The organism is Micromonospora sp. NPDC051924, assembly GCF_055586005.1.
Window position 1 is genome coordinate 30,155 of record NZ_JBVJJA010000001.1, and the last position, 110,187, is coordinate 140,341.

Annotated in this window: 108 protein-coding genes, 1 tRNA gene and 2 riboswitches (1 of these 111 running past the window's edge); of the genes, 54 read left to right on the forward strand and 55 right to left on the reverse strand. The window is 73.8% G+C overall.

Annotated features, from left to right (window positions below):
* Positions 1–123 precede the first annotated feature (123 nt).
* Genes ACZ6S5_RS00150 through ACZ6S5_RS00160 form a run of 3 tightly spaced genes read right to left on the reverse strand, consistent with a single transcriptional unit; the run spans position 124 to position 2,949 of the window.
* A complete protein-coding gene (locus ACZ6S5_RS00150; RefSeq protein ID WP_465996111.1) occupies positions 124–975 on the reverse strand; it encodes a menaquinone biosynthetic enzyme MqnA/MqnD family protein in 852 nt (283 codons plus the stop codon).
* 33 nt (positions 976–1,008) lie between these two features.
* Positions 1,009–2,322 carry an MFS transporter gene (locus ACZ6S5_RS00155; RefSeq protein WP_465996113.1) on the reverse strand — a complete coding sequence of 438 codons (1,314 nt, stop codon included), beginning with the start codon at positions 2,320–2,322 and terminating at the stop codon, positions 1,009–1,011.
* A 45-nt stretch (positions 2,323–2,367) separates the two neighbouring features.
* On the reverse strand, positions 2,368–2,949 hold the full coding sequence (locus tag ACZ6S5_RS00160) for a helix-turn-helix domain-containing protein (protein WP_465996115.1): 582 nt from the start codon (positions 2,947–2,949) through the stop codon (positions 2,368–2,370).
* Between the two features lie 236 nt (positions 2,950–3,185).
* Here ACZ6S5_RS00160 and ACZ6S5_RS00165 point away from each other — a divergent pair, with 236 nt between their 5' ends.
* On the forward strand, positions 3,186–5,264 hold the full coding sequence (locus tag ACZ6S5_RS00165; protein ID WP_465996117.1) for a HelD family protein: 2,079 nt from the start codon (positions 3,186–3,188) through the stop codon (positions 5,262–5,264).
* Between the two features lie 70 nt (positions 5,265–5,334).
* Here ACZ6S5_RS00165 and ACZ6S5_RS00170 read toward each other — a convergent pair whose 3' ends face one another.
* The 4 genes from ACZ6S5_RS00170 to ACZ6S5_RS00185 are packed head-to-tail and all read right to left on the reverse strand — an operon-like array spanning position 5,335 to position 7,562.
* Positions 5,335–5,934 carry a hypothetical protein gene (locus tag ACZ6S5_RS00170; RefSeq protein ID WP_465996119.1) on the reverse strand — a complete coding sequence of 200 codons (600 nt, stop codon included), beginning with the start codon at positions 5,932–5,934 and terminating at the stop codon, positions 5,335–5,337.
* Positions 5,935–5,938: 4 nt separating this feature from the next.
* Positions 5,939–6,295: a YbaB/EbfC family nucleoid-associated protein gene (locus ACZ6S5_RS00175; protein ID WP_465996121.1), complete on the reverse strand. Its 357-nt coding sequence runs from the start codon at positions 6,293–6,295 to the stop codon at positions 5,939–5,941.
* Between the two features lie 9 nt (positions 6,296–6,304).
* On the reverse strand, positions 6,305–7,231 hold the full coding sequence (locus ACZ6S5_RS00180) for a WXG100 family type VII secretion target (protein ID WP_465996123.1): 927 nt from the start codon (positions 7,229–7,231) through the stop codon (positions 6,305–6,307).
* A 10-nt stretch (positions 7,232–7,241) separates the two neighbouring features.
* Positions 7,242–7,562: a type VII secretion target gene (locus tag ACZ6S5_RS00185; protein WP_465996125.1), complete on the reverse strand. Its 321-nt coding sequence runs from the start codon at positions 7,560–7,562 to the stop codon at positions 7,242–7,244.
* Positions 7,563–8,283: 721 nt separating this feature from the next.
* On the opposite strand from ACZ6S5_RS00185, the gene ACZ6S5_RS00190 reads away from it, so the two are divergent.
* Positions 8,284–9,042: a VOC family protein gene (locus tag ACZ6S5_RS00190; protein WP_465996510.1), complete on the forward strand. Its 759-nt coding sequence runs from the start codon at positions 8,284–8,286 to the stop codon at positions 9,040–9,042.
* Between the two features lie 47 nt (positions 9,043–9,089).
* On the opposite strand, the gene ACZ6S5_RS00195 is transcribed toward ACZ6S5_RS00190, so the two are convergent.
* The 3 genes from ACZ6S5_RS00195 to ACZ6S5_RS00205 all read right to left on the reverse strand — a co-directional run bounded on the left by ACZ6S5_RS00195 (position 9,090) and on the right by ACZ6S5_RS00205 (position 11,991).
* The gene (locus ACZ6S5_RS00195) at positions 9,090–9,863 is read right to left on the reverse strand and encodes an ABC transporter ATP-binding protein (RefSeq protein ID WP_465996126.1); all 774 of its coding nucleotides are present in this window, start codon (positions 9,861–9,863) and stop codon (positions 9,090–9,092) included.
* Positions 9,860–10,891 (reverse strand): FecCD family ABC transporter permease, encoded by a 1,032-nt coding sequence (locus ACZ6S5_RS00200; protein WP_465996512.1) that lies wholly within the window; start codon positions 10,889–10,891, stop codon positions 9,860–9,862. Before ACZ6S5_RS00200 ends, ACZ6S5_RS00195 begins: the two co-directional genes overlap by 4 nt.
* 161 nt (positions 10,892–11,052) lie before the next feature.
* Positions 11,053–11,991 (reverse strand): ABC transporter substrate-binding protein, encoded by a 939-nt coding sequence (locus tag ACZ6S5_RS00205; RefSeq protein WP_465996128.1) that lies wholly within the window; start codon positions 11,989–11,991, stop codon positions 11,053–11,055.
* Between the two features lie 90 nt (positions 11,992–12,081).
* A riboswitch (cobalamin riboswitch) is annotated at positions 12,082–12,249 on the reverse strand.
* Between the two features lie 110 nt (positions 12,250–12,359).
* On the opposite strand from ACZ6S5_RS00205, the gene ACZ6S5_RS00210 reads away from it, so the two are divergent.
* A complete protein-coding gene (locus tag ACZ6S5_RS00210; RefSeq protein WP_465996130.1) occupies positions 12,360–13,697 on the forward strand; it encodes a C39 family peptidase in 1,338 nt (445 codons plus the stop codon).
* Positions 13,698–13,726: 29 nt separating this feature from the next.
* A complete protein-coding gene (locus ACZ6S5_RS00215; RefSeq protein WP_465996132.1) occupies positions 13,727–15,067 on the forward strand; it encodes a peptidase C39 family protein in 1,341 nt (446 codons plus the stop codon).
* 51 nt (positions 15,068–15,118) lie between these two features.
* Here the strand turns inward: ACZ6S5_RS00215 and ACZ6S5_RS00220 are convergent, their stop codons facing one another.
* Genes ACZ6S5_RS00220 through mqnE form a run of 4 tightly spaced genes read right to left on the reverse strand, consistent with a single transcriptional unit; the run spans position 15,119 to position 17,584 of the window.
* Positions 15,119–15,607: a hypothetical protein gene (locus ACZ6S5_RS00220; RefSeq protein ID WP_465996134.1), complete on the reverse strand. Its 489-nt coding sequence runs from the start codon at positions 15,605–15,607 to the stop codon at positions 15,119–15,121.
* Between the two features lie 60 nt (positions 15,608–15,667).
* Entirely contained in the window at positions 15,668–15,949 is a 282-nt protein-coding gene (locus ACZ6S5_RS00225) for a DUF4229 domain-containing protein (protein WP_465996136.1), read from the reverse strand.
* 26 nt (positions 15,950–15,975) lie between these two features.
* Positions 15,976–16,404: a hypothetical protein gene (locus tag ACZ6S5_RS00230; protein ID WP_465996138.1), complete on the reverse strand. Its 429-nt coding sequence runs from the start codon at positions 16,402–16,404 to the stop codon at positions 15,976–15,978.
* Between the two features lie 10 nt (positions 16,405–16,414).
* The gene (gene mqnE / locus ACZ6S5_RS00235; RefSeq protein ID WP_465996140.1) at positions 16,415–17,584 is read right to left on the reverse strand and encodes an aminofutalosine synthase MqnE; all 1,170 of its coding nucleotides are present in this window, start codon (positions 17,582–17,584) and stop codon (positions 16,415–16,417) included.
* Between the two features lie 241 nt (positions 17,585–17,825).
* Between mqnE and ACZ6S5_RS00240 the strand changes: the two genes are divergently transcribed.
* The 4 genes from ACZ6S5_RS00240 to ACZ6S5_RS00255 all read left to right on the forward strand — a co-directional run bounded on the left by ACZ6S5_RS00240 (position 17,826) and on the right by ACZ6S5_RS00255 (position 23,662).
* Positions 17,826–19,358 carry a C40 family peptidase gene (locus tag ACZ6S5_RS00240; RefSeq protein ID WP_465996142.1) on the forward strand — a complete coding sequence of 511 codons (1,533 nt, stop codon included), beginning with the start codon at positions 17,826–17,828 and terminating at the stop codon, positions 19,356–19,358.
* 112 nt (positions 19,359–19,470) lie between these two features.
* A complete protein-coding gene (locus ACZ6S5_RS00245; RefSeq protein ID WP_465996144.1) occupies positions 19,471–20,913 on the forward strand; it encodes a hypothetical protein in 1,443 nt (480 codons plus the stop codon).
* A gap of 184 nt (positions 20,914–21,097) precedes the next feature.
* On the forward strand, positions 21,098–22,933 hold the full coding sequence (locus ACZ6S5_RS00250) for a DEAD/DEAH box helicase (protein WP_465996145.1): 1,836 nt from the start codon (positions 21,098–21,100) through the stop codon (positions 22,931–22,933).
* Positions 22,934–23,041: 108 nt separating this feature from the next.
* A complete protein-coding gene (locus ACZ6S5_RS00255) occupies positions 23,042–23,662 on the forward strand; it encodes a putative glycolipid-binding domain-containing protein (RefSeq protein WP_465996514.1) in 621 nt (206 codons plus the stop codon).
* A gap of 3 nt (positions 23,663–23,665) precedes the next feature.
* On the opposite strand, the gene cds1 is transcribed toward ACZ6S5_RS00255, so the two are convergent.
* The 3 genes from cds1 to ACZ6S5_RS00270 all read right to left on the reverse strand — a co-directional run bounded on the left by cds1 (position 23,666) and on the right by ACZ6S5_RS00270 (position 26,171).
* Positions 23,666–24,757: an L-cysteine desulfhydrase Cds1 gene (gene cds1, locus ACZ6S5_RS00260; protein WP_465996148.1), complete on the reverse strand. Its 1,092-nt coding sequence runs from the start codon at positions 24,755–24,757 to the stop codon at positions 23,666–23,668.
* 22 nt (positions 24,758–24,779) lie between these two features.
* A complete protein-coding gene (locus ACZ6S5_RS00265) occupies positions 24,780–25,610 on the reverse strand; it encodes an SDR family NAD(P)-dependent oxidoreductase (protein ID WP_465996150.1) in 831 nt (276 codons plus the stop codon).
* 102 nt (positions 25,611–25,712) lie between these two features.
* The gene (locus ACZ6S5_RS00270) at positions 25,713–26,171 is read right to left on the reverse strand and encodes an Lrp/AsnC family transcriptional regulator (RefSeq protein ID WP_465996152.1); all 459 of its coding nucleotides are present in this window, start codon (positions 26,169–26,171) and stop codon (positions 25,713–25,715) included.
* A 268-nt stretch (positions 26,172–26,439) separates the two neighbouring features.
* Here ACZ6S5_RS00270 and ACZ6S5_RS00275 point away from each other — a divergent pair, with 268 nt between their 5' ends.
* Complete coding sequence (locus tag ACZ6S5_RS00275; protein WP_013473529.1) at positions 26,440–26,706, forward strand: BldC family transcriptional regulator; 267 nt, start codon at positions 26,440–26,442, stop codon at positions 26,704–26,706.
* A 30-nt stretch (positions 26,707–26,736) separates the two neighbouring features.
* Here the strand turns inward: ACZ6S5_RS00275 and ACZ6S5_RS00280 are convergent, their stop codons facing one another.
* Positions 26,737–27,381, reverse strand: a complete 645-nt coding sequence (locus tag ACZ6S5_RS00280; RefSeq protein ID WP_465996154.1) for a UbiX family flavin prenyltransferase — start codon at positions 27,379–27,381, stop codon at positions 26,737–26,739.
* Positions 27,382–27,549: 168 nt separating this feature from the next.
* On the opposite strand from ACZ6S5_RS00280, the gene ACZ6S5_RS00285 reads away from it, so the two are divergent.
* Positions 27,550–28,515 carry a terpene synthase family protein gene (locus ACZ6S5_RS00285; RefSeq protein WP_465996156.1) on the forward strand — a complete coding sequence of 322 codons (966 nt, stop codon included), beginning with the start codon at positions 27,550–27,552 and terminating at the stop codon, positions 28,513–28,515.
* 39 nt (positions 28,516–28,554) lie between these two features.
* Here ACZ6S5_RS00285 and mqnP read toward each other — a convergent pair whose 3' ends face one another.
* Both mqnP and ACZ6S5_RS00295 read right to left on the reverse strand, forming a co-directional pair.
* A complete protein-coding gene (gene mqnP, locus ACZ6S5_RS00290; protein WP_465996158.1) occupies positions 28,555–29,466 on the reverse strand; it encodes a menaquinone biosynthesis prenyltransferase MqnP in 912 nt (303 codons plus the stop codon).
* A complete protein-coding gene (locus tag ACZ6S5_RS00295) occupies positions 29,466–30,926 on the reverse strand; it encodes a menaquinone biosynthesis decarboxylase (protein ID WP_465996160.1) in 1,461 nt (486 codons plus the stop codon). The genes mqnP and ACZ6S5_RS00295 overlap by 1 nt, the downstream gene beginning before the upstream one ends.
* Positions 30,927–31,050: 124 nt before the next feature.
* On the opposite strand from ACZ6S5_RS00295, the gene ACZ6S5_RS00300 reads away from it, so the two are divergent.
* Entirely contained in the window at positions 31,051–31,923 is an 873-nt protein-coding gene (locus tag ACZ6S5_RS00300) for an alpha/beta fold hydrolase (RefSeq protein ID WP_465996162.1), read from the forward strand.
* Between the two features lie 4 nt (positions 31,924–31,927).
* Here the strand turns inward: ACZ6S5_RS00300 and ACZ6S5_RS00305 are convergent, their stop codons facing one another.
* Positions 31,928–32,488, reverse strand: a complete 561-nt coding sequence (locus ACZ6S5_RS00305; protein WP_465996164.1) for a carboxymuconolactone decarboxylase family protein — start codon at positions 32,486–32,488, stop codon at positions 31,928–31,930.
* A 63-nt stretch (positions 32,489–32,551) separates the two neighbouring features.
* On the opposite strand from ACZ6S5_RS00305, the gene ACZ6S5_RS00310 reads away from it, so the two are divergent.
* Entirely contained in the window at positions 32,552–33,022 is a 471-nt protein-coding gene (locus ACZ6S5_RS00310; RefSeq protein ID WP_465996166.1) for a MarR family winged helix-turn-helix transcriptional regulator, read from the forward strand.
* 9 nt (positions 33,023–33,031) lie between these two features.
* On the opposite strand, the gene ACZ6S5_RS00315 is transcribed toward ACZ6S5_RS00310, so the two are convergent.
* Positions 33,032–34,513 (reverse strand): AAA family ATPase, encoded by a 1,482-nt coding sequence (locus ACZ6S5_RS00315; protein WP_465996168.1) that lies wholly within the window; start codon positions 34,511–34,513, stop codon positions 33,032–33,034.
* Between the two features lie 95 nt (positions 34,514–34,608).
* Here ACZ6S5_RS00315 and ACZ6S5_RS00320 point away from each other — a divergent pair, with 95 nt between their 5' ends.
* Entirely contained in the window at positions 34,609–34,809 is a 201-nt protein-coding gene (locus ACZ6S5_RS00320) for a hypothetical protein (protein ID WP_465996170.1), read from the forward strand.
* 24 nt (positions 34,810–34,833) lie between these two features.
* Here ACZ6S5_RS00320 and ccsB read toward each other — a convergent pair whose 3' ends face one another.
* From ccsB to hemL, 6 genes are read right to left on the reverse strand one after another with little or no spacing between them, the layout of a single operon-like run.
* Entirely contained in the window at positions 34,834–35,817 is a 984-nt protein-coding gene (gene ccsB / locus ACZ6S5_RS00325) for a c-type cytochrome biogenesis protein CcsB (protein ID WP_465996172.1), read from the reverse strand.
* A complete protein-coding gene (resB, locus tag ACZ6S5_RS00330) occupies positions 35,817–37,436 on the reverse strand; it encodes a cytochrome c biogenesis protein ResB (RefSeq protein ID WP_465996174.1) in 1,620 nt (539 codons plus the stop codon). Before resB ends, ccsB begins: the two co-directional genes overlap by 1 nt.
* Entirely contained in the window at positions 37,436–38,275 is an 840-nt protein-coding gene (locus ACZ6S5_RS00335) for a cytochrome c biogenesis CcdA family protein (protein WP_465996176.1), read from the reverse strand. Before ACZ6S5_RS00335 ends, resB begins: the two co-directional genes overlap by 1 nt.
* Positions 38,275–38,850, reverse strand: coding sequence for a TlpA family protein disulfide reductase (locus ACZ6S5_RS00340; RefSeq protein ID WP_465996178.1), 576 nt, complete (start codon positions 38,848–38,850; stop codon positions 38,275–38,277). Before ACZ6S5_RS00340 ends, ACZ6S5_RS00335 begins: the two co-directional genes overlap by 1 nt.
* Positions 38,850–39,497, reverse strand: coding sequence for a histidine phosphatase family protein (locus ACZ6S5_RS00345; protein WP_465996180.1), 648 nt, complete (start codon positions 39,495–39,497; stop codon positions 38,850–38,852). Before ACZ6S5_RS00345 ends, ACZ6S5_RS00340 begins: the two co-directional genes overlap by 1 nt.
* A gap of 5 nt (positions 39,498–39,502) precedes the next feature.
* Positions 39,503–40,840: a glutamate-1-semialdehyde 2,1-aminomutase gene (hemL, locus tag ACZ6S5_RS00350; RefSeq protein ID WP_465996182.1), complete on the reverse strand. Its 1,338-nt coding sequence runs from the start codon at positions 40,838–40,840 to the stop codon at positions 39,503–39,505.
* 151 nt (positions 40,841–40,991) lie between these two features.
* On the opposite strand from hemL, the gene ACZ6S5_RS00355 reads away from it, so the two are divergent.
* A complete protein-coding gene (locus ACZ6S5_RS00355) occupies positions 40,992–41,321 on the forward strand; it encodes an STAS domain-containing protein (RefSeq protein WP_465996184.1) in 330 nt (109 codons plus the stop codon).
* A gap of 39 nt (positions 41,322–41,360) precedes the next feature.
* On the opposite strand, the gene ACZ6S5_RS00360 is transcribed toward ACZ6S5_RS00355, so the two are convergent.
* Together ACZ6S5_RS00360 and ACZ6S5_RS00365 are read right to left on the reverse strand one after the other, a co-directional pair.
* The gene (locus ACZ6S5_RS00360) at positions 41,361–42,953 is read right to left on the reverse strand and encodes an ABC transporter permease (RefSeq protein WP_465996186.1); all 1,593 of its coding nucleotides are present in this window, start codon (positions 42,951–42,953) and stop codon (positions 41,361–41,363) included.
* A complete protein-coding gene (locus ACZ6S5_RS00365; protein ID WP_465996187.1) occupies positions 42,950–43,852 on the reverse strand; it encodes an ABC transporter ATP-binding protein in 903 nt (300 codons plus the stop codon). The genes ACZ6S5_RS00360 and ACZ6S5_RS00365 overlap by 4 nt, the downstream gene beginning before the upstream one ends.
* 67 nt (positions 43,853–43,919) lie before the next feature.
* On the opposite strand from ACZ6S5_RS00365, the gene ACZ6S5_RS00370 reads away from it, so the two are divergent.
* Positions 43,920–44,441, forward strand: a complete 522-nt coding sequence (locus tag ACZ6S5_RS00370; RefSeq protein WP_465996189.1) for a GbsR/MarR family transcriptional regulator — start codon at positions 43,920–43,922, stop codon at positions 44,439–44,441.
* Between the two features lie 3 nt (positions 44,442–44,444).
* On the opposite strand, the gene ACZ6S5_RS00375 is transcribed toward ACZ6S5_RS00370, so the two are convergent.
* Positions 44,445–45,002 (reverse strand): response regulator, encoded by a 558-nt coding sequence (locus ACZ6S5_RS00375; protein WP_465996191.1) that lies wholly within the window; start codon positions 45,000–45,002, stop codon positions 44,445–44,447.
* Positions 44,999–49,351 (reverse strand): HAMP domain-containing protein, encoded by a 4,353-nt coding sequence (locus ACZ6S5_RS00380; protein ID WP_465996193.1) that lies wholly within the window; start codon positions 49,349–49,351, stop codon positions 44,999–45,001. The genes ACZ6S5_RS00375 and ACZ6S5_RS00380 overlap by 4 nt, the downstream gene beginning before the upstream one ends.
* A gap of 191 nt (positions 49,352–49,542) precedes the next feature.
* Here ACZ6S5_RS00380 and ACZ6S5_RS00385 point away from each other — a divergent pair, with 191 nt between their 5' ends.
* Positions 49,543–51,612 carry a SpoIIE family protein phosphatase gene (locus tag ACZ6S5_RS00385; protein ID WP_465996195.1) on the forward strand — a complete coding sequence of 690 codons (2,070 nt, stop codon included), beginning with the start codon at positions 49,543–49,545 and terminating at the stop codon, positions 51,610–51,612.
* Positions 51,613–51,782: 170 nt separating this feature from the next.
* Here the strand turns inward: ACZ6S5_RS00385 and ACZ6S5_RS00390 are convergent, their stop codons facing one another.
* Complete coding sequence (locus ACZ6S5_RS00390; RefSeq protein WP_465996197.1) at positions 51,783–53,264, reverse strand: FAD-binding oxidoreductase; 1,482 nt, start codon at positions 53,262–53,264, stop codon at positions 51,783–51,785.
* Positions 53,265–53,450: 186 nt separating this feature from the next.
* Between ACZ6S5_RS00390 and ACZ6S5_RS00395 the strand changes: the two genes are divergently transcribed.
* Positions 53,451–55,574: a S9 family peptidase gene (locus tag ACZ6S5_RS00395; protein WP_465996516.1), complete on the forward strand. Its 2,124-nt coding sequence runs from the start codon at positions 53,451–53,453 to the stop codon at positions 55,572–55,574.
* A gap of 33 nt (positions 55,575–55,607) precedes the next feature.
* Here the strand turns inward: ACZ6S5_RS00395 and ACZ6S5_RS00400 are convergent, their stop codons facing one another.
* Complete coding sequence (locus ACZ6S5_RS00400) at positions 55,608–56,549, reverse strand: threonine ammonia-lyase (protein ID WP_465996199.1); 942 nt, start codon at positions 56,547–56,549, stop codon at positions 55,608–55,610.
* 165 nt (positions 56,550–56,714) lie between these two features.
* On the opposite strand from ACZ6S5_RS00400, the gene ACZ6S5_RS00405 reads away from it, so the two are divergent.
* Positions 56,715–56,891 carry a hypothetical protein gene (locus ACZ6S5_RS00405; protein WP_465996201.1) on the forward strand — a complete coding sequence of 59 codons (177 nt, stop codon included), beginning with the start codon at positions 56,715–56,717 and terminating at the stop codon, positions 56,889–56,891.
* A gap of 102 nt (positions 56,892–56,993) precedes the next feature.
* Here the strand turns inward: ACZ6S5_RS00405 and ACZ6S5_RS00410 are convergent, their stop codons facing one another.
* From ACZ6S5_RS00410 to ACZ6S5_RS00435, 6 genes are all read right to left on the reverse strand, one after another.
* Complete coding sequence (locus ACZ6S5_RS00410; RefSeq protein WP_465996203.1) at positions 56,994–59,111, reverse strand: bifunctional polysaccharide deacetylase/glycosyltransferase family 2 protein; 2,118 nt, start codon at positions 59,109–59,111, stop codon at positions 56,994–56,996.
* 2 nt (positions 59,112–59,113) lie between these two features.
* Entirely contained in the window at positions 59,114–59,539 is a 426-nt protein-coding gene (locus ACZ6S5_RS00415) for a hypothetical protein (protein WP_465996205.1), read from the reverse strand.
* Between the two features lie 110 nt (positions 59,540–59,649).
* Complete coding sequence (locus ACZ6S5_RS00420) at positions 59,650–61,164, reverse strand: FtsX-like permease family protein (RefSeq protein ID WP_465996207.1); 1,515 nt, start codon at positions 61,162–61,164, stop codon at positions 59,650–59,652.
* Complete coding sequence (locus tag ACZ6S5_RS00425) at positions 61,161–61,862, reverse strand: ABC transporter ATP-binding protein (protein WP_465996209.1); 702 nt, start codon at positions 61,860–61,862, stop codon at positions 61,161–61,163. Before ACZ6S5_RS00425 ends, ACZ6S5_RS00420 begins: the two co-directional genes overlap by 4 nt.
* Entirely contained in the window at positions 61,859–62,395 is a 537-nt protein-coding gene (locus ACZ6S5_RS00430; protein WP_465996211.1) for a PadR family transcriptional regulator, read from the reverse strand. The genes ACZ6S5_RS00425 and ACZ6S5_RS00430 overlap by 4 nt, the downstream gene beginning before the upstream one ends.
* Before the next feature lie 76 nt (positions 62,396–62,471).
* Positions 62,472–63,038, reverse strand: a complete 567-nt coding sequence (locus ACZ6S5_RS00435) for a TIGR03086 family metal-binding protein (RefSeq protein WP_465996212.1) — start codon at positions 63,036–63,038, stop codon at positions 62,472–62,474.
* 31 nt (positions 63,039–63,069) lie between these two features.
* On the opposite strand from ACZ6S5_RS00435, the gene ACZ6S5_RS00440 reads away from it, so the two are divergent.
* Positions 63,070–63,876 (forward strand): DUF6597 domain-containing transcriptional factor, encoded by an 807-nt coding sequence (locus ACZ6S5_RS00440; protein WP_465996214.1) that lies wholly within the window; start codon positions 63,070–63,072, stop codon positions 63,874–63,876.
* Positions 63,877–63,926: 50 nt separating this feature from the next.
* Here the strand turns inward: ACZ6S5_RS00440 and ACZ6S5_RS00445 are convergent, their stop codons facing one another.
* The 6 genes from ACZ6S5_RS00445 to ACZ6S5_RS00470 are packed head-to-tail and all read right to left on the reverse strand — an operon-like array spanning position 63,927 to position 69,525.
* Positions 63,927–65,465, reverse strand: coding sequence for a SpoIIE family protein phosphatase (locus ACZ6S5_RS00445; RefSeq protein WP_465996216.1), 1,539 nt, complete (start codon positions 65,463–65,465; stop codon positions 63,927–63,929).
* Between the two features lie 2 nt (positions 65,466–65,467).
* The gene (locus ACZ6S5_RS00450) at positions 65,468–66,832 is read right to left on the reverse strand and encodes a sensor histidine kinase (protein WP_465996218.1); all 1,365 of its coding nucleotides are present in this window, start codon (positions 66,830–66,832) and stop codon (positions 65,468–65,470) included.
* A complete protein-coding gene (locus ACZ6S5_RS00455; protein ID WP_465996219.1) occupies positions 66,829–67,842 on the reverse strand; it encodes a SpoIIE family protein phosphatase in 1,014 nt (337 codons plus the stop codon). The genes ACZ6S5_RS00450 and ACZ6S5_RS00455 overlap by 4 nt, the downstream gene beginning before the upstream one ends.
* Entirely contained in the window at positions 67,839–68,258 is a 420-nt protein-coding gene (locus ACZ6S5_RS00460) for an ATP-binding protein (protein WP_465996220.1), read from the reverse strand. The genes ACZ6S5_RS00455 and ACZ6S5_RS00460 overlap by 4 nt, the downstream gene beginning before the upstream one ends.
* Entirely contained in the window at positions 68,255–68,665 is a 411-nt protein-coding gene (locus tag ACZ6S5_RS00465) for an STAS domain-containing protein (RefSeq protein ID WP_465996221.1), read from the reverse strand. The genes ACZ6S5_RS00460 and ACZ6S5_RS00465 overlap by 4 nt, the downstream gene beginning before the upstream one ends.
* On the reverse strand, positions 68,665–69,525 hold the full coding sequence (locus tag ACZ6S5_RS00470) for an STAS domain-containing protein (protein ID WP_465996223.1): 861 nt from the start codon (positions 69,523–69,525) through the stop codon (positions 68,665–68,667). Before ACZ6S5_RS00470 ends, ACZ6S5_RS00465 begins: the two co-directional genes overlap by 1 nt.
* A 161-nt stretch (positions 69,526–69,686) precedes the next feature.
* On the opposite strand from ACZ6S5_RS00470, the gene ACZ6S5_RS00475 reads away from it, so the two are divergent.
* Complete coding sequence (locus tag ACZ6S5_RS00475; RefSeq protein ID WP_109947682.1) at positions 69,687–70,043, forward strand: STAS domain-containing protein; 357 nt, start codon at positions 69,687–69,689, stop codon at positions 70,041–70,043.
* 10 nt (positions 70,044–70,053) lie between these two features.
* On the opposite strand, the gene ACZ6S5_RS00480 is transcribed toward ACZ6S5_RS00475, so the two are convergent.
* Positions 70,054–71,337 carry an MFS transporter gene (locus tag ACZ6S5_RS00480; RefSeq protein ID WP_465996225.1) on the reverse strand — a complete coding sequence of 428 codons (1,284 nt, stop codon included), beginning with the start codon at positions 71,335–71,337 and terminating at the stop codon, positions 70,054–70,056.
* A gap of 49 nt (positions 71,338–71,386) precedes the next feature.
* Between ACZ6S5_RS00480 and ACZ6S5_RS00485 the strand changes: the two genes are divergently transcribed.
* The 5 genes from ACZ6S5_RS00485 (at position 71,387) to ACZ6S5_RS00505 (ending at position 73,602) form a co-directional block, all read left to right on the forward strand.
* The gene (locus ACZ6S5_RS00485; protein ID WP_465996227.1) at positions 71,387–72,070 is read left to right on the forward strand and encodes a FadR/GntR family transcriptional regulator; all 684 of its coding nucleotides are present in this window, start codon (positions 71,387–71,389) and stop codon (positions 72,068–72,070) included.
* Positions 72,071–72,109: 39 nt separating this feature from the next.
* Positions 72,110–72,583, forward strand: coding sequence for a large conductance mechanosensitive channel protein MscL (mscL, locus tag ACZ6S5_RS00490; RefSeq protein ID WP_465996228.1), 474 nt, complete (start codon positions 72,110–72,112; stop codon positions 72,581–72,583).
* 77 nt (positions 72,584–72,660) lie between these two features.
* Positions 72,661–72,909 carry a hypothetical protein gene (locus tag ACZ6S5_RS00495; protein ID WP_465996229.1) on the forward strand — a complete coding sequence of 83 codons (249 nt, stop codon included), beginning with the start codon at positions 72,661–72,663 and terminating at the stop codon, positions 72,907–72,909.
* Between the two features lie 29 nt (positions 72,910–72,938).
* Entirely contained in the window at positions 72,939–73,304 is a 366-nt protein-coding gene (locus tag ACZ6S5_RS00500) for a hypothetical protein (RefSeq protein ID WP_465996230.1), read from the forward strand.
* A 22-nt stretch (positions 73,305–73,326) separates the two neighbouring features.
* A complete protein-coding gene (locus ACZ6S5_RS00505; protein ID WP_465996232.1) occupies positions 73,327–73,602 on the forward strand; it encodes a hypothetical protein in 276 nt (91 codons plus the stop codon).
* Here the strand turns inward: ACZ6S5_RS00505 and ACZ6S5_RS00510 are convergent, their stop codons facing one another.
* Positions 73,603–74,811, reverse strand: coding sequence for a benzoate/H(+) symporter BenE family transporter (locus tag ACZ6S5_RS00510; RefSeq protein WP_465996234.1), 1,209 nt, complete (start codon positions 74,809–74,811; stop codon positions 73,603–73,605).
* A 59-nt stretch (positions 74,812–74,870) separates the two neighbouring features.
* Between ACZ6S5_RS00510 and ACZ6S5_RS00515 the strand changes: the two genes are divergently transcribed.
* The 7 genes from ACZ6S5_RS00515 (at position 74,871) to ACZ6S5_RS00545 (ending at position 80,196) form a co-directional block, all read left to right on the forward strand.
* Entirely contained in the window at positions 74,871–75,419 is a 549-nt protein-coding gene (locus ACZ6S5_RS00515; protein ID WP_465996236.1) for a helix-turn-helix domain-containing protein, read from the forward strand.
* A gap of 95 nt (positions 75,420–75,514) precedes the next feature.
* Complete coding sequence (locus ACZ6S5_RS00520) at positions 75,515–76,234, forward strand: PP2C family protein-serine/threonine phosphatase (RefSeq protein ID WP_465996238.1); 720 nt, start codon at positions 75,515–75,517, stop codon at positions 76,232–76,234.
* Between the two features lie 82 nt (positions 76,235–76,316).
* Entirely contained in the window at positions 76,317–76,655 is a 339-nt protein-coding gene (locus tag ACZ6S5_RS00525) for a PadR family transcriptional regulator (RefSeq protein ID WP_465996240.1), read from the forward strand.
* Positions 76,652–77,470, forward strand: a complete 819-nt coding sequence (locus ACZ6S5_RS00530) for an ATP-binding cassette domain-containing protein (protein ID WP_465996242.1) — start codon at positions 76,652–76,654, stop codon at positions 77,468–77,470. Before ACZ6S5_RS00525 ends, ACZ6S5_RS00530 begins: the two co-directional genes overlap by 4 nt.
* Positions 77,467–78,159, forward strand: coding sequence for a hypothetical protein (locus ACZ6S5_RS00535; protein WP_465996244.1), 693 nt, complete (start codon positions 77,467–77,469; stop codon positions 78,157–78,159). The genes ACZ6S5_RS00530 and ACZ6S5_RS00535 overlap by 4 nt, the downstream gene beginning before the upstream one ends.
* Before the next feature lie 48 nt (positions 78,160–78,207).
* The gene (locus ACZ6S5_RS00540) at positions 78,208–79,407 is read left to right on the forward strand and encodes a GNAT family N-acetyltransferase (RefSeq protein WP_465996246.1); all 1,200 of its coding nucleotides are present in this window, start codon (positions 78,208–78,210) and stop codon (positions 79,405–79,407) included.
* A gap of 39 nt (positions 79,408–79,446) precedes the next feature.
* The gene (locus tag ACZ6S5_RS00545; protein ID WP_465996248.1) at positions 79,447–80,196 is read left to right on the forward strand and encodes a ZIP family metal transporter; all 750 of its coding nucleotides are present in this window, start codon (positions 79,447–79,449) and stop codon (positions 80,194–80,196) included.
* 123 nt (positions 80,197–80,319) lie between these two features.
* On the opposite strand, the gene ACZ6S5_RS00550 is transcribed toward ACZ6S5_RS00545, so the two are convergent.
* Complete coding sequence (locus tag ACZ6S5_RS00550) at positions 80,320–81,402, reverse strand: NAD-dependent epimerase/dehydratase family protein (protein ID WP_465996250.1); 1,083 nt, start codon at positions 81,400–81,402, stop codon at positions 80,320–80,322.
* Between the two features lie 45 nt (positions 81,403–81,447).
* Positions 81,448–81,723, reverse strand: a complete 276-nt coding sequence (locus tag ACZ6S5_RS00555; protein ID WP_465996252.1) for a hypothetical protein — start codon at positions 81,721–81,723, stop codon at positions 81,448–81,450.
* A gap of 133 nt (positions 81,724–81,856) precedes the next feature.
* Here ACZ6S5_RS00555 and ACZ6S5_RS00560 point away from each other — a divergent pair.
* The 5 genes from ACZ6S5_RS00560 to ACZ6S5_RS00580 all read left to right on the forward strand — a co-directional run bounded on the left by ACZ6S5_RS00560 (position 81,857) and on the right by ACZ6S5_RS00580 (position 86,150).
* Positions 81,857–81,928, forward strand: a tRNA-Lys gene (locus ACZ6S5_RS00560).
* A 218-nt stretch (positions 81,929–82,146) separates the two neighbouring features.
* Complete coding sequence (locus ACZ6S5_RS00565) at positions 82,147–83,022, forward strand: LPXTG cell wall anchor domain-containing protein (RefSeq protein ID WP_465996254.1); 876 nt, start codon at positions 82,147–82,149, stop codon at positions 83,020–83,022.
* Positions 83,023–83,422: 400 nt separating this feature from the next.
* The gene (locus ACZ6S5_RS00570; RefSeq protein ID WP_465996256.1) at positions 83,423–83,629 is read left to right on the forward strand and encodes a hypothetical protein; all 207 of its coding nucleotides are present in this window, start codon (positions 83,423–83,425) and stop codon (positions 83,627–83,629) included.
* 125 nt (positions 83,630–83,754) lie between these two features.
* Entirely contained in the window at positions 83,755–85,569 is a 1,815-nt protein-coding gene (locus tag ACZ6S5_RS00575) for a serine/threonine-protein kinase (RefSeq protein WP_465996258.1), read from the forward strand.
* Positions 85,566–86,150, forward strand: coding sequence for an FHA domain-containing protein (locus tag ACZ6S5_RS00580; protein ID WP_465996260.1), 585 nt, complete (start codon positions 85,566–85,568; stop codon positions 86,148–86,150). The genes ACZ6S5_RS00575 and ACZ6S5_RS00580 overlap by 4 nt, the downstream gene beginning before the upstream one ends.
* A gap of 2 nt (positions 86,151–86,152) precedes the next feature.
* On the opposite strand, the gene ACZ6S5_RS00585 is transcribed toward ACZ6S5_RS00580, so the two are convergent.
* Positions 86,153–87,235 (reverse strand): hypothetical protein, encoded by a 1,083-nt coding sequence (locus ACZ6S5_RS00585; protein ID WP_465996261.1) that lies wholly within the window; start codon positions 87,233–87,235, stop codon positions 86,153–86,155.
* Between the two features lie 79 nt (positions 87,236–87,314).
* Entirely contained in the window at positions 87,315–88,112 is a 798-nt protein-coding gene (locus tag ACZ6S5_RS00590) for an SAM-dependent methyltransferase (RefSeq protein ID WP_465996263.1), read from the reverse strand.
* A gap of 117 nt (positions 88,113–88,229) precedes the next feature.
* On the opposite strand from ACZ6S5_RS00590, the gene ACZ6S5_RS00595 reads away from it, so the two are divergent.
* From ACZ6S5_RS00595 to ACZ6S5_RS00610, 4 genes are all read left to right on the forward strand, one after another.
* Positions 88,230–88,730, forward strand: a complete 501-nt coding sequence (locus tag ACZ6S5_RS00595; protein WP_465996265.1) for a hypothetical protein — start codon at positions 88,230–88,232, stop codon at positions 88,728–88,730.
* A 121-nt stretch (positions 88,731–88,851) separates the two neighbouring features.
* The gene (locus tag ACZ6S5_RS00600; protein ID WP_465996266.1) at positions 88,852–89,463 is read left to right on the forward strand and encodes a phosphatase PAP2 family protein; all 612 of its coding nucleotides are present in this window, start codon (positions 88,852–88,854) and stop codon (positions 89,461–89,463) included.
* A gap of 97 nt (positions 89,464–89,560) precedes the next feature.
* Positions 89,561–92,374 (forward strand): AfsR/SARP family transcriptional regulator, encoded by a 2,814-nt coding sequence (locus ACZ6S5_RS00605; RefSeq protein WP_465996268.1) that lies wholly within the window; start codon positions 89,561–89,563, stop codon positions 92,372–92,374.
* A 159-nt stretch (positions 92,375–92,533) separates the two neighbouring features.
* Entirely contained in the window at positions 92,534–93,013 is a 480-nt protein-coding gene (locus tag ACZ6S5_RS00610; RefSeq protein WP_465996270.1) for a sigma-70 family RNA polymerase sigma factor, read from the forward strand.
* Positions 93,014–93,095: 82 nt separating this feature from the next.
* On the opposite strand, the gene ACZ6S5_RS00615 is transcribed toward ACZ6S5_RS00610, so the two are convergent.
* Both ACZ6S5_RS00615 and ACZ6S5_RS00620 read right to left on the reverse strand, forming a co-directional pair.
* Entirely contained in the window at positions 93,096–96,428 is a 3,333-nt protein-coding gene (locus ACZ6S5_RS00615; protein ID WP_465996271.1) for a S8 family peptidase, read from the reverse strand.
* 149 nt (positions 96,429–96,577) lie between these two features.
* Positions 96,578–97,351, reverse strand: a complete 774-nt coding sequence (locus ACZ6S5_RS00620) for a prepilin peptidase (RefSeq protein WP_465996273.1) — start codon at positions 97,349–97,351, stop codon at positions 96,578–96,580.
* A 695-nt stretch (positions 97,352–98,046) separates the two neighbouring features.
* On the opposite strand from ACZ6S5_RS00620, the gene ACZ6S5_RS00625 reads away from it, so the two are divergent.
* Genes ACZ6S5_RS00625 through ACZ6S5_RS00680 form a run of 12 tightly spaced genes read left to right on the forward strand, consistent with a single transcriptional unit; the run spans position 98,047 to position 106,875 of the window.
* Positions 98,047–98,508: a hypothetical protein gene (locus tag ACZ6S5_RS00625; RefSeq protein WP_465996518.1), complete on the forward strand. Its 462-nt coding sequence runs from the start codon at positions 98,047–98,049 to the stop codon at positions 98,506–98,508.
* Positions 98,502–99,440 (forward strand): hypothetical protein, encoded by a 939-nt coding sequence (locus ACZ6S5_RS00630; RefSeq protein WP_465996275.1) that lies wholly within the window; start codon positions 98,502–98,504, stop codon positions 99,438–99,440. The genes ACZ6S5_RS00625 and ACZ6S5_RS00630 overlap by 7 nt, the downstream gene beginning before the upstream one ends.
* Positions 99,437–100,096, forward strand: coding sequence for a CpaB family protein (locus tag ACZ6S5_RS00635; protein ID WP_465996277.1), 660 nt, complete (start codon positions 99,437–99,439; stop codon positions 100,094–100,096). The genes ACZ6S5_RS00630 and ACZ6S5_RS00635 overlap by 4 nt, the downstream gene beginning before the upstream one ends.
* The gene (locus tag ACZ6S5_RS00640) at positions 100,096–100,929 is read left to right on the forward strand and encodes a P-loop NTPase family protein (RefSeq protein ID WP_465996279.1); all 834 of its coding nucleotides are present in this window, start codon (positions 100,096–100,098) and stop codon (positions 100,927–100,929) included. The genes ACZ6S5_RS00635 and ACZ6S5_RS00640 overlap by 1 nt, the downstream gene beginning before the upstream one ends.
* A complete protein-coding gene (locus ACZ6S5_RS00645) occupies positions 100,919–102,442 on the forward strand; it encodes a CpaF family protein (RefSeq protein WP_465996281.1) in 1,524 nt (507 codons plus the stop codon). Before ACZ6S5_RS00640 ends, ACZ6S5_RS00645 begins: the two co-directional genes overlap by 11 nt.
* Before the next feature lie 3 nt (positions 102,443–102,445).
* Positions 102,446–103,345, forward strand: coding sequence for a type II secretion system F family protein (locus ACZ6S5_RS00650; RefSeq protein ID WP_465996283.1), 900 nt, complete (start codon positions 102,446–102,448; stop codon positions 103,343–103,345).
* A 5-nt stretch (positions 103,346–103,350) separates the two neighbouring features.
* Positions 103,351–104,214 (forward strand): type II secretion system F family protein, encoded by an 864-nt coding sequence (locus ACZ6S5_RS00655; RefSeq protein WP_465996519.1) that lies wholly within the window; start codon positions 103,351–103,353, stop codon positions 104,212–104,214.
* A gap of 25 nt (positions 104,215–104,239) precedes the next feature.
* On the forward strand, positions 104,240–104,434 hold the full coding sequence (locus tag ACZ6S5_RS00660) for a hypothetical protein (RefSeq protein ID WP_465996284.1): 195 nt from the start codon (positions 104,240–104,242) through the stop codon (positions 104,432–104,434).
* 9 nt (positions 104,435–104,443) lie between these two features.
* Entirely contained in the window at positions 104,444–104,935 is a 492-nt protein-coding gene (locus ACZ6S5_RS00665) for a TadE/TadG family type IV pilus assembly protein (RefSeq protein ID WP_465996286.1), read from the forward strand.
* Entirely contained in the window at positions 104,932–105,399 is a 468-nt protein-coding gene (locus ACZ6S5_RS00670; RefSeq protein WP_465996288.1) for a TadE/TadG family type IV pilus assembly protein, read from the forward strand. Before ACZ6S5_RS00665 ends, ACZ6S5_RS00670 begins: the two co-directional genes overlap by 4 nt.
* Positions 105,396–105,827 (forward strand): hypothetical protein, encoded by a 432-nt coding sequence (locus ACZ6S5_RS00675; protein ID WP_465996290.1) that lies wholly within the window; start codon positions 105,396–105,398, stop codon positions 105,825–105,827. The genes ACZ6S5_RS00670 and ACZ6S5_RS00675 overlap by 4 nt, the downstream gene beginning before the upstream one ends.
* A gap of 16 nt (positions 105,828–105,843) precedes the next feature.
* On the forward strand, positions 105,844–106,875 hold the full coding sequence (locus ACZ6S5_RS00680; protein WP_465996292.1) for a LysM peptidoglycan-binding domain-containing protein: 1,032 nt from the start codon (positions 105,844–105,846) through the stop codon (positions 106,873–106,875).
* 12 nt (positions 106,876–106,887) lie between these two features.
* Here ACZ6S5_RS00680 and ACZ6S5_RS00685 read toward each other — a convergent pair whose 3' ends face one another.
* Positions 106,888–107,739: a Rieske (2Fe-2S) protein gene (locus tag ACZ6S5_RS00685; RefSeq protein WP_465996294.1), complete on the reverse strand. Its 852-nt coding sequence runs from the start codon at positions 107,737–107,739 to the stop codon at positions 106,888–106,890.
* Positions 107,740–107,944: 205 nt separating this feature from the next.
* A riboswitch (cobalamin riboswitch) is annotated at positions 107,945–108,087 on the forward strand.
* Between the two features lie 155 nt (positions 108,088–108,242).
* Here ACZ6S5_RS00685 and ACZ6S5_RS00690 point away from each other — a divergent pair.
* Positions 108,243–110,187 carry the 5' portion of a ribonucleoside-diphosphate reductase subunit alpha gene (locus tag ACZ6S5_RS00690; RefSeq protein ID WP_465996296.1) on the forward strand. It continues 395 nt past the right edge of the window, so the window shows 1,945 of its 2,340 coding nt (coding positions 1–1,945); its start codon is at positions 108,243–108,245; its stop codon lies off the right edge, out of view.

The window sequence follows — 110,187 nt, forward strand, 5'->3', positions numbered from 1 at the left end:
GAGGCCCCCCCCACCCCCCCCCCCCCCCTCCCCCCCCCCCCCCCCCCCCCCCCCCCCCCCCCCCCCCCCCCCTCTTCCCTCTCCCCCCCCCCCCCCCCCCGCTTCGTCGTCTCAACCGGGGCTTCAGCCCTGGAAGAACTCCGGCCCGTTCGCCGGCAGGGCCGGCACCTCGCCGAGGGCGGCGGCCCGGCGGGCGAACTCCCGGAGCCCGGCCACCTGCCGCTCGCCGAGCGAGAAGTCGAGGGTACGGAAGTAGGTGGCGAGGGTCGCGGCGTCGAAGGGCTCCCAGCGGGCCGCCGCCTCGGCCACCTGGTCCAGCTCGGCCAGGCACAGGTCACGGGAGCGCAGGAACGCCTCGTGCACCTCCTTGACCAACCCGGGGTGGGCGGCGGCGAAGTCCCGGCGGACCGCCCAGACCGCGAAGACCATCGGCAGACCGGTCCAGTCCCGCCAGGCCTGCCCGAGGTCGGTCACCTCGAGGCCCTTGCGGGGCGCCTCGTAGAGGGCGCGCAGCGCCACGTCGCCGATCAGCACGCCGGCGTCGGCCTCCAGCAGCATCTGGGTCAGGTCCGGCGGGCAGCGGAAGTACTCGGGGCGGACGCCGTACCGCTCGCCGAGCAGCAGCTGGGCCAGCAGCACGCCGGTACGCGAGGTGGAGCCGAGCGCGACCCGCGCCCCGTCCAGCTCGGTGAGCGGCTTCGTGGAGACCACGTTGACCGAGAGCACCGGGCCGTCGCTGCCGACCGCCAGGTCGGGCAGGAGCAGCAGCTCGTCGGCGTTCCGCAGGTACTCCACCAGCGAGATCGGCCCGATGTCCAGGTCACCGGCGACCAGCGCGGCGTTCAGCCGGTCCGGCGAGTCCTTGTGCAGATCGACGTCGATCAGGGCGCCGGACCGCATCAGCCCCCAGTAGATGGGCAGGCAGTTGAGGAACTGGATGTGCCCGACCCTAGGGCGGGCGACGCGGTCAGCCATGCCCCGACCGTATCGCCGCCCGCCGGGTCCGGTTCAGCGGGAGGGGGCCGGAGTGGCCAACTCCGCACCGGGCGCCGGGTCCGCCGGCCCGGCCGGAGGTGCGGTGGCGGGTGCCGGGGCGGTGACCGATGCCCGCCCGGCCCGGACGGCCCGGGCGACCGACGGCACGACCAGCGCGATCACCAGCAGCCCGGCGACGCCGCAGCCGGCGACCAGGAGCCGGGGCGTGGCCACCTCGAGCAGGAGACCGCCGAGCAGGAAGCCGACCATCGACGCGCCCTGGACGGAGGCGCTGAGCGCGGCGTACGCCCGGCCGCGCGACGCCTCGGGCACCCGCCGGGCCAGCAGCACGTTGTCGAAGACGTTCGCGCCGCCGTTGCCCACGCCTCCGAGCAGCCACACCGGCACCAGCAGCAGTGCGGAGGGCGCCGCGGCGGAGAGCAGGATCATCAGGCAGCACCCGGCGAGCAGGGCGAGGTAGCCGACGAGCAGCCGGCCGTCGTCGACCAACCGCCGGGCCACCCGGGCGAAAAGCCACGCCCCGACCAGGATGCCGAGCGTCCACGAACCGGTGACCAGGCCGTACATGGTGGCGGAGCTGTGCAGGGTCTCGCGGATGAAGAAGACCTCGACCACGTTGATCGCCCCCACGGCGGCGATCACCCCGGCGATGGTGGTGATCATCGCGACCAGCAGTGGGTCCCGGCGGAGCCGCCAGCCGGCCGCGGGCGCGGTGGGCGTGCCGGTGGCCGGCACCGCGGCCGGTCGCCGGCTGCCACCCCGGCGGGTCCGGATCAGCAGCCCGGCGGCGACCAGCGCGAGGTAGCTGGCGGCGTCCAGCAGCAGCGGCAGCCGGGCGCCGAAGCCGCCGACCAGCACCCCGGCCAGCGCCGGTCCGGCCAGCGCGCCGAGCGTGCCGGCGGTCTGGTTGAGTGCGGCGGCCCGGGGCAGGTCCTCGGCCCGGACCATGGCCGGCACCAACGCCGACAGCACCGGCTGGGTGACCGCGAGGCCGGCCGCGAGCAGCGCCACCAGCGCGATGACCAGGGCCGGATGACCGGCGTACGCGAGCGCGAGGCAGACGGCGGCCTGGCCGAGGCCGGCGACCACCAGCAGGAGCCGGCTGTCCACCCGGTCGGCGAGCCGGCCGGTCAGCGGGGCGAGCGCCACCAGCGGCAGGGTGGCGGCGAGCATCAGCCCGGACACCGCGAGCCCGCCCGCGCCGGCGGACTGGAGGGCGAGGGTCAGGGCGGTGGCGGCAAGGAAGTCCCCGCAGGTGGAGACGGCACGGGAGCCGGTGACCAGCCAGACGTCGGACCAGCGCGACGGACCAGATGTGAAGGACATACTTCGAAAATAATCCTTCACACCTGGATCGCGCAATCCCCGCCGTCAATCGATGGGCAGCGCCCGGTACTGCACGGCGACGCTTCGGGCGCCTTCGGGCGGGTCTGTCCGCAACCGCCGCCGGTACGGGCCGATCAACTCCTGGATCGTGTTGTTGAGCCGCGTCAGTTCCTCGGCGGTGAGCAGCAGCAGGCTGTCGCTGAACCAGGCCGCCTCGTACCACTCGCGCGGCTCGTCCGGCGCCCGCTGGATCCAGTCCCGGACGCGCTGGCTGTCCCGGGCCATGTGGGCCTCGACCAGGGCCGCCTCGGCGGCACGGGCCTCGGAGTCGGCGTCCGGGCCCGACTCGACGTAGTACGACGGGCTGAACGCCTGCCAGACCCGCTCCCGGGCGTCACCCCGGCTGGGGGCCTCCTCGATCAGCCCGTACTTCGCCAGCTCCCGCAGGTGGTAGCTGGTGGCGCTCGGGGAGAGTCCGGCAATTTCGGCGCACTCGGTGGCGGTCGCACCGCCCTCCACCGTGCTGAGGTGTTCCATGATCGCCATGCGGGCCGGGTGGGCCAGGGCCCGCATCACCTGCGGGTCGCTGATCGTCACCCGACGCTGTTCGGGGCGCGCCTCGGTCATGCCCCCAATGATCCCGCCCGGGGCGATCGCCCCGCACGGACGGGGAAGGTCTTCCTTCGCGGCAAGCCGACACCCACGATCGAAATTCGGTGGCGAGTCGGGGGCCGCGTCCGTATCGTGGATGGCCGCTTGACGGCCGCGGTGAGCACGCACCGCAGCGGACGTCCCCGCGCCGGGAGCCGGCCAACCGCCCTGGATACGCGAGCGAGCATCTTGTTGAGCCATGGGAGTTCTCTGTGCCCGCAACCGACCTGGAAGCTGCCTCAACCAGCCTGGACGCCGAACTCGTCGCCGAACGCGACCATCTGGCGGCGTCCCGCGCCGCGCTCGGGCGGATGCGTGAGCGCGCCGAGGCCCTCTTCGCCACCGGCGACAAGGTGGCCGGGGACGCCTACACCGCCGAGCAGTTGGGCCGGCACATGGCCCGCCGGGTCAAGGAGCTGGCCGACGACCCGACCACCCCACTCTTCTTCGGCCGGCTGGACTTCGGCGGGACCGCCGACAGCCGGCACAGCGGGGAGGCCGGTCCCGACGACGAAGTCGTCGGGGTGTACCACGTCGGGCGGCGGCACGTCACCGACCAGCTGGGCGAGCCGATGGTGCTGGACTGGCGGGCCCCGGTTTCCCGGTCGTTCTACCGGGCCAGCGCCCGTGACCCCCAGGGTGTCGCCGTCCGGCGCCGGTTCGGGTTCAGCGCGGGCCTGCTGACCAGCTTCGAGGACGAACACCTCGACCGGGGCGAGGAGCTGGGCACGGCCAGCCGGATCCTCACCGCCGAGATCGAGCGGCCGCGCGTCGGCCCGATGCGGGACATCGTCGCCACCATCCAGCCCGAGCAGGACGAGCTGGTCCGGGCCGACCTGGCCGACTCGATCTGCGTGCAAGGGGCGCCGGGCACCGGCAAGACGGCGGTCGGGCTGCACCGCGCCGCGTACCTGCTCTACCTGCATCGCGAGCGGCTGCGCCGGTCCGGCGTGCTGATCGTCGGGCCGAACCGGGCGTTCCTGTCGTACATCGCGGCGGTGCTGCCCGCCCTCGGCGAGGTCGAGGTGGAGCAGGCCACGGTGGAGGATCTGGTCGGCCGGGTGCCGGTACGCGGCGTCGACGATCCCGCCGTCGCCACCTTCAAGCACGACGTCCGGATGGCCGAGGTGCTGCGCCGGGCGGTCGACGGGCACATCGGCACGCCCACCGAGCCGATCATGGTGTCGGACGGCTCGTTCCGCTGGCGGATCGGCCTCGACGCGCTGCACCGGGTGGTCGAGGGGACCCGCCGGGAGGGGCTGCCGTACGCGACCGGGCGGGAGCGGGTCCGGGCCCGGGTGGTGGGGCTGCTGCAACGCCAGTCCGAGGCGCGCCGGGCCGAGTCACCCAGCGACGCCTGGCTGCGGCGGATGGGCAAGGCCAAGCCGGTCACCGCCTTCCTCGACACGGTCTGGCCGGCGCTCACCGCGGAGGGACTGCTGCACACCATGCTCACCGACCCCGAGGCGCTCGCCGCCGCCGCCGACGGCCTGCTCACCACGCAGGAGCAGGAACTGCTCCGCTCGAGCAGGCTCGGCCGTACCCCGAAGGCGACGAGGTGGACCGCCGCGGACGCGGTGCTGATCGACGAGGCGGCCGGGCTGATCGAGCGGCCGGCCGGCTTCGGGCACGTGGTGGTCGACGAGGCGCAGGACCTCTCCCCCATGCAGTGCCGGGCCATCGCCCGGCGCAGCGAGCACGGCTCGATCACCCTCCTCGGCGACCTGGCCCAGGGCACCGCGCCCTGGGCCGCCACCGACTGGCGGGAGTCCCTGGCCCACCTGGGCAAGCCGGACGCGGTCGTGGTGCCGCTGAGCGTCGGCTTCCGGGTGCCGGCCGCGGTGGTCGCGTTCGCCAACCGGCTGCTGCCGGCGCTGGCGGTCGACGTACCCCCGGCGGAGTCGCTGCGCCACGACGGGGCGCTGGCCGTGCGTACGGTGGACGACCTGGTCGCGGCGACGGTGACCGAGGTGCGGGCGGCGCTCGACCACGACGGCTCGATCGGCGTGATCGCCGCCGACCACGCGGTGGAGCGGCTGCGCGCGGCGCTGGCCGCGGCGGGGGTGGAGACCGCGACCGCCGACGACGTGGAGGCCGCGGCGCGGGTCACCGTGGTCCCGGCGACCCTCGTCAAGGGGCTGGAGTACGACCACGTGGTGGTCGTCGAGCCGGCCGCGATCGTGGCCGCCGAGCCGCGCGGCCTGCACCGCCTCTACGTGGTGCTGACCCGGGCCGTCTCCGGCCTTGCGGTACTCCACCGCGACCCGCTGCCCGACCCGCTGGCCGCCTGAGCCCGTCCGGTCAAGCACGATCCGCTCGGCTTGCGAGTCGATCAAGCGCGCGACGCGGTGGAGTGGCGCGTCAGCCGGCCAGGGCGGCGGCGATGGCGCGGAGCGGCGCGCCCGACTCGGCGACCGGCACGGTGAAGGCCAGCCAGGAGCCGTCGGTGAAGTCGATCCGCAGCCGCTTCGGGTTGAGCCGGTGCCAGCCCACCCGGGCCGACGCCACCTCCGCCCGGGGCGCCGCCCAGGCGATCCGGGTCTCGGCCAGCGACCGCTCGTCGTCCTCCCGGTTGGACAGCAGCTTCACCGCACCGGTGACGCAGACCAGCAACCGCCGGTCGGTGACGGCGAGCACCGTGTGCCGCAGCTTCCCGTCCGGCCGGGCCGGGTTGACCGCCCGGTGCAGCCGGGAGGCGGCCGAGCCGGGGGCACCCCGGCCGGCGATGCCCCAGCCGATCAGGTCCACCAGCCGGTCGCCGCGGTCCCAGGTGGCCAGCGGGACGAGCAGGTTGAGCAGCACCGAGGTGACGGTCGCCCGGCCGGGGGCGTCGGGGGCCGTCTCGTCCGGCGGCGGCGGGGGCGTGACCCCGCCGCCGATCTCCGTCTGCGCGTGCGCCAGCACCTGCTCGCCCGGCTCGACGAGCTGGCCGATCCGGTCGAGGTAACTCGTGCCGTCCATCGGCTCAGTATCGGTCGTAGCCGTAGTCGTCGTCGGTGCGGCGCTCCGCGGCCGGCGCGTTGCCCATGACCTCGCCGACGATCTCGCGGACCCGGGCGGCGGCGGCCTCCTGGGCGCGGTTGGCCGCGGCGGTGAGCTCCTCGGCCAGGGTGTACGAGTCGAGCCGCATGGCCCGGGCGTTGATCTCGGTGGAGAGGATCTTGCCGTCGGCGGCGGCCGTCACGGTGACCAGGCCCGAGTCGCTCACCCCCTGGGCGCTGCTCTGCTCCAGCTCGGCCATCCGCGCGCCGAGCTCACGCTGCCACCCGTCCAGGTTGCGGGCCAGCGCCTCGATCCGATCCAGGGCGGGGAAGGACGTCATGGCTGCCTCTCAGTTCACGATCGAGTCGAAGACGTTCTGCACGCCCCGGGTGTACGGGCCCAGGTCCTCCTTGTACGTGCCGTCCACCAGGTAGTTGCGGTCCTTGTGCCCGTCGGAGATGTCGTACATGCCGACCCCGGTGTCCAGCAGGGCGCCGCCGATGCCCGGCACGTTCACCGGTGACACCTTGTTGATCGCGTACTTGCCGGGGAACAGGAGGGCGGTCCGCTTGAGCTTGAACTGCAACGCCTCCTTGGTGTAGCCGGACTTGTTCCACGCCCGGTACGCCTTCTTGGCCTTGCGCAGCTCCATCACGGTCTTGCGGTACTTGGTGAGCAGCTGGGCGATCTTCTCCAGCTTGGTGACCAGCTTGGTGAGGATCTCGGCGAACCGGGCCACGATCTTGACCATCCGGCCGACCGTGGTGGCGAGCCGGGCCAGCACCCGGACCACCGTCGCAGCCAGCGTCACGCCCGCGCTGAGCACGGCGGCCACCGCCGCGATGATCACCTCGGTGAGGAACCAGAGCAGGAACTCCAGGATCAGCTCGACCAGGAGGTTGAACGCGTCGACCGCGGCGTTCGCCGCGTCGACCAGCACCTCCGTGGTGCCGTCCAGCCCCTTGGCCAGCTCCTCGATGGCCTCCTCGACGGACTCCATCGAAGCGTGGAACTTCTCCGCCGCGTCCCCGTCCCAGGCGCCGCGCAGCCGGGCCCGGTCGGCGATCTGGTCCCCGGCGATCTGCCGGACCGCCTCGCCGGTGGTCAGCGCGAGCTGGGCCGCCTTCATCAGGTCGTCCGGTTCGCCGGCGACCAGTTCCAGCAGCTCGTTGAACGGCCAGAGCACCGCCTGGGAGAGCGGCTTGAACGGGTCGGGCGTGCCCGACACGATCTGCTCGAAGTAGGTCTTGTTGCGCTGCAGCGCCTCAGTGCTCATCGATTCCCCCTCAGGCGCCCGGCGCGAACAGGTCGGTGGTCCCGACGTCGGTTCCGGTGTACGCGTCGGCGGTGTCGTCGATCCCCTCGGCGATGTCGGCCATCACCTCGGCACCCTCCGCCAGCCCGGTCAGGCACGCCTCGAACTGCTCGGCGTACGCGGCGGCGAGGCTGAACGACGCCGGCATGATGCCGAAGGCGTGCCGGGGCACGTGCCCGTCGTTGAAGACCCGGTTCAGCTCCCGGAACCGGGCCGCCCGGTCCCGCGAGGCGGCGGCGAAGGCGGTCAACGCCTCCGGTTGCACGTCCAGGTTCCTGCTCGGACTTGTCACGGGACCCTCCCCAGTGTCCAGTCGACAGCCGCACGCCCCCGGTGTGACGCGGGCGACGGGTTACCACAGTAGGCGATCGTCGCCGCTTTGCGGGGCGGCGGGGTTGGCGCCGACGCGATAGGCAGGTAGCGGGGTGCTGACCGCGAACATCTTCCAGTACGGCGCCGGGGTGGCCGAGGACCGGGTGCAGCCGTGGAGCCCTTACACCCGTACCCTGCCGGCCGGCCCGGTGCCGCGTTTCGCCGGGCGGATCCTGGCCGGCCTGGTGCTGACGTACGTGTCGATGCTGCCCGTGGTGGTGATCGCCGCAGTGGCGACCGCCGCCGCGATCACGCCGCTGGACTTCCTGGTCGCCATCGGCACGGTCGCGGTGATCTCCGTGCCGTTCACCCTGCTGGGCCTGGCCATCGGCTACTCGATGCCGAGCAAGGCGGCGATCGTGGTCGCGCAGCTGATCTTCTTCCCGCTGGCCTTCGGCGGTGGCCTGCTCTCCGGCCCGGACGACGCGCCGGGCTTCATCCGGGCGATCGCCCCCCTACCTGCCCACCCGGGGCGCGGTGGAGCTGATGTGGGCGGCCGCCACCGACTGGGCGTACCGGAGGGACGAGGGACGCCGCTTCACTTGAGCAAATGTCCGATTACGGCCCGGCGGGCGACGGGACGGTGCCACGATGCCGGCAGGGCGTGCCGACCGGGCCACCCACCGGCGAGAGGGGTCAACGTGAACGGCGTCGAGCCCGGCACGCCCTGCTGGGCCGACCTGGCCACCCCGGGGCTGGAGGACGCGAAGCGGTTCTACCCGCAGCTGTTCGGCTGGACCGGGCGGGTCTCCCCGGAGCCGGCGGCCGGTGGCTACACGATCTTCCTCAAGGGCGGCAAGGCGGTCGCCGCGGCCGGCCCACCGGCCAGCCCGGACCAGGTGCCGATCTGGTCCACGTACGTGGCGACGGACGACGCGGACCTGGTGGCCACCCGGGTGGCGGCCGCCGGCGGCCAGGTGGTGGTCGCCCCGTTCGACGTCCTCGACCAGGGCCGGATGGCGGTCCTCGCCGACCCGGCGGGCGCCGTGTTCAGCGTCTGGCAGCCGATGGCGATGCGCGGGGCCGAGCTGTTCAACGCGCCCGGGTCGCTGTGCTGGAACGAGCTGGTGACCCCCGATCCCGAGCGGGCGAAGGACTTCTACGCGCTGGTCTTCGGCTGGCACCCGGAGGAGCGACCGGCCGACCCGGTCACCTACACCGGCTGGCGCTGCGGCGCCCGGATCGTCGCGGGCATGATGCCGCAGCTGGAGCCGCTGCCGGATGACCTGCCGGCGTACTGGTCGGTGTTCTTCGCGGTCGAGGACGCCGATGCCACCGCCGCCCGCGCCGCCGAACTCGGCGGCACCATCCTCGTCCCGCCGAAGGACAACCCCGCCGGCCGCACCGCCGCCCTCCGCGACCCCCAGGGCGCCCTCTTCCACGTCACCGCCCTCCGCTGACCCCACGCTCGCCGGGGTAGGAGGGCGGGGGCGGCGGGAGGGAGGGGTCAGCGGGGGCGGACGGGGACGACGAGGGGGCCGTGGTCGCCCTGGACGACGCGGACGTGGGCGCGGTAGTGCTTCGCCAGGAGGTCCTCGGTGAGGACCGCCCCGGGGGTGCCCTGGGCGGCGACGCGGCCGTCGGCGAGGAGCACGAGCCGGTCGGCGTACTCGCCGGCGACGGAGAGGTCGTGCATGGTGGCCAGCACGGTCAGCTCGTGCTCGCGGCGCAGCTGGTCGACCAGTTCCAGCACCTCCTGCTGGTGGCCGATGTCCAGCGCGCTGGTCGGCTCGTCGAGCAGCAGCAGGGTGGCTCCCTGGGCCAGCGCCCGGGCCAGGAAAACCCGCTGCCGCTCGCCACCGGACAGGGTGGCCAGCTCCCGGCGGTCGAACTCCACCAGGTCCAGCCGGTCCAGCACCTCGTGCACCGCGGCCAGGTCCGCCGCCGACTCCCGACCCAGCGGCGGGATGTACGGGGTCCGCCCGAGCAGCACGTAGTCGAGGACCGACATGCCGGCCGGGACCACCGGGGACTGGGCCACCGTGGCGACGACCCGGGCCCGGTCGCGACGACGCAGCGACTGGATCGGCGTACCGAAGAGGGAGACCGCGCCCGGCGCGACGAGCAGGCCGCCGACGGCGCGCAGCAGGGTCGACTTGCCGGCGCCGTTCGGGCCGATCACCGTGACCCACTCGCCCACGGCGACGGTCAGGTCCACGCCGGCCAGGATCGGCGTGCCGCCCAGCTCGACCCGCAGGTCCCGCACCTCGACGGCGCTCATGTGAACACCCGGCGGGAGGTGCGCAGGACGAGGACGAAGAACGGGCCGCCGAGCAGCGCGGTGACCACGCCGATCGGGATCTCGGCCGGGGCGGCGGCGGTCCGCGCGACCACGTCGGTCAGGGCCAGGAACGCCCCGCCGAAGAGCATCGACAGCGGCAGGATCACCCGGTAGCTGGACCCGGCGAGCAGCCGTACGGTGTGCGGCACGATGATGCCGACGAAGCCGATCAGGCCGGACGCGGAGACCGCGGCGGCGGTGCCCAGCGAGGCGGCGGTGATCAGCAGGTATCGGGAGCGCTGCGGGTGCAGGCCGAGACTGGTCGCCTCGTCGTCGCCGACGGCGAGCACGTCCAGCTCGCGCCGGTGCAGCAGCACCACCACCGCGGTGAGCACGAAGTAGGGCAGGACCAGCCGGACGTCGTGCCAGCCGGCGGTGGCCAGCCGGCCGAGCAGCCAGGAGTAGACCTGCTGGATGCTCTCGGAGTGCCGTTGCAGCAGGTACGTCTGCCCGGCGGCGAGGAACGCCGAGACCGCCACCCCGGCCAGGATCAGCGTGGCCGGCGACCGGTCCCGCCCGCCAGCCGCGCCGAGCCCGTACGTCATGGCGACCGCGCCCAGCGACCCGACGAACGCGGCGAGCGGGATGGTGACCGGCATCCCGGTGATCGCACCGCCCGCCCCGGCACCCAGCGCGATGACCGCGGTCACCGCGAGCCCGGCGCCGGCCGCCACCCCGAGCAGGTACGGGTCGGCCAGCGGATTGCGGAAGACCCCCTGGTAGCAGCCGCCGGCCAGGGCGAGCAGCCCGCCGACGAGCAGGCCGAGCACGACCCGGGGCAGGCGCAGCTCGGTGACGATGGCGATCTCCCGCTCGCTGAGCCCGCTGTCCAGGTGCACCCCGGGCAGCAGGTTGAGCAGTTCGGCGGCCACGCTGCCGGGCGGCAGGCTGACCGGGCCGAGGGACACCCCGGCGACCAGCGCGACCAGCACGGCGGCGATGCCGGCGAGCAGCCAGCGGGTCCGCAGCCCGGCCGGCCGGACCGTCGCACCCGGTCCGGCCGGGGGGCGCCCGCCGCCCCGCGCCCGACCGTCCCGCCCGGTGCCGGGCCGGGGCACGCCGGCCGGCCGGGACACCTCGGGCGTCCCGGCCGACCGGTCGGCGGATTCCGCTGGTCGCACGGTCAGGTTCAGGCCGGGACCTTGGCGGTGGCGTCGACGATCGCCTTGAGCAGGTCGACCACGCGCGGGCCCCAGCGGGAGGCGATGTCGTCGTCCAGCGCCACGACCTGGTTGTTCTTCACCGCGGTGACGCCGGCCCAGCCGCTACGGGCCTTGACGGTGTCCGGGGTCTGCTTGCAGCACTTGGTGTCCGCCAGGAAGACGAAGTCGGGGTTCGCCTTGACGATGACCTCCTGGGAGAGCTGCGGGTAGCCGCCGTTCTTCCCGTCGGCGTCCGACGGGTCGGCGATGTTCTCCAGGCCGGCGAGGGCGTAGATCGAGCCGATGAAGGTCTTGCTGGTCGCGCTGTACAGCTCCGGGCCCAGCTCGTGGTAGTAGGTGAGCTTCTTCGCCCGCTGCGGCAGGTTCTTGGTGAGCGCCGCGATGTCGTCCTTCATCTTCTTCGTGACGGCGTCCGCCTCGGCCGGGTGGCCGGTGAGCTTGCCCAGGTCACCGATCTGCTGGTACGTGTCGTCGAGGGTGGCCGCGGCCGAGGCGAGCAGCACCGGGATCTTCAGCGTGGTGAGCTGGTCGACGATCTTGTTGGTGTCGTTGGAGAGCACCACCAGATCGGGGCTCTTGCCGGCGATCGCCTCCGCGTTCGGCTGGAAGCCGGAGAGGTCGCTCTTCGGCGCCTCCGGCGGGTAGTTCGACTGGTCGTCCACGGCGGTGACCTGCTTGCCGGCGCCGATGGCGAAGAGCATCTCGGTCGCGCTGGGCGAGAGCGAGACGATCTTCTCGGGGCGCTTCTCCAGGGTCAGCTTGCCGACCGTGACCGGGAAGATGGCGGCCGCCGAGCTGCTGCCGGCGGCGGGGGTGTCGGTCGAGGTCTTCTCGGCGCAGCCGCCGAGGAGCAGCGCGCCGACCGCGAGGGCGGCGGCGAAGAGCCGGGGGGTACGTCTGGACATCGTTCCTCCTGTCGGTCGAGGAGCGTGGTGCTTCGCCGACAGGGAGCGCCCGGAGGTGCGGCCCGTCCGCGAGGCGCCCTTCCTCGAGAGCGCGTGTCGCGACCGACCGCAGGCGACCTGGCTCGTCCCCGCTCTCGGTGCCGGCCGGAGGCCGACGCCGTGCGGGACATCACAGTTGCGGGACAGCGCCGGTTTCGCACCGGCTTCGCTGCGGATTGGTCGGTAGCACGGTAGCGCACGACCAGCGGAGATCATCCGGACGGGCCGGGGTGTGCTCGGCAATGATTTTCCATGCGTTGACCTCTGGCGAAACTTCCTTCCAAGCGCGACAGTGAACGGCAACGATGCCGTTCACCTGTGGAGCTGCCATGGCACTGACATCCCTGCGCGCGGTCGCCGCCGCCGGCGTCACCGCGCTCGCCCTCCTCGGCACCACGAGCCCGGCCGTGGCCGGGAAGCCGGCCGGCGGCGGCACCGCCGTCACCCACGACGAACAGATCACCTGGCAGGGCTGGTCCGGCACCGGCTGGTCCGCCGGCACCGCCGCCGGCACCACGGCCACCACCGCCGGCCTCACCCTCGCCACCCCGATCGGCACCACCCTCTACAAGGACCCGCACAGCAGGACCAAGCGCACCTGGGCGTACGGGACCTGGACCTCGCCGCTCACCGAGGTCGGCTTCGGTGCCACCGAGCTGGTCGCCTCGTGGAACGCCGACACCCCGGCCGGCACCTGGCTCCAGGTGGAACTCCAGGGCACCTACACCACCGGCACCCGCACCCCCTGGTACGTGCTGGGCCGCTGGGCCTCCGGCGACGGCGACATCAAGCGGACCAGTGTCGACAAGCAGGGGGACAAGACCTCCAGCGTGTGGACCGACACCTTCGCGATCAACGACCCGACCGCCGGGGTGCTGCTGCGGGCGTACCAGCTCCGGGCGACCCTCTACCGCGACCCGGCGCTCACCGTCTCGCCGGTGCTCCGCTCGGTCGGCGCGATGAGTTCGAACGTCCCGGACCGGTTCACCGTCGCGCCGAGCGCCGGCGGGATCGCCTGGGGCACCGAGCTGGCCGTGCCGCGCTACTCCCAGGAGATCCACGCCGGGCAGTACCCCGAGTACGACGGCGGCGGCGAGGCCTGGTGCTCGCCGACCTCCACGGAGATGGTGGTCGAGTACTGGGGCCGGAAGCCGTCCCCGGCCGACACGTCCTGGGTGGACCCGAGCTACGCCGACCCGACGGTCGACCACACCGCTCGGATGACCTACGACTACCAGTACCAGGGCGCCGGCAACTGGCCGTTCAACACCGCGTACGCGGCCAGCTTCCCCGGCCTGGAGGCCAAGGTGACCCGGCTGCACTCGCTGGACGAGGTGGAGCACTTCATCGCCGCCGGCATCCCGGTCGTGACCAGCCAGTCCTTCCTCGCCAGCGAGCTGGACGGGGCCGGCTACGGCACCGCCGGGCACCTCATGGTGGTGGTCGGCTTCACCGCCACCGGCGACGTGATCGCCAACGACCCGGCCTCGCCCAGCGACGCCGCCGTCCGGCACGTGTACCGGCGCGACCAGTTCGAGCAGATCTGGCTGCGTACCAAGCGGACCACCGCCAGCGGCGGCACCGGCAGCGGCTCCGGCGGCGTCGTCTACCTGATCAAACCGACCACGGTGGCCTGGCCGCCCGTGGCCGGCTCCACCAACTGGTGACCCATCCCTTCACACCCTGCGGAGTTCACATGGTCAGACCAGCCCTGCGCGCGGTCGCCCTCGCCGGCGTCGCCGCGCTCGCCCTGCTCGGCGTGACGGCTCCCGCCCACGCCGACAACAACCTGCCCGTCGTCGCGCACGACGAGCAGATCACCTTCCAGGAATTCTCGACGTACCCGGACTGGTTCACCGGCACGCACCAGGGCACCTACGCCATCCCGGGGCACCGCACCGGGATCACCATCGGCGAGCCGGCCGGCACCACCGGGTTCACCGACGAGCACACCGGCACCACCCGCAGCTGGGAGTACGCCACCTGGACCTCGCCCGAGCAGCAGATCGGCTTCGACGCCACCGAGCTGGTGGCCTCGTGGAACGCCGAGACCCCGCCCGGCACCTGGATCCAGGTCGAGCTGCACGGCACGTACAACACCGGGGCACAGACCCCCTGGTACGTGATGGGCCGCTGGGCCTCCGGCGACCAGGACATCAAGCGGGCCACCCTGGACGGCCAGGGTGACCCCTGGTCGACCATCTGGACCGACACCTTCTCGATCGACGATGCCAAGGCCGGCGTGCTGCTGCGGTCCTACCAGCTCCGGCTGACCCTCTACCGGGCGCCGGGCCAGGCCGCCTCGCCGCGGGTCTTCATGCTCGGCGCGATGAGCTCGAACGTGCCGGACCGGTTCACCGTCACCCCGAGCAAGGGCGGGATCGCCTGGGGCACCGAACTGGCCGTGCCGCGCTACTCGCAGAACATCCACCGCGGCGAGTACCCGGAGTACGACAACGGTGGCGAGGCCTGGTGCTCGCCCACCTCCACCGAGATGGTGGTCGAGTACTGGGGCCGGAAGCCCTCGGCCGAGGACGTCGCCTGGGTGAACCCGGCCTACGCCGACCCCACCGTCGACCACGCCGCCCGGATGACCTACGACTACGAGTACGAGGGCGCCGGCAACTGGCCGTTCAACACCGCGTACGCGGCCAGCTTCCCGGGCCTGGACGCGCGGGTCACCCGGCTGCACTCGCTGGACGAGGTGGAACGCTTCATCAAGGCCGGCATCCCGGTCGTCACCTCGCAGTCCTTCCTGGCCAGCGAGCTGGACGGGGCGAACTACGGCACCTCCGGGCACCTGTTCGTGGTGGTCGGCTTCACCGCCGACGGTGACGTGATCGTCAACGACCCGGCCTCGTCCTCCGACGACGCGGTGCGCAACGTCTACAAGCGGTCCCAGTTCGAGCAGATCTGGCTGCGCACCAAGCGGTACCGGGCGAACGGCACCGTGGCCGGCGGCTCGGGCGGCATCGCGTACCTGATCAAGCCGGCGGACCGGCCCTGGCCGGTCGTGCCGGGCTCGACCAACTGGTGACCGGACGGGCCCGGCGCCGTCTCCTCGGGGACCGCGCCGGGCCCGTCGGCCTCAGCTCTGGACCGGCCTGCGCGCGAGCCGGTCGATGGCGGCCTCGTCCTCGTCCGGACGCCGGCGACGGAGAACCGTCCGGACGATCAGGACCACCCAGCCGACCGCGGCGAGCGCCCCGCCCGCGGCGAAGCCGGTGACCAGCAGCCAGGTGTTGCCGCCGGCGGTGGAGAAGACCCCCTTGCCGGCCCCGGTGTCGCGGGCCGCCGTGGTGCCGCCCGTGGTCAGCCCGTCCGGATCGTCATAGAGGATGACGTCCTTGCGCGCGGCGCCGCCGTCGGCCGGGACGAAGTCGCCGTGCCAGGTGCAGCTGCGCCGGCCGCACTCCTCACGGACGGCGGTGAAGGTGCCGGCCGTGCCCGACCCGGACTTCGCCTGCCAGGCCGGCACGACGTCGGGCGCGGCGAAGGCCAGACCCAGCACCGCGATCACCGGCAGCCCGACCCAGAGGAAGAACTTCATCCGCCAACTACTGATCTGCTCCATCACGGGGAGCGACCCTAGTGGGACGAGGCCCGCGCCGCTGCCCCGTCGCCCCGCGCCCGGGCGTCAGCTCCGGCCGTCGCCGCTCTCGTCCTCGGCGGACCGGTCGTCCCCGGCGAGCGCGGAGCGCAGCCGCTCCTTCTCCGCCCGGCGCCGCTCCGACGCCTCGGCCATCTCGCCGGCCATCTCGTCCCGCCAACCCTTGAGCAGGAAGAACGAGAGCGCGGCGGAGAAGACCAGCGCCAGCATCAGCCGCAGGAACATGTTCATCTCGACGAACCAGAGGGCCGCCAGCACGGCGACGAACAACCCGATCCGGCCCAGCGTGTACTTGACCGCGGCGCTCAAGCTCGTACTCCGTTCTCCGTCACGGCTCAGCCCGTCCGCCGGGCCAGCCAGTGCACGCCAGGAAACCAGACCACCGCGTAGACGACGGTGAAGACCGCCGCGGCCAGCGCGCCGGAGACCAGCGGCGGCAGCCCGGCGGCCAGGCCGGCCGCCAGCAGCCCCGCGAGCACCCCGAGCGCGATCCCGGCCAGCGCCGCCACCACCCGGGCGGCACCGAACTCCCAGGCCCGGAAGTCGTCCCAGAAGAGCCAGACCGGCAGGATGACCGCCAGCCAGCCGTTGGTCCGCCCGAAGCCGCCCGCGCCCATGGTGGCGAACGCCCACTCGAAGAGCACCAGCGCCAGCACCCCGATCACCAGGCCGGCGAGGCTCACCCCGAGCAGGTCGCCCAGGGTGCGGATGCGCCCCTCGGCGTCCCGCCGGGGGAAGCTACGCTGCTGCTCCTCGGTGCTCATCGGCGCGTGGTCAGGCCCAGACCTGCTGCGGCTCGGCGCGGCGCTCGGCCAGCGACGGGGCCGCGTCGTACTCGCGGACGGTCTCGTAGCGGGTGTTCCGCTCGACCGGGCGGAAGCCGGCGTCCCAGATCAGGTGCAGCAGGTCGTCCCGGTGCATGGTGTTCGGCGTGCCGTACGAGTCGGCGTCGTGGGTGATCTTGTATTCCACGACGGAGCCGTCCAGGTCGTCCACACCGAAGTTCAACGACAGCTGGGCCACCGAGAGACCGTGCATCACCCAGAAGCACTTCACGTGCGGCACGTTGTCGAAGAGCAGCCGGGAGACCGCGAAGGTCTTCAGCGACTCGGCCGGTGAGGCCATCGTGGTCCGGGCCTGGATCCGGTTGCGGATCTTGCCGTCCGCCGAGTCGACGAAGTCGTGCTGGTAGCGCAGCGGGATGAAGACCTGGAAGCCGCCCGTCTCGTCCTGCAGCTCGCGCAGCCGCAGCACGTGGTCGACCCGGTGCCGGGGCTCCTCGATGTGGCCGTAGAGCATGGTCGACGGGGTCTTCATGCCCTTCGAGTGGGCCAGCCGGTGGATCCGCGACCAGTCCTCCCAGTGGCAGGCGTGGTCGACGATGTGCTGCCGGACCTCCCAGTCGAAGATCTCCGCGCCGCCACCGGTCAGCGACTCCAGGCCGGCGTCCATCAGCTCGTCGAGGATCGCGTCGGCGCTCAGCCCGCTGATCTTCTCGAACCACTGCACCTCGGTCGCGGTGAACGCCTTGAGGTTGACGTTCGGCAGCGCGGCCTTCAGCTCGCGCAGCACCTTCGGGTAGTAGCGCCAGGGCAGGGTCGGGTGCAGGCCGTTGACGATGTGCAGCTCGGTGAGCTGCTCGTCCTCCATCTCCTTGGCCTTGCGGACCGCCTCGTCGATCCGCATCGTGTAGGCGTCCTTCTCCCCCGGCTTGCGCTGGAAGGAGCAGTACGCGCACGAGGCGGAGCAGACGTTGGTCAGGTTGAGGTGCCGGTTGACGTTGAACATCACCCGGTCGCCGTTCAGCTCGGTGCGCTTGTGGTGGGCCAGCCGCCCCAGCCAGGCGAGGTCGTCGGTCTCGTAGAGGGCGATCCCGTCCTCGCGGGTCAGCCGCTCGCCCGCGTAGACCTTCGCTTCGAGCTCGCGCTTGAGTCCGGCGTCCATCGAAAGCCACGTCCCTTCCACCTGCGGTCCCGGTCGAGCGTACGTCGCTCCCCCGACCGACCGGCGGCCCGGTCAACCGCAGCGACCTACTTCACCGGACGACCGGTCGCCCGTCACGCTCCGCACATCGACATCCCTGCGTCGGTGAGGTAAGACAGGATGGGGCGGAACTCACACTGGTACCGTCCCGGTTCACCGCGCACACCGAGCGCGGAAGGCACCAGACCGGACGGGGAGCGGAATGGTCGACAGCAGGCGAGGCCGACGGCAGCGACGCGGAGGCCCGGTGATCTCCCCGGTGCTGCGCCCGAAGCTCTGGTCCGCGCTGCTCGGCGTCGTGGCCGCCGCCGCGATCGCCACCCCGTCCTGGGCCGACCCGCTGCCCGACGCCGTGCCCGACAGCGGGCTCCGGCCGCCCCAGATCAGCCTGCAGATCCCCGGCCTGCCCGGGCAGACCACGGGCGGGCTCGGCGCCACCCCCGGCGCCACCAACCCGGCCGACGGCCCGCTGATCGCCCAGATCAACCAGGCCGACACGCTGGTCGCCCAGCTCGGCGAGTCGCTGCAGGGGCTGCAGGGCGAGCGCGATGCCGCGCAGGCCCAGCTCACCCTCGACGCCGCCGCCCTCCAGCAGGCCCGGGACGCGCTCGCCCAGGCCCAGGAGAAGGCGAGGAACACCGCCGCCGACGCGGTCAAGGCCGACGCCGCGCTCCCGCCCGGGCAGTTCGGCTCCGACCTGCGCCAGCTCGACGCCCTCCAGCGGATCACCCGGGGTGACAAGGCGCAGGGGGCGACCACCGCCGTCGACGGCGAGGTCGCCCGGGCCACCGCCGCGGAGCAGATGGCCCGGGAGGCGTACACCGCGACCGAGCGGCGCGTGGCCGAGAAGGTCGCCGAGTACGCGAGGGTCGAGTCTGACCTGCACAAGCAGGAAGCCGCGCTGCTCAAGCTGCGCAAGGACAACGCCGCGCAGCTGCTCGAGATCGAGCGTCGCGCGGAGGCCGCCGAGCAGCAGCTCGGCAGCTCGTACGTGGCCAACCAGAGCGTCAGTGGGCTGGTCGCGCACCCGATGGCGCTGGCCGCCGTGCGCTACGCCCTCGCCCAGCTCGGTGACCCGTACCTCTGGGCGGCCGAGGGGCCGGACCGCTTCGACTGCTCCGGCCTGATGCTGGCGTCCTACCTCTCGGCCGGCTACCACGGGCTGCCCCGGGTCTCCCGCGACCAGTACTACGCTACCCGTTCCCGGACCGTCGACCCGAACGCGCTCCTCCCCGGCGACCTGCTCTTCTTCGCCTCCGGCAACAGCTGGACGAGCATCCACCACGTCGCCATGTACATCGGCAACGGCAAGATGGTCGAGGCCCCGCGGACCGGGGACGTCGTCAAGATCTCGGGGGTCCGGTGGAGCCGGCTCTTCGCCGCCACCCGGGTGGTCGGCGCGGTGCCCGCCCCGACCACGCCCGCCCCGACCACGCCCGCCCCGACGCCGAGCCCGTCGAAGACGCCGAAGCCGATCCCCACGCCCACGGCCAAGCCGACGAACACGCCGTCGCCGAAGCCGACCACGGGCAGCCCGAGCCCGTCGACCTCGCCGAGCACGTCGCCGTCGCCCAGCCCGTCCGAGTCGCCGGCCCCGTCGCCGACCGACGCGACGAGCAGCGACCCGAGCCCGACGAACACCTCCGCCGCGCCGACCGACAGCTCCGCCGCCTCCGACCCGTCGACCAGCAGCACGACGGAGAGCGCCTCATCCACGCCGAGCAGCGGTAGCTGACCCAACCGTCCACTCCGACTGTGCTGCCGGGCCGGAATGTGGCACGGTGAGATCCAGGCACTTCCGGCCGACGCCACGGTCCGGGGGCGAGCGTGGCCGTGAAGGGGCGAGCATGGGCGAGCGAGAGCTTCCGGCGCAGACGGTCCACCCGGGATCCGCGCCCGACCCCACCGACCGGCCGACCGACCCGGGTGCCGACGAGCGCGGGCAGGAGGCCGCCGCGGTGGCCCGGGCCCGGGTGAGCGTCGCCGGCGCCGCCGTACCGCCCCCGACTGAGGACCGGCCCGCCGCGCCGGCCACCGCCACCACGTACCGGTCGGGCGCCCCGGCGGAGCCCGCGGCGCCGCTGGAGCGGCGTCAGCCCGGCACCCCGGCCGCGCCCTCGACGTGGTCCGCCTTCGCCGCCGGCGAGCGCCCCGCCGCGCCGGCATCCCCGGCCGACCCGGTCGGCACCGGGCCCACGGGAGGCGATGGTGCGGCAGTGTCCGGGGCCGACGCAATCCCCCCGGCCCCCGTCGTGGCCGCCACCGCCCCAGCCGCCGGCGAACGTCCGGCACCGACGCCGCCCAGCCCGCGGACCCCGGTCGGGCAGGCCCGGGCCAGCGCCGCCGTGCCAGGGCTGAGCCGGGTGTCGGCGGGCGAGGTCGCCGCCGCGCGGGTGGCCACGCCCGGTGCCGCGAAGGTCTACCGGTCCGGCCCGGTGAACCCGGAGCCGCCCGAGCCGGCGCAGCCGCCGGAGCCGGCGCAGCCCCCGACCCCGCCCGGCCCGGAGCCCGAGCCGGCGCCGACGCCCGTACCGGGTCCGACCCCGCCGTCGCCGTCGCCCCCGGTGCCGGCGCCGGCGCCGGAACCGCCGTTCCGACCGACGCCGCCGGTTCCCGCCCCGCCGCCCGGTCCGGTTCCGCCGGTCCCCGCGCCGCCGCCCGGGCCGACCCCGCCGGGGCCGGTCCCGCCGATGCCCGGGCCACCGGTGCCGCCGCCCGCCCCGCCGGTGCCGCCGCCTCCTCCGCCGCCCGGGCCGATGCCAGCCCCACCGTTCCCGCCTCCGCCCGCCATGGCCAGCCCGGCGGGCGGGCCGGTTTCCGCGCCTCCGGCCGGGCTGTCGTTCCCCGGTCCCGCCGTGCCGGCGGCCAGGGCGAGCGCGCCCGTCTCCGCCCCGCCCGTGGTGCCGGCGCCCGCGCTGCCGAGCTGGCCACCGTCGACCAACCCCAGCGCCGGCGGCAGCCCGTACCCGGCGGGCGCCGCGCCGGTCGCCCGGCCGACGTACCAGGGCGGCCCGGATCTGGCCGGCACGGCGTACGGCGGCACGGACGGGCCGGGCTTCGCGACGGTCTCGCTCCCGCACAGCAACCCGGTGGAGAACTCCGGCTCGCTGACCGGGCACATCCTCGCCCAAGGCTGGGCGGAGGACGCCCCGTCGACCCGGTCCAGCACCACCCGCGTGGTGATCGTGCTGGCCGCCGCGCTCGGCCTGCTGATCGCGATCAGCCTGGTGGTCGTGTTCCTCGCGAACGACGCGATGAGCGGCATCACGGGCAACATGCTCGACAAGTGACGGGGTGAGCCCGCCCACTACGGGATCGCGGCGCGTGGCGACGTCACCGCGCCGCCGTACACTTGTGGAGATCACTGACCCGGCGCGCCGATCGCGCGCCCATGGGCGATCTTGCGGGCGAATCGGCGGCGTACGGCGCCGCGGCGGGCCATCGCGAAGATGCGCCCCGCTCGAAAGGCATTTCTTGACCACCTACGCTGCCCCCGGCACGTCCCCGTCCGCTGACCAGATCGCCACGCCGGAGCTCCCGGCCACCGACGCCCCCGGCTTCGCCGCGCTGGGCCTGCCCCGACAGCTCGTCGACGCGCTGGCCCGACAGGGCATCACCACCCCGTTCGAGATCCAGCGGGCCACCCTGCCCGACGCCATCGCCGGCCGGGACGTGCTCGGCCGCGGCCAGACCGGTTCCGGCAAGACGCTGGCCTTCGGCCTGCCGGTGATCGCCCGGCTCGCCGACCGCAACCGGGCCCGGCCGCTGCACCCGCGCGCCCTGGTCCTGGTGCCCACCCGCGAGCTGGCCATGCAGGTCAACGACGCGCTGATGCCGCTCGGCAAGGCCGTCGGCATCTTCCTCAAGACCGCCGTCGGCGGCGTTCCGTACGACCGGCAGATCGACGCGCTGCGCCGGGGTGTGGAGATCGTCGTGGCCACCCCGGGGCGGCTCGGCGACCTGATCGCGCGCGGCGTCTGCAAGCTGGACGACGTCGAGATCACCGTGCTCGACGAGGCCGACCAGATGGCCGACATGGGCTTCCTGCCCGAGGTCACCGAGCTGCTCGCCAAGACCCCGACGGACGCCCAGCGGCTGCTCTTCTCGGCCACCCTGGACAACGACGTGGACACCCTGGTCAAGCGGTTCATGACCGACCCGGTGACGCACTCCACCGCGCCGCCGACCGCGGCCGTGTCCACCATGGATCACCACCTGCTGCTGATCCCGCCGCACGACAAGTTCGCCGTGGCCGCGTCGATCGCGGCCCGGGACGGTCGCACCATGCTCTTCGCCCGTACCCAGCTCGGCGTGGACCGGCTGGTCGAGCAGCTCGCCGCGGTGGGCGTACGCGCCGGCGGCCTGCACGGCGGCAAGACCCAGCGGATGCGTACCCGGACCCTGGCCGAGTTCCGCGAGGGTCGGACGAACGTGCTGGTTGCCACCGACGTGGCGGCCCGCGGCATCCACGTCGACGGGGTGTCGCTGGTGCTGCACATCGACCCGCCCAAGGACCCGAAGGACTACCTGCACCGGGCCGGGCGCACCGCCCGGGCCGGTGAGTCGGGCGCGGTGGCGACCCTGGTGCTGCCGAAGCAGCGCCGGACCACGCTGGCCATGTTGGAGAAGGCGGGCGTCGAGCCGGCCGAGACCCGGGTCCGCGCGGGCGACCCGGCGCTGGCCGAGCTGACCGGCGCCCGCGAGCCGAGCGGGGTGCCGGTCCGCGACGAGCCCGAGCCGCGCCGCGAGCGCCGCCCCGATCCGCGCCGCTCCGGCGACCGGGAGGCGCGCCGCTACGGCGACCGCGGCGAGCGGCGGTTCGGCGACCGTGAGGACCGGGGCTACGGCCGTCCTGGCGGCGAGCGCCGCTTCGCGGACCGGGGTCCGGTCGAGCGGGAGCGGGGCGAGCGCCGCTTCGGCGACCGGGACGACCGCCGGTTCGCCGACCGCCGGGGTGTCGGCGAGCGCGACGCCCACGGGGACCGACGCTTCGCCGACCGGCCGACCGGCGGGCGCGGCTACGACGACCGGCCGACCGGCGGGCGCGGGTACGACGACCGGCAGACCGGCGGGCGGGGCTTCGACGACCGGGGCGGGCGGGGTTTCGCCGAGCGGAGTGAGCGCGGCTCGTTCGACCGGGAGCGCGGCGAGCGCCACTTCGGCGACCGGGACGGCCGGGGTGACCGGCGGTTCGGCGAGCGGGGCGGGGACTTCCGGACCCCGGAGCGCCGGGGCGGCTTCCGCCAGGAGGGACGCGGCCGGGACGACCGGCGGGGCTTCGGCGGGCGTCCGCCGGCGCGCACCCACTGAGCTGACGGGAACGACGGGAGGCCGTCGTCGGGCAACCGCCCGGCGGCGGCCTTTCCGCATCCCGTGCCGGTGCCCGCCCGGTGGCGTAACGTCCGATTCATGCCGACCATGCCGAAGTCCCTCTTCTGGACCAGGACCGACACCGCCGGCTCCGAGCACGTCGTCCTCGACGACCGTCAGGGCCTCGCCGCGCAGGGCGTGGCGCTGGCCGTCGACCCGATTCCGTACACCTGCCGCTACCGGTTGACGGCCGGCGCGGACTGGTCGGTCAGCCGGCTGGAGGTCGAGGTCGAGGGGGCGGGCTGGGCCCGCAGCGTTCGCCTGGAGCGGGGCGGGGACGGCTGGCAGGTGCGTACCGGCGAGGAGGGCAACCTGGACGCGGCGCTGGAGGCGGCCGGGCACCCGGCAGCCGGGCTGCCCGGCACGGAGGAGCCGGACCAGCTGACCGACGCGCTCGACGTCGACCTGGGCGGGTCGCCGCTGTTCAACACCCTTCCGGTCCGTCGGCTCGGGTTGGGCCGGGCCCCGGCGGACCTGGCCCGACAGGTCACCGTGGCCTGGGTGCTGGTGCCCAGCCTCCTGGTGGTACCGGCCGACCAGGTCTACACCTCGCTCGGGCCGGGCCGGATCCGCTTCGCCAGCGGCACCTTCACCGCCGACCTGGACGTGGACCCGGACGGCTACGTTGTCCGCTATCCCGGCCTGGCCGAGCGGATCGGCGCGCGCTGACCGTCAGGCCGGCCAGGCGCCGGTGGTGAGAAAACGGTCGATGGTGGCCAGGTGCGGGGCGAGGTCCAGGCCCTGCCGGGCCACCCACTCGTCGGCGTAGTACGTGTGGGCGTAGCGGTCGCCGGGGTCGCAGATCAGGGTGACCACCGAGCCGGTCCGGCCGGCGGCGAGCAGCTCGGCGATCAGCCCGAAGGCACCCCACAGGTTGGTGCCGGTGGAGCCGCCCACCCGCCGGCCGAGGACCTTCGACCCGGCGCGCATCGCGGCCAGCGAGGCGGCGTCCGGCACCTGGACCATCCGGTCCACCACCGAGGGCAGGAAGGACGCCTCGACGCAGGGCCGGCCGATCCCCTCGATCCGGGAGCCGCGGTCGGTGCGGACCGACCAGTCGCCGGCCTGCCAGGCCGGGTAGAAGGCGGAGTTCTCCGGGTCGACCACGCAGAGCTTGGTGGGCAACCGCCGGTAGCGGGCGTACCGGCCGATGGTGGCGCTGGTGCCGCCGGTGCCTGCGCCCACCACGATCCACGCCGGCACGGGGTGCCGCTCCAGCGCGAGCTGGGCGTAGATCGCCTCGGCGATGTTGTTGTTGCCCCGCCAGTCGGTGGCCCGCTCGGCGTAGGTGAACTGGTCCATGAAGTGCCCGCCGGTGTCCTCGGCGAGCCAACGCGCCTCGATCACCACCTTCGCCGGGTCCTCGACGAGGTGGCAGCGCCCGCCCTGGAACTCGATCTGGGCGATCTTCTCGGGCGAGGTGGAGGCGGGCATGACCGCGATGAACGGCAGCCCCAGCATCCGGGCGAAGTAGGCCTCGGAGACCGCCGTCGACCCGGAGGACGCCTCGACGATCGTGGTCGCCGGGCCGATCCAGCCGTTGCAGAGCCCGTACAGGAAGAGCGAGCGGGCGAGCCGGTGCTTGAGCGAACCGGTGGGGTGCACCGACTCGTCCTTGAGGTAGAGGTCGATGCCCCACTCCCGGGGCAGCGGGAAGGGCAGGAGGTGGGTGTCGGCGGAGCGGTTGGCGTCCGCCTCGACCGTGGCGATCGCCTCGGTCACCCAGGTCCGGTTGGCCTCGTCACACCGGTCGAGATGAGTCACCCCGGCAACGTTACAAGCGAGTTCAGCTCGCGTCCGGGCGGGTCCGGCGCTGTTGCCGGCGCTGGCCGGCCCGGCCCGCCGCCCGGACCACCGGGACGAGCGCCAGAGCCAGCCGCGGGAAGGCGTCGAGGAGCCGGACCTGGGCGCCGCGCCAGCGCGGCAGGCTGACCACCGGCTGTGGCCGGCGGGCCAGCCGCACCGCCCGCGCGGCCACCCGCTCCGGCGTCAGCAGCGTCCCGGTGAAGGAGGCCAGGGCCCCGGGGTCGTCCAGCTTGTCGTGCAGCATCGGCGTCCAGATCCCGTCCGGGCACAGACACGACACGTGTACGTCCCGGACGCCGGCCATCCGCAGGTCGGTGAGGGTGCCGAGGCTGAACGCGAGCAGCGCGTGCTTGCTGGCCGCGTAGACGGTCTCGCCCGGGGCGGCGATCAGACCGGCGAGCGACACGATGTTGAGCACGTGCCCGTGCCCCTGGGCGCGCATGACGCCGAGCGCGGCGAGGGTGCCGTTCATCGCCCCGAGCGCGTTCACCTCGACCAGCCGGCGCCGGATCGCCGCGTCGTGCGTCCAGGCGGGGCCGGTGGCCAGGACACCGGCGTTGTTCACCCACAGACCCAGGCCACCGGCAGCGCCGGCCGCCTCCGCCGCCACCTCGACACAGGCCGCCTCGTCGCGTACGTCAAGGGCACGGGACCAGCCGCCGAATGGGACCGCGGCGGCGGCCACCGCCGTGGCGTCCACATCGGTGAGCAGGACCCGCCAGCCGTCGGCGTGCAGCGCGGCGGCGATCGCCCGGCCCAGTCCGCCGGCGGCCCCGGTCACCACGGCCACGCCCTGCGTCGAGATCGTCATCGGCGCACGGTAACCCCGCCGAGCGGGCGGGGACCAGAGACCACTCGTCCGCCTACGAACGTGATGACGTGAACGATTCGGCGGGACGACGGAGCACGACCGTCAGGAGGCGGGTGGTCCGACCGGCTGGGGGCGGTTCTCCCACTTCGTCGAGAGCGCGATGCCGGTCCGGGTGGAGGCCACCCCCGGCGTCCGGTTCAGCCGGACGATCAGCTGCTCCAACTCGGCGATGGTGCCGACCCGCGCCTTGAGCAGGAAGGACTCGACCCCGGCCATGAAATAGCAGGACTCGATCTCCGGCATCTGCCGGAACGCCTCCAGCACGTCGTCGGTGTCGGCGGTGGAGTCCTCCACGATGCCGATCAGCGCGGTGACCGCGAGCCCGATCGCCTCCGGCTCGACCTCGGCCCGGTACGCCCGGATGACCCCGCCGGTCTCGAGCTTGCCGACCCGCTCGTGCACGGCCGGGGCGGAGAGGCCCACCTGGCGGGCCAACTCGGCGTACGACAGGCGGGCATTGCCGCGCAGCAGCTCCAGCAGGCTCAGGTCGATCGCGTCCACGGAGAGTGACCTTATCCGTTCCGCCGTAACGTGAGACGGTCGGCACCAGTTGAACATGACGTCGCGTTGCCGTTCACAAACGGATCGTCATGGGGGCTCTGCACCGGTACCATTTACTAACTTCTCATCGTGTGCGTTTTTCGCGTTTGGCGGACAGGCCTGGCCGCCGGTGCTGTAATTGCCATACGTCCCTCATGACGGCTCTGGGCTCGCACCGGCCGGGGGCAGTGTGTTCAGCCGGGGGCTTCGTCGACGCGAGGAGGGGGCTGTGGACACTGGAGATCGCCTGCTGACACCGGGAGAGGTCGCTGCGCTGTTTCGGGTTGACCCGAAGACCGTGACCAGATGGGCAGCGGCCGGCCGGATAGGCAGCATCCGGACTCCAGGCGGGCATCGCCGGTTTCGGGAATCCGAGGTGCGGGCCCTGCTTGAAGGGGAGGGAATGCTGGACGAGGCGGAGGACATGGGCAAGGCACGCAACATGGGCCCGACCGCCTCGACCGGACCCGGTCCGGCGAACGCCGGCATGTACTGAGTCGGCACCGATCGGGGCGCGGGCCGGGCGTCAGCTCCGGTCCGCGTCCTGTCGAGCCGCCGCCAGCTCACCTGACCAGCGCCGGAACAGGGTGTGCGGCACACCGAGCGCGTCCAGCACCTTGCCGGCCACGAAATCGACCAACTGCTGGGCGGAAGCCGCCGCCCCCGCGCCGTAGAAGCCGGGGCTGGCCGGCAGCACCACGGCCCCCGCGTCGTGCAGTGCGATGAGGTGCTCCAGGTGACTGCGGGTCACCGGGGTCTCCCGGGGCACCACCACCACCGGCCGCCGCTCCTTGAGGTTCACCTCGGCGGCGCGCTGCAACAGGTCCTTGGAGAGTCCGATCGCGATGCCGGCGCAGGCCGCCGTGCTGGCCGGGACGACCGCCATTCCGCGTACCCGGTAGGAGCCGCTGCTGGGGCCGGCGGCGAGGTCACCGGCGGGCCAGTGCCGCAGGTCGGCGTCGGCGAGGTCGCGCCCCAGCCAGGCCGCCAGATCCTCCGCCCAGTGTCCGTCCCGGAACGGGCGGCCGGTCTCGTCGAGGATGGTCAACCGGGCGGCCCGGGAGACGATCAGGTCCACCGCCGCACCGGCGTCGAGCAGGCCGCGGACGACCGCTGCCGCGTACGGCGTGCCGGACGCCCCGGAGACGCCGACCACCCATGGTTCGCGCATACCGTCAAGCCTGCCTGGTCGGCTCGGAGAGCGGGCGGGGACCCCCGGGGGAAAGCGTCCCGGACGTCCTGGTTGTCCCACGACACCCGGCGTTGTCCGCCCGGGCGGCGCTCGTCCGGGCGACCTGCCATGCTTCCGTGGGATTCACGTCCATGGAAGGGACGGGGGATGACGGAGGCGGTGCTCCGGTCGCTGCGGTCCGACTGCCCGATCGCGCCCCGGCTCTCCCCGCACGCCGACCGGGTGCAGGACTGGCTGGTCGACCAGCTCGACCGGCTCGACCTGCCGCCGGCCCCCACCGCCCGGCAGCGGGTGGCCCGGGCCGGCTTCGCCCGCTACGCCGGCCGGCTCTACCCGGACGCCACCGAATCCGACCTGCGGGCACTGGCCGCGCTGTTCACCTGGTTCTTCCTGGTCGACGACGCCTGCGACGGGCCGGGCCGGCCGGATCCGGCGCCGATCCGGGCGCTGCGGGACGGCGCGCTCGCCCTGCTCCGGGACGGTCCCCGGGCGTGGCACCCCGGCTTCTCCGGCCCGCTGCGGCGGCTGCTGGTGCGGGGCTGGCGGGAGCCCCGGCGCCGGATGCCGGCCCGCTGGCGGTTGCGCTTCGCCGACGCGGTCGCCGACCACCTCGACGGCGTCTGGCGGGAGGCGGTGGCCCGGCGCACCGGCCGCCCGCCCGGCGTCGACGAGTACGTGGAGCTGCGCCGGGCCACCTCGGCGGCGTACGTGGCGTACCCGCTGATCGAGTTCGCGGCCGCCCGTCCGCTGCCCGACGCGGTCTACCACCATCCCGCGCTGCGCCGGCTCGGCCGGCTCGGCAACGACCTGCTCTCCTGGTTCAACGACATTGCCTCGCTGGACCGGGACCGGACCGCCGCCGGTGGCCACAACCTGGTGCTGGCCGTGGCCGCCGAGCGGAACGTGCCGGTGGAGACCGCGGTGGAGCTGGTCGCCGCGCGCTGGCGGACCGAGATGGGCCGCTTCACGGCGCTGCGCGCCGCCGTGCCGTCGTTCGGGCCGGCGCTGGACGAGTCGGTCACCGCCTATCTCGACGGGGTGGCCAACGCGATCCGCGGCACCGTCGACTGGACGCTGGAGAGCGACCGCTACCCGGTCGGCGCCGGCGGCTGAGCCGGCGCGGACGGCCCAGCCGCCACGCCGACGTCCGCTTCAGGGACGCAGGCCGAGGCGGACCACCAGGTCGAGCAGGGCGAAGACGAACAGCGCGATGCCGACGAAGCCGTTGGCGGTGAAGAACGCCCGGTTGACCTTGCTGAGGTCGGTCGGGCTGACCACCAGGTGCTGGTAGCCGAAGGCGACCGCGGTGAGCGCCAGCCCGATCCACCAGAGCCAGCCGAAGCCGACCAGCGCCCCGAACCAGACGAACAGCGCGAACGTGATCACGTGCGCCACCGTGGAGGCGTGCAGTGCGAACCGCAGCCCGTACCGGGCGGGCACGCTGTGCACCCCGATCCGCCGGTCCACCTCGACGTCCTGGCAGGCGTAGATCAGGTCGAAGCCGCCGATCCAGAGGCCGACGGCGGCGCCGAGCAGCCAGGCCGGCCAGGAGTCGGCGAGGGTGCCGGTGACCGCCAGCCACGCGCCGACCGGGCCGACCGCCTGGGCGAGCGCCAGGATGGCGTGCGGCCAGTTGGTGAACCGCTTGCCGTACGGGTAGACGACCAGCGGCACCACGGCGAGCGGGGCGAGGGCCAGGCAGAGCGGGTTGAGCAGAGCGGCGGCGGCGAGGAAGACCACCAGCGCGACCGCCGCGCCGGTCCAGGCCGTGCGGACGCTCACCGCCCCGGTGACCAGCTCCCGGTTGGCGGTACGCGGGTTCCGCGCGTCGATCCGCCGGTCGAGGATCCGGTTGGCGGCCATGGCGAAGGTGCGCGCCCCGACCATCGCCACGGTGATGAGCAGCAGATCGAGCCAGCGCACCTGCCCGCCGTTCACCCGCATCGCGGTCAGCGCCGACAGGTACGCGAACGGCAACGCGAAGACGGAGTGCTCGATCGCGACCAGCTTGAGGAAGGACTTGACCCGGCCCGGGCGTTCGACGGGCTCCAGCACGGTCGCCATCAGATTCCGTACTCCTTCCAGCGCTTGTCGACCAGCGAGACCACCTCGGGCGACATGGTCATCTCCTCCGGCCAGCCCCGGGTGTAGCCCTCGGTGGGCAGCTTGCGGGTCGCGTCGATGCCCGCCTTGCCGCCCCAGAACTGCTGGTACGACGAGTGGTCCAGGTGGTCGACCGGCCCCTCGGTGACCAGCAGGTCCCGGGCGTAGTCGACGTTGCCGAAGGCGCGGAACGCGACCTCGTTGTAGTCGTGCACGTCGCAGTCCTCGTCGACGATCACGATGAGCTTGGTCAGCGACATCAGGTGGGCGCCCCAGATCGCGTTCATCACCTTCTGCGCGTGCTTCGGGTAGCGCTTGCGGATGGAGACGATCGCGCAGTTGTGGAAGACCCCGGCGGCCGGCAGGTCGTAGTCGACGATGTCCGGGATCATCAGCTTGAGCAGCGGCAGGAAGATCCGCTCGGTGGCTTTGCCGAGCCCGTGGTCCTCCTGCGGCGGCTTGGACGTGATGATCGAGTGGTAGACCGCGTCGCGTTGCATGGACATCGTCTCGACGTGCAGCACCGGGAACGGCTCGACCGGGGTGTAGAAACCGGTGTGGTCGCCGAACGGGCCCTCGGGCAGCCGCTCGCCGGGCTCCAGGTAGCCCTCCAGCACGATCTGTGCGTGCGCCGGGACCTGCAACGGCACGGTCAGGCAGTCGACCATCTCCACCCGCTCACCGCGCAGGAAGCCGGCGAACAGGTACTCGTCGATGTCGCTGGGCAGCGGCGCGGTCGCCGCGTACGAGACCACCGGGTCGCAGCCGATGGCGATGGCGACCGGCAGGCGCTGGCCGAGCCGTTCGGCGACGGCGTGGTGGGCGGTGGAGTCCTTGTGGATCTGCCAGTGCATGCCCAGCGTGTTGCGGCTGTGCTGCTGGAGCCGGTAGAGCCCGAGGTTGCGCTTGCCGGTCTCCGGGTGCTTGGTGTGGGTCAGCCCGTAGTTGTGGAAGATGCCGCCGTCACCGGGCCAGACCTGGAGGCCGGGCAGCCGGTTGAGGTCGACGTCGTCGCCGGAGTAGACCACCTGCTGGCAGGGGGCGGTCTTCACCTTGCGCGGCGGCACCGACTTGAGCTGCATGACCTTGCCCAGGCCCTCGCGGATGCCGGACCAGCCGACCGGCAGCTCCGGCTTGATCAGCCCGCCGATCCGCTCGCCGATCTCGTCCAGCGATTCGACGCCGAGCGCCATCGCCATCCGCTTCTCGGTGCCGAACAGGTTGATCGCCACCGGCAGCTCGCCCCGGGTCGGCCGCTCGAAGAGCAGCGCCGGGCCGCCGGCCCGGACGGTCCGGGTGACCACCTCGCTGATCTCCAGCGTGGGGTCGACCGGGACGCTCACCCGCCGCAGCTCCCCTGCGCGCTCCAGCGCCGCGAGGAAGTCCTTGAGATCGGTGTACGGGAAGCCACGAGCCGCCATGCCAGCCAGTCTCCCGCACCGCCTGCCGCCCCGCCCACGCCGGGTCCTGTGATGCTGCCGGCCGGACCGGCATGGGCGCCCGCCCGCCGGGTAGTCGAGCCGCCCGGCGAGACGGGAGGCGGCGATGGCCGACGGACGGGTGCCGACGGGTTTCACCGAGCAGCGGACGCGGGTGGGCGACATCACGATGAACGTCGTCCGGGGCGGCAGCGGCCCGCCGCTGGTGCTGCTGCACGGTTACCCGCAGTGCTGGTACATGTGGCGTCACCTGCTGCCGGAGCTGGCCACGTCGTACGAGGTGGTCGCACCCGACCTGCGGGGTTTCGGGGACAGCGACGCCCCACCGGACGGGTACGACAAGAAGACCGTGGCCGCCGACGTGCACCGCCTGCTGACCGGGCTGGGGCTGGCCGACGGCGTGCGCCTGGTGGGACACGACGTCGGCACGATGGTCGCGTACGCGTACGCCGCCGCCCATCCCGACCGGGTCGCGCGGCTGGTGCTCACCGAGGCCCCGATCCCCGACGAGAGCATCTACACGTTCCCGGCGCTGACCGCCGCCGGCCCGGCGGTGTGGAACTTCGGCTTCTTCACCGTCCCGAACGGCCTGCCGGAACAGCTCGTCGCCGGCCGGGAGGCGATCTGGGTCGACCGCTTCAGCGACTCGATCATGGTCAACAAGGGCAGCCTCGGCCCGGACGACATCGAGGAGTACGCCCGGCACCTGCGCGACGAGGCGCACCTGCGGGCCAGCTTCGGATACTTCCGGGCGTTCGGCCAGGACATCGCGGACAACGCGACGTACCGGTCGACCCCGCTGCCCATGCCGGTGCTCGCCGTGGGCGCCCGGGCCAGCCTCGGCCCGCAGGTCGCCGACCAGGTCCGCCGGTACGCCGACACGGTCACCGGCGAGGTGGTCGAGGATTGCGGGCACTGGCTCTTCGAGGAGCGCCCGGACGAACTGCTCGCCCTGCTGCGGCGTTTCCTGTCCGACTGACCGCTCACCCGGCGGGTGCCCAGGCGTGGGCGGCGAGCGCCGGGTCGAGCGGGGCGTCGACGAGCCGGTTGGCGAAGGTCGAGATGGTGTACGTCCCGACGCCGAGCACCACGTCCAGCGCGTGCCGGGGGCGCCAGCCGGCGGCGAGGAAGGCGTTCAGCTCGTCGTCGGGGACGGCGCCCCGGTGGTCGAGGACGGCCAGGGTGAACCGGCGCAGCGCCTCCAGGCGCGGCTCGGGCAGCGCGGTGCCGGCGCGCAGCGCCGCAATCAGCTCGGGCGTCCCGCCGAGCCCCGTCAGGGTGGCGGTGTGCATGGCCACGCAGAGGTGGCACTCGTTGCGGGTGGCGACGGTGAGCACCACCACCTCGCGGGCGACCGGGTCGAGGTCGGTGGAATCGAAGACGGCGGTGGCGCCGAGGAAGCCCTTGAGCAGCTCCGGCGACTCGGCCAGCAGGGCGACGGCGGTGGGGACATGGCCCTGCTTGCGCTGGACGGCGGCCATGATCTGACGGCCGGCGGCAGATGCGGTGTCGGCGGTGTGGACGGTGAAGACCGGTCGGGACACGACGGAACCCCTCACGTAATATAGTCAACGTGGTTGACGAAATAGTAAACGAGGTTGTCGAACATGGCAACGCCTGACCGTCCCGGCTTCGCGCTGCCGCTGCTGCTGCTCGCCGGCTTCCGGACCCTCATCGACGACCTGCACGCCGAACTCGCCCGGCAGGGCCACCCCGAGCTGCGCCCGGCCCACGGCTTCGTCCTCCAGGCCGTCGGCCCGGCCGGCACCACCGCGTCCGACCTGGGCCAGCGCCTCGGCGTCTCCAAGCAGGCCGCCGGCAAGACCGTCGACCGGCTGGTCGCGCTCGGCTACCTGGAACGCGTCGACGACCCCGCCGACGCCCGCCGGAAGCTGGTCCGGATGACGGCGAAGGGCTTCGACGGGCTGCGCCGCTCCGCGGTCGTCTTCGACCAGCTCCGGGACCGCTGGGCGGCCACCCTCGGCGCCGACCGGGTCGCGGCCATCGAGGACGACCTGCGCCGGATGGTTCCGGCCGACGTCTTCCGCCTCGACGTACCGGGCTGGCTCGGCGGCTGAGCGGGGACCTCAGTCGTGGTAGAGGCGGGCGGAGTCCAGCAGGACGACGTCCTGCCGCGCGGACGCCGATCGGACGAGCTCGGCGACGAAACCCTGGCCACTCGCCAGCACCAACCGGGTGGCCGTGGTGTCGAATCCCGGGCGCGCGACGAGGAGCGTCCTGATCCGCTCCAACCGTTCCAGGTCGGCGGGGCCCAACCGCCGACCCCACTTGACCTCACCGATCGCCAGCAACGGGCGCGGACCGTCGCCCAGCGGCGGCTCACCCAGGGCGACCAGGTCGAGCTCGTGACTCGTCCGGCTGCCAGGATCGGTCACCGTGGCGGCGCTCGCCTCCGCCACGAGCCCACCCAGGAGATCGGGATCGGCGAAGCGCAGGGACCACTGGCGCACGATCTCCTCGAAGCGGGGGCCGAGGACCGCGCTGGCGTACCGGCGCTGCGACCTGCACCAAACGTCCGTACCCCGACGCTGCTCCAACGCCGTCCAGGCCGGACGCATGATGGCCTGATAGAACGTGATCAACGGTTCGGTGATCCGGTAGCTGCTGCGGCCGCTGCGGAACGGATCGGCCTCGCGGACCAGCAGACCGGCATCCTCCAGCACCGTCAGCGGATGCTGAAGGTCGTTGGCCTTCCGCCCGATGTAGCCCGCGATGCCACCCCGGCTGGCGTTTCCCTCGGCGACGGCCGCGAGCACCGAGTGGTACAGCGCCGCGTCACGGAGGTCCGGGTCCTCGGCAAGCAGATAACGCGCCTCACGGAACAGGGGCCGGGCAGGATTGAGCACCGCCCGGACCACCCAGTCGTCGAAGTCCGCCAGGCCCGCCGGCGCGTCGTCCTGGACGTACTCGCGTCGATAGGCGGGCGTGCCGCCCACGATGGCGAAGACCTGGACCGCCAGCCGAGGATCCGCGATCTCCCAGAAGGCCGCGGCAGCGCGGTAGTCCAACGGCTGCACCGGCAACTCCAGCCCGGCTCGACCGCGAAGCGGCGCCGATCCGGCGAGCAGGCCGCCCATGAACGAGAGCGCCGACCCGCAGAGGAGCAGGCGCGTCCGCGACTCGGTTCGCTGGGGCCGACCGGGGGTGAACGCGTGCTGGATGATCGAGGGAAGATCACGGGCGGCACGCACCAGGTACGGAAACTCGTCCAGTACGACGGTCACCGGACGCTCGCGCCCGAGAGCGAGCAGGGCGTCAACGGCGGTGCCCCAGTCGGCCAACTGGACCGGACCGGGTGCTCCCGTGTACGCACCCAGCGCCTCTCCCAGCCGGCGGAGCGACTCGGTCGCCGTCGCCTCGGTCGCGCCGAAGTAGAAGCCCTTGTCGGCCCGGGCCAGCTCGTAGAGCAACAGCGTCTTGCCCTGACGGCGGCGCCCACTGACCACACCGAGAGTGGCACCTGGCCGCTCATCGGCGACGAACCGCGTGAGTTCGCCCCACTCCACGTCCCGATCGAAGATCTCGACGGGCTTCACCGGCAGCGCCACGCGGTCACCACAATTCGTAGAACTACATTTTTTAGAAGTGTAGTCCTACATTTTGCGTCACTGACAGCATCGCGCTGGCGCGCCACGATGGGCGGATGGACGACGCGTACGTGGTCGGCGATCCGGACGGCCTGACCCCGCTCCAGGCGGAGATCCGGGACGCCGTGGCCCGGGAGCTGCACGCCCAGTTCGCGCTGCGGGCCGACCGGCTCGACCTGGCCGACCTGCCCGAGGTGGCGTACCAGATCACCCTGCGGGTCGACGGGGTGCTGAGCAGCCGGCGGCCGGCCCACTGAACGGGCGCGACCGCCGGGTGCGGGTCAGTTGACGCCGGCGTACGAGTGCAGGCCGGTGAAGAAGAAGTTGACCCCGAAGAGGTTCATCAGCATGGTCAGGAAGCCCAGGATGGAGATCCAGGTGGCCACGTTGCGCTTGATGCTCGGGGTGGCCCGGGCGTGCAGGTAGCCGGCGTAGACCACCCAGGAGATGAAGGCCCAGGTCTCCTTCGGGTCCCAGCCCCAGGCCCGGCCCCAGGCGGCCTCGGCCCAGATCGCCCCGGCGATCACCGCGAAGGTGAAGATCGGGAAGGCGAAGGCGTGCAGCGCGAAGGTCAGCCGCTCCAGGCCGGCCGCCGCCGGCAGCCGGCGGGCCAGGGTGTACGGGAAGCTCCGCTTCCCCTGCTCCCAGCCGGACCGCATCAGGTACGACGCCGCCGGCACCACGCCCAGCAGGAAGATGCCGGAGGCGAAGATGATCGTCGACACGTGGATGATGAACCAGTACGACTGCAGCGCCGGCATCAGCGGCGTGACCTGCACATAGAGCTTCAGCTCGGCGAACGCCAGCAGCAGCACCATGACCAGGGTCAGGAACAGCCCCAGCCGGCGCAGCTGCGGCTGCTTCCAGAGCACCACGAGCCAGGCGGCGACCCCGATGAAGGTCACCGTCAGCACGAACTCGTACATGTTGCCCCAGGGCATCCGCTCGGCGGCGATGCCCCGCGTGACCACCGCGGCGAGGTGCAGCGCGGCGGCGAGCACGGTGACCCAGGCGGCGATCCGCCCGGCCAGCGCGGCCCGGGCACCCGAGCGGCCGGGCCGGGACGCGGCCGGAACGGCGGGCGGCTCCTCGACGGTCCCGCCGGCACCGCCGACGCCCGCGCCGACCAGTTCCCGGGCCGGGGCGGCGGCCTTCGCCGACACCGCGCGGGCGTTGCCGAGCGCGTACTCGACGGCGTGGCTGATCATGGCGACCAGGTACGCCAGGATCGCGTACGTGACCAGCTGGTCGGAGAGTGCGGACATCACTCGTCTCCTTCTCGCGCCCGCCGGTCGTCCCGCCCGTCGTCGCTCACCGCGGCGACGAGCTGCGCGAACTCGTCGGCGAACCCCGGATGCTCGGTGCGCGGCAGCCCACCGGCCTCCACCAAGCTACTACCGCTCGTCGGAGATCCGGCGTCGGGGGGCGAAACCCGGAACCAGACCCGGCGCCGCCGGGCGAAGAGCGAGCCCATCAGGCCGACCAGCAGCGTCACGCAGGCGGCGAGCATCAGCGTCTGCCCGGGGGCGTACCGGACGGCGATGGTGATGTACGGCTTGGTGCCGACGAACTCCAGCGTGCTGCCGTCGTCGAGGGTCCACTTCTCGCCGAGGCGCAGCTTCTTGTCGCCGATCTGCTTCAGCTTGCCGTTGTCGACCTGCCGCTGGTCGAGCTTGTAGATCGAGCCGGGGATGCCAGCGTCCAGGCCGAGGTTGCCCCGGTACGCGACCAGCACCACCGCCGGGTTGCGCTCCTCGGGGAACTGGGACGACACGAACGGCGGGCTGTCCGGGGCGGTCGGCAGGTAGAGCCCGTCGAAGGCGACCTGCTGGTCGGGGGCGCGCTTGCCGGTCTTCGGGTCGACGTTCGCGTCCGGGAACGCGGCGACCCCCTCTTCCGTCGCGTTCGGGTCGCCGGTCCGCAGGAAGGGCGCGGTGCTGGTCTGGCTACGGCCGTACCGGTCGGTGTACTTCAGAATCGGCGCGTACCCGTTGCCGAGCAGGTAGACGTTGGCCGAGTTGAGCCGCAACGGCGAGTTGACCGAGAAGCCGGCGGTGCGCTTCGCCCCGTCCGGCTGGTCCACGGTCACCGTGGCCCAGTAGTGCGACGCCTGCCCGGACGGCAGATACTTCGCGTCGAACGTGTCGAGGGTGAGGCAGAACGGCGGCAGGTCGGCGCTGTCCACCCGCGGGCCCAGGGTCGCCTCGGCGTACTGCTGGCGGGTGTTGCAGAAGGCGTTCTCGTCGCCCGACACCAGGATCCGGTTGCCGTGCCAGCCGTACCAGGAGCCGACCGCGACCCCGAGCAGGACGGCGACCAGCGAGACGTGGAAGAGCAGGTTGCCGGTCTCCTTGAGGTAGCCCTTCTCGGCGGAGACCTCGTTGCCGCGCACCTGGACCCGCCAGCGGCGGCGGCGCAGCACCGCCGCGATCGCCGCGGCGTCGGCGGCGGCGGGCGCCTCCAGCACCGCGTGCTGCGGCAGCCGGTCGAGCCGCTTCGGCGCGGCCGGCGGCCGCATCCGCAGCGCCCGGACGTGGTCGCGGGCGCGGGGCAGGATGCAGCCGACCAGCGAGGTGAAGAGCAGCAGGTAGATCGCGGAGAACCAGACCGAGCCGAAGACCTCGAACATGCCGAGCTGGTCGAGCCGGGGCGCGAGGTCGGGGTGGTCGACGAACCACTGGTTGACCTTCTCCGGGTTGACCCCGCGCTGCGGCAGCACCGAACCGGGAATGGCGGCGACCGCGAGCAGGAAGAGCAGGATCAGCGCGGTACGCATGCTGGTGAGCTGCCGCCACGAGTTGCGCAGCAGGGCCAGCACCGGGTTGACCCGTCGCCGGGGCGCCTCGGCCGGCGGGCTGGCCGGCCGGTCGTCCACGGTCGTCATCAGATGCTCACCTCGCCCACGCCCACGTGCGTCTGCAACCAGATCACGAAGTTCTGCCAGCCGCCGGTGACCAGCGCCAGGCCGATCAGGATCAGCAGCGCGCCGCCGATCCGGGTGACCCAGCGGCTGTTGCGCCGGACGGCGCGGAAGACCCCGAGCAGGCGGTGGAAGCCCAGCCCGAAGACGACGAACGGTACCCCCAGCCCGAGGCAGTACGCCACGGCGAGCAGCACCGCGCGGTCGGTCCGCCCGTCGACGGTGGCCATGCCGAGCACCGCGCCGAGCGTCGGACCGGTGCACGGCATCCAGCTGAGCGCGAAGACCGCGCCCAGCACGGGGGCGCCGAGCAGGCCGGCCGCGGGCAGCCGCCGGATCCGGAACTCACGCTGCAGCCCCGGGACCACCCCGACGTAGCCGAGCCCGAGCAGCACCACCAGCACGCCGATGACGATCTCCAGCGTGCGTTCGTGCTGGAAGAAGAGCTTGCCGACGCCGGAGAAGAGGATCGCGGTGGCGGTGAACACCACGGTGAAGCCGGCGATGAACAGCATCGTGCCGGCCAGCACCCGCCCCTTCACCGCGGCCGCCGGTCGGGTCGCCGGAGGTGCCGCGACGGCCACGCCACCGCCGTCGGGCGGGGGGTCCGCGGCGGGCGGCGCCGGCGTCCGGGACCGGCCCTCGAGGTCGGCGCCGGCCAGTCCGGTGACGTACGACAGGTAGCCGGGCATCAGCGGCAGCACGCACGGGGAGAGGAAGCTGACCAGCCCGGCGAGCGCCGCCGCGCCGACGGCGAGCAGCAGCGGACCGGACTCGGCGAGCTGGCGGAACGTCTCGCCCATCAGCGCGAACCGTTGGGCGCGGGCTGCTCGGCCGCGACCTTCTCGACGATGGGCCGCAGCTCCTCCTGGGTGACGGCCCGGCGGATCACCACCGCGATCCGGCCGTCCCGGTCGAGCACGACGGTGGCCGGGGTGGAGTTCGGGGGAATGTCGAAGTTGAGCGCCTGTCGGCTGGCCGGGTCGAAGAGGCTCGGATAGGTGACCCGACCCTCCTCGAAGGCGGTCGCCTTGTCCTTGCTGTCCTGCACGTTGATGCCGAGGAAGGTCACCCCGGAACCCTTGGTGGCCTGGTAGGTGGCCTCCAGGTCGTCCGCCTCGGACCGGCAGGGGGCGCACCAGGAGCCCCAGAAGTTGACCACGACAACCTGACCCCGGTCACGCGAGATGTCGTAGCTGCCACCGGTGAGCAGCTCACCGGCCACCTTCGGGGTCTTCGACCGCTGGTCGGGGGCGCAGGTGACGGTGAGGCCGTCGCTGGCGCAGCGGCTCTCCTGACTCCCGGAGGAGCAGCCGACCAGCGCCGTCCCGGCGGTGACGGCGGTGAGCAGGACGGCGACGAGCCTCCGGGTGAGCATCAGGCCCCCTTGGCCGTCCGGGCGGTCGGCGAGATCGCGATCAGGTGGGCGGCCGGCTCGGAGTACCCGATGCCGACGATCTTGGCGCCGTCGAAGTGGAACGAGGTGAGGCTGGCCAGGCCGCACTGCCGCCTCCGCGGGTCGTGCCAGAGGCGCTTGCGCTCGACGTACCGGCGCAGGGTCCAGATCGGGAGCTGGTGGGAGACGAGCACGGCCTCACGTCCCTCGGCGGCCACCCGGGCGGCGTGCAGCGCGGCGAACATCCGCTCGGCGATCACCTGGTACGCCTCACCCCAGGACGGGGTGACCGGGTCGCGCAGCACCCACCAGTTGCGCGGGTCGCGGAACGAGCCGTCGCCCGGCGAGACCTTCTTGCCCTCGAACCAGTTCGCGCTCTCGATCAGCCGCTCGTCCACCCCGACCGGAAGCCCGAACTGGGCGGCGATCGGCTCGGCGGTCTGCTGGGCGCGCTCCAGCGGGCTGGCCACCACGTGCACCACGGTCCGCTCGGCGAGCGCCTGGGCGGCGGCCTTGGCCATCTGGACGCCCAGCTCGGAGAGGCGGAAACCGGGCAGCCGGCCGTAGAGGATGCCGTCCGGGTTGTACACCTCGCCGTGCCGCAGCACGTGCACCACTGTCTCGCTCACGACTCCTACCCCCCGTGTCCCGCCGCTGCCGCCGCCGTCGCCGCGCCGGGCAGGGCGGCGGCGATCTGCTCCAGAGCGGCGTCGTCGATCGCCGCCGAGACGAACCACGACTCGAACGCGCTCGGCGGCAGGTAGACGCCGGCGGCGAGCATCGCGTGGAAGAACGCCTTGAACGCCGGCACCTGTTGGGTGCGGGCGCTGTCGTAGTCGACCACGTCGGCGTCGGTGAAGAAGATCGAGAACATGTTGCCCGCGTACGACAGCCGGTGCGGCACCCCGGCGGCGGCCAGCGCGTCGGCGGCGAGCTTGCCCACCACGGCGGCCGTCTCGTCGAGCTTGCGGTAGAGGGCGTCGTCGGCCAACCGCAGCGTGGCCAGGCCGGCGGCGCAGGCGAGCGGGTTACCGGAGAGGGTGCCGGCCTGGTAGACGGGGCCGGCCGGGGCCAGCTTCGCCATGATCTCCGCCCGGCCGCCGAACGCCGCGGCGGGCAGGCCGCCACCCATGACCTTCCCGTACGTCCACAGGTCGGCGTCGGAGGCGTCGAGGCCGTGCCAGCCGGCCCGGGAGACCCGGAACCCGGTCATCACCTCGTCGACGATGAGCAGCGCGCCGTGCGCGTGGGCGATCCGCGCGAGCTGCTGGTTGAAGCCGTCCCGAGGGGCGACAACGCCCATGTTGCCGGCGGCCGCCTCGGTGATGATCGCCGCGATGTGCGGGCCCTCGGCGGCGAAGACCTCCTCCACGGCGCGGAGGTCGTTGTACGGCAGCACGATGGTGTCGCCGGCGGCCGCCCCGGTCACGCCGGGCGAGTCGGGCAGGCCGAAGGTGGCCACCCCGGAGCCGGCGGCGGCGAGCAGCGCGTCGGAGTGGCCGTGGTAGCAGCCGGCGAACTTCACGATCTTGGCGCGGCCGGTGAAGCCCCGGGCCAGCCGGATCGCCGACATGGTCGCCTCGGTGCCCGAGTTGACCAGCCGCACCTGCTCGACCGGGGTACGCGCGACGATCTCCGCCGCCAGGTCGACCTCACCCGGCGTCGGGGTGCCGAAGCTGGTGCCGAGCGCGGCGGCGGCGCGCAGCGCGTCGATCACCTCCGGGTGGGCGTGCCCGAGGATCAGCGGACCCCAGGAGCAGACCAGGTCGACGTAGCGGCGGCCGTCCGCGTCGAAGAGCCAGGGACCCTCCCCCCGGACCATGAAGCGCGGGGTGCCGCCGACGGCACGGAACGCGCGCACGGGGGAGTTCACCCCGCCCGGCACGATGGCCTTGGCGCGGTCGAACAGGGCCTCGGAGGCCGGCGCTTCGGCCGGGTAGCGGCCGGATCCGGCGGAAAAGGTATCGGTCACGATGCCGCCATTGTGTCAGCGCCGGGCGGCTGGTCGGCAGCCACCCCGCAGCGCGGGTTACCCGGCTCACGCCCCGCGTGACCGCCGCATGATCGTCGGGCGGCCCCCGGCTCGACAGGCCCGGTGGTCGAGATCGCGATAGGCTGACGCGGTGGATCGTGCCGAACTGTCCATCACGGTACACCGGACGGGCGACGAAGCAGTGCTTCGCCTTGCCGGTGAGATTGACATGCTCACGGCCGCCCAGCTGTCGACAGTCGTCAATGAGGTGCTGGCCGATCCCCCGCCGCGCATCGTGCTCGACCTGGCCGGGGTGACCTTCTGCGACTCCCAGGGCCTCGGCACCCTGGTGGTGCTCAGCCGCAAGGCCAGCCACGCCCAGAGCCTGCTGGTGCTGAGCAACGTCGGCGACTTCCTGCTGCGCGTCCTGGACATCACCGGCCTCCGCAGCGCCCTGATGATCCGCAACGAAGCCGCCTGACCCCACCCCCACCCCCACCCTCGCCTCGCGCGCCTCGGGTCAGGTGGTGGGGACGTCGCGGCGGTGGAAGGTGGTCAGGCCGATCGCCGAGAGGGCGAGGGCCAGCGCGGTGAGGGTCCAGAGGGGGGTGGGGCTCCAGGTGGCGCCGAGGGTCTGCGGGGTGTGGGTGAACGGGGAGAGGTCCAGCAGCCACTGGCTCAGCTTGAGCACCGCGCCGAGCTGACCGAGCAGCACGCAGACCGCGAGCACTCCCCAGGCCACCGACGCGAGCCGGGGCAGCAGCCCGTAGAGCAGCACCGCGAACCCGGCCAGCACCCAGGCCGCCGGCACCTGGGCCAGCGCGGCGCCGAGCATCCGGGGCAGCTCGCCCGGCACGTCGTGCACGCTCAGGCCGTACGTCAGGCCGGTGGCCAGACCGGTCACGGCGAGCACCACCACCGGCCCGAGCAGCGCGAACACCACGTGCGAGAGCAGCCAGGTGGAGCGGTGCGTCTCGGTGGCGAGCAGCGGCTCGGCCCGCCCGGCGGCCTCCTCCGCCCGCATCCGCAGCGCGGCCTGCACGCCGTACCCGGCCGCCGCCAGGCCGGCCAGGCTCAAGGTCGCCCCGAGGTACGCGTCGGCCAGCCCGGTGGCCCCGCCGATCCGGGCCATGATCTCCTCCAGCTGCGGGTTCCCCTCGACCGAGCGCCCGGCGGCCTTCGCGGCCCCACCGAGGATCAGCCCGAGCACGCCGAAGCCGACCGACCACCAGAGGATCTGCCCCCGGTGCAGCCGCCAGGCCAGCCCGAACGGCCCGGCGAGGGCCGAGCCGGCGGTGGCCGGTCCGAGCCGGGGCGGCAGCAGCCCGGCGCCCAGGTCGCGCCGCACCGACAGCGGGTACGCGACCGCCGCCACCAGCGCCGACACCACCAGCGGCAGCGCCAGCACCCACCAGCGCTCCCCCGCGTACGGGCGGACCCGCGCGGCCCAGCCCAGCGGGGAGAGCCAGCTCGGCCAGTCGTTGCTGGCGGTGTCCCCGACCAGCCGGAGCGCGAAGGCGGCGGCGAGCACCGCGATGCCGATCCCCCGGGCGCCGCCCGCCGTCTCGGTGAGCTGGGCGGCCAGCCCGCCCACGGTGGCGAACACGATGCCGGTCAGCGCGGCGGCGAGGCCGTACGCGTACGAGCCGGCGGCGGGCAGCCCGGTGCTCGCCAGCCCGGCGGCGGTGAGCAGGCCGAGCAGCAGGTCGGCCGCGTACGTGACGAGCAGCGCGGCGGTCAGCCCGGCGTACCGGCCGAGCACGGTGGCGCCGAGCAGTTCCCGCCGGCCGGCCTCCTCCTCGGTGCGGGTGTGGCGGATGACGGTGAGCAGGCTGGCCAACCCGATGATCACCAGCAGGAAGCCGCCGCGCTGGGCGGTCAGCGCGCCCACGCTGTCGCCGTACACCGGTCCGAGCAGCGCGATGATCGACGGGTTACGGGCCGTGCCGGCCGCGTACGCGGCCCGCTGGGCCTCGGTCGGGAAGAGGTCGAAGAAGCTGGTCGCGTAGGTCATCGGCAGGACGGCCAGGACCAGCACCCAGAGCGGGAGCAGGAAGCGGTCCCGGCGCAGGATCAGCCGGACCAGGTGGCGCGTGCCGGTCAGCGTGCTCATGCGGCCACCTCGGCCGGGCTGGTCTCGTAGTGCCGCAGGAACAGCTCCTCCAGCGTTGGCGGCTTGCTGACCAGGCTGCGTACGCCCAGCTCGGTGAGGCGGCGCAGGGCGGTGTCCAGCGCGGCGGCGTCCACGTCGAAGCGCACCCGGTTCCCGTCCACCCGCAGGTCGTGCACGCCCGGCAGGTCGGCCAGCCCGTCCAGCGGGGCGGCCAGCTCGGCGTCGATCGAGGTGCGGTGCAGGTGGCGCAGCTCGCCGAGGGTGCCGGACTCCACGGCCCGGCCGTTGCGGATGATCGTCACCCGGTCGCAGAGCGCCTCCACCTCGGCCAGGATGTGGCTGGAGAGCAGCACCGTGCGGCCGTCCTGCTTGGCCCGGTGCACCCAGTGCTGGAAGACCTCCTCCATCAGCGGGTCGAGCCCGGAGGTCGGCTCGTCGAGGATCAGCAGCTCCACGTCGGAGGCGAGCGCGGCGACCAGGCCGACCTTCTGCCGGTTGCCCTTCGAGTAGGCCCGGCCCTTCTTGCGCGGATCCAGTTCGAAGGATTCCAGCAGCTCGGCGCGGCGCTTCGGGTCGAGCCCGCCACGCATCCGGCCGAGGAGGTCGATCACCTCGCCGCCGCTCAGCGTGGGCCAGAGGGTGACGTCGCCGGGGACGTACGCCAGCCGGCGGTGCAGGGCGACGGCGTCCCGCCAGGGATCGCCGCCGAGCAGCCGGACGGCCCCCGCGTCCGCCCGCAGCAGGCCGAGCAGCACTCGGATGGTGGTGGACTTGCCCGAGCCGTTCGGGCCGAGGAACCCGTGCACCTCACCGGCGCGCACGGTCAGGTCGAGTCCGTCGAGCGCTCGGGTCCGGCCGAACGTCTTGACCAGGCCGGACACCTCAATGGGAGTTTCCATACTTCGGAAGCTACGCTTGTTTCACAAACTTGTGAAGACAGTGAGATCTGAGAGACGATCAGGTGTGATGAGCGAGACGACGCCGATGACCGAGCCGCCCCGCCCGGACGAGGAAGAGGTCCACCTCTTCGTCGAACGGATGGCGATGGCGTTCGCCGACGTCGGCTTCCCCCGGATGGCCGGCCGGGTGCTGTTCACCGTGATGAGCGCGGACGAGCCGCTCACCGCCGCCGAGATCGGCGAGCGGCTGGGGGTCAGCGCCGCGGCGGTCTCCGGCGCGGTCCGCTACCTGACCCAGTTCGCCATGCTGGTCCGGGAGCCGGTCAAGGGCTCCCGGCGGGACCGCTACCGGCTGCCGGACAACCCCTGGTACGAGGCCACCATCACCAAGACCGGCCTCTACAAGAACTTCATCGACATCGCCAACGGCGGGGTCGACGCGCTGCTCGGCCGGGCGACCCCGGCCGGCGAGCGGGTGGCCGAGATGCGGGACTTCTTCCTCTTCGTACAGGAGGAGATCGACGCCCTCGGCGAACGGTGGCGGGCCCGACGGGCCGCGACCGGGCACGGCCGGCCGGCCGACGCCTGACGGTCAGGGCGTGTTACCCCAGCGGGCCTGCTCCAGGATGTCCACCGCGCGGTCCCGGGCCTCCGGACCCTCGTCCGCGCGCAGCAGGGTAGTCGCCTCGTCCACCGCGTCGGTGAGCACCCGCCACTGCGCGTCCCGCTCCCGCACCAGGTCGGACTGGGCGGCGAGCTGTCGGGTCTTCACCCACAGCTCCACGAAGACCGACACCTTGGCCCGCAGCACCCACGGGTCGAACGGCTTGGTCAGGTAGTCGACCGCGCCGACCGCGTAGCCGCGCAGGGCGAGCTGGGCGTCCTTGTCCGCCGCGGTGAGGAAGATGATCGGTACGTGCCGGGTCCGCTCCCGCCGCTTGATGTGCGTGGCGGTCTCGAAACCGTCCATGTCCGGCATCTGCGCGTCCAGCAGAATGACCGCGAAGTCGTCGACCAGGAGCTGCTTCAGCGCCGCCTCGCCGCTCTCCACGGCGACCGACTGCACCGGAAGCCCCTGGAGGATGGCCTCCAGGGCCATCAGGTTCTCCCGCCGGTCATCCACCAGCAGCGCCTTGGCCCTCTGGGTCACGAAGTCTCCTCGCCTCGGCTCCGGCCGATCCAGGACGCCATCATCTCGATCAACTCGTCCAGGTCCACCGGCTTGGTGATGTAGTCGCTGCCTCCGGCCGCGATCGCCGACTCCCGGTCACCGGGCATCGCCTTCGCGGTCAGGAAGACGATCGGCAGGTCCACGAAGCGGTGGTTGCGGCGAATCTGCCGGGTCGTCTCGTACCCGTCCTGGTCCGGCATCATCGCGTCCATCAGCACGATGTCCACCTCCGGATGCTCGGCCAGTTGGCGGACACCATCCGCCCCGTTGTCCGAGTACAACACGGTCATCCCATGAAGTTCCAACGCGGAGGTCAGCGCGAAGACGTTCCGGACGTCGTCGTCGACGATCAGGACGGTCACGCCCTCCAGCCGCCGGGTCGCCGGGGTCTCCGCCGGCTGGGGCAGCTCCATCGGCATGAGCAGGGACGACGGCAGGCCCGCGCGCTGCGGCGAGGGCGGCGCCGGCGCGACCACCGCGTCCGGCGCCAGCACGTCCGGTACGAAGAGCGTGAAGGTCGACCCCTGCCCGGGCGCCGACGACACGGTGATCGTGCCGCCCAGCAGGCGGGCCAGGTCCCGGCTGATCGACAGGCCCAGCCCGGTGCCGCCGTACCGCCGGCTGGTGGTGCCGTCGGCCTGCTGGAACGCCTCGAAGATCAGCGAGAGCTTGTCGTCCGAGATGCCGATGCCGGTGTCGATCACGGTGAACGCGATCACCTGCCGGGCGTTGGTCAGCGCCGGCACGTCGAAGACCGCGTTCTCGGCGGCCGGGGCGATCCGCAGCGTCACCGCGCCGCTGTCGGTGAACTTGACCGCGTTGGAGAGCAGGTTGCGCAGGATCTGCTGCAACCGCTGGGCGTCGGTGACCAGCGCCGGCGGCAGGTCCTTGCTGACCCGCACCTGGAAGTCGAGGCCCTTCTCCTCGGCCTGCGGAGCGAACGCCTGCTCGACGTAGCCGCGAATCTCGGAGAAGCGGATCTCGGTCGGCTCCACGTCCATCCGGCCCGCCTCGATCTTGGACAGGTCGAGGATGTCGTCGATCAGCGAGAGCAGGTCGGAGCCGGCGCTGTGGATCGTGCGAGCGAACTCGATCTGCTTCGGGGTCAGGTTCTGCTCCGGGTTTTCGGCCAGCAACCGGGCCAGCAGCAGCAACGAGTTCAGCGGCGTACGCAGCTCGTGGCTCATGTTCGCCAGGAACTCCGACTTGTACGCCGACGCCCGGGTGAGCTGCTGCGCCTTCTCCTCCAGGCCGAGCCGGGCCAGTTCGATCTCCCGGTTCTGCGTCTCGATGTTCGTCTTCTGCTCCGACAGCAGCCGGGCCTTGTCCTCCAACTCGGCGTTGGTGCGCTGGAGCTCCGCCGACTGCTCCTGGAGCTCGTGCGCCAGCCGCTGCGACTGGGCCAGCAGCTCCTCCGTACGCCGGTTGGCCTGGATCGTGTTGACCGCGATGCCGATGGTGGTGACCAGCCGCTCCAGGAACGACAGGTGCAGCTCGGAGAAGGTGGTCACGCCGGCGAACTCGATCACCCCGAGCAGTTCGCCCTCGAAGAGCACGGGCAGCACCACCAGATCGGCGGGGGGCGTCTCGGCCAGCCCGGAGCGCAGCACCAGGCGACCGTCGGGTTGGGCGTTGACCCGGATCGTTCGCCGGGAGAGCGCGGCCTGCCCGACCAAGCCCTCGCCCGGCCCGAACGTGACGTCGTGGCCGCGCGCCACGTACCCGTAGGAGGCGGTGAGCCGCAGCCGCATGCTCCCCTCGGAGCTGTCCACCAGGAAGAACGCGCCGAGCTGCGCGTCGACCAGCGGGGTCACCTCCATCATGATCATGCGGCAGACCTCGCCGAGGTCCCGCTGCCCCTGGAGCAGGCCGCCGATCCGGGCCAGGTTGGAGTCCAGCCAGCCCTGCTCGGCGTTCTTCTTGGTCGTCTCCCGGAGGGTGACGATCATCTGGTTGATGTTGTCCTTCAGCTCGGCGACCTCGCCCTGCGCCTTGACCGCGATCCGCTGGGTCAGGTCGCCCCGGGTCACCGAGGTGGAGACCTGCGCGATGGCCCGCAGCTGGGTGGTGAGGGTCGAGGCGAGCTGGTTGACGTTCTCGGTGAGGTCGCGCCAGGTGCCGGAGACGCCCTTCACCTGCGCCTGGCCGCCGAGCTTGCCCTCGGTGCCGACCTCGCGGGCCACCCGGGTCACCTCGTCCGCGAACGACGACAGCTGATCCACCATCGTGTTGACGGTGTTCTTCAGCTCCAGGATCTCGCCCTGCGCGTCCACGGTGATCTTCTGGCCCAGGTCGCCCTTGGCGACGGCGGTGGTCACCGAGGCGATGTTCCGCACCTGACCGGTCAGGTTCGAGGCCATCGAGTTCACGTTGTCGGTCAGGTCGCGCCAGGTGCCGGAGACGCCCTTCACCTGCGCCTGGCCGCCGAGCTTGCCCTCGGTACCGACCTCGCGGGCCACCCGGGTCACCTCGTCCGCGAACGACGACAGCTGATCCACCATCGTGTTCACGGTGTTCTTCAGCTCCAGGATCTCGCCCTGCGCGTCCACCGTGATCTTCTGCGACAGGTCACCCTTCGCCACCGCCGTCGAGACCTGGGCGATGTTCCGCACCTGGGACGTCAGGTTCGACGCCATCGAGTTCACGTTGTCGGTGAGGTCGCGCCAGGTGCCGGCGACGCCGCGTACCTGGGCCTGGCCACCGAGCTTGCCCTCGGTACCCACCTCGCGGGCCACCCGGGTCACCTCGTCCGCGAACGACGAGAGCTGATCCACCATCGTGTTGACCGTGGACTTCAGCTCCAGGATCTCGCCCCGGGCGTCCACGGTGATCTTCTGCGACAGGTCGCCCTTGGCGACCGCGGTGGTGACCGAGGCGATGTTCCGCACCTGGGACGTCAGGTTCGACGCCATCGAGTTCACGTTGTCGGTCAGGTCCCGCCAAGTGCCGGAGACGCCCTTCACCTGCGCCTGGCCGCCCAGCTTGCCCTCGGTGCCCACCTCACGGGCCACCCGGGTCACCTCGTCCGCGAACGACGACAGCTGATCCACCATCGTGTTCACGGTGTTCTTCAGCTCCAGGATCTCGCCCTGCGCGTCCACCGTGATCTTCTGGCTCAGGTCACCCTTCGCCACGGCGGTGGAGACCTGCGAGATGTTGCGGACCTGGCTGGTCAGGTTGCCGGCGAGCTGGTTCACGTTCTCGGTCAGGTCCCGCCAGGTGCCGGAGACCCCGCGTACCTGGGCCTGGCCACCGAGCTTGCCCTCGATGCCCACCTCACGGGCCACCCGGGTCACCTCGTCCGCGAACGACGACAGCTGATCCACCATCGTGTTCACGGTGTCCTTGAGCTCCAGGATCTCGCCCTGGGCGGCCACCGTGATCTTCTGCGACAGGTCGCCGCGGGCGACCGCGGTGGAGACCTGGGCGATGTTCCGCACCTGCGCGGTCAGGTTGGACGCCATCGAGTTGACGCTGTCGGTCAGGTCCTTCCAGGTGCCCGCGACGTTCGGCACCTCCGCCTGGCCGCCGAGGTTGCCCTCGGTTCCCACCTCGCGGGCCACCCGGGTCACCTGCTCGGCGAAGAGCCGCAGCGTGTCGGTGAGCGAGTTCATCGTGTCGGCCAGCTCGGCCACCTCACCGCGCGCCCCGACCGTGATCTTCTGCGACAGGTCGCCCCTGGCCACCGCGGTCGCCACCTGGGAGATCGACCGCACCTGGTCGGTCAGGTTCGACGCCATGGTGTTGACCGAGTCGGTGAGGTCCTTCCAGGTGCCGGCCACCCCGCGTACGTCGGCCTGGCCGCCCAGCTTGCCCTCGGTGCCCACCTCCCGGGCCACCCGGGTCACCTCGTTGGAGAAGGAGGAGAGCTGGTCGACCATCGTGTTGACCGTGCGGCCGATGCGCAGGTACTCGCCGCGCAGCGGGCGACCGTCGATCTCCAGCGCCATGTGCTGGGAGAGATCACCGTCAGCCACCGCCACGATGACCCGGGCGATCTCCGTGGTGGGGCGCCCCAGGTCGTCGATCAGCGAGTTGACCGCCCGCTGCCCCTCCGCCCACGAGCCGTCCAGGCCCTCGTCGTCGAGGCGCTCGGTGAGCCGGCCGTCCCGGCCGACGATCCGGCTGATCCGGCGCAGGTCGAGGTGCTGCCGCTCCTGGAGCGACACCACGTCGTTGAAGGCGTCGGCCACCTCGCCGGCCAGGCCGGCCCGCCGGGGCAGCCGGACCCGGAGGTCGCCGCGGCGTACCCGCCGCAGCGCCTCCACCAGCTCGCCGAGGAGCACCTCGTGGTCGTCCGCGGCTACCGACTGTTTCGCCGTGGTCATCATTCCTCGCTCAGCTCGGGGCCGACCGGCTCGTGCCGACACGCGGCCATCCCACCATTCTGCCCGCGTGACGTCGAGGCCACGACCTGCGTACAGCACGCCACGCCGCGCATCCAGCCTGGTCCGGCGCCGCCCGGCGTGATCGGGGGGACGGCTTGGCACCCGGGGTGGCGGCGGTGGAGGATACGGAGGTGTCAGCGGAGGAGAAGCCGGCGACGAGCGGCGGCTCGGACGAGCACGTCCGCCGGGTCCGGCTTCCCGCCGACCGGCGTACGCCCGCCGCCGCCCGCGCCCTGGTCCGGTCCGTGCTCATCGAGGCCGGGCTGTCCGGTCTGGCCAACGAGGCGCTGCTGCTCACCACCGAACTCACCACCAACGCCGTCGAACACGCGCGCACCGAACTGGACATCGAGGTCGAGGCGGACGACACGGGACTGACCGTGACGGTCACCGACTTCGCCTCCGGCCCGGTCGAGGAGCTGGTGGTCGGCGTGCGCAACGATGCCGCCGAGATCACCGACGTGGCCGAGCGCGGGCGGGGCCTGCTGCTGGTCGACCACTTCGCCAGCCGGTGGGGCACCACGTACCTGCCCACGGGGAAGGGGGTCTGGTTCCGGCTCGACCGGCCCGACGCGCCGCCGTCCGCCCGGCCGGTCGCGGTCGATCGCCGTCCGCCCGTCGACGGCGCGGACGCCACCGGGGAGACCACCCCGAGCGCCGCCGCGATGAGCGAGCTGATGCAGACCAACCCCGATCCGTACGCGGACGATCCGCTGCCGGAGTTCGCCGCCGAGCTGCTGACGCGGCTCGCCGAGATGGTGGGCGCGGCCGGCGGCGTGGTCCGGCTCGACCGGGGCGACGGACAGGGCAGCCAGGTGCTCGCCCGGTACGGCCGGCCGCCCCAGGAGGGCAACGACCTGCTCCGGGTGCCGCTCGCCGTGCACCGCCCGTACGCCGGTGAGCTGGAGCTGGACGCCGCGCCCTCGGCGTACGCCCGGCCGCTGGCCGTGCTGGCCGCCGAGCGGCTCTCGCTGCACCTCGAGAACGACCGGCTGCGCCGGGCGGACATCCGCCGGTCGGCCTGGCTGACCTTCCTCGCCGAGGCGAGCGAGCTGCTCGCCCAGTCCCTCGACGTCGAGCTGACCATGGCGCTCGTCCCGCAGCTGGTGGTGCCCCGGCTCGGCCAGTGGTGCGCGGTGCACACCACCGACGAGTGGGGCCGGCTCCGGCTGGCCGCGGCCAGCCACGCGGACGAGGCGATGCTGCCGCAGCTGCACCGGGTGCTCCGGGAGACCGGGCCGGACTCGATCCAGGCCCGGCTGCGGGAGGCGTCCCGGAGCGCGGCGCAGGTGCCGTTGAGCGGGCCGATGGAGGGCTTCGCCGTACCGCTGATCGCCCGCGGGCAGCGGCTCGGCACCCTGGCCGTCGGCCGCCACCAGCGGCACCGGCACGACCCGGACGAGGTCTCGGTGCTGGAGGACGTGGCCCGACGGGCGGCGCTGGCCATCGAGAACGCCCGGATCCACGCCGAGCGGCGCCGGGTCGCCCAGACCCTGCAGAAGTCGCTGCTGCCGCCGGTGCTCCCGGTGGTCGAGGGCATCGGCTTCGCCGCCGAGTACGTGCCCACCGGCGACGAGGCCGAGGTCGGCGGCGACTTCTACGACGTGGTGCCCCTCCCGGACGGCCGGTGGCTGGTGGTCATCGGGGACGTCTCCGGCAAGGGCGTGCAGGCGGCGGCGGTCACCGGCCTGGTGCGGGACGTGATCCGGGTGCTCGTCGGCGACGGCAAGCCGCTGCCGGAGGTGCTGGTCCGGCTGAACGAGACGCTGGTCGACCGCGGTGGCGGCCGGTACTGCACGCTCGCGCTGGCGGCGGTCGGGCCGGGCGAGGACCGGCAGCTCGACGTCTCGCTGCACCTGGCCGGGCACGACCGCCCGGTGCTGCTGCGGGGCGGGGGCGGGGCCGGCTTCGTCGGCACCGGCGGCACCGCGCTCGGTCTGCTCGACTCGATCGCCACACCCACGGCGGAGGTCCCGCTCGGGCCGGGCGACGCGCTGATCTTCTACACCGACGGGGTCACCGAGCGGCGGCGCGGCCGGGAACTGTTCGGCACGGACCGGCTGCGCGAGTCGGCGGCCCCGCTCGCCGGCTACTCCGCCGACGTGGTGGCGGCCCGTCTGCGCGCCACCGCGATCGGCTTCTCGGTCGAACCCCCGCGCGACGACATCGCCGTCCTCGTCCTCCGCAACGACGCCCTCTGACCCACCGGACTCCCACCCCTCGGTCACCGCCCCGGCAGGCTGGCGCCCCGGACTGTTGATCAAGAAGTTTGCGTCGGCCAGGGGGCGGATCCTGACGCAAACCTCTTGATCAAAATGGTCCGGGGCGGGGTGGGCGGGCCGGGGGCGGACGCCCGGGGGCGGGGTGGGGGTCAGAGGCCGCCGGGGAGGCGGCCGGGGGCAAGGCGGTGGCTGGGGTCGAGGTGGGCCTTGGCGACCCGGAGGCGGGACAGGGTGGGCAGCTCGCCCCACAGGTCGACCGCCCGGCGGACCGGCCCAGGCGCGGCGACCACCACGCACCGACCCTGCCGGGCCAGCAGGACCCCACGGACGGCGGACAGGATCGAGGCCACCCGCTCCGGCGGCAGCGACCCGGGCAGCGCGGCGCGCACCGTACCGACCCCGGCGGAGCCCCGGACCGGCACCGGCCCGCCGGCCGCGTCGCGCAACGCGTAGACCGCCGCGTGCAGGTCGTTGATGGGCACCTCGATCCGCAGCGCGGTGTCCCCCGGGGCGAACGGGTAGCGCCCCCACCACTCCGGCGCGGAGTGGCTGACCACCGCCTCGTCGCCGAGCACCTCGACCAGCCGGTCCGCCCGCTCCGCCACGTGCGCCGGGCCGCCCTCCAGGAGCACCACCAGGCTCCCCGCCGCGGCCGGCCGGGTCGGCCGCCCGGTCACCGCCGGATGATCGGGGCGCCCGACGACGGAGGGGTGGAACGGGCTCACCCGCCGGCGCGGCAGCGGCACCGGGATCGGCAGGTCCAGCTCGACGGCCGCCGGGTCCAGCCCGGCGCCGAGCACCGCCCGGACCAGGTCGTGCACCTCCAGCGGGGTCCAGACCGGGCGGGACACCCAGACGCGGCTGGCCGGCACCGCCTGCACCCGCATGGTGGCCGACACCAGCACCCCGAGGCCGCCCTGCGAGCCGCAGAGCAGCCGAGCCACGTCCAGCCCCGGCAGGTCGCCACGGCCGAAGAGGGCCGCGGCGCCCCGGTGCGCCGTGCCGTCGCCGGCCGGCGCCGCGCTGCCGAACTGCGCGGTGCCGGACCCGGCCGGCGCCGCCCGGCCGAGCTGCGCGGTGCCGGCCTCGCCCAGGCTCACCAGCTCGCCCTCGGCGTCCAGATAGCGCACGCCGACGAGCTGGGCGCACGGGGTCCCGTGCCGGTGCCGGAGCGGGCCCGCCTCGTCGGCGGCGAGCACCCCGCCCACGGTCGCCCCCGGGGACGGCGCGTCGATCGGCAGCCGCCGGCCGGCGCGCTCCAGGGCCGCCTGCACCGCCCGCAGCGGGGTGCCGGCCCCGACCTCGGCCAGCGTCGAACCCTGCGGCTCGTGCCAGACCCCGGCGAGCCGGCCGGTGTCGAGCATGATGTCGACCTGCTCCGGGGCCGCCCCCCAGTCGATCTTGGTGCCGGCACCGCGCGGCACCACGGTCAGGCCGTGCGCGGCGGCCAGCCGCAGCACCTCGGCGGCGGCGTGCGGGCCGCCCGGCACCGCCACCCAGCGGGCCGTCCGGCCGGCCACCTCGTCGGCCGCGCCGGCGAAGCGGGCGAACGGCGGGCCGCAGATCTCCGCCAGTCGTCGGGTTATCTCGAGGGCTCCGGGTCGATCGGTGGAACTCGCTGCAGCCGCCATGGCGGTTATCGTACACATGTTCGAAAGAGCTGGTGGCGTGTCGCCGCAACCGGGCTCGGCGCGCACGCCCGGAGGCGCGTCCCCGGCCGGTAACGTGACGCCGTGACCACCGATACCCCCGACAACGCCGGCTCGGCTGGCGGCCGTGATTCGGCCTCCGCGCCGCTCGGCGGCGCTCCGGACCGAATGACCGCCGGTCCGTCGTCGCGCCGCGACCTGGAGCCGTCGCCCGTGCCCGTCGCCAAGCGCGTCCCGACCGAGCGCACCCACCACGGCGACACCGTCGTCGACGAGTACGCCTGGCTCACCGCCAAGGACGACCCGGCGACGATCGCCTACCTGACCGCGGAGAACGCGTACACCGAGACGCGCACCGCGCACCTGGAGCAGCTGCGCACGACCCTGTTCGAGGAGACCCGCCGGCGCACCCAGGAGACCGACCTGTCGGTGCCCACCCGCAAGGACGGCTACTGGTACTACACCCGCACCGTCGAGGGACAGCAGTACGGGGTGCAGTGCCGCCGGGCCGTCCGCGACGGCGAGACCGCGCCGCCGGTCAGCGAGGACGGCGCCCCACTCGACGGTGAGGAGGTGCTGCTCGACGGCAACCAGCTCGCCGAGGGACACGACTTCTTCTCGCTCGGCGCGTTCGACGTCAGCCCTGACGGGCGCTGGCTGGCCTACTCCACGGACTTCTCCGGCGACGAGCGGTTCACCCTGCGGATCAAGGACCTGTCGACCGGCGAGGTGCTGCCCGACGAGATCCCGGACACCTTCTACGGCACCGCCTGGTCGAGCGACGCCTCCACGCTCTTCTACGTCACGGTGGACGACGCGTGGCGGCCGAACCGCGTCTGGCGGCACGCCGTGGGCACCCCGTCGGGTGAGGACGTCGTGGTCCACCAGGAGGACGACGAGCGGTTCTGGGTGGGCGTCGAGCTGACCCGCTCCGAACGGTTCGTGGTCATCGACATCCACAGCAAGATCACCAGCGAGGTACGGGTGATCCCGGCCGCCAACCCGACCGGCGAGCCGGCGATCATCGCCCCGCGCCGGCAGGGTGTCGAGTACGCGGTGGAGCACCACGGGCACCGGTTCCTGATCCTGCACAACGACGGTGCGGAGGACTTCGCGCTGACGTACACCTCGGCCGACGCGCCCGGCGACTGGACCCCACTGATCCCGCACACCCCCGGCACCCGGCTGGAGGCCGTCGACGCGTTCGAGAACCATCTGGTCGTCTCGCTGCGCAGCAACGGGCTGACCGGCCTTCGGGTGCTGCCGATCGGCGGCGGCGACCGCTTCGACATCGACTTCCCCGAGCCGCTCTACAGCGTCGGGCTGGACGCCAACCCGGAATACCGCACCACCGAGGTGCGGCTGCGCTACACCTCGCTGGTCACCCCGGACTCGGTCTACGACTACGACCTGGTGACCCGGCAGATGGTGCTGCGCCGGCGCAAGCCGGTCCGGCCGGGCCCGGACGGGCGGGCCTACGACCCGGCCGACTACGAGCAGCACCGGGACTGGGCCCTCGCCGACGACGGCACCCGGGTGCCGATCTCACTGGTCTGCCGCAAGGACACCCCGCGCGACGGCTCCGCCCCCTGCGTCATCTACGGCTACGGCTCGTACGAGGCGAGCATGGACCCGTGGTTCTCGATCGCCCGGCTCAGCCTGCTCGACCGGGGCGTCATCTTCGCCGTCGCGCACATCCGCGGCGGTGGTGAGCTGGGCCGGCGCTGGTACGACGAAGGCAAGCTGCTGGCCAAGAAGAACACCTTCACCGACTTCGTGGCCTGTGCCCGGCACCTGGTCAAGGCCGGCTGGACCACGAGTGACCGGCTGGTCGCCCGGGGTGCCTCGGCCGGCGGCCTGCTGATGGGGGCGGTGGCCAACCTCGCCCCGGACGCCTTCGCCGGGATCGTCGCGCAGGTGCCCTTCGTGGACGCGCTCACCTCGATCCTCGACCCGTCCCTGCCGCTCACCGTCACCGAGTGGGAGGAGTGGGGCAACCCCCTCGACGACCCCGAGGTGTACACGTACATGAAGTCGTACACCCCGTACGAGAACGTGACCGCGGTCGACTACCCGGCCATCCTCGCGGTGACCAGCCTCAACGACACCCGGGTGCTCTACCACGAGCCGGCCAAGTGGGTCGCCCGGCTGCGGGCCGTCGCGCCGCAGGGCGACTACCTGCTCAAGACCGAGATGGGCGCCGGGCACGGCGGCCCCAGCGGCCGGTACGACGCCTGGCGCGAGGAGGCCTTCATCAACGCCTGGATCCTGGACCGCCTCGGCCGCGCGTGACCCACCGGCGGAGGGGCCGACCGGCCCCTCCGCTCAGGCCAGCGCCGACGCGAGCACCGCCGGGTCGACGTTGCCGCCGGTGACCACGGCGACGGTCCGGCCCGGCGGCAGCTCGTCCCGGTGGAACAGCCGGGCCGCCAGCGCCACCGCACCGCTCGGCTCGGCCACCAGCCGGGCCTCGCGGACCAGCCGGGCCAGCGCCGCGGCGATCTCCTCCTCGCTGACCGTGACGATGCGGTCGAGCCGTTCCCGCAGGTGGGCGAGGGTCAGCGCGGACAGGTTGGTGCGCAGCCCGTCCGCGCTGGTGCGGTAGGTCCGCTCGACGTCCCAGACCACCACCTCGCCGGCGGTCAGGGAGTCCCGGGCGTCGGCGGCCAACTCCGGTTCCACCCCGATCACGGCCGCCGACGGGCGCAGCGCCCGTAGCGCCGTGGCCACGCCGGAGGAGAGCCCACCGCCACCCACCGGCACCAGTACGACGTCCACCTCGGGCAGGTCGGCGACGATCTCCAGCCCGATGGTGCCCTGCCCGGCGATGATCCGCGGATGGTCGAAGGGGGGCACCAGCGCGGCCCCGGTCGCGGCCACGATCCGCTCCGCCTCGACCAGCCGGCGGGCCGGCGGGACGAGTCGCACCTCGGCGCCGAGCCCGCGGATCCGGTCCACCTTCACCCGCGGCGCGCCCTCGGGGACGACCACCGTGCAGGGCACGCCGAAGGCCCGGGCCGCGTACGCGAGGGCCTGCCCGTGGTTGCCCGAGGAGTGGGTCACCACGCCCCGGGACCGGGCCGCCGGGTCGAGCCGGGCCACCGCGTGGGTCGCCCCGCGCAGCTTGAACGACCCCACCGGTTGCAGGTTCTCCGGCTTGAGCCACAGCTCGTCGTCCCAGAGCGTCGGCAGCAGCGGGGTACGCACCACCGTCCCGGCGATGTCGTCGGCGGCGATCCGGACGTCAGCGATCGAGACCAGCTCCATCGCCCCATCCTGCCCGGCCCCCGCCCGCTCCGCCGCCCATGATCGCGGGCCGGGCTCAGTCCGGTGACCGCGCTCGATCCTGGAAACAGTCCCCTCGCCGCCCGTGCGGCACCACTACATCCATGATTGAGCGCGATCCTGCCGTGGCGGCCTAGACTCCGCCGGATGAGCGAGGAGGACCGGGCGGCGGACGGGGCGGACGTACCCGGGGCGGGGGCGGCGCGACGCGGGCCGACCTGGGTGATCCTCGCGGTGGTCGCCGCCGCCCTGCTGGTCTGCTGCTGCTCGGCCGTCCTCGGTCTCGGCCTGTCCTGGTCCGCCGGCCTCTTCGGCGGCCGCTGACCCCGCGCCAGCCCGCCGCGAGATGCCGCATTCCGGCCCTTCCCCGGCCCTGGAAGCCCCGGAATGCCGCAACTCGCGCTCCCGCCGGCCGACGGCGTGGGGTCAGCGCGGCGGGCCGGTGCCGACCAGGGCGGCGGCCTCACCCGTACGGGCCATCCGCTGCCAGCGCAGCCGGTTGCCGACCACCGCGGTGACCACCGACTGCACCACCACCAGGTACATCACCTGCCGGTAGACGAGCTGTTGGAGCGGCAGGGTCCACAGCGGGCCGTACCGTTCCCGGTCCAGGCGCAGCGCGTACGCGGCGGTGAACCCCTGCAGCAGGAGCAGCCCCGCCCAGGCCAGCACGAGCGACGACCACGGCAGGAAGAGCAGCCCGTAGACGGCGAAGACGTCGACGGCCGGCGCGGTCAGCGGCAGCACGATCTGGAACACGGTCAGGTACGGCAGGCCCCGCCGGCCCAGCTTCCCGCCCGCCCCCGGCTCGCTCAGCGCGTGCCGGTGCTTCCACATCGCCTGCATCGTGCCGTAGCACCAGCGGTACCGCTGCCGCCAGAGCTGACGCAGCGACGACGGCGCCTCGGTCCAGGCGATCGCGCCCTCCTCGTACACCACCCGCCAGCCGGCCCGGAGCACCTTCATGGTCAGGTCGGTGTCCTCGGCCAGGGTGTCGGCGGGTACGCCCCCGACAGCGAGCAGCACCTCGCGGCGGAACGCGCCGATCGCGCCGGGGATGGTCGGCATGCACTCGAGCACGTCGTACATCCGGCGGTCGAGGTTGAAGCCGATCACGTACTCCAGGTGCTGCCACTTTCCCAGCAGGCCGCGCCGGTTGGCCACCTTGGTGTTGCCGCTGATCGCACCGACCGTCGGGTCGGCGAAGCCCTGGACCAGCCGGTACACCGTGTCCGGCTGGAAGACGGTGTCCCCGTCGACCAGCACCAGCAGGTCGGCGCGGGCGGCCCGGATGCCGGTGTTCAACGCGGCCGGCTTGCCGGCGTTGGCCTGCCGGATGACGCGTACCCCGCGCAGGCCCATCCGCTCGACGATGTCGGCGGTACCGTCGCTGGACCCGTCGTCGACCACGATCACCTCCAGTGCCGGGTAGGCGCTGGCGACCAGGGACCGCACGGTCGCGGCGATGTTGGCGGCCTCGTTGTACGCCGGCACGATCACCGAGACCGGCGCGGTCACCTCGGGCCGGCGGTGGCGGGGCCGACGGACCCGGCGGACGTGCAGCTGGGCGCAGCACACCTGCACCACGAGCCGCGCCACGCCGAGCAGCAGGGCCACGCCGAGCAGCAGGTTCATCGCCGAACTCAGCCAGCCGGCACCGGTCTGCGCCCAGCGCAGCGCCGTCCCGCTCATCCGGGCGCCGCCGCCGGCCGGGAGCATCGAGGCGGGTGCTCCGATCCCCTCCGACACCGTGGTGAACCGGTATCCCTCGCGGCCGAGCCGGGGCAGCAGCTGCTCCAGCGCGGTCACCGTCTGGCTGCGGTCCCCGCCGCCGTCGTGCATGAGCACCACTGCGCCGGCGCCGCCCGGAGGGGTGGCCGCCCGGACGATGGCCGGTACGCCGGGGCGCTCCCAGTCCTTGGCGTCGCGGTCGGCCAGCACCCCGACGTGGCCGCTGCGGGCGGCGTTCCGCAGCGCCCGGTACTGCGGCGCGGTCAGCGTGGCGGTGGTCGACGAGAACGGGAGCCGGAGCAGGGTCACCTCGCGGCCGGTCACCCCGGCGATCGCGTTCCGGGTCCAGGAGAGCTCGGCCCCGGCCCGCCAGGCCGGCACGGCGCCCAGGTCCGCATGGGTGAAGGTGTGCGAGCCGATCTCGTGCCCCTCGGCGAGGATCCGCCGGACCAGCTCGGGATGCGCGTCCACCCGGGAGCCGACCACGAAGAACGTGGCGTGCGCGTGGTAGCGGCGGAGCACGTCGAGGATCTGCGGGGTCCAGCGCGGATCCGGCCCGTCGTCGAAGGTCAGCGCCAGGGTTTGGGACGGGAGCCGCCGCGCGACGGGCGTCGGGCCGTCCAGCCGCAGCACCGGCCCGCCGCTGGTGATCTGCCGGGAGGCGTCGGGGCCGGGCTCCGCGGACGGGCCGGAACCCCCGCCGACGTTGGTGACCAGGCCGTTGAAGCTCAACGCTCCGAGCAGCACGAACAGGCCCAGCAGGAGCAGGATCCAGTGGGCCCGGGGATCGGGGCGGGCGACGTGTCGCGCCATGGTCAGGGCTTGCCCGGGGTCCTGCTCGGCTTGGCGGAGCTGCGGTGCTCGTCGCCCTGGCCCGGCACGCTGGTGGACGCCTGCGGGACGGGCGCCGTGGTGGTCCGGGTGGTCAGGCGGGTGGCGGTCGGCCCGGTCGACGGCAGGGGGGTCGTCGTCCCGGTCGCCGGCTCGGGCTGCGGGCTCGCGCTGGTCGCCTGCTGGGGCTGGCCGGGCGCGTCGACCCCGGCCTCGATCGGCGGGTGGTTCCTGGTCTCCGACCAGCCGGGGATCGGCACCGAGGAGTCGAAGAAGAGCCCGGCCAGGATCAGGCCGAGACTGGTGAGCAGACCGAGGCCCATCGCCGTGCCGGCGATCACGGTGAGCCGGCGCCGCCGGCCGGTCCGGTCGACGAACACCGGCGGCGCGGCGCCGGGCTGGTTCTGCATGCTCAATTTCTCCCGCTGTTCCGCTCCGCACCGGCCGGGGTACCCGGCTCGGGAGATCCACCCGTGGACCTCCCGGCCCTAACAGCGCCCGGCCCGGCCGCCGCGTTACATCAGGTCGTCCGCAACTCCTCGACCGTCGTGCCGGCCCGCAGGAAGAGCAGGCCGACGCCGACCGTCAGCAGCACCGCGGCCAGGCCGCCGGCCGCGAACCAGGCGAGCTGCTCCCACGGTACGTCCGGCGTCACGGTCACCTTCGGCACCCATTCGGTCCGGGTGTACTGCGCCCGGGTCAGTGGGTCACCGCAGAGCCGCTGTCCCGCGTCGCACACCTCCTCCGGATAGCCCCCGCCACTCGGTGCCCGGTGGACGCCCCGTACGAGCAGGTAGCCGACGGCCAGCGCGAGGGTGATGGCGGGCACCGCCGGGGCGAGCGACTGCCAGAGCAGGGAACGGCCGATCGTGCCCCGGGGCACGCCGGTCGCCACCAGCGCCGCGTACGCCCGCCGCCGGGCGGTGACCCCCTCCACCACGGCGACCAGCAGTCCGCCGGCCGCGATCGCCATCGCCACCGCGACCGTGAGGTCGACCAGGTCCATCGCTCCCAGGTAGAACGACGCGGGGGCACCCATCCCGCCACCGATCCGACGGTTCAGTTCCATCGTGGCCAGGAAGTCGGCCCGGATTCCGGCCGCGCCCGCACCGAAGATGAGCGCGGCCAGCAGCGCGGCGAACGTCCGGCTGCCGGCCCACGGGTCGGCGGTGAGCCGGCGCGCGGCGAGCAGTGCGGCGGGGCGGCGGGCGTACCGGTGCAGCAGCCGGCCGGTGGCGTGGGAGATCCAGCCGGTGCCGGCGACCACGCCCACCATGGCGGCCAGGCTGCCGACGATCAGCAGCGCCGGCAGCAGCCAGATCGGCGGCTCGGCGTGCCGGCGGTCGTACCAGAGCCCGACCGGCCGGAAGGCGGCGAACATGGCCAGCCCGACGAGGATCAGCAGGCCCGGCCACGGCCAGGGGGCCCGGCTGCGCGCCCGCCGGACCACGCCGAACGGGGTGGTGGTCACCCGGCGCAGCAGCAGGGCGCTGACCAGGGCGGCGACCAGGGGCAACCCGATCACCACGGCGGCGACCGCCGGCGGGGCCGGATGGACGTCGGTGGGCAGCGGCAGTCGACCGTCGGGGCCGGGCCGGTGCAGCAGCCGACGGCCGATCAGGTGCACGGCGAGGCCGGCGAGGGTGCCGAGCAGGCTGGCCAACCCGGTCTCCACGGCGGCGATCCGGGTGACCTCGCCGGGCGTCGCCCCGGCCAGCCGCAGCGCGGCCAGCCGCCGGTCCCGGGCCGGCGCGCCGAGCCGGGCGCACTGCCCGGCCAGCCCGAGCACCGGGACCATCAGCATCAGCAGCGCGAACGCGACGCCCGGGCGCAGGCCCGGCTCCCGCAGCAGGGCGGTGGTGTACTGGACGGACTCGGCCCACGCGTCCCCGGTTGGCTTGACCACCGCCAGCACGGTCAACGCGGCCAGCCCGGAGATGGTGGCGAGGGCGGCGCTCAGCGCGGTCAGCGCCACCCGGGCCCTGTCCGTACGCGTGCCGGCCAGGGCCAGCCGGAGCAGGGTGCCCGGGCTCACCGGTGACCGCCGGGCAGCGACGCGTCGAGGCCGAGGCCCGAGTGGTCGACCACCCCGTCGCGCAGGGTCACCTCGCGGTCGGCGTACCCGGCGACCCTCGGCTCGTGGGTGACCAGCACGACGGTGGTGTGCTGTTCCCGGGCGAGCCGGACCAGGTGGGTGAGCACCTGCTCGCCGGCGAGGGTGTCCAGCGCGCCGGTCGGCTCGTCGGCGAAGAGCACCCGGGGCTCGGTGACCAGGGCGCGGGCGGTGGCGCAGCGCTGCTGCTGCCCGCCGGACATCTCACCCGGTCGGACGTCGGCCACCTCGGCCACGCCCAGCCGCTCGAGCCAGCTGAGCGCCGCCGTCCGCGCCTCTCGCCGCCCCGTGCCGGCGAGCAGCAGCGGAAGGGCGACGTTCTCCGCCGCGGTCAGCTCGGCGACCAGCTGACCGAACTGGAACAGCACCCCGAACTCGGTACGCCGTAGCCGGGACCGGGCCGCCTCCGACCACCCGTCGATCCGCTCGCCCCGCCAGGTGACCTGCCCGGCGTCGGGGCGCAGGATGCCGGCGAGGCAGTGCAGCAGGGTGGACTTGCCGCAGCCGCTGGGCCCGGTGACGGCGATGATCTCGCCCTCCGCCACGTCGAGCGTCACACCGCGCAGGGCGGGTGTCCGGCCGTACGCCCGGACCACGCCGCGCGCCTGCAGATACGTCACGAGTGCACCTCCCGGTGCCAGTCGGCGACCCGGTCCAGGGTGGTGTGCAGCCACCGCAGGTCGGCGTCGAGATGGGCGATGGCGAAGTCGGCCGCGATCACGTCGTCGAGGCTGGCCGCGGGGGCGGTCTTCACCGCGGTCAGCTCGCGCAGCCGCGCGGTGTGCGCCCGGCGTTGGGCGATCAGGTAGTCGCGGGCCCGGCCGACGTCGGCGACCAGCAGCGCGACCACCACCTTGGCGAACAGCGTGCTGGCCACGTACGGCATGGGTGGCTCGACGGTGGCGAGCCACCGGTCGAGCGCGTCGCGGCCCTCCCCGGTGAGCGCGTACGCGGTGCGGTCGGGTCCACCCTCCCGCTCCTGCCCGGCCGGGGCCACGAGGCCGTCCCGCTGGAGCCGGGCGAGGGTGGCGTAGACCTGCCCGAACGCCAACGGGCGGGCCCGGGGCAGCCGCTCGTCGTGGGCGCGCTTCAGCTCGTACCCGTGGCGTGGGCCGGTCGCGAGCAGCCCGAGCAGGACGTGCGAAGTGGACACCCGGCCACTATTCACTCAGCGAATAGTGATGTCAAGAGCGGCCCGCGTGGCGCGGTGCCACGCGGGCCGGTCGGGTTCAGGGGGTCCAGCCGGGATCCCGGCCGGTCCGGCCGAGCAGCCGGTCCAGCGGGGTCGCGTCCGACGTGGTGGGAACGGGCGTACCGAAGGCGCCCATCTGCTGGCCGGTGTCGCCCATCCGGTCCATGAACCCGTGCCCCGCCGCCAGCACCGCCGGATCGACCTCCAGCCGCTGCCCGGTGGCCCGGGCCAGGTCCCAGCCGTGCACGGTCAGGTCGATCAGGGCCATGTCGCCGACCGTCTCCTGCGGCAGTCCCATCCCCGGCGAGACGCCCTCCAGCGCCGCCGGGTCCGACCACGCCTCGATCAGGCGTACGGTCTCCGCAGCGAAGCGGTCCCGCCAGCCGTCGGTCAGGTGGTCGGTCTTGGCCGACCAGTCCACCTCCCGCCGCCGGGCCAACGCCTGGAAGTTGACCACCACGTCGTACACGTGCCGAAGCAGGTCCCGGACGGTGTAGTCGGGGCACGGGGTGGGCAGGTCGAACTGGTCGTCGGAGATGCCGTGGACCACCGCCACCGTCCGGGGCGCGGCGACGGCCAGCAGCTCACTAGTCTTCGTGGTCATAGGGCCAGCGTATGAGGGTGGTCTTGAAGAAATGCGACACGAACCGCGGCGGGACAGCCGGGGGATCCTCGACCCCGACCGGCTGCTGCGGCAGGTCCGTTTCCGGCGCCGGCTGCCCGCCCCGGCGCTGCGCCCGTACGTCGAGCACTACTGGCTGATCGACTGGGCGCTGGACGAGCCCTTCGACCAGCGGGTGGTCCCGCACCCGGCGGTCAACGTGGTGTTCCAGGCGCAGCACGGCGGACCGGAGACGGGCGAGATCGCGGGCGTGGGCCTGGCCCTGTTCACCGTCACCCTGCGCGACGTCGGCCGGGTCACCGGGGTGCAGTTCCGCCCCGGCGGCTTCCGCCCCTTCTGGCGCCGGTCGGTGGCCGAGCTGACCGGACAGAGGCGCCCGCTGCCCGCCGGGCCCTTCGCCGGCGCGCCGATCTGCCCGGGCACCGACGACGACCGGTGCCGCCGGGTGGACGACCTGCTCACCGCCTGGGGACCGGAACCGGACCCGCTCGCCGCCGAGGCGACCGCGCTGGTCGAGGAGATCCGCGCCGACCGGAGCATCCTGCGGGTGGACGACTTCGCCCGCCGGCACGGCGTCTCCACCCGGCGGCTCCAGCGCCTCTTCCTGGACCACGTCGGGGTCGGCCCGAAGTGGGTGATCCGGCGGTACCGGCTCCAGGAGGCGATCGAACAGGCTGCCGCCGGGCCGCTCGACTGGTCGCAGGTCGCCGCCGATCTCGGGTACGCCGACCAGGCCCACCTGGTCCGCGAGTTCACCGCAGTGGCCGGGGTCTCGCCCGCCGCGTACGCCCGCTCGCTGGCCGCCTCCGGCGGACGATGACATCGTGTGGCGACATCGTCGGCCCGGGCAACCACCTCCGCGCACCCAGGTCAGCGGCGGCGGACGGCGACCACCGCGACGTCGTCGTGGATCTCGGGCGGCGCCAGCTCGACCAGCAGCCGCTGACAGAACATGTCCAGGTCGTCGTCCACCCGGGTGGCGACCACGCTCAGCGCGGCCAGCCCGTCGTCGATGGTGGTGTCCCGACGCTCGATCAGCCCGTCGGTGTAGAGGACCAGCGTGGCACCGGCCGGCAGCACGAACTCCAGGTCGGGCGGGCGGGGGGCGCGCACCCCGAGCAGCGGCGCCGAGTGCTGCACGAACTCCACCCGCCCGTCGCGGCTGATCAGGGCCGGCAGGTGACCGGCGCTGGCCAGCCGGATCAGCCCGCTCCCGGGGTGCAGCAACAGCAGGCAGAGCGTGGCCTGCTCGCTGGGGAGCAGGGCCCGCATCAGCTCGTTGACCCGGTCCAGGATCACCCCGGGCTGGTGCCCCTCCACCGCGTACGCCCGCACCGCGTGCCGCAGCTCGGCCATCACGGTGGCGGCGTGCAGCGAGTGGCCGGCCACGTCGCCCACCGCCACGAGCAGGTGGCCGTCGAGCATCACCAGCTCGTAGAAGTCGCCGCCGACCTCGGTCTGGGCGCTGGCCGGCTCGTAACGGACGGCCAGGTCGAGGCCGGCGACCTCGGGCAGCCGGCGGGGCAGCAGGCTGCGCTGGAGGGTGACCGCGATGCGGTGCTCCTCGTCGAAGGAGCGCTGCGCCTCCACCGCCGAGGCGACCGCCTGGGCGAGCTGCACCAGGACCGGCGTACGGACGGTCTGAGTGGCGGTCGGCACCACCACGTAGAGCGGGGCCCGGTCCGCACGCAACCGGGCGGCGGCGACGGTGACCGTGTCACCGGCCGGCCACTCGGCCAGGCCCCAGTTGCCGGGGTCGTCGATCCGGACCGTGGAGCCGATCGGCACCCCGGTGTCGTCCACCGACCACGGCACCACCGCCGGCACGGCGTCCGGCCCGGCGGACACCCCGGCCAGGCAGTCTCCGTCAAAGGTCTCCGCGACCACCGCCGCCGGGCTCTTGAAGATCCGTGCGGCGCCGGACGCCGCCGCCTCCAGCAGCCGGACGAAGTTCACCGCGGCGTGCATCTCCACGGTGGCGTCGGCCAGCGCGGTCAACCGCTCGGCGAGCAGCTCAGCCCGCCGCCGGGCCTGGTAGTAGCGGAGCACCGCGTGCGCGGTGGCGACCAGTTCCTCCGGCTCGATCGGTTCGGCCAGGTACGCGTCCGCGCCCCGGGTCAGCCCCTGCGTCCGGTCCGCGACGTCGATCGCGTGCGCGGAGACGTGGATGACCGGCGTCACCGGGTGGGCTTCCTTGATCCGCTCGCAGACCTCGAAGCCGCTCATGTCGGGCAGCCGGACGTCGAGCACCACCAGGTCGATGTGGTCGTTCTCCACCAGGGCCAGCGCCTCGGCGCCGTTCTCCGCCTCGACGGTCGTGAACCCGGCCCGGCCCAGCCAGCTCACCAGCAGATACCGCTTGGTACGGCTGTCGTCGACCACCAGCACGGTCGCCGCGCCGCCCTCCACCGTCAGGCTCCGCCCAGGGGAAGGCGGACCGTGAAGGTGCTGCCCCGACCCGGTTCGCTGGACAGCGCCAGCGTCCCGCCGAGCAGCGTCACGAGCCGCCGCGCGTACGGCAGGCCGAGGCCGGTGCCGCCGACCCGGGTCGTCCCGGGCACCTGGTAGAACTCCTCGAAGATCCGCTCGTGCAGCTCCGGCGGGATGCCGACGCCGGTGTCGGAGACCGACAGCGACCAGTGGTCGTCCCGGCGTTCCGCGCGCAGCCGCACCTCGCCCCGCTCGGTGAACTTCAGGCCGTTGTGCAGCAGGTTGCGCAGCACCTGGGCGAGCAGCACCTCGTCGGAACGGACCGTCGCCGGGGCTGGCGGCTCCTCCACCACCAGTTCGACCCCGGGGCGGGTGGCCAGCGCCCGCAGGGTGCCCCGGAGCTGCCCGAAGAGGCCGCGCAGGTCCACCTCGGTCCAGTTGACCTCGATCCGGCCGGACTCGGCCTTGGCCAGGTCGAGCAGCTCGTTGACCAGATTGAGCAGGTCGGACGCGGAGGACCGGATCAGCCCCACCTGCCGGGCCTGCTCGGCGGTGAGCGGATCGGAGGCGGAGTCGGCCAGCAGCCGACCCAGCCCGATGATCGCGGTGACCGGGGCGCGCAGCTCGTGGCTGACGTTGGCCAGGAACCGGCTCTTCGACTCGCTGGCCGCCCGGAGCTGGGCGGACTTCTCGTCCAGCTCGGCGTAGAGGGCCACCACGCCGCGGTTGGTCTCCTCCAGCTCCTCGGTGAGCTGGTTGTAGAGCGCCATCACGCCGCGGTTGGTCTCCTGCAGCTCCGAGTTGAGCACCTCCAGCTCGTCGCGGTGGCTGCGTACCTCGTCCAGGGCGGCGATGAGCTGGGCGTTCTGGGCGGCCAACTCGTCCAGGACGGTGCCCGGAGCGCTGCTCGCCAGCTCTGCGCGCAGCTCGGCGAGGCGCTCCGGCGTCAGCGCCTGTGCGTTCGCCGGGACACGTCGGGACATCCTCACGACCGTATCGTCCCCGTGCGGCACGACGCCCAGCATGTCCACCAGACGCGCCACCGCGCCGGACTGCGGCTCGTACCGGCCGTCGGGCAGCGGGCGGACCGGGACCAGGTCCACCCGGAGGACGGACCGGCCGGACGGCGGGTCAGTGTCGAGCACGAACGTGACGTCGGCGCCGTCGACCGCCTGCAGCAGGTCCCGGGCCACCTCACTGAGCGCGGTGGCGACGCGTACCTGGTCCTGGTGCTCCAGCCCGACGGCGGCGGCGACCTCCCGCCCGCGCTGACGGACCAGGAAGATGTCCTGCTCCACCCGGAGCGCCAGCTGGAGCAGCGGTTCCACCGGGTACGGGCCGGTCATGACTCCCCCCGGGCGACCAGGACGCAGGCGTCGTCCCGGCGGATCGCGGCGTCCCGGAGCAGGGTCGCCGCGGCCACCAGGGGGGCCCGCCCGGCGAGGCCGGGATAGTCGTCGAGGTCCCACCGGTCGACCACGCCGTCGCTGTGCATGACCAGCGTCGCGCCGGGCGGGAACGGGTAGTCGTACTCGCGTACCGCGGGGCGCTGGTGGCCGGCGATGCCGGGCAGCGAGACCAGGCCCCGCCGCCGCGCCCCCGCCACCACGATCACAGCTGCGATGTTGCCCAGCCCCGCGTACCGGAGCAGGCCGGCGGCGGGGTCCAGTTCGGCCACCGCCAGCGCGGCGCCCCGGGTGTGCGAGATGGCGCGGTGCAGGTGCTGCACGACGCTGGCGGGCGGGCCCGCCGGGGCGGCCCGGAACGCGGCGACCGCGGCCCCGCTGGCCGCCGCCGCCAGCGGCCCGTGTCCGAGGCCGTCGGAGACCAGCACCTGGTGCCGGCCGTCGGCCACCCGCACCGCGTACCCGTCGCCGCTGACCTGCTCACCGGTGATCGGCCGGGTCAGCCCGCCGGCCCAGTCCGGCGCCGCCGGCGGCCCGTCCCAGACCTGGACGGCCAGCACGGTCCCCCGGTCCGGCAGCGAGTATCCGTCGAACCAGCTCGCCTGCCGGGCGATCGCGCCCAGGCCGATGCCCAGGGTGCCGGTGGTGGAGTGCCCGTCGACCGAGGACAGGGCGAGGTCGGCCATGCCGGGGCCGGAGTCGATCGCCACCAGCTCCACCCCGGCCCGGCCGGCACGGCGTACCGGCCGCAGCAGCAGCGAGCCCTCCTGGGCGTGCTTGACCAGGTTGCTGGTCAGCTCGGCGGTGACGATGGCCAGGTCGGCGACCCGCTGGGGGCCGAGTTCGAGCTGCCGGCCGAGGTGTTCGGCCGCCCGGCGTACGCCGCTCGCCCCGCCACCGCTCTCCATGCGGAACCAGAGGCCGTGGTCGGCGACCACGTCCGCGTTCATCGGGACCACTTGGTGACGGTGATCCGGGTGCCCTCGCCCACGACGGTCCAGATGTCGAAGTCGTCGACCAGCCGGCGGGCGCCGCTCAGCCCGAGGCCCAGGCCGCCGCCCGTGGTGTAGCCGTCGGTGAGGGCCAGGTCGAGGTCGGGAATGCCCGGGCCCTCGTCGGCGAAGACGATGCGGATCCCGCGCCGCAGGCCGTCGTCGACCGCGGTCACCTCGGCGATGCCGCCACCGCCGTAGATCAGCGTGTTCCGGGCCAGCTCACTGGCGGCGGTGACCAGCTTGGTCTGGTCGACCAGCGACAGCTTGGCCGCGACCGCATTGGTCCGCACCAGCTGCCGTACCCGGACGACGTCCTCGTCGCTACGGATCGCCTGGGTCGCCGGCACCCCCAGGTCGACGCCGGCGGTCATGACGTGGCCGTCGTCTCGTCGCCCTCGTCGCCGTCGGCCTCGTCCCACTCGTCGCCCCGGGCCGCCGCGATCAACTCCATGCCGCGTTCGACGTTCAGCGCGGTACGGATGCCGTTGAGCGACAACCCCAGCTCGACCAGGGTGATGGCGACGGCGGGCCGCATGCCGACCACCACCGTCTCGGCGTCCAGCACCTTGGAGATGGACGCGATGGTGGAGAGCATCCGGCCGACGAAGGAGTCGACGATGTCCAGCGCCGTGATGTCGATGATCACGCCATGGCTGCCGGTGGCGACGATCCGCTCGGCCAGGTCCTCCTGGAGCTGGACCGCCGTCTGGTCGGACATGTCGACCTGGATGGAGACCAGCAGGATTTCGCCGATCTTGAGAATCGGCACCCGCTCCATCAGCCCTCCCGGCGGGGGCGGCGGGTGGTGGTCTCGACGCCGGTCAGCCGCAGCACGTGGCGCAGCGCGTCGGCGAGGCTCGCCTTGGTGGCGATGTCCCCGAACTCGATGCCCAGGGCCACGATGGTCTGGGCGATCTGCGGCCGGATGCCGGAGATGATGCAGTCGGCGCCCATCAGCCGGGCGGCCACCACGGTCTTGAGGATGTGCTGCGCGACCTGGGTGTCCACCGCCGGCACGCCGGTGATGTCGATGATCGCGTACGGCGAGCCGGTGTCGACCAGGGTCTGGAGCAGCCGCTCCATCACCACCTGGGCCCGGGCCGAGTCGAGCGTGCCGACCAGCGGGACGGCGACCACGCCCTCCCAGAGCTTCACCACCGGGGTGGAGAGCTCCAGGAGCTGCTCCGCCTGGTCGGCGATCAGGCTCTCCCGGGTGCGGACGTAGCTCTCGAAGGTGAACAGGCCCATCTGGTCGAGCAGCGAGGTGAAGGCCAGGAAGTCGCGGAGCGTCTCCGCGTCCTGGGTCTCCTCCATCAGCTCGAGCAGCGCGTCCTTGAGGGCGAAGACGCTGATCGCGGTCTCGGTGGCGCTGAAGCCCTGGCGGGCCCGCCCCCGGGACAGCTCGGCCAGCACCGCGCGCAGCTCGCCGCCGTGCTCGGCGGCGAGGTCGGTCAGCCCGCTCCCCAGCGCGTCGATCATGCTACGGTGCAGCTCCCGCACCTGCCGGGCGAGCTCCGCGTGGCTGAGCCGGCCGCGCAGCGACGCCGCGACGATCTCCGTCCAGCGCTCGGTCAACCGGTCGGCGTTCTCGGTCAGCAGCCGGGCGAGCCGGCCACTCGATTCGGCGTTCAACGCCATGTTGACCTCCCTGAACTCTGGACGGGCGGACTCTATCACCGGAGGTCGACGCCTTACTTGCCACGCGGCAAAGGAATGATCGTCGGCACCCGTGTCGGCTCCCGTTCTGCGTACCACCCGCTTCGTGGGATACCGTTCCTCCGAACACAGGAGGTCGGCGAATGTCCCTGACGGTGCACACGGAACAGCGCGGCGACGTGGTCGTCGTGTCGGTCGCGGGCGAGCTGGACATGGCGACGGCACCGCAGTTGCAGGACCAGATCACCGATCTGCTGGACAAGGGGCGCAACCGCCTCGTCTTCGACCTGGCGGACGTGTCGTTCTGCGACTCGACCGGGCTGTCGGTGTTCGTACGCGCCAAGAACAGCTGCGACGAGGCCGGTGGCGTGGTCCGGCTGGCCGCCCCGCAGCGTGGCGTCCTGCGCATCCTCGAGGTCAGCGGCCTCGTCGAGGTGCTGCACACGTACCCGACGGTGGAGCAGGCGGTCGCGGGCGACCCCACGCCGGCCTCCTCCTGACCGTCGCCCCTCAGCGCTCGTCCTCGATGTAGCGGGGACGGGCGATCACCATGCCCGCCGTCGTCTGCACGGCGAGCGCCCCGAGCAGGAAACCGAGCGGCGCGGTCCAGCCCCCGGTCGCCTCGTAGAGGATACCGACCAGCAGCGGGCCGAGCGCCGCGATGACGTACCCGGTGCTCTGCGCGAAGGCGGATAGCGCGACGGTGCCCTCGGCGGTCCGGGCGCGCAGCCCGATCGTGGTCAGGATCAGCGGGAACGCGCCCTGGCCGAGGGCCATCAGCAGCACCCAGAGGGGCGCCGGGCCGTGCGGCGCGACCGCCAGGCCGAGGTACGAGGCCGTGGAGAAGGCGGTCAGCGCGAGCACCAGCGGCCGTAGCGTGCGCAGCCGGCCGGCCAGCGTCGGCATCACCAGCGCCACCGGCACGCCGAGCGCGGTGACCCCGGCGAGCAGCAGTCCGGCGGTCTCGGCCGAGTAGCCGGCGTCCCGGAAGAGCTGGGCCAGCCAGCCCATGATCGCGTACCCGCTGAGCGACTGCGCCCCGAAGTAGACCGCCATGGCCCAGCCGAGCCGGGTCCGCCCGGGGCGTACCCGGGTGACGACGGCCGCCGCCGGGGTCGCCGTCCGCCGACCCGCGCGGGCCCGCAGCGCCAGCGGCACCCACGGGAGTACGGCGAGCGCGGCCATCCCGGCCCAGACTCCGAGCCCGGCGCGCCAGGAGCCGAAGGCGTGCGCCACCGGCACCGCCGAGGCCGCGGCCACCGTCGTGCCCGTGGTGAGCGCCATCGTGTACGCCCCGGTGACCAGCCCGGTGCGATGCGGGAAGTGCTGCTTGACCAGCATCGGCAGCAGGATGTTCGCCACCGCGATGCCGGCCAGGGCGAGCGCGCTGGTGAGCACGAAGACCGCCGCCGAGTCGGTGACCACCCGGAGCACCTGCCCGACGGTGAGGGCGAGCATGGCCAGCACCAGCACCCGGGCGGCCGGCCAGCGGCGGACCAGCCACGGGGTGAGCGCGCCGAGTCCGGCGAAGGCGATGGTGGGCAGCGTGGTGACGAGGCCGGCCATCGCGCCGGAGAGTCCCAGCCCGTCCCGTACCTCGTCGAGGAGGGCGCCGAGGCTGGTCACCGCGGCGCGCAGGTTCAGCGCGACCAGCAGCATCCCGACCAGCACCAGTGCGCCACCGCGGACCGGGCCGGCCGGACGGGCCGGGGCGGCGAGGGCCGGGCCGGGCGTCACGTCGGTGGTCGGCGCGTCGGTGGCGGGGGCCTCGGTGCTCGTGGGTGGCGGCGTCATGACCCTCAACCTACAATCATGGGATGAATTCCGGCAGGAGTTGTAACCGGTGACACCCCCCGTCGATTCCGTCGTCGTGCCCCCGCGCGGCCACCGGGTGCGCCAGACGATCGAGCAGCTCCGGGCCCGGATCCTCGGCGGCGAGTGGCCGGTGGGCGGCCGGATCCCCACCGAGCCGCAGCTCGTCGCCGCGCTCGGGGTGGGGCGGAACACCGTCCGCGAGGCGGTCCGGGCGCTGGTGCACGCCGGGGTGCTGGAGTGCCGGCAGGGCTCCGGGACGTACGTGGTCTCCACCGACGAGCTGGCCCCGGTGGTGGCCCGGCGGCTCACCGACGACCGGATGACCGAGGTGATCGAGGTGCGGCGCGCCTTCGAGGTGGAGGCGGCCCGGCTCGCCGCGCTGCGGCGTACCCCGGCGGACCTGGCGGCGCTCGACGACGCGCTGGCCGCCCGGGAGGCCGCCTGGCGCTCCGGCCGGGTGGACGAGTTCGTCGAGGCGGACGCCGCGCTGCACACCGCCGTGGTGGCCGCCGCGCACAACGCCATGCTCGCCGAGCTGTACGCGTCGGTCGGCGCCGCGCTGCGCAGCACCGTGGCCCAGGCCATGGGCGACGCCCTGGAACCGGAGCGCTACGTCGACCACGGCCGGCTGGTCGAGGCGATCCGGGCCGGCGACCCGGCCCGGGCGGCGATCGAGGCGGGCGCTTTCCTGGAGGCTCCCTCCCGGGCATAGGTTGTCCCGGACGGAAAACCGGACAGCACGGGAGAGCGGATGCTCAAGGGCTTCAAAGACTTCATCATGCGCGGCAACGTCGTCGACCTGGCGGTCGGCGTCGTCATCGGTGCCGCGTTCACCGGCGTGGTCACCCAGATGACCAAGTCATTCCTGGAACCGCTGGTCCGGGTGTTCATTCTGCTGATCACCGGCAGCTCCAAGGGCATCAGCGGGACCACGCCGATGTTCCGCAACACGATTCCGTTCGACTGGGTGGCCTTCGTCAACGCGGTGATCACCTTCCTGCTCACCGCGGCGGCGCTCTACTTCCTGGTCGTCTACCCGATGAACCGGCTCGCCGAGCGGCGCCGGCGCGGCGAGGAGCCGCCGCCGAAGGCCCCCAGCGAGGAGATCAAGCTGCTCACCGAGATCCGGGACGCGCTGCTCGCCGGCAACCAGGCCACGCCGGCTCAGCGGGGCGCGCTGGACGACGTGCTGGGCCGCCGCCCGGAGCCGCCGGCGCCGCGCTGACGCCCTAGCCGATCGGCCCCCACGGGAATCCCGTGGGGGCCGACTCATGTCGAACACATGTTCGATAGAGTCCGCCCATGGAGCAGCGCAAGCACTGGTGGAACGGGAAATGGGGGCGGCTGGCCCGGCGGGACGTCTTCCTCCGGGTGGACGGCGACCGCTGGCACGTCGAGCAGCGCGCCGGCGGCGCCGAGGGGGTTTCCCGGTTCTACGAGTACGGCAGCGCGGACGAGGCGGAGGAGACGGTCCGGGCGCTGCTGGACGGGCCGGACACCTGGCGCGAGCTCTCCCCCCGCCCGCCGGGCGGCTGGGCCCCGCCCGTTTAGCGCCCGTGCCCCCCGGGAACCGCTCCGGCATGAGCCAGCAGCAGGACACCGTCTCCCGGGTCACCACCGGCATGCGGGTGGTCGACGCCACCGGCGCCGAGGTCGGCACCGTGGATCTCGTCCAGCGCGGCGACCCGACCGCGGTGACGGTGCAGGCGCCGGACGGGGTCGACCCCGGCAGCAGCCTGGACGAGCTGATCGAGTCGGCGGCGGCCGAGGAGCCGGACGTCCCCGCCGACCTGGCCGCCCGGCTGCTGCGCGGCGGCTACCTGAAGGTCGCCGCCGAGCGGGCCCGCACGGGCGCGGTCTACGTACCCGCCGACCGGATCGCCGCCGTCACCGACCAGGGGGTACGCCTCGACGTCCCCGCCGCGGAGCTGCCCGAGGAGGAGTGAGAACCGGCCTAGGGTGGACGTCATGTGGATGGTGATCGGGGAGCAGCGCGCCAGACCCGCCGACCCGGCGGCGCGGGCCGCCGCGTTCGCGCACATGGCCGAGGTGACCCGGCGGAGCCCCGGCTTCATCCGGGGCTGGTGGGGCGCGGACGGCGACGATCCCGAACTCACCCACGCGCTGGTCGTCCTCGACACGCTCGTCCACGCTCGCGCGCTGAAGCAGATGGTCGAGGAGAACGTGTCCGGCGTACGCCTGCGGCTCATGGAGATCGGCGTCGAGGCGGAGGGCACCGCCTGATCACCGGCGGGACTCGGCCAGCTCGGGCTCGGCCCCAGCGGGCGGGGGCGTGGGCGCGGGAGTGGTGCGGCGGCGAAAGAGCAGGAGCATCAACCAGCCGGCGACCAGGCCCCAGAACGCCCCGCCGACGCCGAGCAGGCTGATCCCGGCGGCGGTGACCACGAAGGTGACCACCGCGGCCTCCCGGGCGTCCGGCTCGGCGACGGCCGCCGTGACCGCCCCGGCCAGCGCGCCGAGCAGCGCGAGCCCGGCCACCGCCTCGACCAGGATCGGCGGGGAGAGCAGCACCAGGGCGGTCGCCACGCCGGCGCCGAGGCCGAGCAGCGCCATGCCGATCCCGGCGGTGACCGAGGCGATCCAGCGCCGGTCCGGGTCGGGGTGGGCGTCCGGGCCGGCGGCCAGCGCGGCGGTGATCGCGGCCAGGTTCACCGCGTGCCCGCCGGCCGGCGCGCCGAGCGCCGTGGCGAGCCCGGTCACCCGGAGGGCGGAGCCGAGCGGGGCGCGGTAGCCGTAGCCGGCGAGCACCGCCGTACCCGGGACGTTCTGCGCGGCCATGGTGACCAGGAAAAGCGGCAGCGCGAGCCCGACCACGGCGGGCGCGGTCCAGGTCGGCGCGGTCAGCGCGACGGTCGGCGCGAGGTGCGTCCGGACCGGCGCGGACGCGGTGAGCGCGATGGCCACCGCCGCGACGGCCAGTGCGCCCGGCACCGCCCAGCGGCGCGCGAAGCGGTGCAGTACCAGCCAGGCGAGCACCACCGGACCGGCCAGCCGGGGCACCTCGACCAGGGCCCGGACGGGCGCGGTGCAGAGCGGCAGCAGCACCCCGGCGAGCATGGCGCTGGCGATCGGGCCGGGGATCGCGGCGACCGCGCGGCCGAGCGCCGGGATCAGTCCGGCGGCGGCGATCAGCACGCCGGCGAGCAGGAATGCGCCGACGGCCGCCGGCCAGCCGCCGGGCACCGGGCCGGTGGCGACGAGCAGCGCGGCGCCGGGGGTGGACCAGGCGATGGCGAGGGGCATCCGGTGCCGCAGCCCGAGCCAGACGGCGCAGCAGCCGGTGGCGACGCAGAGCGCGAGCAGGCCGGAGGCGGCCTGCGCCTGGTCCGCGCCGACCGCGCGCAGCCCGGCGAGGACGACCGTGAACGAGCTGGCGAAGCCGACCAGGGCGGTGACCACGCCGGCCAGCACGGGTTGGAGTCGCCCCGCCATGTCACACCTCCGTCCGCCGTTCCGTTTACGGAACGGCACGGTGTAGGACGATAGCCGGCATGGCAGCTGCCCCACCAGCCGGTGACCACACTGCGGAAGAGGTCGGCCGGCGGATCCGCGCCCTCCGCGAGGAGCGGGGGCTGTCCCTCTCCACGCTCGCCCGGCTGGCCGGCGTCGGGAAGGCCACCCTCTCCGGCCTGGAGAACGGCACCCGCAACCCCACCCTGGAGACCCTCTACGCGGTCACCGCGCAGCTCGGCGTGCCGCTGACCGCCGTCCTCTCCGGGCCGGCCGGGACGCCGACCGTACGGGGTGCCGCGGTGGGCGCCACCCTGCTGGAGGTCTTCACCGACACCGACGCGACGTACGAGCTCTACCGGATGCGGGTCGACCCCGGGCCGGCGCAGCTCTCCCCCGCGCACCAGGCCGGGGTCACCGAGCACGTCACGGTCTTCTCCGGCGTGTTGCGCGCCGGGCCGGTGGACGCCCCGCTGACCGCCGGCCCCGGCGACTACCTGCGCTGGACCTCGGACGTGCCGCACAGCTACGCCGCCGTCGGCGACGAGCCGGTCCGGGCGAGCCTGCTGCTGCGCTACCCGCGCGACTGACCACGATGGACGGAGGGACGGAAACACGCTGATCTTCCTCGGCCATACCCGGTGGGTAGAGACGAGGGTGGGGTCTTCTTGGCAAGCTTGACCCCATGACGCTGATCCTCCGCTCGGCCATCCTCAACGACGTCGGCCTCGTCCGGACCAACAACGAGGACTCCGCACTCGCCGGTGACCGCCTCGTGGCGGTGGCCGACGGCATGGGCGGCCTCCCCGCCGGCGAGGTGGCGAGCGAGATCGTCATCCGGATCCTGGACGAGCTGACCCCGCCCCCCGTGCCCGACGAGGCCGCCGACGCGCTGCGCGCCGTGGTGAGCACCGCCAACCAGCGGATCCGCGCCGCCATCACCGTGGACCCGGCCCGCGACGGCATGGGTACGACGCTGACCGCCGGTCTGCTCGCCGGGGACACCCTGGTCCTCGCCCAGGTCGGCGACTCCCGCTGCTACCTGCTGCGGGACAACGAGCTGACCCAGCTCACCCGGGACGACACCTTCGTACAGGCGCTGGTCGACCAGGGCGCGCTCTCCGCCGACCAGGCCCGCCACCACCCGCAGCGTTCGCTGGTCACCCGGGCCGTGCAGGGCTCGGACGCGCCGCCGGCCATCGGCGTGCTCACCGTGTTCCCCGGTGACCGGCTGCTGCTGTGCAGCGACGGCCTCTCCGACTACGTGGAGGACCTCGCGATCGCCTCGGCGCTGGCCGCGTACTCCGACCGGCAGCACTGCGGCGAGCAGCTGGTGAAGCTCGCCCACCAGGCCGGCGCGCCGGACAACGTCACGGTCGTCGTCTCCGACGTCGCCGAGGCCTGACCGGGCCGCCCGTGGCCGCACGGGCGACCTCCGTCCAACTAGATAGTTGTGCCATCTAGTTGGCCTCGCTACTGTTCCCCGGGTGGAGACCGAGCGGCGGGGCCAGTGGTTGCGTGGAGTGCTCGACCTCTGCGTCCTCGGCCTGTTGCGCCACCGCGAGTCGTACGGCTACGAACTGGCCCAGTCGCTCGACACGGCCGGCATCGGCCCGATCCAGGGCGGCACCCTCTACCCGGTGCTGCTGCGGCTGCAACGCGCCGGCCTGATCACCGCGCAGTGGCGCGAGGGGACCGGCGGACCGGCCCGCAAGTACTACCGGATCACCGACAGCGGACGGGCCGCCCTGAGCCGGGGCGGCCACGACTGGCAGGCGTTCGTGGCGCCGGTGACCGCCATCGTGACGGGAGGAGTCGACGGGTGAACGCCAACCAGTGGCTGCACGCGTTCGCGGCCGAGCTGCACCGGCGCCGGGTGGCGACGGAGGACGTCCGGCACGTGGTGGCCGAGGCCGCCACCCACCTGCGGGACGGCGGGGGCGACCCGTGGACGGTGTTCGGCGCGCCGGACCGGTACGCCGCCGTCATCGCCGACAGCGTCGGCACCCGCCCGGCGCCCCGCCCCGGCCCGGTCCGGCTGCACGCCGAGGACATCACCAAGCGGTACGGCCGGCGGACCGTGCTGCGGAACGCCGGCCTGACCGTCCGGGCCGGGCAGATCGCCGCCGTCGTCGGGGCCAACGGCTGCGGCAAGAGCACCTTCCTGCGGATCTGTGCCGGCCTGGAGTCGCCGGACGGCGGGCAGGTGACCGTCGCCGGCCGGCTGGGCTACTGCCCCCAGCAGGGCGGCACCGTCGACTTCCTCCTGCCGGACGAGCACTTCGTGCTGGTCGGGGCCGGCCGTGGGCTGACCCGGGGCACGGCCCGCCGGGCCGGTCGGGCCGCAGCCCGGCAGCTCGGCTGGGAGCCCGACGAGCCGGTGACCGCCCGGCGGCTCTCCGGCGGCACCCGGCAGAAGCTCAATCTCACCCTGTCCACCCTGAGCGAACCCGACGTGCTGCTGCTCGACGAGCCGTACCAGGGCTTCGACCGGGGCACCTACGTCAACTTCTGGGACCAGCTGCTGCGGCTGCGGGACGAGGGCCGGGCGATCGTCGTGGTGACCCACCTGCTCAACCAGCTCGACCGGGTCGACCTGGTCCTCGACCTCACCCCCGCCGTACCGGGAGGCCGTCCGTGAACCGGCTGATGACCGTCGCCGAGATGACGCTGCGGGAGTTGTTGCGCCGCCGGGGCGTGCTCCTGCTGCTGCTGCTCATGCCGCTCGCCTTCTACCTGATCCGGCGGGACGCCTACGTCGGGCAGTCCGTCCGCGCGCTGCTGCTCGGCATCAGCTGGGCGGTGAGCACCGCCGCGCTCTTCGCCACCGGCGCGGCCCGCGACCTGGAGCCACGGCTGCGGCTCGCCGGCTACCAGGCCCACCATCTCTGGCTCGGGCGGATGCTCGGGCTCTGGGTGGTGGGGCTCGCCATCGCCGTACCCTTCTTCGCCCTGGTCGCCGTCGACGGTCCCGACCTGCGGTACGCCGGCGTGGCCGCCGCGATGCTCTGCGCCGTCGCCGTGGCCGCGCCCTTCGGCATGCTGATCGGCGCGGTACTCCCCCGCGAGCTGGAGGGCACCCTGCTGCTGCTCACCGTGGTGGCGGTGCAGATGCTGATCGACCCAGCCGGCGCCGGCGCCAAACTCACCCCGTTCTGGTCGAGCCGGGAGATCGCCACCTGGGCGGTCGACCACACCGACGACGGCTACCTGGCCCGGGGTGCGGTGCACGGAATCGTGGTGACCGCGCTGCTCATCCTCGCCGTGGCGGGCGCGTCCACCGCGAGGCTGCGCCGGCGCCGGCACGTACGGCACCTGCCGGTGACCTGACCGGCCAATCCGGTTGCGGAGGCGGTCGGCCCGGGTTGGGATGGACGGATGCTCATCCGCCGGTTGGCCGCCGAGGAACGCCTCACCACCACCTTCCCCCTCCAGGCGTACGCGTTCGAACGGTCGCCGATGGTCGCGTCCCGGGTCGACGAGTTCCGCGAGTACCTGCCGTACAACGCGGGCAACCGGACCCTGGTCGTGGAGGAGGACGGGGGCGTCACGGCCGCCGCCTCGGCGATCCCGATGCGGCAGAACCTGCGCGGCAGCGTGCTGCCGATGGCGGGCGTGGCCGGGGTGGCGACCCACCCGCTGGCGCGCCGGCGCGGCCACGTCCGCCACCTGCTGCACCGCCTGCTCGACGAGATGCGGGACGAGGGGCACGCGCTGACCGCGCTCTACCCGTTCCGCGCCTCCTTCTACGAGCGCTTCGGGTACGTCGGGCTGCCCCGCCGGCGTACCGCGGTCTTCTCCCCGGCCGACCTGGGCCCGCTGCTCCGCGCCGAGCTGCCCGGCGAGGTGGTCTGGGAGCGGATCGGCGCCGGCTACCCGACGTGGCGCGCGTACACCGAGCGCTGCCTGCGTGAGCGGCACGGATTCGCCATCTTCCCGGACTTCCGCGCGGTCGCCCAGCGGGACCGGGACGACCGCTGGCTGCTCACCGCCGTTCGCGACGGCGGGACCGTCGGCGCGGTCACCTACCGGATCGACGACCACGGCGGCACGCTGCACGCCGACGACCTGCTCGTCGAGGACCCGTACGCCCGGGCGTCGCTGCTGCAGTTCTTCGCCCGGCACGTCGACCAGGTGGAGCGGATCAGCGTCCAGCTTCCCGCCGACGAGCTGCCCGAGCTGTGGCTCACCGACCTCGCGGTGCACGTGGAGACCCGGGTGTCCCGGCCGGGGTCGCCCGCCCCGATGGCGCGGCTGCTCAGCCTGGACGCGCTCGCCGACCTGCCGACCGAGGCCGGACGGGTCCGCGTCGAGCTGGTCGGTGACCGCTGGCTGGCCGGCAGCCACCTGCTCGACGGCGCCACCGGGAAGCTGGAGCTGCTGCCGGGCGACAGCGCCGCGGTGGGCAGCGTGCCGACCGCGACGCTCACCGCCGCCGGGCTCTCCGCCCTGGCGTACGGGGTGCTCGACCCGGCCGACGTGGTCATCCGGGGGCTGGGCGAGGTGCCGGTGGACGCGGCCGCCGAGCTGCGCCGGATCTTCCCGCGTGAGCTGCCGTACCTCTTCGCCGACTTCTGACCTCGTTTCCGGTTCGCGGGCAGGGGTAGGGTCCTGCGCGTGCCGGAATGGTTGGAAGCCGGATTCTGGGGCCTGCTGGCCGGATCCGCCCTGCTGATCGGGGCGGTCGCCGGATTCTTCGCGCGGGTGCCGCGCCGGGTCATCGCGTCGGTGATGGCGTTCGGCGCCGGTGTGCTGCTCTCCGCCGTCTCGTTCGAGCTGATCGCCGAGGCGCACGAGCAGGGCGGGCTGGGGCCGGTCGTGATCGGGGCGGCGGTCGGGGCGCTCGCGTACACCGGGGCGAACATCCTGCTGGCCCGCCGGGGCGCCCGGCACCGCAAGCGCTCCGGCGACGAGCAACCGTCCGAACAGGAACAACCCGGCTCGGGTACGGCCATCGCGGTCGGCGCGCTGCTGGACGGCGTACCGGAGTCGGTGGTGATCGGGGCGAGCCTGCTGGCCGGCGGGCCGGTCAGCCTGGTCACCGTGATCGCGGTCTTCCTCAGCAACGTGCCGGAGGGCCTGTCCAGCGCCGCCGGCATGCGCCAGGCCGGCCGCACCCGGCGGTACGTCTTCCTGCTCTGGACGGCGATCGCCCTGGTCAGCGGCGTGGCGGCGCTGGCCGGCTACACGCTGCTCGGCGGTGCCCCGCCGGAGGTGCTGGCCACCATCACCGCGCTGGCGGCCGGCGCGATCCTCGCGATGATCACCGACACCATGGTCCCGGAGGCGTTCGAGGACGCCCATCTGCTGGTCGGCCTGATCACCGTCCTCGGCTTCCTCACCGCCTTCGCCCTCTCCCACGCCTGACCGCCGCCCGGCTCGGTCAGGATCCCGCTCGGCTTGCCGCGAACCGCGCTCTCCCGGCACGCAAGGGCACCGGTTTCCCGCACTCCACGTGGATCTTGGTGGCCGGCAGGAGCGGGGGGACGGTCAGTAGGGGTTGGGGTGGCCGGGGAGGCGGGCCTTGAGGAGAGCGCTCGGGCGGCCGGGGAGTTCCGGGTCGGTGGAGAGGGGCGGGGCGTCGGTGCCGGCGCGGTGGGACATGCCGGCGAGGAGGTCCTTGAGGGCGGTGACCGCGTCGATCCGCGGGTGCCAGCCCAGCTCGGACTCGGCGCGCTCGCTGGACAGCAGGGGCACGTTCAACGCCAGGTCGACCCAGCCCACGTCGACCGGTTGCAGCCGCGCGTGCCAGGTCAGCGCCGCCGCCGCACGCAGCACCGGGATCGCCACCGGCACCGTCCAGCCGTGGAAGTGCCGGGCCACCAGCTCCGGGCTCAGCACCGGGTCCGCGGCAACATTGAAGGCACCGCGCGCCTCACCCAGGACCGCCTTCGCGTACGCGTCGGCCACGTCGTCGGCGTGCACGGCCTGCACCCGCAGCCGGCGGTTGGCCGGGACCAGCGGAATCCGGCCGTACCGGAGCAGCCGGACCGGGACCAGCGGGCCGAGGAAGTAGCGGCTGATCTCGGTGCCGGCGTCCCGCTGGAAGATCAGCCCCGGCCGCAGCCGGACCACCCGCAACTCCGGGTGCTCCCGCTCCAGCGTGTCGAGCAGGCCCTCCACCTCCGCCTTGTCCCGGCTGTACGACGACCCGGGCACCCCGGTCGCCGGCCACCGCTCGCTCACTGGATGGTCCTTCGGGCCGGGCGCGTACGTGCCGACCGACGAGGCGTACACCAGGGCGGGGATGCCGGCCCGGACGGCGGCGTCGAGAACCGCGCGGCTGCCCCCGACGTTGGTCCGCCAGAGCGTGCGCTGGTCGTGACTGGGCTGGATCTGCCAGGCCAGGTGCACCACCGCCCGCGCTCCGGCGAAGATCGCGGCGAGCCGCACGGGCGAGTCGGGCGCCGCGATGTCGCACGCGTGCCACTCCACCCCGTCGTACGGCTCACCCGCGTCCGGCCCGGGCAGGCGGCGCGCCACCCCCACCAGCTCCGCCCCGGACTCCCGCCGAAGCCGGCGCAGCAGCGCCGTCCCCACGTTGCCGGTGGCCCCCACGATCACGATGCGCATGCCTGCTGCCGTACCCGTTGAAGCGGACACCAACCCCCGGACCGGTCAGGGTCGCGGATGGTGCCGGACCCAGCCCTTCTCCCCGGGCCGGCGACCCCGGGCGGCGGCCAGGCAGCGCGGGCAGACGTACCCCTCCGGATCGGCCTCGGTGAGCACGTCGGTGGCCGAATAGTCGAACGGCACGTGCGGGAACCGACGCAGCCGGGTACGGCTCAACGGCAGCCCGCAGACCGTCTGGTTCAGCCCCGGCAGCCAGGCGTGCACCTCACCGCCGGGCCGGCGTACCCCGTCGGCACCCGGCACCTCCCTCGACGCGGCCACGGAAGGCGTGCTGCTCAACCTCATGCCGGACCGGTTCCCCACGTCGACCCGGCCATGCCCGCGACGGTCGGAAGATCGACGCGGCGGGAAGCCGGAAGCCCTTCCCGGGCGGGTTCCGGTAGCCTGGGCGGGCGGGCCGCTAGCTCAATGGCAGAGCTGTGGACTTTTAATCCATAGGTTCAGGGTTCGAGTCCCTGGCGGCCCACTCACGTCTATCAAGGTCGGCCAAAGGCGAGGCCCCGGACTCCAGCCGGGCATCGGAACGACCGGATTCCTCGAACTGGCATCTGTGTGGCCTACTTCACCTCGTGCCACGTCGATCTTGTCCAGCCTGCCCTGCTTGGCCCGTTTGATCGGGACGGAAACGGCGGCCGAGGCGCTGTATGGTCTCGCGGTTGTCCTGTTTCACGCACGGGGGTTTCCATGACGATCCGCCGTTACGCGGGTTCCGCCCTGGGCGCCGCCGCGATCCTCGCGGCCGGCCTCGCCGCCACGCCCGCCGCCGCCGCGCCGGCCCAGAACGAACCCGACCCGGCAAAGCTCGCCGCGGGCACGGAGAAGGACCCGCAGACGGGGAAGAACCGCACGTATGCGGTCGGGCAGGGCGAGGACGTGCCGGCCGTGCTCGGGGTGACGAACCTCGGTGACGCGCCGGTCGACGGTCTTGTCGTGCACGTACGGATCCTCAACGACCTCGACTTCACCAAGAAGTACGAGAACTGTTGGTACGCCGTCGACAGCAACCAGGAGTCGGCCTGGTGCGAGTTCGATGAGGAACTTGCTGCCGGTGCCAGCCTGGCGGTGACCGGAGCGGGCATCTCCACCAAGCCGGATGCCCGTGCCGAGAACATCTCCTCAATCGTCTACCGCTGGGTCAGCAAGGAGTACGTCGACGCGCAGGGCGGAATTCAGGTGTTGGCCGACCAGTGGGCCGGGCAGGGCACGAAGGCGATCCGCGGCACCGAGGGCGCGCTGACGCTGACGGCCCCGGCTGGGCCGCTCGGCGGGCTGGGAGGTCCGATCGGGTTCGCCGGCGTCGAGCTCGTCACGCCGCCGACCGGTGAGCCCACCGCGACGCCGACGCCCACCGTGGCACCGACGCCGACCGCCACGCCCAGCGCCACCACGACCGTTGCCCCGCCCCCCGGCGCCGAGGGCGGCGACGGTGGCGAAGGCGGCGGGCTGCCCGTGACCGGTGCGGACACCGCGACCGTGGCCGGCGTCGGCGGCGGGCTCCTGCTCCTCGGCGGCGTCGGCTACCTGATCACCCGCCGACGCCGTACCCGCTTCGTGGCATAGGTTCTTCCGCTGCGCCCCCGCCCCGACGCCTCGTCGGGACGGGGGCGTTGCTGTCTCTGCCCGCCCGTCAGCCAGCCGGCGCCGACACCCCGGCGTGGCGGAGCAGCGGAGTCGGGGAGGGAACCCTCCCCACTTCGTCACCTGTCGGCCGCGCCCGAACCCTGGTTGTCTCTCTGCGGGCCCGCAACGGCCCGTCCAACTCGGCGTTGCGGGTGGCGATGGCGAGCAGCTACCGGGGACTCAGCCACGAGTCGACGGTGGAGGAGATCAGGCCAGCGAGGGCGAGTGCCGGGCCTACAAGTTCTACAACGACAACTGATCGCCGAAGGGGGGCGGGGCCGGCCGGTCGATCCGGCCGGCCCCGGGGGCACCCTCCGGTTCGGACGCCCGTGGTGACGCGATGAGCGTCACACAGCTCGTGGCGGCGCTCGCGCCGGTCGCGCCGGCCCTGGCGGTCCTCGCCGTCGCGGAAGCCCCGGCCGGGCGCCCCCGTCACGGTGACGCCCACGGCGGGCGACGGGCGACCGGTCCCGGCTCCATCGGGCTGAGCTGCGGCAACGACTCGCCCCGCGAACCCGGGCCGGGCGACTCGCCCGGCCCGGGCTGATCCGGAAGGCTCCGACGGTCCGTGTCCTGGGGGCACGGACCGTCGGCTGTCCGGCGGCCGGGCGTTCCTCCGGCGTCCGAGCGGCACCGGGTCCGGTCGCAACCCATCGGTAGCATTCAGCGGCGATGGTCCAGAGCGAGCGTGCGGCGACGCGCCGGCCGGAGTCCGGCGTCGGCCCGGGTATCCCCCTGGGGATCGCCGGGTGCACCGACGCGGTCGTGGTCGGGCGGGGCGGGTTCGGCGTCGTCTACCGGGCCCGGCAGGCCGACTACTCCCGCTGGGTGGCGGTGAAGGTGCTCGCCACCGACTGGGCGGGGCCGTCCCGGGCCCGCTTCGAGCGGGAGCTGCGGACGCTGGGCCGGCTCTCCGACCATCCGCACATCGTCACCCTGCACCAGGCCGGCCGGACCGCCGGCGGCAACCCGTACCTGCTGATGGCGCACGAGGAGGGTGGCTCGCTCGGCGACCGGCTGCGCGCCGGGACGGCGGGTGACTGGCGGGTGGCCCTCGCGGGCGGGATCGCGGTGGCCGGGGCGCTGGAGACCGCGCACCGGGCGGGCATCCTGCACCGCGACGTCAAACCGGAGAACATCCTGGTCTCCGGATACGGCGAGCCGAAGCTGGCCGACTTCGGCCAGGCCCGGCCGTGCGCCGAGCGCACCGGGACGCGCGCCACGATCACCGCCAGCGTGCTGCACACCGCCCCGGAGGTGCTGCGCGGCGAGCCGGCCTCGGTGGCCGCCGACGGGTACGCGCTGGCCTCGACGGTGCTGCACTGGATCCGCGGCGCGCCGCCGTTCGCCCCCGCCGACGGGGAGTCCGTCGAGTCGCTGCTGCGCCGGATCGCCGCCGACCCGGTGCCGGATCTGCGCCCGCTCGGCGTACCCGAAGAGGTCTGCGCGGCGCTGGAACGCGCGCTGGCCAAGGATCCCGCGCGGCGGCCGGCCTCGGTCGCGGAGTTGGCCGGTGAGCTGCGCGCCGCGCAGGCCGCCGCCGGGCTGCCGGTGACACCGTTCGTGCTGGGTGGCGTGACCGCCGCCGACGCGCCGCCCGCCGGACCACCCAGCCCGGTGCTGTCGCTCACCGCGCGGCGCCGCGCGGCCCTCGCGCTGTCCGCGACCGTCACCCGGCCGGCCGGGGCACGCCGGCCCGCGCTGCGCCGGTCGGTCGGCCTGGCCGTCGCCGTGGCGGCGGTCCTGGCGACCGGGTACGCGCCGGCGCCGCCCGCGCCGGCCCCGGTCACCCTGCCCGCCCGGCTGGACCTGGGCCGGCTGACCCTGCACACCGAGTCGGAGGAGCGGGTGGTGACGGTGCGGAACCGCACCGGCGAGCCGGTCCTGCTCGGCGCGTTGACGGTGGCCGGCCCGTCCCGGGGCGACCTGCGGATCGTGGCGGACGCGTGCGGGCCACGCCGGCTCGCCCCGGGGGCGGGGTGCGACGTGGGCTTCGTGGTCGTCCCGCACCTGCCCGGACCGGTCCGGGGCGTGCTGGAGCTGACCGTGGCGGGCCGGCGGGTCAGCACCGTGGTCACCGGCACGGCGGCTCCCCGCCGGGCCAGCCAGGACGACGCCCCGCCCGGCCCCTGCTACGCCGACGCCTACCAGGTCGGCGCGTCCGCCTACGGGTACGCGGGCGGCCTGCGGGCCATCTCCGTCAAGCAGTACTGGTCGCCGAGCTGCCGCGCCGCGATGGCGTACGTGTGGGTGTGGAAGCAGTACCGGGACAACGTGGGCACCGGGGGCGGCACCTGGACGGTCGACCTGGCGGTGCGGTCCGCCGGCGGGCCCGGCACCCGGCAGCGCGCCGCCGGGCAGGCGTACGAGCTGTGGACCGAGCCCTACCGGTCGGCGGGGCGGTGTGTCACCGCGTCGGCGACGGTGGCTCCGGCCCACGGCGGCGCGACCACCGCCGCGACCACTCAGCCGTGGTGCGACCGGTGACCGGCGGGCACTTCGAGGTCCACGGGCTGGGCCCGGTACGCCTCGTGCCGCTCAGCCCGGACACGGTGACCATCGGCCGGGCCCCCGGCAACGAGCTGCCGGTCGACAGTCCGCTGGTCTCCCGCCTGCACGCGCTGGTGGAACGGCTGCCGCCCGGCTGGATCATCCGCGACCTGGGCAGCACCAACGGCACCACGGTCAACGGCGTGCCGCTGCGGGAGGCCCGGACGCTGCACGACGGCGACCGGGTGGTGGTCGGCCCGGCCCGCCTGGTGTTTCGGGCTCCCGCCCAGCTGACCGGCACCCGGACGGTGGGGGTGGCGCCACCGCCCGCCCCGCCGGCGCTGACCCGGCGGGAACGGGACCTGCTGGACCTGCTCTGCCGCCCGTACCTGGCCGGGCCCGGTGCCTTCCCGGAACCGCCGACCGTGCGCGCCCTGGCCGGCACGCTGGGCGTCAGCGAGAGCGCGGTGAAGAAGCACCTGACCCGGCTGTACGACAAGTTCGACCTGGTCAGCAACGACGACCGGCGCCGGTCCCGGCTGGCCGCCGAGGCGGTCCGCCGGGGGGCGGTGGGCTGAGGTCAGCGACGCCGCCGCCACCAGCGGCGCTTCGCGGGCGGCGCCGGCTGCTCGTCCTGCTGGTCCTCGTCCTCGTCGTCCTCACCGCGGGCCAGCACCGCCGTGGCGAGCGCCCGGTCGTCCGCCCGGCAGCCGGGCGTGACCAGCATCAGCTTCGCCAGCGACTCCTCGATGGTGACCAGCCGGTTCGCCGCCACGGCCGCGTCGAGCCGGGCCCGGACGAGCTGGCGGACCTCCGCCCGCAGCTCGGGTTCCCGGTACGCGGCGGTGACGAGCGCGAACAGCGCCGCGTCGGCGACCCAGTCCTCCACGCCGAACGCGAGGTCCACCAGCACCTCGCGTCGGGTCGAGGTCGGCCACGGCTCGTCCTTCGCGTGGTGCAGGATGCCGAGGCAGACCCACGGCTGCATGAGCCGGTACCAGTAGGTCGGCGTCGACCTGGCGAGGTGCTGCCAGCGGGGGGCGTCCGGCGGGCCGGGCAGGTGGGCGAGCAGCCCGAGCAGGTCGGTCAGGGCCAGCTCACCGAGTGGGGCGGCCTTCACGTAACCGGAGAGCGGCGACTGCCACGGCTCCCCGGCGGCCTGCTGGAGCAGCCGGACCGCGGCGTCCGACGGCGCCGGCACGGCGGGCACCGGCTCGGTCCCGTCGTACCGCCAGATCGCGTACCGGCCGGGCTGGACGGGAGCGCGGATGTCGGGCGGCGGGAACTCGGCGATGCCGATGCTGACCGGGCCGGCGATCCGGCGGAACGCCGTGACGGCGCTGGCCGGCTCCGCGGCCGACAGCCCGAGTTCGGTGACTTCGAGCTGCTCGCCCTGGGCCCGACGGCCACCGATCTCGTTGGCGACGTTGGAGATCGCCTCGCTCGGCATCGGCACCCAGTTGAGCCACGGCCGCTTCGCCCCCGCCAGGGCGAACACCACGTCGGTCATGCCGCACGGGTGTGGATCGTCCTGTACGGCGACCAGGTCCGCCACGTCACCGGAGGCGCGGAACCGCAGTGCGTGCCGTGCCGCGTCGCGGTGCGGAAAGGTCGGGTCGTCAGCCATCTGCCGCAGGTCGGCATCCGCGTCGCCGGAAAACATGGCGCGGAGCGTAACAACCCGGACGGTCCATCGGGGACCCGCCGACGGGCCCGCGGGCGGCCCCACCCGGAGGCTGAGGTCAGCGGCGCAGGCCGACCCCGCCGTAGCCGTGCGACACCGCCGCGTTCGGCTCGCCGTCGGGCCGCCAGTCGGCCAGCCAGACCAGGCCGGGCTCGACCAACTCGTACCCGTCGAAGAAGCGCGCGGTGGCGGCGTGCGTGCGGGGGACGATCGGCGCGCTGCTGCGCCGGTAGACCTCCCGCCCCTGCTGGGTGGGGACCGGTGGGGCGCCGTCCATGGTCAGGTGGGACAGCACGAGCATGCTGCCCGGCGCGGTGGCGTCGCGCAGCCGGGCGACCGCCGCGTACGGGTCGTCGCGGTCGGGCACGAAGTGCAGCACCGCCACCAGCAGCACCGCCACCGGCTCGGTGAAGTCGATGTTGGCGCGGACGTCCGGGTGGGCCAGCAGCTCGTCGGGTCGCCGCAGGTCGCCGCGGACCACCACGGTACGGCCGTCGACCGGCAGCAGCCGCTGGGCGTACGCGACGGCGACCTCGTCGTTGTCCACGTAGACCACCCGGGCGCCGGGGGCGATCGGGCGGACGACCTCGTGCACGTTGCCCTGGGTGGGCAGCCCGGCCCCGACGTCCAGGAACTGGCGTACGCCCCGCTCGGCCGCGTGGCGGACGGCCCGGCGGAGGAAGGCACGGTTGGTCTGCGCGGCCACCCCGGTGTCCGGGAAGATCTTCAGGATCTGCTCGGCGGCGGCGCGGTCGGCGGCGAAGTTGTGGCAGCCGCCCAGGTAGTAGTCGTACATCCGGGCGACGTTCGGCCGGGACTCGGCCTCGCTCGGGGTGGTCGTCGGCTCACCGGTCACGCCTGATGTGTAGCACTCTCGGCGACACACCGTTGACCCGTCGTGTCCTTGATCGGGCAGCGCGCGCCGCTCACCCTGGTACGACGATGAGGAACGTCGACGTCCGAGGAGGTACCGATGACCGGTAGGCGGGAGACCGTGGAGGTCGACCCGGGGCTGTTCCGTGCCGTCTACGACTCGCCCGCCTCGCTGCCGGGCCGGCACCGCTGGACCACGCCCGAGTCGGACGTACGCCGGCTGGAGAAGCTGCTCAACATGCCGGCGCGCAGCATCGGCGCGCCGCTCTGGGTCAGCGGCGACGAGCCCGACTGCCCGAAGTGCGGCCGCCGGGTGAACTGGTACGACATCGTCTCCTCAGCCCTGCACGGGGTGCACGACCGGGCCATGATCGCCCGGGTCATCCTCGGCGAGCGCAAGTACGTCAACACCGAGGTCCCGGACGCGATCCCGGGGGTGCACTGCGCCGACTGCCGTACCCCGATCGACGGCCTGCGCAGCTTCAAGTGCCACAACTGGGCGTACGCCTTCGAGGCGCTGGAGGAGATCGTCGAGCGGATGTCCGGGCCGGTCGGGCAGCCCGCCCCGCGCCCGCCGTCGGACCCGCCGGCCGCGTCGTGACGGCGGTGCCCGCCGCCCTGTGAGGTCGCTGAGACTTCGGGGGTCCGGCGGTGATTCCCCTGCCACCCTCCCGGTGGACGGAGTATGAACGGGAGGTGGGGGGAAAATGAACGAGACCGTTATGACTGACGTTCCGGACATCAGCACTGACTGGTACCACGACGTCGTCGAGTTCGCCGACGGTACACCCCAACCGATCCACTGGTTCGCCACCCACTTCACCGAGGGCGCGATCGTGCTGCTCGGCATTCTGCTGGTGCTGGCGGCGCTGACCCGGCTGGTCGGCGGCGGCGTCCGGGACCGGGCGCTCGCCCTGGCCGCGCCGATCGCGGTGGTGGTCGCGTACGGCGCCAGCGAGGGGCTGAAGAGCCTGGTCGCCGAGGACCGACCCTGCCGTAGCCCGGCCAACCTGGTGATCGTCGCCGGCCACTGCCCGGCCGTCGGCGACTGGTCCTTCCCCAGCAACCACGCCACCATCGCCGGGGCGCTGGCTGCCACCACGCTGCTGCTGCACCGCCGGTTCGGCCTGCTGGCCGTCCCGTTGGCCGTGCTCGCCGCGGTCTCCCGCGTCTTCGTCGGGGTGCACTACCCGCACGACGTGGCCGTTGGCCTGCTGCTCGGCGCCCTGATCGGCACCCTGCTCACCCCGCTGGCCGCCCGCCCCCTGGCGGAGGTGCTCGGCCGGCTCTTCCCCCGCCCCACCCCGGCCCTCGCCCCACCCGCCCGCCGCTGACCTCTGCGCGCTGACGCACGGGATCCCGTCGCCGTCCTGGACACCCGTGGCCTGGTCGCAAGCTCCGGTGGCGGATCGGCCCGTTACCGTTGCCGGTGTGCGGGCGCAGGCGGGCGAGACGATCGGCTTCTCGGTGCTCGGCTCGATCATGGTCGTCCGCGCCGGTGCCGAGGTGCAGCTGGGCGCCCGCCAGCAGCGACTGGTGCTCGCGTTGCTGCTGGCCCGGGCCGGTTCACCGGTCTCCCTGGCCGAGCTGGTCGACCTGCTCTGGGACGAGGAGGCCCCGGCCAGCGCCGCGAACGTCGTGCACCGGCACGTCGGGATGCTCCGGCGGCTGCTCGAGCCCGGCCTGCCCACCCGGTCGGCGGGCCGGCACGTCCTCCGGGAGCTCTCGGGCTATCGGCTGCGCGCCGACGAGGAGTCCCTGGACCTGCTGAAGTTCCGGTCGCTGAGCCGGCTGGCGCGCCGGAGCCTGCAGGACGGCGACCCGGAGTCGGCACTGCGGCACTCCCTCGACGGGCTGCGGCTGTGGCGCGGCCGGTGCGCCGCGGGCCTCGAACCGGCCTCCCGCGTGCATCCCGCGTTTCTCGCCGTGGAGGCCGAACGCGCCCAGGCCGTGCGCGAGGCCGCCGACGCCGCCGAGCGCTGCGGCCGGCTGGGCGCGGTGCTGGCGCCCTTGCGGCAGGCCGCCGAGCAGCACCCGCTCGACGAGTCGCTGCAGAGCCGGTTGCTGCTGGCGCTCGCCGCCGACGGCCGCCAGGCGGAAGCCGTCGAGAGGTACCGGGTAGTGCGCCGCCGGCTCGCCGACGACCTGGGCATCGATCCGGGCGAGGAGCTGCGGGAGGCGTACGACCGGCTGCTGCACCAGCGCACCCGGCCGGCGCGTATCGAGTCGCCAACCCCACTCCCCCGGCCCGCGCAGCTGCCGCCGGACCTGCCCTTCTTCAGCGGCCGGGACGACCTCATCGCCGAGGCCCGCGCGGCGGTCGCGCGCCCGGGCGGGCGAACGGTGCTCGCTATCGACGGCATGCCCGGGATCGGCAAGACCACCCTCGCCGTCCACCTCGCCCACGAGTTCGCCGCCGGCTACCCGGACGGGCAGCTGTATGTCGACCTGCGCGGATACGACGGGCGGGAGCCGGCGATGAGTCCGGCCGAGGCGCTGCGCGGCTTCCTCGGTTCGCTCGGGGTGCCCCAGCAGGGCATTCCCGCCGAGCTGCACGCCCAGGCGGGCATGTACCGCAGCATCCTTGCCGGCCGGCGCCTGCTGATCGTGCTCGACAACTGCCGGGACGCCGAGCAGATCCGGCACCTGCTGCCGGGCAGCCCCGACTGTCTGGTGATCGTGACCAGCCGCAGTCGGCTCAGCAGCCTGCTGACCACGGCCGGCGCCCACCCGTTGCCGGTCGGCCTGCCGAGCCTCGACGAGGCCCGCGTGGCGCTCCTCGGGCCGCTCGGCGCCGGCCGCGTCGCGGCTGACCCGGCCGCGATCGACGCCATCATCGCCAGCTGCGGGCGGCTGCCGCTCGCGCTGGCCGTGGTGGCCGCCCGCGCGGCGAGCCTGCCGCGGACGCCACCGGCGCAGATCGCCGCCGAGCTCGCCCAAGAGCCCGCAAGCCTGGACGGCTTCGACGGCGACGACCCGCAGACCGGCCTACGTGCCGTCTTCTCCTGGTCCTACCAGGCACTCTCCGCCCCGGCCGCCCGGCTCTTCCGGCTGCTGCCGATCCATCCCGGCCCCGACATCTCGACCGCCGGGGCGGCGGGCCTGGCCGGCGTCCCGCTGCGGACCGGGCGGGCGCTGATCGGCGAGCTGAGCCGCGCGCACCTGATCAGCGAGGACCTGCCGGGCCGCTACCGCACCCACGACCTGCTGCTGGCCTATGCCGCGGAGCTCGGCGAGGAGCACGACAGCCCGGCCGAGCGCGCCGCCGCGGAGCTTCGCTGCCTGCAGTTCTATCGGGCCACCTGCTATCAGGCGCACCGGCGGTTGCTGGCCTCCGAGCACCACCCGATGATCGAGCCGGGGCCGGGCGAGACCCCGCTGCGCTTCGCCGGCCACGGCGACGCCATGCGCTGGTTCACCACCGAGCGGCAGGTCCTGATCGCGCTGGTCGGCCGGGCCGCCCGGCAGGGCCGGCACACCGACGCCTGGCAGCTCGCCCTGGGCATGCAGCACTTCTTCGACCGCAGCGGCCGGTGGGCCGACTGGACGACGACCGGCGAGGCGGCCCTCGAGGCCGCCCGGGCGGGCGGCGACCTGGTCGGGCAGGCCCGGATGCACCGCAGCCTGGCCGGGGCGGCCTACTTTCGGGGCGAGCACGACACCGCGGTCGGCCATCTCGACCGGGCGCTCGAGCTGCTCGCCCGACTCGGCCTGCACGGCGAGATGACCCGGGCCGGGATCAACCGGGCGATGATCCTGGCCGCCCAGGGACGACACGAGGAGGTCGTCCGGACGCTTACCGCGGCGCTGGGGCCATGGGTGGCCGGAGACGACAAACTGCTCGCGGACGCCCTGGTGATCATGGCCGCGAGCAACGCCGAACTGGGCCGGGAGGAAGAGGCCGTGCGCTGCGCCGAGCAGGCGATGGTGCTGTCGCGCGGAGCGCAGTACAGGCTGGGCATCGCCGAGGCGTGGGAGGTGCTCGGCCAGGTGCATTCCGCTCGCCGGGAGCTCGGCAGGGCGGTCGACTGCTGGCGCGAGGCCGCCGTCGCCTACCAGGAGGCCTCGGCGGCGGCGCCGGCAGCGGAGGTGCTGGCGCTGCTCGGCGACGCCCTCGCCGCGGCCGGCGACCAGGACGCTGCGGTGCGGGCGTGGCAGGAGGCGCTGTCCCTGATCCCGTACGCACAGACCCGGACCGGCCGGCGGCTGGCCGGCCTGCTCGCGGGCGTCACGTCGCGTCCGTGACCGACTGCGATCGGCGACGGCACTCGATTCGCACTTACGCGTCAGTCCATTCACATTGGTCGTCCCTAGGCTCGTGCCTCAGTCACCGTTGCTCCTGCTCATGGGGGAGATATCGTGCTGCGGGCACCCGACGGATCACCGGCCGGCCGGGCTGAGCGCATGACCGCGCTGCATGGGGACCACGCCCGTGCCGTGCTGCGTCTCCTGCTCGTGCTGACCCGCCACCAGCGCCAGACCGCCGAGGATCTGCTCCAGGAGACGATGCTGCGGGCCTGGCGGCACCTCGACTCGGTGCCGGCCGAGCCCGATGCCGCCCGCCGGTGGCTCTGCACCGTCGCTCGGCGGCTCGTCATCGACGGCGTCCGGCTACGGCGGGGCCGCCCGGCCGAGGTCCATCTCGTCGACATGACCTGGATTCCCGCTGGTGACGACACCATCGGCACTGCTCTGGCGTCGCACGCCATTCGGCACGCGCTCGGCCGGCTGAGCCCGGCACAGCGCAGTCTGCTCTCCGAGGTCTACCTGCTCGGGCGGTCACCGGAAGAGGTCGCGGGCCGGCTGGGAGTGCCGATCGGCACGGTGAAGTCCCGGACCCACTACGCGCTGCGCGCCCTGCGCACCGGCCTCGAGGCGGCCTGAGCAGGCGGCGGATCCGCGACCGGCTGCGCTGGCACCGGTGACCCGGACGCGGCGCCGCTCGGCGCCGCGTCCGGGCTCACCCTCAGTACTGGTAGGCGCGGATGATGGTCTGTTTGACCGTGTTACCGCTGGTGTCCGCCGCAGCGGCCCGCAGCGAGACGAAGCCGGTGCCGACCGGGTTGCGCACCCAGGCGACCGCCTTCTCGCCGGACCGCTGCACGGTCAACTGCTGCCAGGTCCTGCCGTCGTCGAAGGACGCCTCGACGGTCAAGGCCGTGGTCTGGCCCGGCGCCGCCCCGACCTGACGGTCGAGCGAGATCGGAATCGCGAACAGCTGGTTGGCCGGCGCCCGGTTGTTGATGTTGAGCTCCGGGGTGTACCGGATCGCGGTCATCGGCAGCTTCACCAGTTCGCCGTCGCTCACGTGCGCGGACGTGAAGGTCCACTCCGCGTCGACCACCGTCGACAGGCTGAAGGCCGGGTCGCTGCGGAAGGTCGCGGCCAACCGGTAGTCACCCGTCTCCGCAGGCACGTTCCACACCCAGGGGGTCTGGTTCGAGTCGCCGACCTTGACGCCGTTGCGGTAGAGGTTCACCTCCACGCTGCCGCCGCGAACGAACCGGAAGCCCATGTGCCCGGTGCCGTCGCCGTGCAGCGGCCCCGGCCCGCCGATGTTGTCGCCCCAGTAGCGGGTGGCGAACTGCTGGCCGAAGTTCGGCTCCGGGAAGACCGGCCCGGCCACCGCGTTGGCCCACTTCACCGTGTACGTGCTCCCGGGCCGGAAGCTGGTCCACGCCGACTGGTAGTACGTGTACCCCGACTGGGCCGAGGTCGACTGCCACACCGCCTGCTTGTCCTGGGTGTAGTACTCGGTGATGGTGCTCGGCACGTCGTAGGTGAACCACGGCGGGACGTTGCGCTCGTCGCGGTAGACCGGCGAGTTGCCGGGCGCGTGCGCGACCGCGGTCCGCGCCACCGGCACGCCGGCCACGTCCGCGCTGATCTGGGAGCGGACCGTGGCGAAGTCGCCCGCGCGCAGATTGCGGGTCAGCCCGGTCATCATCTCCTCCGGCTCGTACAGGTAGACCCGGTAGACGTACGGGCTGTTGTGCAGGCTGCCCTGGCGCACCTGGCCCCACATCCCGTGGACGTAGGAGACGAAGCCGGGCGTCTTGCCGGCCCCGATCTGCGCGGTCCGCACGTGGTCGAAGGGGACGTTCATCAACACGCCGAACGGGTCGTTGCTGCCCCAGATCTGCGGCTCCTCTGTCCGGATCGTCCAGCCGGACTCCTGCCAGACCGCGGTGGCCTTCGGGTTCGGCACCGACACCGCGATCGGCTTCGCCAGGCTGGTGTCCATGGTGAGCGCCTGGTCCGTGGTCAGGTCGAGGCTCGGGCGCACCAGCGAAGTGATGTCCGGGAAGAACGGGTCGCCGCTCACCAGGTACGTCTGGACCAGGTAGCGGCCCGCGCGGACCCGGTACCTGGTGGCCGCGGGGTCGCCGAGCACCAGGATGGTCTGCCGGTCCAGGTCGAGCAGGACGGTCACCCAGCCCTGCTCGAGCGTGGGCGCTCCGCCGTCCGGCCCGACGAGCTTGAGGGTCAGCTCGTGGCGGGCGACGTCGAGCGCGACCGGGGTCTGCACCTGCGCGCCGCCGCCGGTGGCGGTCACCTCGCCGCCGAAGTAGCGGTCGGGCAGGTCGGCGGCGGCCTGCACATTGACGGTCACGGTGGCCGTGCCGCCGGCCGGTACCGTCACCGAGGAGGCACTGAGGCTGAACAGGCCGGCCGGCGCCGGGGCGCCGTCGGCGTCCTTGGCGTCGAGGGAGACAGCCAGGGTGAGGTCGGAAGCGCCACTGTTCGCGTACGTGATCGTGCTCTGCTGCGCAGTGGCGGTCCGCTCGAAGGCGACACTGACCGGGCTCGCCGTGACGGGCTGCTGGATCGCCCGGGCGACGTTGAGGAAGCCCGCGCCCTGCTCGTAGACACCGATGGCGGTGCTCGGCTGCGCGGCGGCCATCAGGGTGGCCTTGATCCGCTCGGGCGTCCAGCCGGGGTGCTGCTGGGTCAGGATCGCCGCTGCGCCGGCCACGTGCGGAGTCGCCATCGAGGTGCCGGAGAGATTGGTGTACTGCGGGTTCTCGCCGTCCGGCCACAGGTCAGAGGTCGAGCTGCGGGCGGCGACGATGCCGACGCCGGGCGCGGTGATGTCCGGTTTGATGCCGGCGTCGCCGGTGCGCGGGCCCCGGCTCGAGAACTCGGCCAGCTCACCCGTCTTGGTCACGGCCCCCACGGTCAGCGCCTCGGCCACATCGCCGGGCGAGTTCACGGTGGACTCGCCGGCCAGGCCGTCGTTGCCGGCGGCGACGACGAAGAGCACGCCGTAGCGCTGGGTGAGGTCGGCCAGGGCCGCCTCGATCGGGTCGGTCTCCGGGCTGTCCGGGCCGCCGAGGCTCATGTTTGCGACCTTGACGCCCTGCTGCGCCGCCCAGGTCATGCCGGCCAGGATCGCCGACTCCGGGCAGCCCACCTCGGTGCAGACCTTGGCGCTGTAGAGGGTCGCGCCGGGCGCCATGCCCTTGTAACGGCCGTCCGACGCGGCCCCGCTGCCGGCGATGGTGGACGCGACGTGGGTGCCGTGGCCGACCCGGTCGAGGGTGTCCGGGTCGGCGGTGAAGTTCTCCGCGGCGGCGACGTGGCCGGCCAGATCCGGGTGGGTCTGGTCGATGCCGGTGTCGATCACGCCGACCTTCACCCCCGTTCCCGTCCAGCCGGCCTGCCAGGCCTGCGGCGCGCCGGTCAGCGGGACGCTGACGTCCAGGGTCGGGTGGCGCAGCCCGTCGAGCCAGATCTTGTCGAATCCGGACCGCAGTTGCCGCTCCGTGCCGCTCGCGGCGGAGGTGATGTCGTTCCAGAAGGACACCGCGCCCGCGCGGCTCTCCGCGACAGCGCTCGCCCCGGAGAGCGCCCGGGTGGTCCGGGCGCCGGCGAGGCGGGCGGGGGCGGCGCCGCTGTGCTGGACGATGAGCGGCAGAGCGGCCCGGGTGTCGTCGTAGCCGAAACCGACCAGCATTGAGATGTCGAAGAGCCGCTCGTCGAGCTCGCCCCGGTTGAGCAGGCCGACGGCGTCGGCGGGGATGACCCGCACGTCCTCGCCGGCGCTGTGCGTGATGAACGGGATCCGTTCCCGTCCCTTGCCCGGCACGACGTCGACAGCCGTGTGGCCGTCCACGGTGCTGAGGTGCACGGTGTCGCCGGTGAGCAGCGTGACCGTCCGGGGTTTGGACGCGACCGTGGGTGTGGTCGCCGGCTTCGCGGCCCGGGGCTGCGCCGACGCCGGCAATCCGTCCGGAGCCACCATCGAGACGCCCAGCACCAGCAGTGCCAGCGCCGATATCTTGCGAACTGAACGCATCATTCTCCCTGGATGAGCGCGAGAGGTATCCAGGTGCTCCGGACGTGGCCAGCAGGCGGAAGTTCATCCCGAGTGACCTGGGTCACAGCCGCTGATCCGGTGTCACGTCGAGGGCTCCACCGCCGCCGGCGCCATGAAGGTGCCACCGACTACGAGAACCGATCGGTGGCGAGGAGGAGGGCGAGGGCGGCGGCGGCGATCAGGAACGGGCCGAAGGGGAGGTGGCTGGACCAGCGGACCCGGCGGGCCGCCAGCAGGGCCAGTCCGACCAGCGCGGCGAGCGCGAAGCTGAGCACCAGCCCGGTGACCAGCACCGGCCAGCCGTACCAGCCGAGCAGCGCCCCGACGCCGAGCGCCAGCTTGGCGTCCCCGAGCCCGAACCCGCGCCGACCGAGCAGCAGCGTGGTCGCCGCGAACCCCGCAGCGAGGGCCAGCGCGGCTGCGGTGGCGCGCAGCCAGGGCGCGGGGCCCGCCCCGGTCAGCGCCGCCACCCCGAGCAGCGCCCAGGTGCCGGCCGCCGCCGGCCAGGTGAGGCGGTCCGGCAGCCGGTGCGCCGCCGCGTCGATCAGGGCCGACGGCACCGCGAAGGCGAGCCACCAGGCCACCGCCGCCCGTACCGCGCCCGGCCCGTCGGCCAGCATCAGCACCGCCACGGCGGCGACCAGGGCGAACTCCACCACGCCGGGCGGCGCGCCCACCCGGGCTCGGCAGGTCGGGCAGCGGGCCGCGGGGCCGAGCGCCGGCAGTGGCCGGTCCAGGCCGATCGGCGCACCGCAGCGGTCGCACCCGGTCCGGTCCGCCGACCTCGGGGGTACGGCGTAGCGGGCGACCGCCAGCCGGACCGGGGGCACGAGCGCGAGGGCGGCCAGCAGACGCACCAGGGGACGGTGGGTGGCGCCGCCGCGGACCCGTTCGGCGGTCACCTCGACCTGCCCGGACGGTCGCGCACAGTTCCACTCTGGAGCACGGAGAGTGATTTCGGCCCGCGCGGCGCGTGGCGCATGACGCGGAAAACGGCGTCCCGGCCGGCGCAGCCCAGCGGCTGGCGAGCCGTGCGGGATTCCCGCCGGGCGGCCCGGACGCCCAAGGGACGGATCGGACCGGAGGCATCGATCCCGCACATTCCTCCGCCGGTCGGCGCCGCCCCGGAACGCCGGATCCCCGGACAGGCTGCGACCACTCCTGCCGCCGGCCGCATCGGTTTTTTGACAAGGGTCACCGTGCGGGCACCCACCGGCCACCACCACCTGTCATCACTGAGCGTGTTCACGTGAATTGCCTCTGTTGCATCGGCGGACGTCAGCCTATGCTCGCCCCTTGGGTACGACGCAACCCCGATCAATTGGCGTCGGAGGCCGACCGGACACAGCAGGTTTCGAATTAGTTAAAAATCCGTACAGGTAAATGCGGCGGTAGCCAGACGGGGCCCGGCAGGACACTTCCGGGCGCGCTTCCGCCTGCCCGGAGTACGCCCGCGCGGCCGCTCCGGGTCGCCATCGAGGAGGGCGCGGCGTTGCGAACACGGCATTCCCGCCGGTGGACGGTCTGCCTGCTCAGCCTGGCCCTGCTGGGCGTGACCGCCGGTTGCGGCGCCGAACCGGAAGCCGCGGCCGGTCCACTGACCGGGCGCGACGCGGTGCCGGCCGCGCATTCCGCAGCCGACGAACAGGCGGCCGGAAAAGCCGCTCTCGCCGCCTACTCCGGCTATCTGGAGGCGACCCGGGTGGCGAGCGCGCGAAGCGATCCCGGGCATCCGGCGTTGCCCCGATTCGTGGCGGATCCGCTGCTGACCCGGGTACGGGTGGCAATTCGCGAGGCGAAGGAGCACGGTGCGATGCGGACCGGGAAACTCGTTTCCGACCCCACCGTCCTGTCGGTAGACCTGTCCGCCCGGCCGGCCACCGTGGAGATCCAGGACTGCCTGGACGCCACCGGCTACCGCCTGATCTACGCCAAGGACCGCCGGGTCGTCCCGGGCACCCGCGGCGGGCGCTACCTGGCGACCGCCACCGCGACCCGCTACCCCGACGGCCGGTGGCTGATCAACTCCGGCGCGGCACACCAGGACCAGCCGTGCTGACCTGGGGAGGAAGGGGTGTCCCGGCCCGCCCGACCCGGGCCGGGACGCCCCGCCGGCTGCTGCTCGCCGCCGGCTTGGCGCTGCTGCTGGCCCTGGCCGGATCGCCCGTCCACGCCGCCGGTCCCGGCGGGGACTGCCCACCCGGGCAGAACGACTGCAACGTCTGGGACGACGAGCCCGGCACCCCCGGGGGTCCGGGGGGCGGGGACACCGGCGGCGGGAGTTCCGGTGGCGGCGCCGCGAAGTGCCAGTGGAACGGCCGGGTCATCCCCTGCTACGACGACCTGCTGGGCTGGTTCGACAACGGCGACGGCTGCTACTACAAGCTCGCCGAGCCGCAACCGGAGGCCCCTGACGGCAAGCAGTGGTACGTCCGTACCTGCAACGGCGGCGATCTGGGCGACCAGTCGGTGGTCCTGCTCGACGCCCCGCCGCCCGGGTACGGCGCGCCGCCCGACCCGGAGGAACTGGCCCGCCGGGCGCTCGCCTCGATCTCGCTGCTGCCACCCCGCATCGCGGTCGCGCCCCGGCGGAGCAAGGGACCGGGCCTGGTCGGGCTGCCGGTCTGGATGTGGGCCAGCTCCGGGCCCGCGTACTTCGGTCCGCTGACCGCGTCCGCCTCGGACCGCGGGCTGACCGTCGGGATCACCGCCCGGGTGGACCGGATCGTCTGGACCATGGGCGACGGCCGGAAGGTCACCTGCACCGGGCCGGGCACCCTGTACGACGCCGGTGGGCCCCGGGCCGGACAGACCTCCCCCGACTGCGGCTACGACCGGGGCTACGCCCGGGCCGGCACGTACCGGGTCAGCGCCACCACGTACTGGACCGTGCACTGGTCCGGCGGGGGCGAGAGCGGCGACATCGCGCAGAGCCGGGTCAGCGGCACGGTCCCGGTACAGATCAACGAGCTTCAGGTGGTGACGCGATGAGTGTGGCGACCCGGAACGGGATCCCGTTGGACGCGCCGGTGGCGCCGCCCCGGGTGGTCCGGCAGCGGCGGGTCCGGCCCGGCCTGCTCGGCCTGGCGGTGCTGCTCATCGCCCTCGGCGGGCTGGGCGCGGCGTTCGCGGTGACCTCGGTCCGGTCGACCGGCAGCTACCTGGCGGTGGCCCGGCCGGTCGACGTGGGCGAGCAGCTCACCACCGACGACCTGGTCACCGTACGGGTCTCCGGCGGGCGGGAGCTGCGCCCGGTGCCGGCCGGCCGGCTGACGGAGGTGCTGAAGCTGCGCGCCGCCGTCCGGCTGACCCCGGGCACGCTGCTGACCCGGGGGCAGCTCACCGACGCCCCGCTGCTCGGGCCCGGGCAGCAGCAGATCGCGCTCGGCCTCAAGCCGGCCCGGGTGCCGGCCCGCAGGCTCCACCCGGGCGACAAGGTGCTGCTGGTCAGCACCCCCGACCGGCAGGCCGACGGCACCGCCGCCACCAGCGGCGGCACCCGGTTCGAGGGCACCGTCATCGACAGCGCCGCGCCGGAGAACGAGGACGTGGTGGTCTACGTGGCGCTGGCCGTCCGCGACGTGCCGGCCGTGGTGGCGCTGGCCGCGGACGACCGGATCGCGCTCGTGCTCACCGAGGCGGCCTGATGGCGATCATCGCCCTGGTCTCGGCGAAGGGGTCCCCCGGCGTCACCACCTCCGCCCTGGCCGCCGCGTTGAGCTGGCACCGGCGGCTGGTGCTGGCCGAGTGCGACCCGGCGGGCGGCTCGATCCTCGCCGGCTACCTCGGCGGGGCGCTGGACGGCCCCCGCGGCATCGGCGAACTGGCCGTCGGGGAGCTGCGCGACGGCAACCTGGAGTCGGCCTTCTGGTCCCAGCTGGTCGACCTGGACGCGCCGAAACGGGAGCGGCTGCTGCTGCCGGGCGTGGTCGAACCCGCCCAGGCCGGCAGCGTCAACCCGCTCTGGCAGCGGTTCGCCGACTTCTTCACCGGGCTGGAGCGGGGTGTCCCCCCGTACGACGTGCTGGTCGACTGCGGCCGGTTGCAGGTGGGCGGTCCACCGTGGCCGGTGCTGCGGGCCGCCGCGATCGTGCTGCTGGTCACCCGCGCGCACCTGCCCGACCTGTCGGCCACCCGGTCGACGATCCGGGCGGTCGAGCGGGACTTCATCGAGCACCGGGTGCCCTCGGGCACGCTGCGCCTGCTGGTGGTGGGTGACGGGCACGGCAGCAGCGAGATCAGCAAGGCGCTGCGGCTGCCGGTGATCGCCCGGCTGCCGCTCGATCCGCGTACCGCGGAGGTGCTCAGCCTCGGCGGCACCGTCCGCTCCGGACGGCCGCTGATGCGCGCGGCCGGTGCGCTGGAGGTGCCGGTCCGGGCGCTGCTGGACCGGCGACGGGCCCGGCTGGCCTGGCGCGGGGCCGCGCAGCCGCGGGCGGTGACCGCGCCGGCCACGCCGGGGGTGCCCGGTGCGGTTTGAGCCGGTCTCCCACGACCCGCGCGGGCAGCAGCCGGGCGCCACCTCCACCGTGCCGCCGCTGGCCCCGCCCGACGGCCGGCACCATCCGGCCGCCCCGCTGCGCGCGGCACCGCCGGCACCGCCGCCCCGGCCCCGGGTCGACTTCGCGGTGGTCCGTGAGCTGCGCCGGGAGCTGAGTGAGCGGCTCACCCTCTGGCAGCGCGGCCGGGAGTTCGACGCGGACGCCGAGGAGGTCGAGCGGGCCCGGCTGGCCCTCACGGTGGTCTCCGCGTACGCCGACTCGGTGCGCCGGTCCGGCACGCCGATGGCCGCCGAAGCGGAACGGCTGCTGCTCGACCAGGTGACCGCCGAGCTGGTCGGCCTGGGCCGGCTCCAGACGCTGCTGGTCGACGACACCATCGAGGAGGTGCACATCCTCGGCTGCGACCAGGTGCGCATCACCCGGCACGGCGGCGGCGTGGACTGGGCCGAGCCGATCGCCGACAGCGACGACGAACTGGTGGAGATCCTCCAGGCGGCGGCCCGGCGGGCGGGGGCCACCGAGCGGTCGCTCTCCACCTCGAAGCCGACGCTGGACCTGCAACTGCCCGACGGCAGCCGGCTGGCGGCGGTGTTCCTGGTCAGCCACCGCCCGTACGCGGTGATCCGCAAGCACAACACCCTCGCGGTGAGCCTGGAGGACATCGCCGGCGGGCGGCCCGACCTGGACGAGATGATCGATCCGCTGCTGCGCGACTTCCTCCGCGCGTCGCTGCGGGCCGGGCTGAACATCATGGTCGCCGGGCTGGCCGGCGCCGGGAAGACCACGGTCATCCGGGCGCTGATGGACGAGATCCCGGCGGACGAGCCGTACGTGCTGCTGGAGGAGAGCCGGGAGCTGCTGCCGGCCCGGCGGGGGCACAAGCACCGGGCGGTGATGAGCTTCGAGGCCCGCGAGGGGCACGGCGAACGGGGCCTGGACGGGCGGCCGGCCGGTGAGGTGAGCATCGCCGACCTGATCCCGGTCTCGCTGCGGATGGGCGTGCTGCGGATCATCGTCGGCGAGGTCCGGTCCCGGGAGATCGTGCCGATGCTCCAGGCGATGACCACCAGCCGCGGCTCGATGTGCACGATCCACGCCCGTACCCCGGCGGGGGTGAGCGAGCGGATCATCGAGCTGGCCCTCTCCCACGGTCGGGAGATGACGGTCGACCAGGCCCGCCGGATGGCGGGCAACGCGCTCGACCTGATCGTCTACGTCACCGTCGAGGACGAGACCGCGATCGGCGGCCGCAAGCACCGCTTCGTCTCGCACGTCGAGGAGGTCATCGGCGTCGGCGAGGGCAACCGGATCACCACCACCACGGTCTTCGGGCCGGGCCCGGACGGCCGGGCGGTGCCCCGGCACCTGCCGGAGCGGATCCGCGACGAGCTCCTCAGGGTCGGCTACGACGCCCGGCTGCTGACCCGGTTCATCGAGGCCGGCGCCGGCGCCTGGCGCCGCACCCGGCACTCCCGGCTCGGACGGCGGTAGGGCATGGCCGCCATCGAACTCGTCGCCCTGGTCTCCGGGGCGGTCTGCGTGGCCGGCCTGGTGCTCGCCGTGGTGGCGCTGGCCGGCACCCGCCGGCCGCCCGGCCGCGCCCCGGGCGCCGGACCGGGGCTGCGCCGGCTCTGGGCCGGCGCCGGGGCGAGCGCCCGCGATCAGCACCGCCATCAACTCCTGCTCGGCACGGCGGTGGTCGCCGGCGCGCTGGCCTTCCTGCTGACCGGGCTGCCGGTGGTCGGGCTGCTGGTGGCGCTGGCGGTGCCCGGGGTGCCGTGGCTCTTCGCGGTCGGCCGGGCCGAGCAGCGGGCCATCGCCCGGATCGAGGCGGTCGGCGAGTGGACCCGCCGGCTGAAGGACATCTGCGGCACCGGCCAGGGCCTCCAGCAGGCCGTCATCGGCACCATCGCGACCGCGCCGGAGGAGATCCAGGAGGAGGTACGCACCCTGGCCGCCCGGTTGCAGGCCGGCTGGCTGGCGAGGTCCGCCCTGCTCGCGTTCGCCGACGAGATCGGCGACCCGGTCTGCGACCAGGTGGTGGCGGCGCTGATCCTGCACCTGACCGACCGGGGCGAGCGGCTGGGCGACGTGCTCGGCTCGATCGCCTCCGCCGCGTCGGCCGAGGTGGCCACCCGGCGGGAGGTCGAGGCGAAGCGGACCCAGCCCCGGTTCGCGGTCCGCTTCCTCACCGGGATGACCCTGGCCGCCCTCGCGTACGGGCTGGTCAACCGGGAGTACGTGCGGCCGTACGGGACGCCGTTCGGGCAGTTGGTGATGGCCGTGCTCGGGGCCGCGTTCGTGGGGCTGCTGATCTGGGTGCGCTCGATGAGCCAGCCGCCCCGGCCGGCACGCTTCCTGCCCGCCCCCGACCCGGAGGAGGCGATCGCGTGAACCTGATCGTCAACTGGCAGCTCGCCGTCGCCGTGCTCGGCGGGTCGGCCGTGGGCCTGGGCCTCTTCCTGGTGGTCCGCGAGGCGCTGCCGGCCACCCCGGCGCTCGGTCCGGCGCTGCGCCGGCTGCACCAGCCGCCCGGCCAGGTGACCGGGGCCGGCAGCGGCGGGCCGGACTGGCTGGTCGGCCTGTCCCGCTGGCTGCGCCCGCCGCACCGGCAGCTCGCCCTGCTCGACCGCACCCCCGAGCAGTACGCGCTGTCGGTGCTGCTCTCCGCGCTGATCGGGTTCGCCACCCCGGCCGTGCTGTCTGCCGTGCTCTTCGTCGGCGGGGTGTCGCTGCCGCTGGTCGTGCCGGTGCTGGGGAGCCTGGGGCTGGCGTTCCTCGCCGGGCTGGTCGCGCACCGGGACGTACTGGCCAGGGCGGAGGCCGCGCGGGACGAGTTCCGCCAGGCGGTCTGCACCTACCTGGACCTGGTGGCGTTGCAGCTCTCCGCGGCGCACGGCCCGGTGCAGTCGCTGGAACGCGCGGCGACGGTCTGCGACGGCTGGGTCTTCGACCGGATCCGGGAGGCGCTGCGGATCGCCCAGCTCCAGATGCACTCGCCCTGGGACGAGCTGCAGGTGCTGGCCGACCGGATCGGCATCCCGGAGCTGGGTGACGTGGGCGCGATCATGCGCTCCTCGGGCAGCGAGGGCGCCCAGGTGCACGAGACCCTGCGCAGCCGCGCCGACTCGCTGCGCGACCAGATCCGTACCGACAACCTGGCGCGGGCCGAGGGGATCACCAGCCGGCTGGACATCCCCGGCTCGCTGCTGGTCTTCGTCCTGCTCGGCTTCGCCGTCTATCCGTTCCTCGCCCGCCTGTGAACCCACCCCGAGAAGGAGCACCGACATGCACCTGATCACCTACCTGCACGCCGCGCTGACCGCGCGGCTGGCCGAGCTGCGCCACGACGCGGAGCGCGGGGACAGCCCGGTGCCCACCGCCGTGATCATCTTCGGCCTGGTCGCCGCGGCGATCGCGGTCACCGGCCTGGTCATGGCCCGGGCGAACAACTGGATGAACGCCGTCCCGACGGCTCCCTGACGCCCGACGATGCGACGAGCACTGTGGCGCGGCGACGGCACGGCGGCGGCTGCGGTCCGGCCCCGCCGGCCGGCCCGCGGCCCGCGCCGGACGGTCGCGGCCGTCCGGCGCAGGCTCGCCGAGGGCGGTACGGACCGGGGGGCGAATCCGGTGGAGCTGGCCGTGGTGATGCCGGCGATCCTGGTGCTGCTCTTCGGTTCGATCCAGCTCGCGGCGGTCTTCGTGGCCCGGTCCACGGCGCTGCACGCGGCGGAGAGCGGGGTCGACGCGCAACGCGTCCTGGCGGCGCCGGCGGGAGCCGGCGAGGCCCGGGCCCGACGCTTCCTCCGGGCGACCGGCGACTGGCTGGTCGGCTGGGACGAGCGCGGGCCCCGCTGCGTCACCACCGCCACCGAGGTGACCTGCACGGTCACCGGCAGGTCCCTGTCGGTGGTGCCCGGGGTCAGCTTCCCGGTCCGGCAGACCGCGCACGGCACGGTCGAACGCTGGACGACGGGGTGAGGCCGGTGCGCGAGCGGGGATCCGTGTCGATCGAGGTGGCGGTGCTGGCCCCCGCCTTCATCGGGCTGATGGTGCTGGCCGGCGTGGTGGGGCGTACCGCGGTCGCCGACGAGGCGGTGGAGTCCGCCGCGCACGACGCCGCCCGGGCCGCCTCGATCTCCCGGGACGCGGCCACCGGCCGGGCCGCCGCGACGGACGCCGCCCGACGGCGGCTCGACTGGCGGGGACTGAGCTGCGCCGGGGCGCCGGCGCTCGCGCTCAGCGGCACGGTCCGGGGCGCGGAGACCAGCTTCGCGGCGGCGTACCGGAGCGCCCCGGGCGTGCCGGCGACGGTGACGGTCCGGGTGACCTGCCGGGTCTCCTTCGCCGACCTCCGCGCGCCCGGGCTGCCGGGGGTGCCGGGTTCGCACACCGTGTCGGCGACCTTCACCTCGCCGCTGGACAGCTACCGGAGCCGGGGATGACCGGGTGGACGGGCCGGGAGAGCGGCCGGGTCAGCCTCTTCCTCGCCGCCGCGCTGGCCGGCGTCCTCGTGATCATCGGGATGGCGTACGACACCGCCGGCCAGTTGCGGTCGGTCCAGCGCGCCGACGACCTCGCCGCCGAGGCGGCCCGCAGCGGCGGTCAGGTCATCGACCGCGCGCGGGCCATCGAGGGCGGTCCGAAGGAGATCGACGAGGCGGGCGCTCGGGTCGCCGTCGCGGACTACCTGCGCGCGGCCGGCGGGGTGCGCGGCCACACCGTCAGCTTCCCGGTGGTCGACGGGGAGAAGCAGATCCAGGTACGCGTCCGCATCACCTACCCCCGGGAACTGCTCGGCCTGTTCGGCTTCCGGAACACCGTCACCGTCTCCGGTGAGGCCACCGCGCGGGCCCTCACCGGGGCCCCGTAAGGAAGGGAAGGCGGCCATGGCCGTACCGCAACGCTCCGCCGTACGCCGCACCGGCCAGGTCCTCACCGGGCTGGGCGCCCTCGTCGTGCTCTGCGCCGTGCTGGCCGGCGGGCCGGTCGCGCTCCTCGCCTTCGCCGGCAATCCCCTCCCCGACCACCTGCCCACCCTCGCCGAGGTGGGTACGGCGTTGACCAGCCGGGACGACGGGCAGCTCTTCCTGCGGGCGCTGGCGGTGCTGGGCTGGTTCGGCTGGGCGACGTTCGCGTTCTCCGTGCTGGTGGAGCTGCTGGCGGCGGCGCTGCGCCGGCCGGCGCCCCGGCTGCCCGGGATGCGCCGGCAGCAGCGGGCGGCGGCCGCGCTGGTCGGCTCGGTGGCGCTGATCCTGGTGGCGAGCCCGGCCGCGGCGAGCGCCGCCACCCTGGCCGCGCCGCAGCCGGCGGTCGCCGCCCCGGCGGCCGTCGCCCCGGCGGCGCAGGCCCGGGCCGCGTCGTTGACCACCGAGCCGGCGGTGTACCGGGTGGCGAAGGGCGACTACCTGGGCGAGGTGGCCGAGCGCTACCTGGACGACTTCGACCGCTACCGGGACGTGGCCCGGCTGAACCGGCTCGCCGACCCGGACCGCATCCGCCCCGGCCAGCTGCTGAAACTGCCCGAGAGTGCGATCGACGACGGCGCCCGGCGGCATGCCACCGGCCGACTGGTGGTGCGCCCGGCGTCCCCGTCGAAGCCGGCCCCGGCACCCGGGGGCGGATCGGGCGCGACCGCGCACGGGAGCGTGGCCGGAACGATCGGTCAGACACCGAAGGCCAAGCCTTCGCCGTCCCGGGCCGGGATTCCGAGGTCGACGGAGCCGGCCGGCGCGCCCCCGGCGATGGCGGCGGGCGCCTCCCGGGCCACCCTCGACGACGAGGGGATCAACCAACCGCTGGCGATCTCGGCGGTGCTGGCGGTGGCGAGCATCGTCGGCGCGCAGATCGGCGCGATGCTCGGCCTGCGCCGCCGCCCGGCCGCCCGCGCGCTGGTCACCGGCCGCCACCGCAAGGACTGACCGGGCGAAGGCTCAGGGGAGGCGGGCCTCCAGGCGGCCGTTGACGATGCGGGTGGGCAGGATGACCTGGTCGTTGCCGGACGGGCCGTGCACCACCTCGCCACCGTTGAGCCGGAACGCGCTGCCGTGCCACGGGCAGACCACGCAGGCGTGGCCGTCGATCTCCTGCACCTCGCCCTCGCCGAGCGGTCCACTCTGGTGCGGGCAGCGCTCCAGCATCACCGTCACGTCGTCGCCGTGCCGGTAGAGGATCACCGAGACATCGTCGATCTCGCGGGTGACCAACTGCCGCTGCGGCAGGCTGGTCAGGTCGCCCACCGGGTGCCACCCCTCACTGATCAGGTGCAGCTCGGAAATGCTCTGGCTGACCTGGGCGCCCTGCTTGTACGCGAGGTGCCCGCCCAGGTACGCCCCGCCGCTCGCGGCCGACAGCCCGAGGTACGCCAGCGCCCGACCAATGCCGTGCCGGCCGTTCAGCCGGGCCACGAGGGAGCCCGCGTACAGGCTCAGACCCACGACGTTCGCGGCGGCGTGCACCAGGCCGACCCGGCGCTGGTCGCGGGCGAGCCCGGCCCAGTCGTTGAGCCCGGCCACGGCCGCCGGCAGGGCGCTGGCCGTACCGGCCCCGATCAGGGCGGTGGCCGCCCTACGCTGGCCGGGCAGCAGGTCGACGATCGCCGCCGAGATCCACGCGCCCACCGGCACCTGCACCATCGCCGGGTGCAGCGGGTGCCCCAGCCAGACGCCGTGCAGCAGGTCCCGGATCCGCTGCGACCGCAGGGTGCCCTGGACGGCGCGCTGCAACCGGTCCCCCGCCCGGTCCAGCGCCGTGGCCTGTTCGAGTTTCGTCAGAAGTTCGCGCACCTTCTCCGACTTCCCGGCAGGAGCGACCGCAAACCGGGTGACGGGTACAGCGCGCGCCGGTCACCCGATCGAGGGCCACAACGCGACACGCCCACATCATCTGGTGTTCTGGCTTTTCCGTCACCACTACATCTAGGATCACTCGTACTGCTGGTTCGACCTCATGGTCGGCCAGGCGCGGTGCCCGCCAGGCGCCGCGCCGAACAGGGAACCCGGTGCGAATCCGGGACTGCCCCGCAGCGGTGAGCGGGAACGACCGCCGTCATCAGCACTGGGCCCGACGGGGCCTGGGAAGCGACGGCCAGTAGGCAAGCGCGGAGACGCGCCGGCCCGCGAGTCCGAAGACCTGCCAGCAGGGCGTGCCGTCCGGCGCGCGTACCACCTCGAGGCCTCGCGGGAGGGCCGCCGAGCCGTACGGAGCACCGCCGGCACACCGACCGGCGGCGGTCCGGCGTGCCGTCGCGCCCTCCCGGGCGGTCCACATCGACCACTCAGGGGAGCACATGACGGCGGCATCCACCCTCGCCCCGCCCGCGGCGGAAGCACTGCGGGACCTGTTGCACCGGCACCACCACGACCTGCCCGACACCGACCCGGACCGGATCCTGGCCCTGGTCGAGTCGGGGCGTACCGCCCGGGCCGACCAGGCCGAACTGACCGAGCTGGCGATCGCGGCGGCGGCCGGCCTGACCGCCGAGGAACCGGCGTACGCGAAGCTCGCCGCGCGGCTGCTCGCCGGGCGGATCGCCGACGAGACGGCCGCACAGGGCATCGACAGCTTCAGCGACAGCGTCGCCACCGCGTACGCGGAAGGGCTGCTCGACCCCGGGTTCGCCGGCTTCGTCGCGGCGCACGCCGACGCCCTCGACGGCCTCGTCGACCACGCCCACGACGACGCGTTCGAGTACTTCGGCCTGCGCACGCTGTACGACCGTTACCTGCTGCGCCACCCCGGCGGCCGGGCGGTGCTGGAACGGCCGCAGCACTTCTGGCTGCGGGTGGCCGCCGGCCTGTCGGACACCGTCGAGGAGGCCGGCGAGCTGTACCGGGCGATGGCCCGGCTGGCCTACCTGCCCAGCTCGCCGACGCTGTTCAACGCCGGCGCCCGGCACCAGCAGCTCTCCTCCTGCTTCCTGGTCGACTCGCCCCGGGACGAGCTGGAGTCGATCTACGAGCGCTACACGCAGGTGGCGAAGCTGTCCAAGTTCGCCGGGGGGATCGGCATCTCGTGGTCCCGGGTGCGCTCGCGGGGGTCGCTGATCCGGGGCACCAACGGCCGGTCCAACGGCATCGTGCCCTGGCTGCGCACGCTGGACGCCAGCGTGGCGGCGGTCAACCAGGGGGGCCGGCGCAAGGGTGCCGCCTGCGTCTACCTGGACACCTGGCACGCCGACATCGAGGAGTTCCTGGAGCTGCGGGACAACACCGGCGACGACGCCCGGCGTACGCACAACCTCAACCTGGCCAACTGGGTGCCGGACGAGTTCATGCGCCGGGTCGAGGCGGACGCCGACTGGTCGCTCTTCGACCCCAAGGAGGTGCCGGAGCTGCTCGACCTCTGGGGCGACGAGTTCGACGCCGCGTACCGGGCGGCGGAGGCGGCCGGCCGGGCCGTGCGGACCCTGCCGGCGCGCACCCTGTACGCGCGGATGATGCGGACCCTGGCGCAGACCGGCAACGGCTGGATGACCTTCCGGGACGCGGCGAACCGGACCTGCAACCAGATCGGCAACGGCGGCGGGGTGGTGCACCACTCCAACCTGTGCACCGAGATCCTCGAGGTGACCAGCGACGACGAGACCGCCGTGTGCACCCTCGGCTCGATCAACCTGGCCGCCCACCTGCTGCCCGGCAGCCGGTCCGGTGCCGGCGTGGACTTCGCGGCGCTGGCGCGGACGGTACGCCTCGCGGTCGGCGCGCTGGACCGGGCGATCGACCGGAACTGGTTCCCGACCGAGCAGGCGGCCACCGCACACCGGCGGTGGCGACCCCTCGGCCTCGGCGTGCTGGGCCTGGCCGACGTGTTCGCCGCGCTGCGGCTGCCCTTCGACTCCCCGGCGGCGCTGGCGCTGTCCACTCGGATCGCCGAGGAGATCGCCCTGGCCGCGTACGATGCCTCGGCCGACCTGGCGGCGACCCACGGGGCGCACCCGGCGTACCCGCTGACCCGGGCGGCCGGCGGGGTGCTGCACCCGGACCACTGGCCGGACGCCCGGCCCGCCCGGCCGGACGCCTGGGTGGCGCTCCGCGAGAAGATCGCCCGGCACGGGCTGCGCAACTCGCTGCTGGTGGCGATCGCCCCGACCGCGACGATCGCCTCGATCGCCGGCTGCGCCGAGTGCGTGGAGCCGCTGGTCTCCAACGTCTTCAAGCGGGAGACCCTGTCCGGGGAGTTCCTCCAGGTCAACCGGTACCTGGTCGCCGACCTGAAGCGGCTGGGCCGGTGGA

What these genes read in the sequence shown, in the direction of transcription:
- ACZ6S5_RS00150 (WP_465996111.1), bottom strand. Translation starts at nt 975, where the DNA reads ATGGCTGACCGCGTCGCCCGCCCTAGGGTCGGGCACATCCAGTTCCTC.
- ACZ6S5_RS00155 (WP_465996113.1), bottom strand. Translation starts at nt 2,322, where the DNA reads ATGTCCTTCACATCTGGTCCGTCGCGCTGGTCCGACGTCTGGCTGGTC.
- ACZ6S5_RS00160 (WP_465996115.1), bottom strand. Translation starts at nt 2,949, where the DNA reads ATGACCGAGGCGCGCCCCGAACAGCGTCGGGTGACGATCAGCGACCCG.
- ACZ6S5_RS00170 (WP_465996119.1), bottom strand. Translation starts at nt 5,934, where the DNA reads ATGGACGGCACGAGTTACCTCGACCGGATCGGCCAGCTCGTCGAGCCG.
- ACZ6S5_RS00175 (WP_465996121.1), bottom strand. Translation starts at nt 6,295, where the DNA reads ATGACGTCCTTCCCCGCCCTGGATCGGATCGAGGCGCTGGCCCGCAAC.
- ACZ6S5_RS00180 (WP_465996123.1), bottom strand. Translation starts at nt 7,231, where the DNA reads ATGAGCACTGAGGCGCTGCAGCGCAACAAGACCTACTTCGAGCAGATC.
- ACZ6S5_RS00195 (WP_465996126.1), bottom strand. Translation starts at nt 9,863, where the DNA reads ATGAGCGCCGTCGAGGTGCGGGACCTGCGGGTCGAGCTGGGCGGCACG.
- ACZ6S5_RS00205 (WP_465996128.1), bottom strand. Translation starts at nt 11,991, where the DNA reads ATGTCCAGACGTACCCCCCGGCTCTTCGCCGCCGCCCTCGCGGTCGGC.
- ACZ6S5_RS00210 (WP_465996130.1), top strand. Translation starts at nt 12,360, where the DNA reads ATGGCACTGACATCCCTGCGCGCGGTCGCCGCCGCCGGCGTCACCGCG.
- ACZ6S5_RS00215 (WP_465996132.1), top strand. Translation starts at nt 13,727, where the DNA reads ATGGTCAGACCAGCCCTGCGCGCGGTCGCCCTCGCCGGCGTCGCCGCG.
- ACZ6S5_RS00230 (WP_465996138.1), bottom strand. Translation starts at nt 16,404, where the DNA reads ATGAGCACCGAGGAGCAGCAGCGTAGCTTCCCCCGGCGGGACGCCGAG.
- mqnE (WP_465996140.1), bottom strand. Translation starts at nt 17,584, where the DNA reads ATGGACGCCGGACTCAAGCGCGAGCTCGAAGCGAAGGTCTACGCGGGC.
- ACZ6S5_RS00240 (WP_465996142.1), top strand. Translation starts at nt 17,826, where the DNA reads ATGGTCGACAGCAGGCGAGGCCGACGGCAGCGACGCGGAGGCCCGGTG.
- ACZ6S5_RS00245 (WP_465996144.1), top strand. Translation starts at nt 19,471, where the DNA reads ATGGGCGAGCGAGAGCTTCCGGCGCAGACGGTCCACCCGGGATCCGCG.
- ACZ6S5_RS00255 (WP_465996514.1), top strand. Translation starts at nt 23,042, where the DNA reads ATGCCGAAGTCCCTCTTCTGGACCAGGACCGACACCGCCGGCTCCGAG.
- ACZ6S5_RS00265 (WP_465996150.1), bottom strand. Translation starts at nt 25,610, where the DNA reads ATGACGATCTCGACGCAGGGCGTGGCCGTGGTGACCGGGGCCGCCGGC.
- ACZ6S5_RS00280 (WP_465996154.1), bottom strand. Translation starts at nt 27,381, where the DNA reads ATGCGCGAACCATGGGTGGTCGGCGTCTCCGGGGCGTCCGGCACGCCG.
- ACZ6S5_RS00285 (WP_465996156.1), top strand. Translation starts at nt 27,550, where the DNA reads ATGACGGAGGCGGTGCTCCGGTCGCTGCGGTCCGACTGCCCGATCGCG.
- mqnP (WP_465996158.1), bottom strand. Translation starts at nt 29,466, where the DNA reads ATGGCGACCGTGCTGGAGCCCGTCGAACGCCCGGGCCGGGTCAAGTCC.
- ACZ6S5_RS00295 (WP_465996160.1), bottom strand. Translation starts at nt 30,926, where the DNA reads ATGGCGGCTCGTGGCTTCCCGTACACCGATCTCAAGGACTTCCTCGCG.
- ACZ6S5_RS00300 (WP_465996162.1), top strand. Translation starts at nt 31,051, where the DNA reads ATGGCCGACGGACGGGTGCCGACGGGTTTCACCGAGCAGCGGACGCGG.
- ACZ6S5_RS00310 (WP_465996166.1), top strand. Translation starts at nt 32,552, where the DNA reads ATGGCAACGCCTGACCGTCCCGGCTTCGCGCTGCCGCTGCTGCTGCTC.
- ACZ6S5_RS00320 (WP_465996170.1), top strand. Translation starts at nt 34,609, where the DNA reads ATGGACGACGCGTACGTGGTCGGCGATCCGGACGGCCTGACCCCGCTC.
- ccsB (WP_465996172.1), bottom strand. Translation starts at nt 35,817, where the DNA reads ATGTCCGCACTCTCCGACCAGCTGGTCACGTACGCGATCCTGGCGTAC.
- resB (WP_465996174.1), bottom strand. Translation starts at nt 37,436, where the DNA reads ATGACGACCGTGGACGACCGGCCGGCCAGCCCGCCGGCCGAGGCGCCC.
- ACZ6S5_RS00335 (WP_465996176.1), bottom strand. Translation starts at nt 38,275, where the DNA reads ATGGGCGAGACGTTCCGCCAGCTCGCCGAGTCCGGTCCGCTGCTGCTC.
- ACZ6S5_RS00340 (WP_465996178.1), bottom strand. Translation starts at nt 38,850, where the DNA reads ATGCTCACCCGGAGGCTCGTCGCCGTCCTGCTCACCGCCGTCACCGCC.
- ACZ6S5_RS00360 (WP_465996186.1), bottom strand. Translation starts at nt 42,953, where the DNA reads ATGAGCACGCTGACCGGCACGCGCCACCTGGTCCGGCTGATCCTGCGC.
- ACZ6S5_RS00365 (WP_465996187.1), bottom strand. Translation starts at nt 43,852, where the DNA reads ATGGAAACTCCCATTGAGGTGTCCGGCCTGGTCAAGACGTTCGGCCGG.
- ACZ6S5_RS00370 (WP_465996189.1), top strand. Translation starts at nt 43,920, where the DNA reads ATGAGCGAGACGACGCCGATGACCGAGCCGCCCCGCCCGGACGAGGAA.
- ACZ6S5_RS00380 (WP_465996193.1), bottom strand. Translation starts at nt 49,351, where the DNA reads ATGACCACGGCGAAACAGTCGGTAGCCGCGGACGACCACGAGGTGCTC.
- ACZ6S5_RS00390 (WP_465996197.1), bottom strand. Translation starts at nt 53,264, where the DNA reads ATGGCGGCTGCAGCGAGTTCCACCGATCGACCCGGAGCCCTCGAGATA.
- ACZ6S5_RS00395 (WP_465996516.1), top strand. Translation starts at nt 53,451, where the DNA reads ATGACCGCCGGTCCGTCGTCGCGCCGCGACCTGGAGCCGTCGCCCGTG.
- ACZ6S5_RS00400 (WP_465996199.1), bottom strand. Translation starts at nt 56,549, where the DNA reads ATGGAGCTGGTCTCGATCGCTGACGTCCGGATCGCCGCCGACGACATC.
- ACZ6S5_RS00405 (WP_465996201.1), top strand. Translation starts at nt 56,715, where the DNA reads ATGAGCGAGGAGGACCGGGCGGCGGACGGGGCGGACGTACCCGGGGCG.
- ACZ6S5_RS00410 (WP_465996203.1), bottom strand. Translation starts at nt 59,111, where the DNA reads ATGGCGCGACACGTCGCCCGCCCCGATCCCCGGGCCCACTGGATCCTG.
- ACZ6S5_RS00415 (WP_465996205.1), bottom strand. Translation starts at nt 59,539, where the DNA reads ATGCAGAACCAGCCCGGCGCCGCGCCGCCGGTGTTCGTCGACCGGACC.
- ACZ6S5_RS00435 (WP_465996212.1), bottom strand. Translation starts at nt 63,038, where the DNA reads ATGACCACGAAGACTAGTGAGCTGCTGGCCGTCGCCGCGCCCCGGACG.
- ACZ6S5_RS00440 (WP_465996214.1), top strand. Translation starts at nt 63,070, where the DNA reads ATGCGACACGAACCGCGGCGGGACAGCCGGGGGATCCTCGACCCCGAC.
- ACZ6S5_RS00450 (WP_465996218.1), bottom strand. Translation starts at nt 66,832, where the DNA reads ATGACCGGCCCGTACCCGGTGGAACCGCTGCTCCAGCTGGCGCTCCGG.
- ACZ6S5_RS00455 (WP_465996219.1), bottom strand. Translation starts at nt 67,842, where the DNA reads ATGAACGCGGACGTGGTCGCCGACCACGGCCTCTGGTTCCGCATGGAG.
- ACZ6S5_RS00460 (WP_465996220.1), bottom strand. Translation starts at nt 68,258, where the DNA reads ATGACCGCCGGCGTCGACCTGGGGGTGCCGGCGACCCAGGCGATCCGT.
- ACZ6S5_RS00465 (WP_465996221.1), bottom strand. Translation starts at nt 68,665, where the DNA reads ATGGAGCGGGTGCCGATTCTCAAGATCGGCGAAATCCTGCTGGTCTCC.
- ACZ6S5_RS00470 (WP_465996223.1), bottom strand. Translation starts at nt 69,525, where the DNA reads ATGGCGTTGAACGCCGAATCGAGTGGCCGGCTCGCCCGGCTGCTGACC.
- ACZ6S5_RS00475 (WP_109947682.1), top strand. Translation starts at nt 69,687, where the DNA reads ATGTCCCTGACGGTGCACACGGAACAGCGCGGCGACGTGGTCGTCGTG.
- ACZ6S5_RS00480 (WP_465996225.1), bottom strand. Translation starts at nt 71,337, where the DNA reads ATGACGCCGCCACCCACGAGCACCGAGGCCCCCGCCACCGACGCGCCG.
- mscL (WP_465996228.1), top strand. Translation starts at nt 72,110, where the DNA reads ATGCTCAAGGGCTTCAAAGACTTCATCATGCGCGGCAACGTCGTCGAC.
- ACZ6S5_RS00495 (WP_465996229.1), top strand. Translation starts at nt 72,661, where the DNA reads ATGGAGCAGCGCAAGCACTGGTGGAACGGGAAATGGGGGCGGCTGGCC.
- ACZ6S5_RS00500 (WP_465996230.1), top strand. Translation starts at nt 72,939, where the DNA reads ATGAGCCAGCAGCAGGACACCGTCTCCCGGGTCACCACCGGCATGCGG.
- ACZ6S5_RS00505 (WP_465996232.1), top strand. Translation starts at nt 73,327, where the DNA reads ATGTGGATGGTGATCGGGGAGCAGCGCGCCAGACCCGCCGACCCGGCG.
- ACZ6S5_RS00510 (WP_465996234.1), bottom strand. Translation starts at nt 74,811, where the DNA reads ATGGCGGGGCGACTCCAACCCGTGCTGGCCGGCGTGGTCACCGCCCTG.
- ACZ6S5_RS00515 (WP_465996236.1), top strand. Translation starts at nt 74,871, where the DNA reads ATGGCAGCTGCCCCACCAGCCGGTGACCACACTGCGGAAGAGGTCGGC.
- ACZ6S5_RS00520 (WP_465996238.1), top strand. Translation starts at nt 75,515, where the DNA reads ATGACGCTGATCCTCCGCTCGGCCATCCTCAACGACGTCGGCCTCGTC.
- ACZ6S5_RS00540 (WP_465996246.1), top strand. Translation starts at nt 78,208, where the DNA reads ATGCTCATCCGCCGGTTGGCCGCCGAGGAACGCCTCACCACCACCTTC.
- ACZ6S5_RS00550 (WP_465996250.1), bottom strand. Translation starts at nt 81,402, where the DNA reads ATGCGCATCGTGATCGTGGGGGCCACCGGCAACGTGGGGACGGCGCTG.
- ACZ6S5_RS00565 (WP_465996254.1), top strand. Translation starts at nt 82,147, where the DNA reads ATGACGATCCGCCGTTACGCGGGTTCCGCCCTGGGCGCCGCCGCGATC.
- ACZ6S5_RS00570 (WP_465996256.1), top strand. Translation starts at nt 83,423, where the DNA reads ATGAGCGTCACACAGCTCGTGGCGGCGCTCGCGCCGGTCGCGCCGGCC.
- ACZ6S5_RS00575 (WP_465996258.1), top strand. Translation starts at nt 83,755, where the DNA reads ATGGTCCAGAGCGAGCGTGCGGCGACGCGCCGGCCGGAGTCCGGCGTC.
- ACZ6S5_RS00585 (WP_465996261.1), bottom strand. Translation starts at nt 87,235, where the DNA reads ATGTTTTCCGGCGACGCGGATGCCGACCTGCGGCAGATGGCTGACGAC.
- ACZ6S5_RS00595 (WP_465996265.1), top strand. Translation starts at nt 88,230, where the DNA reads ATGACCGGTAGGCGGGAGACCGTGGAGGTCGACCCGGGGCTGTTCCGT.
- ACZ6S5_RS00600 (WP_465996266.1), top strand. Translation starts at nt 88,852, where the DNA reads ATGACTGACGTTCCGGACATCAGCACTGACTGGTACCACGACGTCGTC.
- ACZ6S5_RS00610 (WP_465996270.1), top strand. Translation starts at nt 92,534, where the DNA reads ATGACCGCGCTGCATGGGGACCACGCCCGTGCCGTGCTGCGTCTCCTG.
- ACZ6S5_RS00615 (WP_465996271.1), bottom strand. Translation starts at nt 96,428, where the DNA reads ATGCGTTCAGTTCGCAAGATATCGGCGCTGGCACTGCTGGTGCTGGGC.
- ACZ6S5_RS00635 (WP_465996277.1), top strand. Translation starts at nt 99,437, where the DNA reads ATGAGTGTGGCGACCCGGAACGGGATCCCGTTGGACGCGCCGGTGGCG.
- ACZ6S5_RS00640 (WP_465996279.1), top strand. Translation starts at nt 100,096, where the DNA reads ATGGCGATCATCGCCCTGGTCTCGGCGAAGGGGTCCCCCGGCGTCACC.
- ACZ6S5_RS00650 (WP_465996283.1), top strand. Translation starts at nt 102,446, where the DNA reads ATGGCCGCCATCGAACTCGTCGCCCTGGTCTCCGGGGCGGTCTGCGTG.
- ACZ6S5_RS00660 (WP_465996284.1), top strand. Translation starts at nt 104,240, where the DNA reads ATGCACCTGATCACCTACCTGCACGCCGCGCTGACCGCGCGGCTGGCC.
- ACZ6S5_RS00665 (WP_465996286.1), top strand. Translation starts at nt 104,444, where the DNA reads ATGCGACGAGCACTGTGGCGCGGCGACGGCACGGCGGCGGCTGCGGTC.
- ACZ6S5_RS00675 (WP_465996290.1), top strand. Translation starts at nt 105,396, where the DNA reads ATGACCGGGTGGACGGGCCGGGAGAGCGGCCGGGTCAGCCTCTTCCTC.
- ACZ6S5_RS00680 (WP_465996292.1), top strand. Translation starts at nt 105,844, where the DNA reads ATGGCCGTACCGCAACGCTCCGCCGTACGCCGCACCGGCCAGGTCCTC.